Here is a 115343-nt window from a genome sequence, read left to right on the forward strand (position 1 = left end):
CTCCGAGTTGGAGTGGGCCTTAGACAAGCCACATCCCACTCGGAGGTTCTCCCTAGTTCAACCAGGCTCGCCGCTACCAACGTCCTGGCCGGGTACAGCTAGGCGGTGACCTGGCGCTTGGAGGAGATCACTCCGGTATTGAAACCTGCCAGGTTGAGGCCGCCGTGGAAGCGCGCGTGTTCAATCTTGACGCAGCGATCCATCACCACGTTCATGCCGGCAGCTTCGGCGTCGTGCGCCACGTCCTCGTGCCAGGAGCCCAGCTGCAGCCACAGAGTCTCTGCTCCGGCGGCTTTGGCTTCCTCGAGGACCGAGGGGAGATCGTCGTGCTTGCGGAAGACATCGACAATGTCAGGCTGTTCCGGCAGGTCCGCGAGCGACTTGTAGACCGGCTGCCCCAGAATCTCGGTGGCTGTCGGGTTCACGAAGTACAGCCGGTACGGCGCCGAGGATTGCAGGTACGTCGCCACGAAATAGGACGCCCGGGACGGCTTGTCTGAAGCCCCGACAATGGCAATTGACCCGGCGTTACGGAGGATGTTCAGGCGCTCCGGTGCGGATGGACCTTCCCAGGTACGTTGCTGCGTGCTCATGCCTTCACTCCCTCATTCTTGAATCCGAGCGCTTCCTCCAGGTGGGCGGGTGTCCCGGCCACCGCCATGTCCAGAGCCTGGTCGAGATCCCAGAGGATGTCCTCCAGGTCCTCGAGCCCTACCGAGATGCGGATGAGATCCTCTGGGATACCCGCTGCTGCGAGCTGTTCGGCGGAGAGCTGCTGGTGCGTCGTGGACCCCGGGTGGATTACCAGGGTTCTGGCGTCTCCGACGTTGGCGAGATGGGACGCCAGCTGGAGGGCCTCGATGAACCTCTGACCCGCTTCCCGACCGCCCTGGACTCCGAAGCTGAAGACCGAGCCGGGACCCTGCGGCAGGTACTGCTTGGCGCGCTCATGGTGAACGTGTGAGGGCAGGCCCGCGTAGTTCACGTACTCAACGCGGCGGTCCTTCTCAAGCCACTCGGCGACGGCCTGGGCGTTGGCGACGTGTTCATCAACGCGCTGCGCCAGCGTCTCCACTCCCTGCAGGAGCTGGAAGGCCGACGACGGCGACAGCGACGGCCCGATGTCCCGCAGCTGTTCCGTCCGCAGCTTGGTGAGGAACCCGTATTCGCCGAAGTTGGCCCACCACTGGATGTTCCCGTAGGACGGGACAGGCTCGGTCATGGTGGGGAACTTGCCGTTGCCCCAGTTGAAACGTCCGCTCTCAACGACGACGCCACCGAGTGTGGTGCCGTGGCCGCCAATGAACTTGGTGGCCGAGTGGATCACGATGTCCGCACCGTGTTCGATCGGCCGGATCAGGTAAGGCGTGCTCAGGGTGGAATCGATGATGAGGGGGAGGCCGGCGTCGTGCGCCACCTTGGCCAGGCCGGCAATGTCCGAGATCTCACCGCTGGGGTTGGCGATCACCTCGGCATAGACAGCCTTGGTGTTCTCCTGGATCGCCGCGGCGTAGTCGGCCGGATCGGTGCCCGGCACAAAAGTGGTCTCGATCCCGAAGCGGCGCAGTGTCACGTCGAGCTGCGTCACGGTGCCGCCGTACAGCTGGGAGGCCGCGACGATGTGGTCGCCGGCCTGGCACAGGGCTGCGAAGGTGATGAACTCGGCGCTCATGCCCGACGCCGTGGCTACCGCACCGATACCGCCTTCAAGGGAAGCGATGCGCTCCTCGAAAGCCGCGACGGTGGGGTTGCCGATGCGCGAGTAGATGTTGCCGTACTTCTGCAGCGCAAAGAGGTTGGCGGCGTCGTTGGTGTCCTTGAAAACGAAGGACGTGGTCTGATAGATCGGCACTGCCCGGGCGCCATGCGTGGCATCGGGGGTTCCGCCGGCGTGCAGCGCGCGGGTGCGGAAGCCGAAAGTGCGGTCAGCCATTGAACGGCCACCTTTCCTGGAGGGTGTTTCTGACTCTTCTCAAGTATCGCCCTATCGGGCGGCGAGCACTTCAGCGATCCGGGGAACGCAGGCCTCATTCTGAAGGCTCGTGGTGTCACCCAGCGGTGTTCCTTCATACAACTGGGTCAGCAATCGCCGCATGATCTTCCCGGAGCGCGTCTTGGGGACGTCCTCCACGACGACAACGGCGGACGGCTTGGCAATCGGCCCGATTGCCTTCGCCACGTGGTTTTGCAACTCTGTGTGTAGCTCAGTCTGCAGCACTTTGTCGTCTCCGGCACCACCGTGCACGACGACGAACGCAGCGATGGCATGGCCGGTCACCGCATGAGCCACGGGGCAGACTCCGGCCTCGACCACCCGCGGATGCGAGACGAGCGCGGACTCGATCTCGATCGTGGAGAGCCGGTGGCCGGAGATGTTGATGACGTCGTCCACGCGTCCGAGGATCCAGGTGTCGCCGTCTTCGTCGTACCTCGCGCCGTCGCCGGCAAGGAACCAGCCCTTGTCCGCGAACTTCCGCCAGTAGGAATCGAGGTATCGCTGCGGGTTGCCCCACACGGTGCGGGCCATGGCCGGAGCATGACGGTCAACCACAATCACGCCCTGTTCACCGGGCGCAACCGGGGCGCCGTCGTCGTTCACGATGCGGGTGCTCACTCCCGGAAGCGCGCGCGAGGCACAGCCGGGCTTGAAGGAGGCATCCGTGGGGCGTGGGCTGAGGACGGTTGCGCCGGTTTCCGACTGCCACCACGTGTCGACCATGGGTGCGGCGCCGGAGCCGACGTTCTCGCGGAACCAGCGCCATGCCTCCGGGTTGGTCGCTTCACCGACCGTGCCGAGGACCTTGATGGAGGAACGGTCGTAGGAGTCGGGGACGCCGTCGGGGAACCAGCCCATCAGGGAGCGGATGAGCGTGGGCGCGGTGTAGTAGCTGGTGACGCCGTACCGCTCGATGATCTCGAAGTGCCGACCGGGATGCGGGGTGTTCGGCGTGCCCTCGAAGATCACCTGGGTAGCACCGTTGGAAAGCGGGCCGTAGATCTCGTAGGTATGGGCCGTGACCCAGGCGAGGTCGGCGGTGCACCAGTGGACGTCGTCGGCCCGCTTCGCAGGGTCGGGGTCGCTGAAGAGGTACTCGTAACTCCACGACGCCTGCGTCAGGTAGCCGCCGGTTGTGTGCACCAGCCCTTTCGGTTTCCCAGTGGTGCCGGAGGTGTACATGATGAACAGCGGCGTTTCGGCGTCGAAGGCCTGAGCCTCGTGGACGGGGGAGGCGGCAGCGACGGCGTCGTGCCACCACACATCGCGGCCCTCCTGCCAGGCGATGTCGCTGCCGGTCCGCCGGATCACCAGGACGTGTTCAATCGAGTTCTTATGGACGGCATCGACTGCCTCATCAACGGTGTCCTTGACCGGCACCGCAGTGCCGCGCCGGTACTGCCCATCGGTGGTCACCAGGAGCTTGGCGCCGGTGTCCTCAACCCGGAAGCGCAGCGCCTCCGCGGAGAACCCGCCGAAAACGAGCGAGTGCACCGCGCCGATACGCGCACAGGCCAGGGTCACGACGACGGTCTCCACCAGCACGGGGAGATAGATGACCACCCGGTCACCCTTGCCGATGCCCAGGGCGGTCAGGGCATTCGCGGCCCGGCTGACCTCCTCCTGGAGCTGGGCGTAGGTCACCGTGCGGCGGTCTCCCGGCTCGCCCTCGAAGAACAGGGCGGGCTTGTCGCCCAGTCCGGCCTCGACGTGCCGGTCCGCGCAGTTGTAGGCAGCGTTGAGCGTGCCGCCGGAGAACCATTCGATGCGGGGAACCGAGAGCTCGCCGTCCCGGTTCGGGCGTGCCGGCTCGAACGTGTGCGCCGTATGCCAGGGGGAGGACCAGTGCAGCCTGCGCGCCTGTTCCTCCCAGAACGCGATCCGCTCCTCCTCCGTGGTCAGAACCGGATCAACTCTGGCTTCAGAGGCGCTCACGTCCACCGCGCCTATGTCCACCGTCGAACCGCCCACCTTTCGGCGATGCCAAGAAGCGCGTCAGTCGTCTTGCCAATGACCGCGAGCAGGATGATCGCCAGGAAGATCCGGTCGGTGCGGCCGTTGTTGGTCGAATCGGTCAACAGGAACCCGAGTCCCAGCGACGACGCAATGAGCTCCGCAGCCACCAGAAACAGCCAGGCCTGCGCCAGCGCCAACCGCAGCCCAGAGAACACAGCGGGCACGACGGCGGGCAGCTGCACCGTGGTCAACAACCTGATCCCCTTCAACCCGAATGCCCGTGCTGCTTCGACGAGGTTCCGGTCAACGTGGCGCAACGCCAGGAACAGCGTGGTGAAGACCGGGAAGAACGCGCCGATGAGGATCAGCGTCACCTTCGAGTCCTCGCCGATTTTCATCCACAGAATGAGCAGCGGGACCCAGGCGAGCGACGGAACCGCCCGCAGCGCCCCGATGGTCGGTGCGAGCAGCGCATCGGCCAGCCGGGACAACCCGAGCAGGGCGCCCAGCGCCAGGCCGAGCGTGGCACCCAGTGCGAAGCCGATGAGCACACGCTGCGTGGAGATGGCGATGTGGATCCATAGTTCGCCGCGCTCAATGAGTTCGACGGCGGCGGTCAGCACCGCGGAGGGCGGCGGCAGCTGCACGGCGCTGAAGACGCCCACCACCGAGTTCAACTGCCAGGCGACGAGGATGATGGCGGGAACCACCAGTCCCAGCAGGAGACGGACCGGTCGCCGGCTCAGCAGCCCTCCGGAGGTCTCCGCAGGCTCGAGAGGTGAGCCGCCGTCGTCGTCCGCTGTTGTCACGGCGCGGCCGGTGGCCTCCAGGCCTTCCGCGCTGGTGGGGTAGGCGCTGGCCCCGATATTAGCGCCATTCAGGTCACCAATCTGGGTCATCATGAAGCCTTGATGGCGTCCGGATCGGCGTTGGTGACGAAGGAATCGTCGAAGAGGGTGTCGAGGGCTTCGTCGATCTTCTCCTGCGAGGAGACATCGCCGGTTTCCACGAATACCGGGCCGACCGTCTCGAGAACCTTCCGCTGTGCCTCGCCCGGTGCGGGGTCGACGTCCAGGTTGGTGCGCTCGATGATGACGGCGTTGGCGATTTCCACGTCAATGCCGGCAACGTCCGCGAGGATCTGCGCGGTTTCTTCCGGGTTGTCCTTGGCCCACTGGCGGGCCTTCTCGTAGGCGTTCACCACGGTCTGGGCAAGCTCGGGGCTCTCGGTGAGGAATTCCTCGTTGGCGTTGAGGAAGCCGTAGGTGTTGAAGTCGATGTTGCGGAAGAAGAGCTCGGCGCCCTCCTGCTCAGCCGAAGCCATGATGGGGTCCAGACCGGCCCAGGCGTCAACCGAACCGTTGTTCAGTGCTGCCCAGCCGTCGGCGTGCTGCAGGTTCTGCACGGTCACATCGGAGGGGTCGATGCCCGCGGACTCAAGCGACTGGATCAGGAAGAAGTATGGGTCAGTGCCCTTGGTCGCCGCGATCGACTTGCCGCGGAGGTCCTCAAGGGTCTCGATACCGGTGCCCTCAACGGTGACCATTGCCGACCACTCGGGCTGGGAGTAGATGTCGATCGTCTTGATCGGTGATCCATTGGACCGCGCGAGGAGAGCTGCGGACCCGGCGGTGGATCCGACATCGACCGCTCCGGCGCGGAGGGCTTCATTGGCCTTGTTGGAACCGGCGGACTGTACCCAATTGACGGTCACGCCCTCGTCCTCAAGCTCCGCTTCCAGCCAGCCCTGGTCCTTGATGACCAGGCTGAGCGGGTTGTAGGTGGCGAAGTCAATGTTGAGTTCGGTGGCCGTGGAACCCTCTTCGGTGGACGAGGCGTTCTCGCCGGCGAGGCAGCCGGTCAGGGCGAGCGTGCCGGTGGCGGCGAGCGCTACGGACAGGACGGCGCGGCGGGTGAAGGGCGAGCGGGTGCGGTTCATGGTTTCCTTTGCGTGGGGTAGCAGTCGCCGTGCGGACGGGCACGACGACGGAACAAGCTGTGTGTGTCTAGTGGCCTTTGACGCCGAGTGTGGTGAGCAGGGAGCTGCGCATTCGGCCGAGGTCGGCGGCATTGCGGTCCCGCGGGCGGTCGCCCGGGACGGTGAGTACCTCGGTGACGGAGGCGCCGGGGCGTGCCGGGTCGGTGGACTTGCCGAGCACGATGATGCGGTCTGCGAGCTGGAGGGCCTCGTCGACGTCGTGCGTGACCAGCAGCACCGTAGTGGGCTGGGCGGCGTGGATATCCAGGAGAAGGTCCTGCATCTTCAGCCGGGTGAGGGCGTCGAGGGCGCCGAACGGCTCGTCGAGGAGCAGTACGCCCGGGTTCCGGGCGAGCGCCCGGGCCAGGGATGCCCGCTGGGCCATGCCGCCGGACACTTCACGGGGCCGGTGCTCGGCGAAGTCGGCGAGCTCCACGAGGCCCAGCAGTTCGGTGACCTTCGCCTTGCCGGTGGCTGAGCTGGTCCCCCTGGGCAGGCCAATCGCGACGTTGGCCCGCAGCGACAACCAGGGGAGGAGACGCGGTTCCTGGAAGGCGACGGCGCAGCGGTCATCGATGCCGTTGACCGCGGTTCCGTCGATGAGGACGGCGCCGGACGTCGGTGCGTCGAGGCCCGCTGCCGCGCGCAGGAGGGTGGACTTCCCGCAGCCGCTGGCGCCCACAATGGCAAGCACTTCACCGGCCCGGACATCGAGGTTGATGTCGCGGAGGACCACATGCTCGCTGGTTCCGCCGCCGAAGGACCGCGTGAGGGAGGAGAAGGTCAGGGGAAGGGCCAGCTTGTTTGAGGCGTTGTTGGCGGCCTTAGTCTGTGCCTGCTGCTGCGCGCTGAGAACGGTGCTCATGTATAACTCCATCGCTCCTGGCAGTAGCACCCGTTCTCCTGCATGCAGGTAAGGGTTGCTGCGGCGTCAACGATCCAGGTCTCTCGGCCGCTCGGGATGGTGGACTTCCACTAAACGCTTTTATGACGGCCCGATGCAATATGTGTCGTAACAAAGCAGGTCCAGGCTGCGGTCACTCGAGCAGCCAGTCCACCGCTCGCTCCAGCAACTCGCGGTGTTCCGGTGACGCGTACGACGCCGCGTCGTGGCCGAGAGCGTCGTAGAAGCTCCGCGCTGTAGCGGTTCCCGCACCCCGTTCCGCCGTCCGCTCCAGCGGTCGCTCCAGCGGTCGCTCCAGCGACCAAATCAATGGATGCAAATGACCCTCATGTTCGTGGCGGGCATGGACGACGACGTCCGGTGACGTGCGCAGCCAGCTGTAGCGTTCGTCGTCGACCGTGAAGTCAGGGACGCCCACCGGGAAGGAGCCCTCAAGCGCAATGTGCGCCGGGCCGTACTCCGGGTGCATGGAAACGCCCCGCACCCAGCGGCCCCCGAGTGCCTTTTCCCAGGACTCCGAATCCAGAAAACTGGTGGAGCTGGAGTGCAGGGCCAGCAGCGGTCGTCCGCCTGCCACCCACGCGTCCAGCCCCGCGGAGGCGGCATCCGTTCCGGGGGAGGTGCCGTCGTCGCGCGGGAGGCCGACGTTCACCACCAGCAGGTCCGGCCAGGCGGCGGAGTCCTGCAGAGTCCCGAGGGCGTCGTCGACGTCGTCGGCGGTTTCCACGGTGAGGCCGTGACCCTCGAGCAGGGCGGCAACGGCAGCGGATGTCTCGGCGAAGGGGTGCCAGGGGTCCGAGTACCGGCCGGTGCCGCTCAGGAGCAGTGCCGTTGTCATGGGGAGCTCATTTCCGTAGGTGACGGGTGAGGGGTTCCGAGCGAGGAGTCCCTCACGATCAGGTCCGGGTTCAGCTCCAGCCGGTGGACGGGCCGCCGCCGGCCCTCGGCGATCCGGGCGGCGAGCATCTGCACCGCCACCCTGCCGACGTAGTGCTTCGGCGGCCGCACCGCGGAGATGGCAGGCTCGGCAAGGTAGGCGACCTCGTCGTCGTACGCCACAACGGCCAGATCACCGGGTACCGCGACGCCCCTGTCTCTGCAGTGCTGCACGAGGGCTACCGCCTGAATGTCCGAGTGCACGAGCAGCGCGGTTGTGCCCGTATCCCGGCATCTGGCAAGGATCTCGTCGAACTGATCGGTCTGGTGGCCGCTTTGGGCGTGCTCGGCGCAGTCAGCGTAGGTGGCGTTCTCAGAAATGCCGAGCGCAGTCAGAGCTTGCCGCCAGCCGCGGACTACATGACGGCTTGTGGGACTCCCCGAATCTGTGAAGCATCCGACCTTCCGGTGTCCTTCCTGCCAGAGGTGCCGGACCGCCATCCCGGCCCCGAACGCGTGATCGGTGGCAACCCATTCCAGCCGGTGCGCCGGGATGGCGGTGGGGGAGCGGCGCTCAGCAAGGACAACGGGCACCGGTAAGGAATTTAGCCAGCGCAGGAGATCGTGTCCCGCTTCTTCCGACGTATTCGGCGCAACAATAATGCCGCCGATCCCGTCCATCGCAAGGAGCGCCTGGACCTGACGGCGGTTGTCCTCCGCGTCGTAGGAGGACCCGCGCACCACCAGTCGTACCTTCTGCGCTTCGGCTTCCGAGCGCGCACCGCTGATCACCTGCGGCCAGTAGTAGTCCAGCGACGGGACCACCATGCCAAAGGTATGCCGGTTGCCGGTGAGCTGCTCCGAGGCATCGCGTTCCAGCGGGCTGGGCAGCACCGCCCCGCCGTGTACCCGGGAGACCAGCCCCTGTTCCGCTAGCGCGTTTACGTCCCGCCGGATCGTCAGTTCACTCACGCCCAACTCTGCCGCGAGCACCCGGACCGTGATGGCGCCGTGCGCCCGCAACTCGTCCATCAGCCGTTCCCTCCGCTGGAGGGAAAACATCGACCGGCCTGCCTGCCGGGCTTCGTCGTTACTCATCATGCACCTTCACTTCCAGGGTAAAACTGCCGTTCCTGCGGTGTTCTGCACTCATGCGGAAGGTCAGCCGGATCAACCGTTCGCCCCACACCGCCGCAAGGAGCGGGTCATCCAGCTCCCAGTGCTCGGTTCCGACGTCGGCAATGCCGGCATCCCAGCCGAGCTGTGCCTTCCGTCCACCTATGACGCCGGGAATCCCCTCGGGCGATATCGTCGCTACTCCCTCACCCACCTGTGAGAGGATCCCGGCGACCAGATAAGAGATGTCGACGCGGTCATCCGCGTTCTCCGGCGGCTCCGGCAGCGCCCATTCGTCGCTGACGAGTGCCCTCCCGCCTCCGCCGCGCCGCAACGACGCAGTCCGTCGCCAACGGGAGCCTGCGGGCAACCCGTACGCCTCTTCGAGCTGCATCACCATCGCGGGGTTGTCGGCAGACGGTTCCTGCACGACGACGGCTGCGAACTCCCCGCCCACGCCCTGACTCAGCCCCCACGGGGCGGGGACAGAATGCCACCCGCTTTGCATCGCGCGGATCGAGTAACGGTCCGGGCTGAAGGTCTGAGCTGTGTAGGTTGGCTGGCCGGCATCGACCAGCAGCGGGACACCGTCCACAGCCACGACCACAGAACCCACATCAAGGTGGTTGTGGTGCTCGCCGTTGTGCCCGCCCTTTGCGGTCAGCGTCACACCGTTGCCTGTACCGGGGTGCTCCCGCGCGACCATGATCTGAACGGAGGCAAGATACGTGAAGGGAATCAGCGACGGCTCGCCGGTGCCGTTGCGCTCGGACGTTACAGCGTGCATGGCCCGGAGGAGTCCACCGTCCGTCACCGGCTGTTCGGCAACCATTGCCCGCGCGTGGCGACCGGCGTCGTCGTCGTTCAGGCGATTAGCCCACCGGCGGAGCAACTCCCAGGGGAGGGCGTCTGATGCCCGCCCGGGGCCGTCGGCGACATTCAGGAAGAAGCGTCCGCCCAGGTGCATGCGGTGGGGGAAGGCGATCAGTTCCCTGGTGATCGGGAGGTCACCGCTGAGTTCGCCGTCGGTTGCGGCTTCGAGAAGTTCGAGGGCCTCGAGTGCCCGCCCGGCGCCGTTCCACCAGTAGGCGAAACCCTCATCGATCGCACCGTCGGAGGGGAGTGAGGCCAGGAAGCGGTCCAGGCCCTCGATGACCCGCGCGGTCAGCCGCGCTCGCCGGTGTGGATTGTCTTCGAGCAGCAGCGCCGCGGTGAGCACGTTGAAGTGGATCCATGGATTCCAGTTGTGGACGTCGCCATGCAACCCGAGCCAATGCCAGTCGAGCCGCTCGAGGAACGGAAGGAACACCCGCGTGGTGGCTTCCGATCGAATCCGCCGGCGCAAACCCGGGGTTCGCCCGTCCAACCGGTCCCCCAACAGCAAATCAATCCAGGCGAGCTGCGCCACCACCTCGCCGGCTCCTAGATCCAAGTACGGCTCATCCCGGTCAGGCAGAACGTGACGCTTGCGGCTGAAGGCGTCGTCGTGCGCGGCCCAGCTCCAGGAACTCTGCTCACACAGGAGGTAGGCGCCGTCGACCACTTCGTCGAGCCAGTCGAGTCGGTCGGCGTGCTGCCATGCCATAAGGACCGCACGGGTGAGCCGGTGCTGGCGCGCACCGACGAGACCCTCGTATTCCGTCCGGTTACCGTCCCGAAAAAACCGGGCGTAGTGCGATACCAGCGGTTGGGGCCAAGCCGTTCCGTGTTCAGCGTCCGCGCGATCCTGCAGCTCGCGCGGGAGAAGCACGTGCTTGCCTGACCACTGCTTTTTCACCCGTTGCCGAGCGTCAGCGAGAGTCACCCGTAGGCAGGGTTCGGCGGCTGCATTCCCCCAGGCAGCGCTCAGTGGGTGCTCTTGAGTCAGCTTGGATTGATCGTTCATGTTCGATTCAGATCGGTAATGAGAAACGTGATTGCTTCACGTCGACTCTGAGTATGTACTGGTTCCAGAAGTGATGCAAGGCACACCGCTCGGGCATCAGACACACGAAAGGACCGCTCCATGGTGAACAAACCGGAGGCACTGGTGGTGATGGATCGTAAAACCTTCGCCGACCAGTTCGACGCCTCGCGGCTGGAGCGGTTGGGGGAAATGGTGGCACTGGGTGAGCCGGTCTGGACCGACTCGCTCGATTCCATCCACGTGAAGGAGCGGCTGGCAGACGTCGAAATACTCGTCACCAGCTGGGGCGTTCCCCATCTCGATGCGAACCGCCTCGCAACGATGCCGAACCTGAGGGCCATCTTCCACTGTGCCGGGACCATCCGCGACTTTGTGAGCGATGAACTGTGGGCCCGGAACATCCTGATCACCAACTGTGCCGACGTGAATGCGGTGCCGGTTGCGGAGTTCACCTTCGCGACCATCCTGCTCGCGGGTAAAAAAGCACAGTTCCTCGCCAATGACGCCCGGTCATTCCGGGAGGACTGGTCCTACGTTCTAAACCACGGCGACCTGGGCAACATCGGCCGGACGATCGGTGTCATCGGTTTCTCCCGCGTCGGCCGGCGTGTGGTCAAACTGATGATGCAGCTGCAGGACGCGGTGTGCCTGGTGGTTGACCCGTACGCCGACCCACAGGAAGTAGCCAAAGCGGGCGGACGGCTGGTGACCCTCGAGGAAATGCTCCCGGTTGCCGACGTCGTCACCATCCACGCGCCGGAGCTGCCGCAGACCCGCCACATGATCGGTGCGGATCAGCTCGCCGCCATGAAGGACCACGCCACCCTCATCAACACGGCCCGTGGTTCGCTGGTCGACACCAAGGCACTTGAAGAAGCCTGCCGTTACGGACGCATCCAGGCGGTGCTCGACGTGACGGAGCCGGAACCGCTCCCGGCGGACTCCGTGCTCTATGAACTGCCCAACGTTGTGATCACGCCGCACATCGCCGGATCCCTCGGGACAGAAACCCGGCGCATGTCCGACGCTGCGCTGGATGAGTTGGAGCGCTACCTTTCCGGCGAGGATCTGTTAGCCCGCGTCCTGCTCGAAGACCTGGGGCTGAGCGCATGAACAAGCTGACACTTCCGGCCCTGGACCGGGAACTCTCGCCCTATACGGGCTGGACCCGCGAGCACCACGCGGCACAGGCCGATTCGATGCTGCTCGGCGTTCGCAAGTGGGCCAGTCCCAGCCACGCCCGCATCACACCGCCCGGACGCGAAGGCGGCTACGGCCGTGCCATCGACGGACTCGAAGGCTTCGCGCGCACGTTCCTCACCGCCGGCTTCCGCCTCACAGGCGAGCGCGGCGACGATCCGCTCGGCCTCGCCGAGTGGTATGCGGAAGGCCTGCGTCACGGCTCCGATCCCACCTCGGCCGAGCGCTGGGTACGCCCCGACGAGCACGGCCAGGCAAAGGTCGAGGCTGCGGCCCTGGCCCTCGTGCTCGACATGACGCGCCCCTGGCTGTGGGACCGTCTGGACGGCACCGTCCAGGAACAGCTCGTCGACTGGTTCTCCCTGACCACCGACGCCGAGTACCCGCGCATTAACTGGGTTTGGTTTCGCATCGTCGTCCAGCAGTTCCTGAAGTCCGTCGGTGCGGACTACAGCCAGGACAACATTGACGAGGACCTCGCGCTCCACGACACCTTCGTGCGCGACGCCGGCTGGTACAGCGACGGCAGCCAGCGCGCCTATGACCACTACGCCGGTTGGGCGCTCCATCTGTACCCGGCGCTGTGGCACCGGATGGCCGGCCACGACGACGGCGGCCCGGGTGCCGCCCGCCGCGACCGCGACACCGCGCACCTCGACCGCTTCCTGCTCGACGCCGTCCGCCTGGTCGGTGCAGACGGCTCCCCGCTCATCCAGGGCAGGAGCCTGATCTACCGTTTCGCTGCGGCAGGGCCGTTCTGGGGCGGCGCGCTCGCCGGCTGCACCTCCGTCGAACCTGGTCTCCTGCGCCGGGCTGCAAGCGGCATTCTGCGGCACTTCGCAGACCACGGCGCCCCCGACAGTGACGGACTGCTCTCACTCGGCTGGCACCACGAGTGGCGGAAGATGGCCCAGTCCTATTCCGGGCCGGGGTCACCGTACTGGGCATCGAAGGGCCTGCTGGGGCTCGCGCTTCCGGCGGACCACGAGGTCTGGACGGCCGTCGAAAAGCCGCTGCCCGTTGAGGAAGGCGACTTCGCCTTCACCGCTGCGGCACCCGGCTGGGCTGTCAGCGGCACCAGGGCGGACGGCGTCGTGCGCGTGATCAATCACGGCACCGACCATGCCACGGAGGGAGCGGACGTTACCGATTCTCCGCTGTACGCGCGGCTTGGCTACTCGACCGCTACCGCCCCGATCATGGACGACGACGGCGAGACCCACCCTCTCGACATGTCCGTCACCCTCGCGGACGAGAACGGCCGGCCGAGTCACCGCACCGGCTTCACCACGCTGGAGATCCAGGCAACCGATGACGACGCCGGGGCCCTCATCGGGGCCTCCCGCGCGGCCACGCACTGGGTGGACCCGGAACCCACGGATGCGCGCCACGGATACGGGCAGGCCGGGATAGTGCGCCATGGAGCGCCCGTCACCACGGTCTCCCTGGTACACGGGCCGTGGGAGGTGCGGCTGGTTCAGGTGGACCGGGAACCGACTTCAAACGAGGCACCCCTCGGCGCGCTCACCGTGGGCGGGTGGGCGCTGCCCGCAACCTCGGAGCTTGACTCCGTCATTGTTCCTCTTCGGGGCTTTGGCAGTTCCAGTGGCTCCGGCGAAGCGCAGAGCCGTTCATATCTCGACGCCACCCCGCTAGCCGAGCGCACCACTGTGCCGTATGTGACGGCGTCGAAACCGGTTCCCGGGAACTGGCAGGCCGTGGCTGTCGGCCTTGGCACGCCCGGTTCCCTCGATCAGCAACCGCGCCTTGAACTCGGGTCGGACAGCGCAACAGTGCACTGGCCCGGCCGGAGCGCCACGACGCTCATCCTGCCCGAACCATCCAAATAATCCCCACTCACACTCACCCACTCCCTCCGCACCGCGGCTGGAGAACATCCATTAAGGAGAACCGCAATGAAGCGAAACATACTCGCAGCCGCGGCCGCGGCAGCAACCGCCGTTCTGGCCCTGTCCGGATGCGGCGGCGCCGCCGGACCGGCCGAAGAAGGAGCAGCGGAAGGCAAGACACCGCTTACCGTCTCTGTCTGGAACTACGAGGGAACCCCCGAATTCAAGGCGCTCTTCGACGCCTATGAAGAGGAGAACCCCGACATCGACATCCAGCACGTCGACATTCTTGCCGACGACTACTCCGAGAAAGTCACCACGATGCTCGCCGGCGGTGACACCACCGACGTGTTGACCATGAAGAACGTCACGGAATACTCCCGGTACGCCAACCGGGGTCAGCTGCTGGAGATCAATGACGTCGTCGAGTAGCTCGACACCGAGAACACCGCGAGCCTCGACGCGTTCAACATTGATGGCAGCTACTTCGCCGCACCGTACCGCCAGGACTTCTGGCTTCTGTACTACAACAAGGACCTGTTCGACGCCGCCGGGGTGGAGCACCCGGAGTCACTGACCTGGGACGAATATGCCGAGACGGCGAAGAAACTCTCCAGTGGTGAGGGTGCAGAGAAGGTGTATGGCACGTACCACCATTACTGGCGCTCTGTAATTCAGGCCGTCTCGGCAGCCCAGACAGAAGGCGACCTGATCGGCGGCGAGTACGGCTTCTTCAAGGACCAGTACGAAACCGCGCTGGATCTCCAGGAAGCCGGAGCGACGCTCGATTGGGCAACCGCATCGAGCCAGCAAACGGGCTACCAATCAATGTTCGAGACGGGCCAGACCGCAATGCTACCTATGGGCTCGTGGTACATCGCCGCGCTCGTTGCAGCCCAGCAGGCGGGCGAAGCGGACTTCAACTGGGGTCTCGCCCCCATGCCGCAGGTATCCGAGGGTGAGGATGTCACCACCTTCGGCTCGCCCACTGCGTTCGCGGTGAACAAGAACGCCGAGCACAGCCAGGAAGCCAAGGACTTCATCGCGTGGGCAGCCGGCGAGGGAGGGGCGGCCGCAATCGCCGAAATCGGCGTCGTACCGGCGCTCCAGACCGAAACTGTCACCGAGTCCTACTTCCAGCTGGAGGGCCTGCCGGCCGACGATGTCTCCAAGGAAGCCTTTACACCGGAGAAAACCGCTCTGGAAATGCCCGTCAGCGAATTCGCCTCTGACGTTGACCTCATCCTCACCGAGGAACACCAACTCATCATGGTCGGAGAGAAGTCAATCGAGCAGGGCATCGCGGACATGAGCAGTCGCGTCCAAAGCGAAGTATTGAACTAATGCGGTCGGGGCGTCGCCGTTCGCGGCGGCGCCCCTGTGGAGAAGGTACACACCATGACAACTCAGACAATCGACCGTCAGGACGCCCGCCTACGGGGCAACCGCAAGCAGGCGCGGCGCACTACCCTCGTCGGGTGGAGCTTCATCCTGCCCAACTTCCTCGGATTCCTCGCCTTTACACTGATCCCGGTCTTTGCCGCGTTCGCTTTGGCCTTCATGGATTGGAACGCCTTCTCCGCACCGGAATGGGCAGGTCTAAGCAATTTTCAGAAGATGTTCGGCAGCGAAACCTTCTGGATTGCACTGACCAACACCATTGGTTACACCCTCGGGCACGTGCCGCTGACCCTGGCGCTCGCCCTGATGCTCGCAATGCTGCTGAACCGCAAGCTGAAGGGGATCGGCTTCTTCCGGGTTGCCATCTTCTTCCCGTACATCACCTCACTGGTGGCCGTCGCCGTCGTCTGGAACATGCTGTTCAACCCAACGACCGGCCCGATCAACCAGCTTCTCGAGGCTGTTGGGATCGCCAATCCTCCGGGGTGGACCTCCAGCTCGAACTGGGCGATGCCCGCCGTGATCATCACGAGCGTATGGCGGGACATGGGGTACTACATGATTCTGTACCTGGCCGGCTTGCAGGCCATCCCGACGGAACTGTACGAAGCCGCCGAGGTCGACGGGGCCAGCGCCTGGCAGCGCTTCTGGAACGTCACCGTTCCCGGATTGCGCCCCACGACCTTCTTTGTGCTGGTCATGCTGACGGTATCCAGCTTCAAGGTCTTCGACTTAATCGTCGTAATGACGGGCGGTGGCCCCGGGCGATCAACCACGGTGCTTTCGCAGCTTATCTATCAGGAAGGCATCAGCCAGGGTAACTTCGGTTACTCCTCGGCCATCTCACTGGTTCTCTTCCTCATTGTGCTGACGGTGACGGTCACGCAATTCAAACTGCAGCAGCGGAAGGAACGCTGATGACCAATCTGACAGAAGACCTGAAGACCGAGGCGTCGCTGGCACCTGCCCTGGCCATGGACCAGCGGTCACAAACCCGTCGACGTTCGCTGAAGGAGCGCAAGTCCCGCCGGGTGAACCTCATCTGCTACGCGATTTTGATTCTCCTCGTGGCGGCGCTGATGATCCCGTTCGCGTGGATGCTTTCCTCCTCACTGAAGCTGAACAACCAGGTGTTCACCGTACCGATCCAGTGGATCCCAACAGATTTCGTCTGGCGCAACTACGTGGACATCTGGGACCGCATCCCCATGTTGGGCTACATCCAGAACACGCTGTACCTGGCCGTCTTCATCACGTTTCTACAGGTACTCACCGGGTCCCTTGCGGCCTACGGGTTCTCGAAGGTCCGGTTTCCCGGCCGCGACGCGCTGTTCCTCGGTTACATCGCCACCATCGCTGTTCCTTGGCAGGCCTACATGGTGCCGCAGTACATCATGATGCAGAACCTCGGCCTGACGAACACGTTCTGGTCCCTGATTCTGCTGCAGGCTTTCGGCGCCTTCGGTGTGTTCCTGATGCGCCAGTACTACATGACCATCCCGGACGAGTTGTGCGAGGCAGCCCGCATCGATGGTCTCAGCGAGTATGGGATCTGGGCGAGGGTTATCCTGCCGCTGTCCAAGCCGGCACTGGCATCGCTCGCGCTGTTGACTTTTGTCAACACGTGGAACGACTACATGGGTCCGTTTATCTACCTGACCAGCAACCGGCTCTGGACAGTGCAGTTGGGCCTGCGGTCCTTCGTGGGCCAGTTCGACGCCGAGTTCGCCATGATCATGACCGGCTCGGTCATCTCGGTCATACCGATACTGATCGTCTTTCTGCTCGGACAGCGGTACTTCATCCAGGGCATTGCAACGAGCGGAATGAAGGGGTGACAGCCCTGGCAGAACCGGCACGAGAGCGACGCACGGGCCTTGGCTTCGAGACTTTCGGCAGCATCTCCGCCTTTGTCTACACGTTCCTGGCCGTCAACGTCCTGTTGGCAGTCACGAACGCACCTCTCGTGTTCTTCCTCTACGCGGTCGTTGATCCGGTGGCGTCCTGGCCGTTCTTCCTGGCGCTGTCATTGACGGTGCTTCCCTCCCTGGGCGGAGCGTTTGCGGCGTTCGATGCGCTGAGGAGTGAGGAGGCTGTCAGCCGGCCGTTCAGGATGTTCTTTACGGGCTACCGGGCCGTGTTTCGGCGGGCTGCGCTCGCAGGGGGTGGCGCCGTCGTCGTACTGCTTGTTCTCGGTCTGGACCTGATGCTGGTGGCGGCGTTGCCAGCAGGTGCTCTGCTGGTTCCCCTGCTAACGCTTGGAATTGCTGCGGTGGTGATTATGGCGGTACAGGTGACTGCAGGTGCTGTGCTCCTGCCCGCCGCGCGCCTGCGCGCGCTCATGAAGGCCGCCCTCTATATCTCGGTGCGGCGCTGGTATCTGAGTCTGGCTGCGCTCGCCCTGCTCGGAATTGTCGCCGGCGCCGCGCTGGTGCAACCGGTCCTGGGCATCGCGCTGGTTCCGGCGCCGCTGCTGTTCGTCGTGTGGAGCAACGCGTCCTACGCGTATGCTGCCGAGCTCGGGAAGGCCTGAAGCCCTCGTCTAAATCCCCGTGTCAGGATGGCACCGTGATGCTTGCCGAACTCGTCGACCGAATAGAGCGCATCTCGGCGCAGGAGTCCGCCGTCGTCATCGGGATTGTCGGCGCGCCGGGAGCGGGGAAGACCACGCTGGCTGAGCAGCTGATGGCCCTGCTGAACCGCGATGAACCTAATCCGGAACGGCAGCGGTACGCACACGTGCCCATGGACGGCTTCCACCTGTCGGACCGGGAACTGTTGCGGCTGGGTCTACTGAAGCGGAAAGGTGCGCCCGAGACTTTTGATGCCTACGGGTATGCCGCCCTTCTACAGCGGCTTCGCGGGGTGCGTGACTCGGTGGTTTACGCGCCCGGTTTCGAGCGGACCATTGAGCAGCCGATTGCCGGCGTCGTCCCCGTGCATCCGTCAGTGCGGACCATCCTGACGGAGGGGAACTACCTCCTGCTCGATCAGCCGGGCTGGCGGGAGGTGCGCAGCCAGTGCACCGAGGTCTGGTACTGCGAGCAGGACGACCGCCGGCGCATTGAGCGACTCGTTCAGCGTCACGCCACCTTCGGGAAGAGCGATGCTGCCGCGCAGGAGTGGGTTGAGCGCGTCGACGAGCCGAACGCGCGGCTGATCGAGGCCACAAGAGAGCGGGCGGATTTGATTCTTCGCCTGGGGTAGGGCGGTGGGGGCCGACCCCTCGAGCTCTCAAAGCGCGGAGCCGACCGAGTGTGATCGATCTGGTTCGGGAGTGATCAAGCGCGTTGATGGTGTGCCATCGGTCACATACGTTTGCCGGGACCATTCATCACCAACAATGAGGTTGCCCATGACGCACCGAACGCGCGGCCGCAAGGGAACAACGGTTCTCACCGCCGCGGCCATCGCCACCGCAGGGCTTGTAGCCCTTCCCTTACCGCTGCAACCAGCGGCACACGCCGAGACCACAGCTGTAACCATTACACCGAACCCCGCCAGCCGGACCGATGCGTTCCAGGGATGGGGCACCAGCCTGATCTGGTTCGCCAACGCGACCGCCGGGTACCCCGAGGACTTGCGGGAAGACCTGTACGAGAAGGTATTCAGCGAGGAAGGGCTCAACCTGAACCTGGCCCGCTATAACGTGGGCGGCGGCCACGCTTCGGACGTCACCGACTACCTGCACGACGGGAGTGCCGTCGAAGGCTGGTGGAACCCGGTTACCGAGGCCACGGAGGAAACGCCGGTACTCTCCAAACTGTACAACCCGGACGGGTCGGTGGACCCCACCCAGGCGAACAAGCTCGCCTTCCTTGAGCAGTGGGACCCGTACAACGACGCCTCCTACAACCTCGATGCAGACCGGAATCAGCGCTGGTGGGTCGAGCGCCTGGCGGCGGAGGATCAGATCACCCACTGGGAAGCTTTCAGTAACTCCCCGCCGTGGTTCATGACCCGCAGCGGCTACGTATCGGGACAGGACAATCGCAGGAAGGGCGAGAACCTGCTGCCGGAGGCGGAAGAGAAGTTCGCCGCGTACATGGCGCGCTCCGTTGAGCTGCTCGAAATGGGTAGCGGGATCAAGGTTGACACAATCGATCCCTTCAACGAACCGAATTCCGGTTACTGGGGCACTGCGATCGATCCGGCAACAGGCAAGCCGCCGATGTCGTACACCCAGAAGCAGGAGGGCGCGCTGATCTATCCGGCCGCACAGGACCGGGTCATCAAGCACCTCGACGCCGCGCTGCAGCGGGACACGAGCACTACCGACGCAGTTATCTCCGCGATGGACGAGACCGACCCAACCAGGTTCATGAACAACTGGAACGGCTACAGTGCCGAGGCTAAGGCTGCCGTCGAGCAACTGAACGTTCATACGTACGGCACCAATGACCGCCGCCGCGTAAGGGACCTCGCCAAGGCTGAGCAGTTGCCCCTCTGGATGAGTGAGGTTGGCGGCTTCTGGACCGGCAACACTGCACTGGGGGATTCGACCAGCGGCTGGGACCGGTCCAACATCACGAACGGACTCGGCATCGCCTCCCGCATGGTGAATGATCTGCGCGAGCTGGAGCCTGACGCCTGGGTGTTCTGGCAGCCGGTTGAAGACACCTATAAGCAGGAGAAAGCCGACAAGGGCTGGGGTTCCATCTACATCGACTTCGACTGCAACTACGAGGGCCGCGAGGGGCTCTCCAACCGGAGGCTGAACGACGGCGAGAGCGCCGAAGAGGCGAAGTGCGAGGTACTTACCAACCAGAAGTACAACACCACACGCAACTTCACCCACTACATCCGCCCGGGTGACTTCCTGATCCAGAACAACGATCCGAAGACTGCCAGCGCCCTACGCGCTGACGGATCGGGAGCGACGCTGGTTCACTTCAACGACACAGCGGCGGCTGAAACTGTGACGATCGACCTGAGCCTGTTCGAGTCGATCGAAGACGGCGCCACGGTGACTCCCGTTGTGACCACCAAGTCACCGCTCGAGGACATCGAGCGCAACGCACTCGTCGAAGGGGAGCCGGTCATCGTCGACCGCGAGGCAAAGACCGCAACGCTGCAGATTCCGGCGGCGTCAGTTGTCACGCTTCTGATTGATGGCGTCAGTGGTGTTGCTGACGGCGCAGCAGCTGTCGAGGACGGCCACACCTACCACCTGCCGGGCGAGGCGAGCGGGCAGTACCTTGCCGGCCGCGACGGCGCAGTAGTCGCAGAACCCAAAGCAACGACGTCGGACGCTGTTCCGGCGCAGCAGTGGACCTTCCACGCTGTGGATCCTGAGGACCGGTTCTCCCATGACCAGCGCTGGGTCATCTCAAACGGAGCCGGCGGGGTGCTTGCAGGTGCAGGCGGAGTCCTGACGGGTAGCTCCACAGGAACTGCCTCCGTTCTGGAAGCAAGCGTCGAAGATGCCAGGGGCAACCCGGCCGCACAGTGGATTGTCAGTACCGAAAACGGGAATCAGTGGACTTTGGTCAATGCCGCGGCGGCCAGCACCCTCCAGGTTTCGGCCAACGCAGTGACGCTGGCAGCACCCGGCGGCACAACCACAACCGCTCGGAGCAACCCGAATCAGGCTTGGGCGTTCGAGGACGTCGCCGATCTGGTGCTTACCGGAACCGAACAGGCGTACGTGAGCACGGAGGTCGGGGTCGCACCCGAGCTGCCGGAGACCGTGACCCCGCTGTACGCGGCAGGGTCCGGACAGCCTGTTGCAGTCGAATGGGAAGCTGTCGACGCCGACACCTGGGTGACTGCCGGCGATGTGGTCCTGCGGGGATCGGGAGTCGACATTTACGGACAGCGGTTCGATGATGCATCCGTCGTGGTGACAGTGGGCGAATTTGTCGCGACCGATCCGGTGTCGGTCACCGTCGAAGTCGGAACCACCCGTGCGGAACTGGAAGAACTGGTTCCTTCGGTTGTTCCCGGACAGATAGGCACCGGTCCGGCACGCAACCCGCTTCCCGTCACCTGGGATTTCAGCTCAGTCGATGACGCCGCCCTCCAAGCCACCGGAACGGTCACCGTGTCGGGAACCGCGACGTTCTCCGGCGGAACCCTGCCGGCGACCTTGACGGTGCTTGTGGTGGACCAGGTCCGGTACGAAAACATCTGCCGCGAGGATCCGGTAACGGCGGTGATTGCGTCCTACACCGAGGGCAACTACCGTCCGGAGAACACGTGTGACGGCAACACCGCAACCCGCTGGTCGAACTGGGTCAGCGGCGGGCGGAATGGCGACTCCCTCTCTTACACCTTCTCCTCCGACTACACAGTGGACGGGCTGACGATCTGGCCTTCAGAGAGGGCTCCCCAGAGTCTTACCGTGCAGTACCTCGACCGCGAGGGCGTCTGGCAGGAAAGCTCAGCGGGCACAGTGACGGGTCTAAGCACAGTCGCGCCGACCACAGTGTCGCTGGATCCGGTGACCACCCGAGGCATTCGGGTGTCGCTGGTGACAACGGGTTCCTATACCAAGGTGTCGGAAGTTGCCATCGCCGGATCGCGTCTCGCTGAAGCTGGTGTTGCTGATCTCGGCAGGTTACTCGTAGATCAGGTGCCGGTGGAAGGCTTTGAGCCCGCTGTGACTGACTATGCCGCGACCGTCGCACCGGACGTTCAGCCGATAGTTGTGGGCGTCCCGCTGGACTCGGCGGCGGCGGTAACGGTAACTCAGGCGACGACGGAGAACCCGGTCGCCGTCGTTACCGTCACTGCGCCGGACGGTACGGAGAAGGTCTATCGCGTGACCTTCACCGTCGATGGGAATGCAGGCGAAACGGTCCTGCAGAACAAGGAACAGTGCAAGCAGGGCGGCTGGGAGACCAGCACCAAGCCGGTCTTCGAGAACCAGGGAGACTGCGTGAGTCACTTCGCGTCGCGTCGCTGATCGCTGACGTCAGGAAAATGCAGGTGCAGGACCGTGAGGGCTTCCTCGCGGTCCTGCACCTTTCCGCGACTGCGCAGCCAGCCCCGGGCATTGACCGACCTATCGTTTTTCGATATTTTTCACCTGTAAAACAATCGAAGGGAACCCCGATGGGAAAATTTACCATCCTCGCGTTGCAGTTCGTCATCGCGATGGTTATTGCGGGCTCGCTGTTCGTTCAGCTCTGGATGGTGCCGCTTATATCGACGGATCTGAAAGAAGCGGGTGTGCCCACCGGGTTGCGCATCACTTTCAACGCCATCGTGGTGTTCGGCATCCTGACCGTGCAGGTGAGCGCCGTCTGTGTCTGGAAGTTGCTCACCATGGTCCGCAGCGGCACCGTGTTCTCCCACGGCGCATTCCGCTACGTCGACATCATTTTTGGAGCAGTTGCGGCCGCTTCCGTACTGGTGTTCGCCCTTGCGGTTCTACTTGCGCCGGGTGAAATTGCTCCGGGGATCATCCTGCTGATCTGCGGCGCATCGCTCCTCCTCGGCGGTGTAGCGCTGATCGTGCTGGTCCTGAGGATGCTGCTGGCGCAGGCAGTTGCCCGCGATGCCGAAGCCAAGCACCTGCGCGACGAGCTCGACGAGGTGATCTGATGCCCATCATTGTCGACATCGACGTCATGCTGGCCCGGCGCAAGATGCCGGTCGGGGTTCTGGCTGACCGTATCGGGATCACACCGGCCAATCTGGCGGTCCTGAAGAACGGTCGCGCCAAGGCCGTCCGGTTCACCACTCTCGAAGCGATCTGCGAGGTGTTGGACTGCCAGCCGGGTGATGTGTTGCGTTGGGAACCTGACGGAGCTGCGCAATCATCCGGGGGAGGACACGAGTCCGAATCACGATAAAATCTTCGGGTGAGTGGGTTCAGGCCAGGTGCCGCGACAACCAGGATCCTTACGGGAGATGAAGCATTCAGGGCTGACCGGGTGGCGACGGTATTGATGGACCGCAATTGCGTCATTCGAGCGGTCAATCCATCGTTCAGCAAGACAATCGGCCGTCCGGCAGACGCGCTCTTGTCCATGAATGCATTCGAAGCTTTCCCGGATAATCCGGACGATCCGGAGGCGGATGGCGTAGCGCGAATGGGCGCGTCCCTTGAACAGGTCTTCAGTTCGGGGATTGCCGACAACATGGTCATCCAGAGGTACGACATCGCTGATCCGCGGTCGGGGAAGTACCTTCAAAAGCATTGGGTTCCGGTCAACACGCCTGTTTTCCATGAGGGACGCGTCATAGGCATACGCCAACAGGTCAAAGACGTGTCGGTGCTGAGGGTCGATGCTCTTCAGGTGATGGAGCACTACCGGGACATCATGAACAGCCGCAAAGTGACTTCCCAGGAAGTCGAGAATCACCAGAACATGGTCAATGCCTTCACTGAAGGCATTACCTACTCCAAGGACCTGGCAGCGGAAGTGGCGCAGTTGCGGGAGGCGCTCACCACACGCGCCACGATCGAGCAGGCAAAAGGCATGCTCATGCTCAGCCGGCGATGCTCCGCAGAGGAAGCATTCGACATCCTTCGGGGGCTGTCCCAGAACACAAACGTCCGTCTTGCTGACGTCGCCGCGGCGCTTCTCTACCAGCTGCAGACGGAGAACTGACGCGCCCTGGTGCCTCCGCCACGCTGGGCCCATTCACTGCGGCACTGTGTGAGAAACTCGCGTAAGCCTTGGACGGACAAAGAGTAGGGATAACACGGTGGCCATCGTTGACAACGGCGTGTACGTGAATGGTCACCGGAGCGCCGACCCGGTGAATCTGGATGAAACGTTCGAGTTGAAACGTGATCGCGGAGGAATGGCCTGGATCGGGCTCTACCGCCCTGACGACGCAGAGATCCACAGAGTGGCCGAGGAGTTCTCGCTCCACGAACTCGCCGTCGAGGATGCTCTCCACGGTCACCAGCGGTCCAAGCTTGATCGCTACGGTGAGACGCTTTTTGCCGTACTCCGTCCTGCCCGTTATATCGACGCCGAGGAAATGGTCGAGTTCGGGGAGCTCCATGTATTCCTTGGTCCCGATTTCATCGTTACCATCCGTCAGGCCGAGTCACCCGACCTTGGGAAAGTACGACGACGGCTCGAGGCTGATCCTGAATTCCTTGCTTTGGGACCCCAGGCAGTGCTTTACGCCATCCTGGACGAAGTGGTGGACCAGTACGCACCAGTCGTGGCCGGACTTGAGAACGATATAGACGAGATCGAGGACGAACTCTTTAACTCCGCTCCTGACGTTGCACGACGCATCTATGAACTTTCACGCGAGGTCATCGGCTTTCAAAGGGCCACGCATCCGTTACGGCCCATGCTCGAAGCCCTGCTGCGCGGTGCCGAAAAGTATGACCTCGACGTCGAGCTGCAACGCAGGCTGCGCGACGTATTGGATCATGTATTCCGGGTGGTTGAACGCGTCGATTCCTTCCGCATCCTGCTGGAGAACGCGCTGTCGGTTCACACAACCCTTGTCGCCCAGCGTCAGAACGAGGAGATGCGCCACATCTCCGAAGCCAGTCTCGCGCAAAGCGAAGAAGTCAAGAAAATCTCTGGCTGGGCTGCAATCATCTTCGCTCCAACCCTTGTGGGCACGGTCTATGGCATGAACTTCGAACACATGCCGGAACTCGAGTGGACGCTGGGCTACCCCTTCTCGCTCGCTCTGATGCTGCTGATGGGTGTTGGCCTCTACCTGACGTTCAAGTACAAGAAGTGGCTCTAGCTCCTGCCACGTCCGTGACTCGCTCAGTAGAACTCCGCTCAGTAGAACTCCACAGTGTCGACGATGTTGAGCAGCGGTTCGCCGTCCAGTAGACGGCGGGCGTTCTCTGCGAACAGCTCGGCGATCTTCCGCTCCTCCTCCTCGTAGGTTCCGGCGTTGTGAGGGCTTACGACGACGTTCGGCAGCTCCCAGAGCAGGCTGTTGTCCGGAAGCGGCTCCTGCTCGAATACGTCGAGCGCAGCGAACCCCACACGCCCGTCGCTCAGCGCCTCGATCAGTGCTTCCTCATCGATGGTGGTGCCGCGCCCCACGTTGACGACTGTGATGCCCTTCTTCACCCGCTTGAGCAATTCGCGGCTGAGCATGTGCCGGGTGTGTTCCGTGGCGGGGAGGCACAACACCACGGCGTCCACCTCCGGGAGAAGATCGCCAAGGCGCCCAGGAGGGAGGATGCCGGACACTCCCTCTGCCTCAATGTCGCGCCGGTGCACACCGACGACGTCGGTCCCTAACGCGCTCAGCTTGCGCGCAACGGCACGTCCGATCCCGCCCAGACCGACGACGGCGACACGCTGGTTCGCTACCTGCGGCACCGGGCGGCGTGCTCCCCAGAGGTGTGCTCGTTGGTCCTCCAGCAGTTGCGGCAGGCCCTGTGCGCCGGCGAGTACGCCGAACACGGCGAACTCGGCGAGTGGTTCGGCATGAACGCCGCCCGAGGTGGTGAAGGTGATGCGGTCCAGTTCATCGGCAGTCAGCTGTGCCGCCTTGACCTGACTGCCGCCGCCTGCCGGAGTGGTGTGGACCCAGCGAAGGTTCGCGTTGGAACGGACAGCCCGGCGCAGTTCCGTTCCTGACTGGCCCGGCACACCGTATAAAGCATCAGCACTGTCGATGAGGCGCTCATATTCAACCTGTTGAGGTGGCGTGCGACGGAAATCCCCATCCCCCTGGTGATCACCCGCGTAAAGCTGTGGCGGCAACAGGGATTGATCCCTTATCAGTTCGATCCGCGGCTCCAGTTGCTCAATGAGCTCGCACAGGGGCTCGGGTAGGGGCGTGGGTACAAAAACGCGAAGTTCCGCCATGGTTCTCCAGTCGGGTAGGTGTTCTCACCGAAGCATATGGGACGCCACTGACAGACATCTCTCCTGAATGTTTCGACGTTGGGATGGGCTCTCGCAGAATTGTCAGAGGTGGTTGTTTGACTGTTTTCATGACGTTGGAAGCGGTGTTCACGGATTCATCGGCGCAGCCTGATGACTATGCCTGGCATGACCTCCTCACCGAACTCGACTTCCGGCCTGAGGACTTGTGGGAGTTTGACTGTGAAGCGCTGTCCGAGGGAAAAGCCGGTCCCTCCGATGCCCTCTCAGGCTCATCCCATAATTCACCGCACTCGGAGGCGCCGTCGGCGGCCGGCGGAGGTAAGGACGGGTCGGGGCCTTCTCAGCTGGTATGGGAGCTGATCGCTCGAGAACCTGACCCTCAATGACAGCACTGTGGCCTTGAAGGGCTTGGCCGGACTGCGATCGTGGGTCGATGCGATGGAAATGCGTATCGTCTCCAGACTTGCGGATCTCAATCAGGACGATGTCTCGTCGCATTCCCCGGGTGGTAGTCGTGGGGAGGAAATGGCGCGGTCGGTTGCGGCGTCGGAAATTGCCCTCACCTTGAACATCCCGGAACGCACTGCAAGCCGGCTGGTTGATGAGTCCACGCACCTGACAGTGAAGCATCGCGTCACCCTGGAGGCGCTGGAATCTGGGTCGATTTCGCGTCGCCATGCGGTTCTTATTGCGCACGAGTCGCTCGGAATGCCGCCTGAAGCTGTGGCAGGGTTCGAGCGCGCCCTGCTGGATGGGGCAACCGGACACCTGACGAACCCCGTAGCCTCCACCAACTTCGAGCAGACGTATTCGCAGACCTGCTCACACACCGTTGCACTCCGGGTAAGCCGCAGATACTCCCAGACGGCGGCTTCGCTGGCAGCGCCAACGCGGACGAAGCACCTGAGGCATCGGGGTCGCGCGAGGAACCGGCCTGGCAAGGGGTAACCGCACATGTGAACGTAACGGTGCCGGTCCTTGCGCTGCTGGATGTCCTCGATTCAACCGGCGACAGCTATGTGGATAACGCCTCCGGAACCAGCGGCGCAGCCACAAGCGGCAATGACAACGGCCCAGGGGTCGTTCCCCATACGGTTGAATCCGATGCTCGCGGGCACAACCAGTTCGCAGAACTCGAAGGATATGGCCCAATCGACGCAGACACCGCGGCCAGCCTCGCAGCACACGCACCGTCGTTCACGCGAATTCTTACTCATCCGGTTACCGGATCGGTGTTGGATGTCGGGCGAGAAACGTACCGTCCTCCCAAACACCTGCAGGATTGGGTGCGAGCCCGTGATCGAACCTGCAGACATCCCGGCTGCAACCGATCCGCGATTGGTTGCGAGATCGACCATACGGTCCCATGGGCGAGCATCAGCATCCCCGAGCACCGAAGGCGGACGCAGGGTAAGTTCCTAATCAGAGCCCGATGCCAACACGCGACCCGTGAACCCCAACCACTGAACCCCGACCCGTGAACCCCAACCACTGAACCCGGCCCGTGAAACGGAGACGACCATGCCAGACCAGCCAGCTCGCCCCATCCACCCACGGCCCCTGGGTGCTTCCGGAGTGCTTGCAAGCCCGATTACGCTCGGCACCTCATCGCTCGGGGCAGGAACACGCCAGGGCGACCCTGAGGAGGCGGCCGCCGTCGAACTCGCGCAGGCGATGCTTCACGGTCCGTACGCACTGGTCGATACCTCCAACAACTACGCGAAAGGCAGAAGCGAGGCTGTTCTCGGTCTCGCCCTCGCATCCGGTGGTACAGCGGAGGGCCGGTCAATCGTCACCAAAGCCGATCAGGATCCCGAAACCGGCGTGTTCGATCGGGACCGCGTCCGGCGGTCCTTCGAGGAAAGCTGCCAGCGCCTGGGAGTCGACCGGCTTGAACTGCTTCACCTACATGACCCGTACTCCGTCACCTTCGAAGAAGCAGCAGCACCCGGCGGTGCGATCTCCGGAATGCTTGAGCTCAAAGAAGAGGGCCTGGTGGACGCCGTTGGCATCGCCGCAGGAACCGTCAGTCTGATGCGGCAGTACGTCGCGACAGGAGCCTTCGATGTCCTCCTCACCCACAATCGATTCACACTCGTGGACCGGAGCGCACTCCCGCTGATCGAAGATGCAGTGGGCCAGGGCATGGGTGTATTCAATGCAGCGCCCTTTGGTGGTGGGCTGCTCGCCCGCGGCTCCGCCAGCGGTGCAACCTACGCCTACACCGACTCCCCACCGGAACTGCTTGAGTGGGTCGCGCAGGTCGAGAAACTTTGCGCCGACCACGGAATCGACCTCCCGACGGCTGCGCTCCACTTCTCACTACGTTCGTCTCTGGTCGATTCCACTATCGTCGGCATCTCCTCGGTCAAACGCATCGAACAACTCGAGCGCATGCGCCAGACCGACGTGCCGTCGTCGTTCTGGCAGGATCTTGAAGCCCTGGGGACGCCACCGTCGAACATCACCGACTGACTGGGCTCACCTAAGTGCACTTCGCCGTAGCTGCGGACGGAACACACCTGGCCTGGCGATCGGACGGGACCGGTAGCCCCATGTTGCTGATCGCCGGTCAGGCTACCGGGCTGACCGGGTGGGGGCCCGTCGTCCCTGAACTGGCCAAAACCTTCCGGGTTATCCGTTTCGACCATCGGGGAATCGACAACAGTGATGACGGGCCAGCCGAACACCTCAGCACCAGGGAATTCGCGGCTGATGCCATAGCCGTGCTCGACGCCGCCGGTGTACAGCAGGCACACATCTACGGCCACTCAATGGGAGGACGTGTGGCCCAGTGGCTCGCCATCGACTACCCGGACCGGGTGGGCGCACTCATCCTCGCCGGCACCTCCGCAGGCGGTTTCCTCGGCAAGGACAGAGACCCAGACGTCACTCGCGCGCTCACCAGCGGCGACCCCGCCCGGCTCCAGCCGCTGTTCTTCGACGCAGACTGGGCGGCCGCGCACAGCTCGGCTGTCCGGACCTTCTTCACCTCCCATGCGTCCCGCCAAGCCAAACTCCGGCACTTCCGGGCAAGCAAAGAGCATGACACACGGGACTACCTCGGCTCGATTCGCGCGCCGACACTTATTCTTCAGGGCACCGCTGACCCGCTGACGCCGCTCGAAAACGCGCTTGTGCTGCGCGAACTGATTCCGCGTTCGATGCTGGTGAAAGTCGCGGACGCGCGGCACGGCTTTCATCTTGACCATCCGGAAACACTCGACTGGATCCGACGGTTCATCGCACGAAGGGCACCACAGATTTAGCGTGGCTGGATCTTAACTATCAGCGCTGAACCTGCCACACTGGGTGCATGCTCAGACAAGTCGCCGTCGTGGCCCTGCCGGGCGTAACGCCCTTCGAGTTTGGTGTTGCGTGCGAGGTGTTCGGTGTCGACCGCTCCACCCGGGGCGTCGGCATCCCTGCCTTTGACTTCTCCATCTGTACCACCTCGCCGGGCCTTATACTCACCAATCTGGGGTTCTCGATCGCCGTGGAGGAGGACCTGTCCGCCACGGAAACGGCGGACTTGATCATCATGCCGCCGTTCGGAATGGACGCTCCAGGACAACCCGAAGTACACCGGGCGCTGCAAGCCGCCCATCAGCGGGGTGCGTGGGTGCTGTCAGTCTGCAGCGGAGCCTTCGCACTGGCCGAGGCCGGCCTCCTCAACGGACGGCGCGCAACAACGCACTGGCTCCACGCCCATCGGCTTGCCGAGCAGTACCCCGAAGTCCACGTGGACGAAAACGTGCTCTACGTTCAGGACGGCCACATCATCACCAGCGCCGGAACTGCAGCGGGAATCGACGCCTGCCTTCACCTGGTGCGCACCGAACTGGGTGCCGCTGCGGCCACGAGCATCGCCCGATCCATGGTTGTTCCGCCACACCGCGCCGGCGGCCAGGCGCAGTACATCGACCGGCCCATCTCCGTCGCGCAGTGCGACACCCTCGAGGACATCCTTGTCTGGATGGATGAACACCTCGACGAAGAGCACTCCGTCAGCGCCCTCGCGGCTCGCGCACACATGTCAGAACGGACCTTCGCCAGACGCTTCAAGGCGGAGACGGGCACGACGCCGGCCGCCTGGCTCACAGCCCAACGCATCATCCGCGCACAGACCCTGCTGGAGGAGTCCGACCTCAGCGTCGAAACGATTGCCCGCGAGACGGGATTCGGGCAGGCCGTGCTCCTGCGCCATCACTTCCAACGCGCGCTGGGCACGTCCCCGGCCGCCTATCGGAGAACCTTCCGGGGACACCCCGCCCTGGCGAAGAACGGTGATTCACAGCACGCGCACCGCCCCAACCTGCAGCCCGCCTGAACAGGAGCGATCCATGCCCCACCACAACGATCCGGTCACCATCAAAAGGCTCCTGACCACCCCGGCGCGTTGGGCCGTCGTCGGACTCTCAAACAATCCGCGGCGTGCAGCAATGGGAGTATCGCGATTCCTCATCGATCAGCTTGGAATGGACGTAATTCCCGTCAGCCTGAAGGGCGACGACGTCTATGGACGTAAGGGCTACAAACGGCTCGCCGACGTGCCGGGGGAGATCGACGTCGTCGACTGCTTCGTGAACAGCCGGAAGGTCGGAGCAGTAGTGGACGACGCGATAGCCGTAGGTGCCAAGGCAGTCTGGCTGCAGCTCGGCGTGATTGACGAGGCGGCCGCTCAGCGGGCTTCCGATGCCGGGCTCGAGGTAGTGATGAACACCTGCCCCGCGATTGAGGCCCCGCGGCTGGGACTCTAGCCGGCGGGAAGCAGCTTTCACATGCGCTGGTACCGGGACCGCGCAATCATGAAGACGCCGTACGCAATCAACCCGAGGGCCACCGCGCCGAGAATCCACACTCCGAACGGCTGCTCCTGAAGTGACTTCAGTGCACCGTCAAGCCCTGTCGATTCCTCTGGGTTGTTCCGAACGGTAGCGACGGCAACCAGGAGGCCAAGAACACCGAGCGCAACGCCCTTGGCGACGTAGCCGACGGAACCGAGCACGGTGAATGCCTCGCCGGCAGAACCCGAGGGCGAGCCCCTCAGATTTTCCTCGAACTTTTTGGTGATCCCGCTGTAGATGAAGTAGCCGCCCACCGCGATGATGCCCGCCCCGACGGCCAGCAACAGTGCGGCTCCGGCAGGGTTGGCCATCAGCGCGGCACTGGTGGACTGCGTGGAAGAGCTGCTGTCACTCGATCCGCCCATCGCATACTGGACGAAGGCGACGCCGATACCTGCGTAAATCACGGCCTTCCCACCGTTCTTCAAACGGAATTTCAGCTTCTCCTTACCGCTGATGCGTCTCGGAGTGAAGAGGACCTCACTGAGCAGGAAGAGGGCCAGCGCCGCACAGCCCACAAAACACGCCCACAGCAATATCCCGCCTCCCGGAGTGCTCGCGAGGGATGCCATGGCACCACTCTGGTCCGCACTGCCGGATCCTCCTGAAGCTACCCGGAAAGCAATGACGCCGATCAGGATGTGCAGGATCCCGGCTGCCACATACCCTGCCCGCGCAGCGATCAGGAATGGCTTGGAATCAGTGGCTTCTTCTGCCCCGTCGGCAACCTTGCGTGCCTGTCGGCCGAGGTCTCCCATATCTGCGCTCCTTGATCGTGAGTCCTTATAGTGTGTCACCGCTTGGCTGTACGCTCACTATGTGGATGCGGCCCAGCTTCGAGAGACCTGTCTCTCCTTTCCAGGCACGTTCGAGGACTTCCCTTTCGGCCCGGAAGCGTCGGTCTTCAAGGTGCGCGCGCCGGGCGGAACGGCGAAGATGTTCGCGCTCTCGGACCTCGGTTCCCCGTCCCTGTCGATCAGCCTCAAATGCGATCCCGATCTCGCCAGGCAGCTGCGCACCGCACACCCCGAAATCACAGGGGCCTGGCACATGAACAAGACCCACTGGAACGGTGTGGACTGCACGGGTGCGTTGCCGGACGACATGCTCCGCGACATGATTGAGGACTCCTATGACCTTGTGGTGGCAGCACTTCCGAAAAAGGATCGTGAGTCGCTCGGGTGGTCCCGGCTCTCCCAGGGCAGCGATGCCTGACATCACGCACACCGCAATCGGCTGGACCCAATCCGGCGCCTGGCCGATGGGGTTCCGTCCCCTACATCGCCGCATCCGCGTCGGTGCCGGCGAGGAGGACTTCCGGCGTCTCGCCGAGGGAATCCTCACCTTCCAACTCCATCGCCACGCCAGGCTGCGCGTCCAGGCGGCACCGCGAGCCGTTGTCGGAGGCACCGTGGAGGTGGGGTTCGGGATAGGGGACTTGAGGTTGAACATCCCGTGCGAAGTGGTGTGGGTTGAAGAGCTGAAAGACAACAACAAAAACGACCACGACGACGGTGCCCGCCGCGCCGGTTTCGGCTACGCCACCCTGCAGGGACACCCGGAATGCGGCGAGGAGAGTTTCGCTGCAGTACGTAAGGCTGACGGTTCGGTGTTCTTTGAACTTCACGCCTACAGCCGTCATGCGAACTGGTTCTACCGCGCAGGAGCCCCAGTGGCACGGTTCTGTCAGGAACTGGTTACGCGCCGCTACCTCAAGGCAGCCCGTCAGTTGGCGGCAGGAACGGGAGCGGCAGCAGCCGTAGAGACAGCAACCGGCTAGGGAGAAACCAGGACACCCGGATTCCCTTGCCGCGCAACATGCCAGACGAAAAGCGGGGTTTCAGCCGGATCGGCCAATGCGTTCACCAGACCGTAGCCCGCTTTCCTCAGCACCGCGGCCGATGCATCGGACTGCGCATAGGCCTCAATGAGGTCCACCTCCGGTCGGGCGCTGGCATACCCGGTCAGGCAATGCAGCGCTTCCAACGCCATGCCGTATCCCCGTCGTGACGGCACAATGCCGTAGTAGATCTGGAGTATCCCGCCCTGGGGCAGACCGTCGAAGCCGATCGTTCCGATCACCGACCCCGTTGTCCGTTCAACGATCAGCCACACGCCGAAGCGGTCGCCGTCGTCGGCATAGAGCAAGCCGGATTCGAAGAGGTGGCGCGCGGCGTCCATATCGGTTGGCTGCGGGTAATCGAGCGCCCAACCCGGCTCCCGCTCCCACCGCGCGAGCAGATCGACATGCGTAGCCCCCATCGGCACGAGCTCCAACCGATCGGCGCTGAGCGACCTTTCACCCGTCATTCAGGCACGCCCGTCAATCGTGCACACCGTCATAGTGGGCGCACCATAGAAGACTCGAACCAATCAGGCCTGCATCATCGGTACGGTGATCAGCGCAAGAAACGGGGGGACCCCCTGCGCCAGGGCGGGCACCCAGAGCGACCTGTTGGTCACGACCAGAACGACGGCGGCAAGCACCATGATCGCCAGCGCGAGTACGATCATGCCGTAACCGACCAGCGTGCCTGACAGCGCCAGTCCAACGATCACTCCGGCGGCAAGGAAGAGGTTGTAGAAGCCCTGATTGAACGCCATCGGGCGGATGATGTTGGCGTGTTCCTGACAGGTAATACCGAACTTCCGCCACGCGGACGGGTGACGCCACCGGACGCTCTCAAGAACGAAGATGTACACATGCAACAAACCCGCAATCATGGCGAAAAGCGCGCTCAATAGCGGAAATGTCATGAATTAACCCTATCTGTTGGGTCGCTTTACCCATGGGTCGGGAACGTAACGATATGGCAGAGCACCGGCGTGACGACACACCGGTGCTCTGTCTGATCGACGCTTACGCGAAGTGCTTCGGAAGCGTGGCTTCGTGCGCTTCCTTCAGTTCCGACAGCGGAAGGGTGAAGTGGCCCTGGACGTCGAGGGCCTGGTTCTCCACGTCGACCACACCGATTCGGGTGCGCGGGAAGTTGCGCGCGGTGCACATGTCGTTGAACCGCACCTCCTCTGAACGCGGTACGGAGACGACGGCGCGGGCCTGCGACTCGGAGAACAGCGCCGTGAACGGGTCGATACCGTCACGCTCGCAGAGCTCGTCGATGGCGATGCGCGCACCTATGCCAAAGCGCAGCGCAGCTTCCGCGAGGGCCGCGGCAAGGCCGCCCTCGGAGAGATCGTGCGCGGCGTCGATCATTCCGTCACGTGAGGAGTTGACGAGGATAGCCGCAAGCGTCTTCTCCGCCTGCAGGTCCAGCGCCGGGGGCTGCCCGCCGAGGTGACCGCGCAGGTTGGCCCACTCGGATCCGTCGAGCTCATTCCGGGTGGTGCCGAGCAGGTAAATAGCCTGTCCGTCCTCGCGCCAGCCCGACGGCGTGCGGCGTGCGACGTCGTCGAACACTCCCAGCACACCCACAACCGGCGTCGGGTGGATGGCCACTCCGCCGGTCTGGTTGTACAGGGATACGTTGCCGCCCGTGACCGGAACGCCGAGCTCCTGGCAGGCATCGGCAAGGCCACGCACGGACTCGGCGAACTGCCACATGACCTCGGGGTCCTCGGGGGAACCGAAGTTGAGGCAATCGGTAACGGCCATCGGCTGCGCACCCGAGGTAGCGACGTTACGGTACGCCTCGGCCAGAGCCAGGCGGGCGCCGTCGTACGGGTTGAGGTAGGAGTAGCGTCCGTTGGCATCCGTCGAGAGCGCGATCCCAAGACCCGTTTCCTCGTCAACGCGCACCACGCCGGCATCATCGGGCATGGCCAGGGCGGTGTTTCCCTGGACGAAGCGGTCGTACTGGTTGGTGATCCAGTCCTTCGAGCACATGTTCGGTGAAGCCATGAGCTCCAGGACCGCGGACTTAAGCTGCTCACCGTCCGCAGGGCGGTCCCCTGCAAAGGAGTCGGCCTGAACGCGGTCCAGCCACTCGGGGCGGGAGTACGGGCGCTCGTAGACCGGACCGTCATGGGCCACCGTGCGGGGGTCGACGTCAACGATCTTCTCCCCGTCCCACTCGATGATCAGGCGGCCCGTGTCCGTGACCTCGCCCAGCCAGGAGTACTCGACGTTCCACTTGTCCATGATGGCTTCGAACGCGGCGACGTTCTCCGGCGTCACCACGGCCATCATGCGTTCCTGCGATTCCGACATCAGGATCTCGCCCGGGGTCAGCGACGGATCGCGCAGGAGGACGTTGGTGAGCTCGACGTGCATGCCGCCGTCGCCGTTCGAGGCAAGTTCGGAGGTCGCGCAGGAGATGCCGGCCGCGCCGAGGTCCTGGATGCCTTCCACAACTGACGCTTTGAACAGTTCCAGGCAGCACTCGATGAGGACCTTCTCGGCGAAGGGGTCGCCGACCTGGACGGCGGGCCGCTTAGCCGGCTTGCCGGAAGTCCCAGCGTCGTCGAAGGATTCCGACGCGAGCACTGACGCGCCGCCGATGCCGTCGCCGCCGGTCCGCGCACCGAAGAGCACGACCCTGTTGCCGACGCCGGACGCGTTGGCCAAACGGATGTCTTCGTGGCGCAGGACGCCAACAGCCAGCGCATTGACCAGGGGGTTGCCCTGGTAGACGGAGTCGAACACCACTTCACCGCCGATGTTCGGCAGCCCGAGAGAGTTGCCGTACCCGCCGATGCCGGACACGATGCCGTGGACCAACCGCGGGGTGTCAGGGTGATCAATCGCACCGAAGCGCAGCGGGTCCATGACGGCCACCGGACGGGCACCCATTGAAATGATGTCGCGCACAATACCGCCGACGCCGGTCGCGGCGCCCTGGTACGGCTCCACGAAAGAAGGGTGGTTATGGGACTCGACCTTGAAGGTCACCGCCCAGCCGTCACCGATGTCCACGACGCCGGCGTTCTCGCCGATTCCCACGAGGAGGTGTTCCTTCATGGCGTCGGTGACCTTGTCACCGAACTGGCGCAGATGCACCTTGGAGGACTTGTAGGAGCAGTGCTCGCTCCACATGACCGAGTACATTGCGAGTTCGGCAGCGGTGGGCCGGCGTCCGAGGATTTCGACGACGCGCTCGTACTCGTTTTCCTTCAGGCCCAGTTCCGCCCAGGGGAGTGGCTGCTCAGGTGTCTGCTCGGCGTGCGCGACCGTATCGATATTGAACTTCTTGGAGGTTGTCTCTGTAGTCACTTATTAACCAGTTTCTGCAGTACCGAGGTGAAAATGCCGAGTCCGTCCACGCCGCCGCGGACCTCAACCTCGCCGAATGCTGAGGAGTCAGGGCCAAAGCCTGCCTCGACGGCGTGCTCCGGGTGGGGCATGAGGCCTACGACATTGCCGTGCTCATTGGTGATGCCTGCGATGTCCCGGCGGGATCCGTTCGGGTTGCCGCCCACGTAGCGGAAGACCACCCGGCCCTCGCCCTCAAGCTCGTCGAGGGTGCGCTCGTCGGCAACAAACTGGCCGTCCTGGTTCTTCAACGGCACCACAATTTCGCTGCCCTGTTCATATACGGAGGTCCAGAAAGTCGAAGTGTTCTCGACCTTCAGGCGCTGGTCCTTGCACAGGAAGTGGAGGTGGTTGTTCTTCACCATGGAGCCCGGAAGCAGGTGCGCTTCGGTGAGGACCTGGAAACCGTTGCAAATGCCGAGCACGGGCAGCGAGCCGCCGGAAGCGGCTGCCGTGATCTGCTCCATCAGCGGTGCGAAGCGGGAGATGGCGCCCGCACGCAGGTAGTCACCGTAGGAGAAGCCGCCCGGGATGATGATGGCGTCGACGTCCTTCAGATCGTGGTCACCGTGCCAGAGCTGGACGCCGGTTCCGCCTGCGAGGCGAACCGCGCGCAGGGCATCGCGGTCATCGAGCGAACCGGGGAAGGTGACGACGCCGACACGGACATCGGACAGGCTTGGATCCACGGTCTCGGCCGCGGAGTGGCCGATCAGGGGAGCTTCGACAGTCACTGTGCGTCCTCGATGACCTCGACCCGGGTCACGTCCTCGATCACGGGATTGGAGAGCAACGTGGCGGCTGCACTGCGGGCGTGGTCGAGAACTTCCTCGGTTACATCGCCCTCAACGGTCAACTCGAACCGCTTGCCTTGGCGTACCTCGGCGAATCCGGTGAACCCGAGACGGGGGAGGGCGCCGGCGATAGCCTTGCCCTGCGGATCGAGGATTTCGGGTTTGGGCATGACGTCAACAACGATCCGGGGCATCCGGCAACTCCTGTGAAGTATAAACACGGCGAAAATGCGGTTAAATGCGGTTGCCCGACGGGTGCCGTCTCACGCTCGGATGTTGTGTGTGTTCAAGGATGATCCTGAAGCGAGATCCAGCGCTCCGCGAGCTTGCTGTTCCATTCTACCGGCCGAATACAGCGTCCCGTGACCCGGACGGGAGAGGAGCGCTTCAGCTCGCGCCGGCCGGGCCCAGAATGGATTCCAGAGCGTTCCACCGCGCAATCTCGCAGCCGTCGGTGGCCGAGAAGGACGCGTAAACGCGGTGTCCGTCGACGGTGCCCTTGACTGTGGCGGTTTGGGGCCCCCCGTACTGCTGGGTGCACATCCGGTCCGCGTCCGGCTGGGCATTGAAGAAGGCGGCGCCAAGACGCGTGACGGCCTCGCACGCTGCCTCAGGGTGAGGCACAGTCGTATTTTCACCGATGCCGTCCGGAGTGCATTCAAGGAAGTACTCGGTTGGTTCCGATTCGGGACTCAGTTTGATGCTGATGGTCAGCATCGCGGTCCCGGTTGCGGCTGGGTCGGACGGGAGGCTGGGCGTTGGCTTCGGCGATTCCGGGGACATGCTGCTCTCCGAGGCGGTTGGCGATGGGGACGGTTCAGGTGTATCGGTGATGGGCGAACTGGAAGGGGCAGCTATCAGTTCGGTGCCGGGATCACCCGTTGCGCCGCATCCGGCCAGTGACACCGCAAGGATGATGCCGGTAAGGATGCTGGCGCTCCTGACTGCAGCACCATGTGCGAATCCCACGGGGAACCTCCTTGTCGCCCTCGAATGTTCTGTCTGCACGGTCCCGGCCGAATCAGCGCCCGGCGCCCGGTTGCAGTTGATTGATGTACTGATGCAACTGTGCACGCTTTAGCTGGGATTCAGCCGAGAACGCCCGCTGAGCTCGCACATAGTCTGCCCTGCCGGCCGGCGTCTCTATGGCGATCGGCGGGTAGCCCCACTCGGCGAGGTCATACGGGGAAGCCTGCATGTCCATGATGCGGATCCGCCAGGCAAGCTCAAAGCAATCCATTACGAGCTCGCTGGGAAGAGCGGGCGTCAGCTTGTACGCCCACTTATAGAGGTCCATGTTCGCGTGCAGGCACCCCGGCTGCTCAAGGTCCCGTTGCGCCGTACGGGTGGGTTGAAGCTCATTCAGCGGAGCCGCCTGCGGGGCGTAGAAGCGGAAAGCGTCAAAGTGGGTGCATCGGATGCGGTTCGCTTCCACCACCTCGTCGGTCCCGCCGGCACCCAGCCGGAGGCCCAGGTGCTCGTGTCGGATGGAGTTCTCCTCCGACTTGTACGCCATCGCCCACTCATGCAGGCCAAAGCAACCGAGCTGCGCCGGACGGGCGGCCGTGCCGGAAAGGATGATTCCGGCGAAGTCCACCGCCTCGCGCCGCGCGCTCAGGAAAGCGGCGAGATCGAGGGTGACGGCGTCGTCGTCGTCGTTCAGTCCCAGCGACTGCCGCTCTTCGGCGGTCAGTGAGCGGTAGAACTTCCAGTCAACGCGTTCCACTGCGCCCGGACCGGTCAGTACCGTATGCGCACCAGGGTGCCACTTCAGCAGCTGTGCGGGTTTCTGGGTGTAGTAGGTGAACAGGAAGTCCTCGACCGGATGCTTGCGCTGTTCCGCCCGGCGACGGAGATAGGGCTCGGTATAGGCGCGCACCCGTTCGGCATGGGCGAGGGCTCGCGGCTCCCACACTTCCGGAGCAAGGACTGTTACAGGCACCATCCCATTATCCCCTGATGGCCTTAGGCAACGGCCTTCTGCCATTTCGAGCGCTCGATTCGAATGAACGAGCGTCCTGAAAACCATACTTTCCTCAAAAGCTCTGTTTACCGACAGGTTCTCCTCAGGACCACCCAAGGACCACCCGAGGTCACCCTACTCAGGGGTAACCTGTGGAAAGTTCGGTCGTGATTCAGGGCACAGACCCCACGCCAGCTGCTTTCACTCCGGCTGAGGCCGGCCGCTTTTTCGATGAAAGGTAACCTCGCGTGAAAGACCCCCACAACAGGAATTCGCGGGCAGGTGGGCTGCGCAGAGCTACAGCTCTCATGCTTGGCCTCCCGCTGATCCTCGGTTCAATGACAGCGGTACCTGCCGCTGCCGCACCTGCTGGTCCTACTGCTACCCAGCAGATCCAGCCCGTTGAGAAAGTGGACCCCCAGGACTACCCGGACGGCCGTTACATCGTAGTGCTCAATGAAGAGCCTGCGGCGACGTACGACGGCGGCGTGCCCGGGATCGCGGCCACCAAGCCGGAGAAGGGCGAAAAGCTCACCGACAAGAAGGACTTCCAGAAGTATAAGAGTCATCTGGAGCGGAAGCAGCAGGCTGTAGCGGCCGAGGAGGGTGTGGAAATCAACCGCACCTACACCGCTGCGCTCAACGGCTTCAGCGCAAGGCTGACCTCGGACCAGGCGGTTGAACTCGCCAAGGATCCGAACGTCCGCCTGGTTGCTCCCGACGTCGAAAACGCACCGGACGACTACTCCAGCCTCGACATCCTCAACCTCAGGGGAGAGGGCGGAGCGTGGAATACGCAGTTCGGCGGTGAAAAGAACGCCGGAGCCGGAACCGTCGTCGGCGTCATCGACACCGGTTACACACCCAGCAGCCCCTTCTTCCAGGGTGACAAGGTCGTCAAGCTGAAGAAGGGCCAGGAGCCGAAGGTCGGCCAGCCGTACCGGGCCAAGGACGGCATCGCGATGCTGAAGTCCGATGGCACGACGTTCGTCGGTAAGTGCCAGGTCGGCGTGCGCTTCTCGGGCACCGAGTGCAATTCGAAGGTGCTGGCTGCCCAGTACTTCTCGGAGGACTTCGAAGAGTTCGTGCCCAAGGCGGACCGCGCGCCTGAAGAGGTTCTTTCGCCCATCGATGTCGATAGCCATGGAACCCACACCGCGAGCACCGCTGCGGGCAACAGCAACGTCACCCAGACGGTTGACGGGCGTGACTTCGGCAAGTCTTCCGGTGTCGCCCCGGCCGCCAAGCTGTCGATCTACAAGGTCTGCTGGGCCGACACCAACCCCAACACCGGCGGTTGCTACTCCTCCGCCTCGATCGCCGCCATCAACCAGGCGGTTCTCGACGGCGTGGACGTGCTGAACTATTCGATCTCCGGCAGCGCAACCACCACCACAGACCCCGTCTCGCTGGCCTTCCTTGGTGCGGCATCCGCGGGTGTCTTCGTGGCAGCTTCGGCCGGCAACTCCGGTCCGACCGCCAGCACCGTCAACCACGGTGCTCCCTGGGTGACCACCGTTGCCGCGAGCACCTTCAGCCACGCACTTCAGGGCACCGCTGAATTTTCGGACGGAACGAAATTCCGCGGAGCGAGCATCATGAATGCCGGTGTCCCCTCAAGTCCCGTGGTTCTGAGCGGCAACGCCGCCGCGGCAGGAGCAACCGAACCTGCCCTGTGCGCACCGAACTCTCTGGACCCCGCGGTGGTGACGGGAAAGATCGTTGTCTGTGACCGCGGCGTGTATGACCGTGTCGCGAAGTCCGCTGAAGTTGCCCGCGCCGGCGGCGTGGGCATGATCCTGGTCAACCTCGTTGATTCGTCAATGGACACGGACAAGCACTCGGTCCCGACCGTGCACGTCAACGCCCCCCAGAGCATTGCGCTCAAGGAGAAGGTTGCAGCCAACCCCGACATCAAGGTTGCACTGGTGCCCGAAGACACCACCGGTGAGGCACTGCCTCCCGTTCCGCAGATTGCGGGCTTCTCCTCGCGCGGTCCACTGCTTGCCACCGGCTCGGATCTGCTGAAGCCGGACATCGCAGCACCCGGTGTTGCTGTCCTGGCAGGTGTGTCTCCGATCGGCACCGGCGGCGATGAATACGGATTCCTCTCCGGGACTTCGATGGCTTCCCCGCACGTCGCAGGCGTCGGCGCACTCATTCTCGCGAAGAACCCCAAGTGGTCACCCGCTGCGGTCAAGTCAGCCATGATGACCACCGCCGATCCGGTGAAGAACGCAGACGGCGGCGTGGACGGCGACGTCTTCGCAACCGGTGCGGGCCAGGTCGATCCCACAAGCGTGCTGAGCCCGGGACTGGTCTACGACGCTGGACGCTACGAGTACCTGCAGTTTATAGAGGGAACCGGCTACGCGGACGTCAACGGTCTTGAGGGCATCGACGCCAAAGACATGAATGTGCCGTCCTTCGCGGTAGGCAACCTGACCGGCAAGGTAACCGTCACCCGTACGGTCACCGCGCTGACCCCCGGGATCTACACCGCAACTGCGAACGTGCCCGGTGTGAATGTCACGGTCACTCCCTCGGTGTTGAACTTCACCTCCGCAGGTGAGACCCGAACCTTCGAAGTGACCTTCGAGAACGCTGAGGCGCCCCTGGCCAACTTCGCCAAGGGATCCCTCGTCTGGGAAGGCCAGAACAAGGTGGTCGCTTCGCCGATTGCGGTGCGTCCGCAGTCCGTGGTCGCTCCGTCAGAAGTGTCCTTCACCTCTGAAGGGCCGGACGGCAGCGCGACGATCCCCGTGACATCCGGTACGGACTCTCCGGTCAACGTGACGCTTCAGGGCCTCTCCAAGGCCAGCAGCTCGCCGCTGTCCCTCACGCCGGGGCCGGTAGCTGTCGAGAATAACGCGTCCAACTACATGACCGAAGTGACCGTCCCAGAGGGGACTCCGTTCGCGAGCATGTCGGTGTTCTCCTCGGATCCCGGCGCTGACTTCGACCTCTTCGTGTTCGACCCGCGTGGCCGCCTCTACCAGGTGGCGACCGCGTCGTCGAGTGAGACGCTGAATCTGCAGAACCCGGTCCCGGGTACCTACACAGCGATCGTCAACCTCTACGCGAGCCCCAACGGTCAGGCGACTGCTGCGACCTTCGACGCCGCGATCCTCGGCGCAGACGAAGGCAACGCCTCGATTGCGCCGAATCCGCTGGAGTTGGCGAACGGTGAGTCGGGAAAAGTCACGCTGAATTGGACTGGCCTGGAGCCGGGCTCCTATGTGGGTCGGGTGACCTACGAGGGATCCACTTCGGTGACGTTCATTTCGGTTGTGGTGAACGGTTCGGGCGAAGCCTCAGCGGCAGTGGTCCCGGAGACCGGTGGCGCTGACAAGTTGCCCACTGCTTCGCGTGAGGGCACCCCTCCGACGAACGGCAAGTAACAGACGCCCATAAAGACGCAGAGATCCCCTGCATCGTAACGGTGCGGGGGATTTTTGCGTGCTGCCGGATCTTTTTCACCTACGCAGACTTAAGATGTGGATACTCGAACAGCCGCAGAAAGAAGGCGATACCCATGGCTGAGAGACCCCGGCGCCGCTGGATCAAAAACCCCGCCACCATTTTCCTGGGACCGGCCGAACGGGACGCCCTGGATGAGCCGGTAGTACACCGGCATGATGAGTTCGAAAGCGCCTCAGAGGCTGAACTCGCTGAACTCAACATTGAGGTGGATTCCGACGGACACCACTATGCCGTTCGGAGGCATCCGGACCATGAAACAGTCCGCCGCACGGAGCCCGTCCAGAAGTACAAGGACTACTTCACGAAACCGGTGCTTCACACGGAGGAATAGTGTGTTGATTTAGCAGGACACACCCCGTTCAGCACGCTATTCGGGGCGTGTCCCGTCAATTCAACGCGATGGAAAGTGCGGAGCCTAGCGGCCGGTTCCCGCGTACACGGTCGCCACGGCATCGCCGTCGAGATCGAACGCCGCGTGCACAGCGCGCACCGCGGTGTCGAGCAGGTCTGCGCTGGTGACCACCGAAATACGGATTTCCGAGGTGGAGATCATGTCGATGTTCACCCCGGCGTCGGACAGCGCCCGGAAGAACTTGTAGGACACACCGGGGTTCGAGCGCATCCCGGCCCCGATCAGCGACAGTTTTCCGATCTGCTCGTCATACTCGATGCTCTCGTAACCCACGGTCTGCTGCGCGGCCTTGAGAGCGGCGAGCGCCTCCGCACCTTCGACGATGGGCAGGGTGAAGGAGATATCCGTGTGTTCGGAGCCGTGCGTGGAAACGTTCTGCACGATCATGTCGATGTTCGAGTGCGCGCCCGCGACAATGCCGAAAATCTCAGCGGCCTTGCCTGGGATGTCGGGTACGCCGACGACGGTGACCTTCGCTTCTGAACGGTCGTGTGCAACACCGGAGATGATGGGCTGTTCCAAGGGTTCTCCCTCTTGAATCTTGATGGTGTCCTCGGGGTCGGGCAGCACCCAGGTCCCCTCGAGCTGGCTGAAGGATGAGCGGACGTGCAGCGGAACGCCGAAGCGCCGTGCGTACTCCACGCAGCGAAGGTGCAGGATCTTGGCACCTGAGGCGGCCATTTCAAGCATCTCCTCGCTGGAGATGGCCGAGATTTTCTTCGCGGATGGAACAACCCGCGGATCAGCGGTGTACACGCCGTCGACGTCGGTGTAAATCTCGCAGACGTCAGCTTTAAGGGCTGCGGCGAGGGCCACGGCGGTTGTGTCGGACCCGCCCCTGCCCAGGGTGGTGATGTCATTGCTGTCCTGGCTCATGCCCTGGAAGCCGGCAACGATCGCGATGTCGCCCTTATCAATGGAAGCTTTGATGCGGTAGGGCGATACTGCGATGATCCTGGCCTTGCCATGGATGGCGTCCGTGATCATGCCGGCCTGGCTGCCGGTGAAGGACTGCGCGTTGGAGCCCGCCTCGTGGATAGCCATCGCGAGCAGCGCCATGGAAATGCGTTCCCCGGCACTGAGGAGCATGTCCATCTCGCGCGGATTTGAGGCGGTGCTGACCTGCCCGGCAAGATCAAGCAGTTCATCGGTGCTGTCTCCCATAGCGGAAACAACGACGACGACCTGGTTGCCCGCAAGCTGCGTCTCCACGACACGCTTGGCGACGCGCTTGATGCCTTCCGCGTCGGCCACGGACGAGCCACCGAACTTCTGAACAATTAAAGCCATGCGCACGCTCGCTGAAATTTGGGAGATGATCTGTGGCGGCGTCGTCGGCGCCCGGAACAAGGTCGGTTATTGGGACACTGGAAACGGACGATCAACGGCCGATAACCGCACACCATGTTAACCGCTGGATTTCGGCTCACCCAATCGTGAGTCGAATTATGCCGGGAATCCGGCCTCCTTGCTACTGTCACCTCATGACCAATGGGTATGGGGGAATCATTGCCAGGGGTATCAAACGAAGTTTCGGGTCTGTTGATGCTGTCCGCAACATCGACTTCGAGGCGCCGCCGGAGGAAGTGACAGCGCTGATCGGGCCCAATGGGTCCGGCAAAACCACGCTGCTGCTGATCCTCGCTTCCCTCCTCGCACCGGATTCAGGGACCCTTTCGGTTGGCGGCGCGGACCCAGCGGTTGATGCCGCCGCGGTCCGCCGCAAGGTCGGATGGATGCCGGACACACTTGGCGTCTGGGAATCCCTCAAGACCCGTGAAATCCTCACCACCGTCGGTGCACTGTACGGACTGACGACGACGGCGGCCGCTCACCGAGCCGCTGAACTGCTCGCCGAGGTCCGGCTGAGCGATTACGCCGACGCGCCGGCAGGAATTCTCTCCAGGGGCCAGCAGCAGCGGCTCAGCCTGGCCAGAGCACTGATCCATAATCCGGAGGTACTCCTGCTGGATGAGCCGGCATCCGGACTGGATCCCGGCTCCCGGGTTGAACTGCGCGTCATGCTCCGGCGGCTCGCAGCGGAGGGTAAAACCATTGTGGTCTCCAGTCACGTTCTGTCGGAACTGGACGAGATCGCCGACCGCGCCGTATTCGTCAACAGGGGTGAATCGGTCAAAAGCCAGACCCTGGACGAAGCTGGAACGCAACTGCGCAGGTACTGCATCCAGGCCGCTCCGATGGGTCCGCTCGCCGCCGCGCTGGCTAGCCACGGCGTCGCTTTCGAGGAACGCGGTGACTCCCGCCGGACTGAGTACCAGGTGCTGCTCAGCAGCACCGAGCAGGCAGCGTGGCTTCTGCGCACGCTCATTTTCGCCGACGTCGTCGTCACTGCTTTTGCGCCTGCAGGCGGCGCCCTTGAAGAGACCTATATGAGCCTTGATACGGAGCGGCAATGAGCACGCAAATAGTGGACGAGGGCCGTACACGCGACCTCGGTTATGCATCAGGCGTGCGCACCATCTTCGGCCTGGAGATGAAGCAGCGGCTGCGGGGCCGCGCCTGGTACATCATGATGGCCGTCTGGTTCCTCGTCATCGGCCTGGTTTTCCTGCTGGCGGCGCTCACGACGGCGGCTACCGACGGCGCCGGTCCGTTCCTGTTTGACCTTGTGGTGGGTTTCGTCCTGTTCTTTGGCCTGCTGGTTGCACCGGGCCTGTCCGCGAACGCGATAAACGGCGACCGGGCCGGTGGCACGCTGGCCATCCTTCAGGTCACTCTGCTGACACCAGGGCAGATTCTGTGGGGCAAATGGCTGGCGTCCTGGGTAGCGTCGCTGGCATTCCTCGCGCTGAGTTCGCCGTTCATTCTCTGGGCATTGGCACTGGGAGGAGTCAATCCGCTCGAGGCTGTCGTCTCGCTGGTGTTGCTGGCGCTTGAACTAGGTTTGGTGTGTGCCCTAGGGGTCGGCATTTCCGCCCTGGCGGGCAGGCCACTGTTCTCGATTGTCACCACCTATATGGTGGTCGCGCTGCTGGGCCTCGGAACGCTGATCGCATTCGGGCTCAGCATGAGCCTGGTCATGGAGGAAGACGTGCGCGTCGCCCAGTCCTTCTATGACTACCCTCCCGGATCGTTTGAGGATGGGCGGATACCCACCGAGGACGAGCTTGAGTGCGTGACCAATGAGGTGCTCATGACGGTCTGGCACACCGAGCGCACGGCCTGGCTGCTTGCCGCCAACCCGTTTGTGATCGTTGCGGACGCGGTTCCCTATGACCGGGATGCTGATGACCTTTCCACGGGCCAGCCCGGCGAAACCTACCGCGCCCCCGGAGTGATGGAAAGTATCAGCCAACAGGTCCGCCTTGCACAGGCCGGCCCGGACTACGAGGTCACCTGTGAAGAGGCGCAGATGTTCGGACCGGGCTCCCGCGACTTTGACTCCGAGCCTCTGCCGATCTGGCCGCTCGGCCTTGCGCTGCAAGGCCTTTTGGCGGGGGTGGTGCTGTGGGCCGGTAGACGGAAGCTCGTGACCCCGGTTCGCCGTCTGGCGAGGGGCACCCGTATCGCCTGAGCGCTCCATCCGGAGACCTTCTTCGCCTCAGTAGGGCCTGCGCGAGACGTGAGGTGTCCGGTGTGACTCTTGACACGGTCGCCTCGATTACCTAAGGTCAACTTTTATTGCATCGGTGACACCTCCGCTGCTTCCGACCTTTCATAAAGGGAAACCATGGACAGCTTCGAGCTCCGCCAACCCTCCGAGCGCGAAGTCCTGGAAGCGGCAGAGCGCATCGTGGACGCATTTGCGGCGACGGATACGGAACGATATTTCGCTGCGTTCGCGCCGGAATCGAGCTTCATCTTTTACACGGAGCAGCATCAGCTTGACAGCCGGGCGGCATACGAGGAGTTGTGGTCGGGCTGGGTCTCGAGCGGGTGGTCCGTCGTTTCCTGTGCTTCAAGCAATCGACAAGTCACCGTTTTCCACGGAGGAGCAGTTTTCAGCCACGAAGTGGCCACCACCGCGCGGACCCGCGATGGTGACGAGTCATATCGAGAGCGGGAAACCATCGTCTTCCGCTGGGATGACAACGACAGGCTCATCGCAATTCACGAACATCTCTCGCCGTCTCCCGCTTCTGCGGAGTAGTTCCCGGCCCCCACTTCCAGGAGCGTCATGAATCTCTACAAGCGTCTCGATACGCGTCTGCAGGAAAACGCGGATGGTTTCGGTCCACTCCGGGGCACGCTGCCCCTTGGCCGGATTGGAATGATCTGGCTGGCGGCCAATTTTGTTGTCACTACGCTGCTGACCGGAACCTTGTTCGTGCCGGCGGTCAGCTTCACCGACGCCCTTCTCATGATCGTCGTCGGTACAGTCGGCGGCGCCGTCGTGCTTACCCTGGTCGGCAATATTGGAACGCGCACGGGATTGCCGACCATGGCGATCACCCGCGGAGCGTTCGGTACGCGAGGCACGCTTCTGCCGGTAGCAGCGAATGTCATCATCCTCATGGGCTGGAGCTGGGTGCAGGCGATGCTGGCCGGTGTGACGGTCAACTATCTGGTCGAGTCTGCGACCGGCTTCTCCAACCCGATCCTCTTCGCCGTTCTTGCGCAAACCCTGGTGGTCGCATTGGCCATCCTCGGACATGAGGGCATCGCCAAGGTTGAGCCGTGGCTCGCCGTCATCATCCTGGCAATCATGGGTTATGTCTTCGTCACTGCATTCACCGCTTTCAACCCGGCAGAATTCGCCGCCATCCAAGTGGACGAGTCCCTTGGCTTTACCAATTTTGTGGTGCTGGACATTGTGATTGCCACAGCCATTTCCTGGACGGTGCTCTCTGCCGACTTCAACCGGTTGGCAAGGTCGAGCCGCGCAGGCATTCTTGGCTCCGGTATCGGTTACGTCGTCTCCACTGTGCTCGCCATGACGCTTGGTGCCACCGCCATCGGCTATGTCATCCTGTCCGGAGGTCCCGCTGCGCCCTTCGACCCGACTGTCATCGTCGCCGCTTTCGGCACCCCGCTGGCCATCGTCATCTTCATGTCGGTCATGGCCACCAACACCATGGTGGTGTACGGAATGGTGACGTCGATCGTCAACGCCCAGGCGCACTGGAATTTCCGCTTCCTGCCCACCGCGCTCGTGGTGGGAGTAATCTCGATCATCGGTTCCACCTGGCTCGCTCTTCTGAACCAGTTCACGGACTTCCTCGTCATGATCGGCGCGTTCTTCATTCCGGTGTTCGCGATCATGATCGTTGATTACTACATCATCAAGCGCGGCAGCTATACGCTCGACATCCTACGTGAGGGTCCAGGGCGCTACTGGTACACGGCAGGAGTGAACCGGGCGGCAATCGCCGTATGGGTAGTCGGTGCGGCGGTCTCCTACATACTCACCTATCTTTGGCCGAGCCCCATTGGTGCAACCATCCCGGCCTTTGTTCTCAGTTTTGTCCTGTACCTCGCGTTCTCTTTCAGGAACCGACACGTCGAGGGGGAACCCGCCGGTCACTTGGCGGAGGAGGCCCGGCTTGGCGAGGTACGTTGACCTTAGCCACCCGATCACCTCAGGAATGCAGGTCTTTCCCGGTGATCCACAGGTCGCGCTCACTCCTTCGTTGACCGTCAGTGAAAATGGCGTGTCTGTCATGGCCGTTCACCTCGGGTCCCACTCCGGAACACATATCGACGCGCCGTCCCACAGTATTGAGGGTGGTCGGACGATCAGCGATGTCGGTTTGGACGAGTTGTCGGGAGCGGCTGCCATCATTGGGATCCGCGGACTTGCGGCGGGAGAGGAGATCGAATTCTCCCGTTTCAGGAGTGAGATTGCTGATGCCGTCCCGCCGATAGTTATTCTGGCAACTGGTTGGGACCGGATGTACGGAACAGAGGCCTATCTCAACCACCCATACCTTGCCCCCGGCGCGGCCGCGGAACTCTCGACCCGCGGCATGCGCGTCCTGGGGATTGACACTTTGAACCCGGACCGCACATTGCAGGAGGAAGACTCTTTCCAGCTACCGGTTCATGACCTGATTCTGGGGCGCGACGGTTTGATCGTTGAGAATTTGCGCGGTGTTACCGAGCTCCCAGCCCGCTGCTGGGTGGGTCTTTTCCCGTTGCCGCTGCGGGGCGCGGACGGTGCTCCTGTCCGCGCCGTGGCCCGCAGCGAAGCGTGACGACAGGAAAAGACTGGCCTCCGGCCGATCAGGAAACGGTGCGGCGGCCCTCGAAGGCGCGGCCCAGGGTGATCTCGTCGGCGTACTCGAGGTCTCCACCCACGGGAAGGCCGGAAGCCAGGCGGGTGACCTTGACGCCGATGGTCTTCAGCATGCGCACCAGGTAGGTGGCTGTTGCTTCGCCCTCGAGGTTGGGGTCGGTGGCGATGATGATTTCCTGAACCTGGTCGTCGGAGAGGCGGTTCAGCAACTCACGGATGCGCAACTGCTCGGGGCCGATTCCGGCAATCGGATTGATGGAGCCTCCGAGCACGTGGTACTTCCCGCGGAAGGAACGCGTGCGTTCGACGGCGATAACGTCCTTGGACTCTTCGACCACGCAGATCGCGGAGGGATCACGCCGGGGGTCACGGCAGATGCCGCAGGTCTCCTGCTCTGCGACGTTGCCGCAGATTGTGCAGAACTTGACCTTCTCCTTGACGGTGACGATCGCGTTGACGAGGCGCTTCATGTCATCTCCGTCCGCTTCAAGGATGTGGAACGCGATGCGTTGTGCTGACTTGGGGCCCACGCCGGGCAAGCGTCCCAGCTCGTCGATGAGCTCCTGAACTGCGCCTTCGTACACGGGGTTGCCTTAGCTGTAGGTGGTGCTGAGTTGGCCGGGCTGGACTGACCGGCCCGTCACTGGTCGAGGCTGCGTTCCTCGATCAGCCGACCGTTGAGGATTCGTTCGATGGCCTGACGTCCAACCAGCCCCGACTGTTCGATGGTTTCGTCGTCTGCACTGGGAATGTCCTCGACGTATTTCAAGTCTACGGCTCCGGTCTGACGTCCCTGCGGCTGCGGCCGGGCTGCTTCGGCCCGCGCGGCTTCATCGAGCAGCTGCTGGTAGCGGCTTGGACGCACCGACGGCTCCTCCTCGAAGGCGGGTTCCTCGGGGCCCGGGTCCTCAGGGTCCTGTGGAGGTTCGACCCTGAGCCAGTCGTCGGTTGCTGCTGGTGCACTGACCTGTGCGTGGTTCTGCTGGGCAGGCACCGCTTGTACGGGTGTCCTCTGCGCATGAGGCTGTTGACTGTAGCCCTGCTGGGGTTCCGGCTGCGGCGTGGTGGGTTGGACGGGGGGCTGCTGTGCTTGAGGCTGCTGCACGCGCTCGCTACGCGGGGAGTCCTGGACAGGAGCCTGTCGCCCGGGAACCTGCTGGGTCTGGGCTTGCTGAGGTGCTTGCTGTGCTGGTTCTTGCTGGGAATCGGGCTGTTGCGTGGCCTGCCGCGCGGTAGGGCGCTGCGCGTGGTTCTGCTGCGCGGGGTTTTGCTGCGCGGGCACGCCCTGTGCCGGGTCGGAATGGCTGGGCAGTCCCCAGGCAGCATCCGCTGCCGTCGCGGATGCTTCACCGTTCGAGGAGGGCGAAGGGGAACTGTTGGCGTCAAGGTGTTCCTGCGCCTTGGCCGGCTCGTTCCGGCTAGTAGGTACTTTTGGGTCGGGTTCACCCGCTGCCGCGGCGCCGTCATGGATAGCTTCGATCGAGCAGGTCAGGCCAAGCACCTTGTTGATCGCCTGCTTGAGGTTGTCCATGTGCTGGCCACGCTGGAAGCCGAGCGCGTTACCTTGCGACGCGAACGCCAGTGTGAGCTGGTTGTCGCTGAAGGAACGCGGCTTCGCGTCTGCGTTGACGTTCAACCACGTGCTGCGCTTGATGCGGGCGAGCTCATCCATGATCTCGGGCCAGGCTCTGCGGATCATTTCGATCTGACCGGATCCCCGTGCTGCCGGCGCTCCACCCGCAGGCTGCGGTGCCTGCGGAGACGCGGGCGGGGGAGCAGACGGCTGCGGTTGTGACCCGTGCGGACCTTGCGGCTCATTGCGCGAGGTGGCAGGCCCGGAGGCTGCCGGTTGCTGCTGCGTTGCGGAGGGTTCCGACGGCTGCGGCGTGCGCGCGTCTGCTGAACTGCGTTCCTCGGATGTGGGCGGTTCGGGCGGCATGCCCCATCCGCCGCCCCAATCCGCAGCGGCAGGTTCCTGCGCCGAGGGGGTTGCCCGCTCAAGCTTCTCCGCCGGGGCCGGGACTTCCTGCTGGACGGTAGAAGGCTGGGAGGGTGCGGGCTGCGGTGCAGCGGGCTGGGATCCGGGCCCGGCTTCCCAGGACTGCGACCCGGCCGCCTCGGAGGCGTCCCGCTCGGTGCGGGAGAACTGCGCAGCGGCATCCTGAACGGCTGGAGCTTGGACGGCTGGAGCTTGAACGACTGGAGCTTGAACAACTGAAGCTTGAGCGGCAGGAGGCTGTGAGGCAGGCACCTGCGACGCAGCCCGCGGCGCGGCAGGCTGCTGTGCGGCTGGTTGCGGGGAGGGAGCCGGCTGGGAAGCAGACGACGCAGGCACAGCCGCGGCGGTACTCGCGTCCGGGAGGCCGCTGGCGTAACTGAGCCGGCGTTCGATGCGGTCCACCCGGGCGAGGGTGCCCTGTTCCGACTGGTCGGCAGCGGGCAGCAGGACCCGGGCGCACAGCAGCTCGAGATGAAGGCGTGGAGAAGTGGCACCGGTCATCTCGGTCAGCGCCGTGTTGGTGATGTCTGCGGCGCGGGAAAGCTCAGCCCGTCCAAGCTGCTGTGCCTGGGTCCGCATGCGATTCAGCTGATCGTCGGGGATGCCGCGCAGGATGGACGCTGCCGCATCCGGTACGGCGTTCACGATGATCAGATCGCGGAACCGTTCGAGAAGGTCCTCCACGAAGCGCCGCGGATCATGGCCGGTTTGGATGACACGGTCCACAGCGCCGAAGACGGTCGCGGAATCATCTGCCGCAATGGCATCGACCACATCGTCGAGCAGGGATGCGTGGGTGTAGCCGAGTAGCGACACGGCCAGCTCATAATCCAGCCCGGACGCTCCCGCGCCGGCCATTAGCTGATCCAGCACTGACAGTGAGTCCCGCACGGACCCGCCGCCCGCGCGAACCACGAGGGAGAGCACACCGGGTGCCACCGGAATGTTCTCCTGGTTGCACAGCAGCTCCAGGTACGCCATGAGCGGTTCCGGCGGCACCAGTCGGAACGGATAGTGATGCGTACGGGAACGGATAGTCCCGATCACCTTGTCCGGCTCGGTGGTGGCGAAGATGAACTTGATGTGTTCCGGGGGCTCTTCGACGATCTTCAGCAGGGCGTTGAAGCCCGCACTGGTGACCATGTGGGCCTCATCGATGATGAAGATCTTGAAGCGGTCACGGACAGGTGCGAAGGTGGCGCGCTCGCGGAGGTCACGGGCGTCGTCGACACCGCCGTGTGACGCAGCGTCGATCTCAATGACGTCCAGGCTGCCCGAGCCGTTGCGGGCCAGCTCCACACAGCTGTCACACGTGCCGCAAGGGACGGGCGTGGGGCCCTGTGCGCAGTTGAGGCAGCGCGCCAGAATGCGGGCGGAGGTGGTCTTGCCGCAGCCGCGCGGGCCGGAGAAGAGATAGGCGTGATTGACCCTGTTTTTGGAGATCGCCGTCATCAGTGGCTCGGTGACGTGCTCCTGACCAATCACGTCGGAGAAGGTCTCCGGACGGTACCGGCGGTAAAGGGCTGTACTCACAGAAGAACTCTATCGGTTGGGTGGGGCAGCGGCGGCATCGGTGGAGGACAGGTGGGAGGGGTTCACGATCCATGGTTCACGGGGCAGCTCGTGCGGATCAAATGCCCCCAGCGCAGCCTCCAGTGAGCAGTCCGGCAAACCGAGCGATCGCAGGATCAGTGCCCGGATTTCGGCGACTTCCCAGCCCTCCGCGGTGAGTGCTTCGAGAGTGACGGCACCGTCCCGCTTGGCCAGCCGGCGTCGTTCCGGGTTGAGCGCCAGCGGGACGTGTGCGTACTCAACAGGAGGCAGGCCGAGCAGTAACCCGAGATAGGCCTGGCGCGGTGCTGAACTCAGCAGGTCGTCGCCGCGGACCACCTGGTCGATGCCTTGCTCGGCATCGTCAACCACGACGGCAAGGTTGTATGCGGGAACCCCATCATTGCGAACCACCACAAAGTCATCCACGGCACCGGTGTACAACCCGTGGAGGACGTCGCGGATCTCATAATGTTCGACGTCGGTGCGCAACCTCAACGCAGCCGGCCTCACCCGACGGGCCGCTGCCCGCTCTGATTCCGAGAGGTCCCGGCAGGTGCCGGGGTAGTGGCCGGGAGGAACATGCGGGGCGGACGCAGCCTCGGCAATGTCGCGGCGGGTGCAGAAGCACTCGAAAAGGCGCCCGTCGTGCTGGAGGCGGCTGACGGCGTCGTCGTAATGGTGCTGCCGCTCGCTCTGGCGGACAACCCCACCGTCCCAGGAAAGCCCGACAGCGGTGAGCTCAGCAAGCTGCTCCTCCTCCGCTCCGGCGCGGACGCGGTCAAGGTCCTCGACGCGCAACAGGAACCGGCGGCCGGTGGAGCGGGCGAAGAGCCAGGCGAGGATCGCAGTCCGAAGGTTCCCCACGTGAAGTTCACCCGTAGGGCTTGGCGCGAAGCGGCCGGCGGTCACTGGATCCTCCAGACACGGCAATCAGGGAACGTAAAGACCCCCCATGCACCTGCCAGAGCCCGCCTACCCTTGCTACCTTCCGGTCCTGGGGGAGTTCAACAGGATGACACCACATGAGGGGCCGCGTAATAGTCTACACAAACCGCCGGGAGGGTTGCCTGCCCGGGCAGTTACCGCCCGATTCGGCACTTCTGGCATGTACGGGTATTCTGGAACCTGCTCCAAATGAGGAGGATTCGCCTAGCGGCCTATGGCGCACGCCTGGAACGCGTGTTGGGTTAACGCCCTCGGGGGTTCAAATCCCCCATCCTCCGCAGTAAACAAGCACCCCGGTCCACACGACCGGGGTGCTTTGTTTTTTGTGCGCGGGTCAAGCTAGCCCACTACCGCCAGCGCCCGGGGTATGCTCCTGATCTTCACCGACGTGTGGGCCGGGGCAGACCGGACTTCGCCGTCGATCTGGTAGGGGATCGGCTTCAGCGTCGTGAACTCGTAATATCCCATGCTGGGCTGATCACCGAGTCCCTTGGTTGTTGCCCGTAGCGCCCGCAGCAGGATTCGCCACTTTGCCTGGTGGGCGAAAGTGATGACCTCAAATTTGCCGTCGGAGGCGTCGTCGTCAGCTTCGCTGAGCGTTGCGTACTTCGCCATCTGTGAGATGTTGGCGAAGACCAGGCTGTCGAAGCGGCGGCGCTTGCCGTCCTTCTGGCGGATCTCGAACGGGCGAAACTTCGCGAAGGTACGGACCACAGTAAACATCTCCTTGAAGGCACCCTTGCTGCCTTTTTCAAGATCGATGGCAACGATGGGGGTCAGGCCGAACCCGATATAGGAGTGGGCATAGACCGAGTGGGCATCAGGACCCGCCTCAACGCTGATCTCCAACAGGTCGATCCTACGGACGGAACCTTCCAGGATGGCGTCAGCCAGTGGCTGCCGGCTGATGGTGCGGTGGTGGTCGTTGGCGTTTCCAGCAGCTAGGACGGCGGTTGCGGCGTGCGCGTTGGAGCTTGCCATCACCCCGTTCACCACCTCGTTGTAGCCGCCGTCGCCACTCACCGACACAACGAGCACTTTGCCCCCGCTGTCGGCAGCACTACGTGCGAGTTCGACGGCGTGACCGGCGTGATCGGTTGGATGGAGTTCCACTCTGGCCGGGTAAGGCAGGGAATCCTTGATTTTCTGTTGCAGCTCCGCTGCCAGCTTCGGAGCGTCTCCGGTGCTGTTGGGGTTGAAGATGATTGAGATGGTGTCGAATGACTGCGATGCGTTCATGGTAGGGCGCCTCCGGGCGTATTCTTAGAGGCCGCCTCCGGGACGGGCTCTGAAGTAATCGTAAGCCTGCTGAGTAAAGTATTCTTGAGTGAACCGTCCCAACGGTGGAGTATGGAGTTCACATGACACGGCATCGGCCGTGATCTGATAGCTTTCGGCCATGTGCCGATCCTGTGAGGAGTTGCGATTGGACCTGCAGGAATGATGATCCGGCGACCGAAGCTGAAACATGCTGTTTCCGCGCTGACCACGCCGTTGGCGCCGGAGGATTTCATGGCGCTGTTCAACCCGGTATTTTCCGCGCGCCAGTTGCGCGGCGTTGTCACCAAAGTAGTGCCGGAGACGGATGACTCAGTGACCATTTACTTTCACCCCGGCCGTGGGTGGAAAGCCCATCGCGCAGGGCAGTGGGCACGTATCGGAGTCGAACTGGACGGCGTCCGCCATTGGCGCTCCTATTCGCTGAGTGCCGCAGCCGGGCAGGACCCAGCGATCACGGTGACGGATATGGGTGCCGTGTCCGGGGTGCTGGTACGCGAAACCAAGCCGGGAGACGTTCTGTTCCTGGCGCCGCCGCAGGGCAGCTTTGTGCTGCCCGACAGGCCACGCCCGCTTCTGATGCTGACCGCCGGCAGCGGCATCACACCGGTGATGTCCATGATCCGTACCCTGGTTCCGCGCCGTCCCGACGCGGACGTTGTTCTGATCCATTCGGCGAGAACCCCCATGAAGACTCTCTTCGTCGAGGAGCTTCGCGAGCTTGCGGACCAGTTCCGCCAGTTCCGGGTGAAGCTGTGGTTCACCTCCGAGCATGGCCGTATCGACTTCACTTCCCCGGACACTCTGGACGAGCTCTGTGAGGACTGGCGGGAGAGGGCAGCCTACGCCTGCGGACCGGAGGAGTTCCTTCAAAGTGCCGAGTCGCTGTGGGAAGGCCAGGCAAGACTGGCGGGAGGAAGCCTGACCATTGAACGGTTCACCACTACGCTCGCGGGCGGGAGTGGGAACGACGGCGGTCTGGTCACCTTTGAGGCCTCCGACCGGGAAGTGGAAGCTGACGGTGACACGCCGCTCCTGGAGGTGGGAGAGGACGCGGGGCTGCTCATGCCGAGCGGCTGCCGGATGGGCATTTGCCACAGCTGTCTGCTTCCGCTCCGCGCGGGACAAGTCCGGGACCTTCGCACCAACGAAATACATGGGGACCCGGGGCAATTAATTCAAACGTGCGTTTCGGCGGCAGCCGGACCGGTGAACCTCGATATCTAAGGAGTGAGGGTATGACAAACCTCGTAGAACAAGTGTCAGAGGACACAGCAGTAGAGAAGTCCGCACCGCGCCGACGGCCCGGAGCGCTCGCCGAAACCGGGCACCCGCTCGTTCGGCCGCCCGCAGCTGCTCATCTCTCGGATGAACAGGTGGCGGAAATGGCCCGTGAACTGGACGCCATCCGGGATGAAGTGCTCGGGCGCCGCGGGCAATACGACGCAGACTATATCCGCCGGGTCATCAAGGCCCAGCGGGCCCTTGAGTTCGGCGGACGCGCAGCGCTGCTCTTCGGACGGAACAAGGTGGCCTGGGTGGCCGGCACCACGATGCTGAGCTTCGCCAAGATCCTGGAGAACATGGAGCTCGGCCACAACATCCTGCACGGCCAGTGGGACTGGATGCGGGACCCGGACATCCACTCGACCACCTGGGACTGGGATTTCGTTACCCCGACACGGTCCTGGCAGCACACCCACAATGACCTGCACCACCGCTGGACCAACGTTGTGGGCAAGGACCGCGACGTCGGATACAACCTCCTGCGCATGGATGATGACCAGCCCTGGAAGCCCTTCAACCTCGGCAACCCCGTATACAACGCCGTTCTTGCGCCGCTCTTCGAGTGGGGAATTGCCCTCTACGACCTGGAGATACCGGAGTACAAGGAGGGCCTCAAGTCCAAAGAGGCTATGAGGAGAGACCTTCAGGCTCTCGGACGCAAGGCTGCCAAGCAGTTCGGCAAGGACTACCTTGCGACTCCTGCGGTGGCCATGCTCACCGGGTCGGGCCGGCGCGCGCTGTTCGGAACGCTCACCGCTAATGCCGTGCGCAACGTCTGGGCCCATGCAGTGATTTTCTGCGGACACTTCCCCGCCGGCACGGACACCTTCACGGAAGAGATGGTCGACGGCGAGACCCGCGGCGACTGGTATGTCCGGCAGATGATCGGGTCGGCGAACATCTCCGGCTCGAAGTTCATGCACCTGATGACGGGCAACCTGTCGCACCAGATCGAGCATCACCTGTTCCCCGACCTGCCGTCGAACCGCTATCACGAGATTGCCCCGAAGGTCCGGGACATCTGCAAGCGCTACGGACTGCCGTACACCACGGGGCCGCTGCTCAAGCAGGTCGGCTCCGCTTGGGCGAAGGTCTTCCGGCTCGCGGTTCCTGACCGCAAGCCTGCGGCCACCTAGGAAGCAGGCGCGGAGCTCAGCTGCCCGTAGGCGGGTGCTGGGACCGTACCCGCCGGATCCGGCGAAGCGCAGCCGCTTCGCTGGGTCCTTGGCGGCCCAGCCCGAGCTTGAGCACCCCGAGCACCAGCAGGACCGCCGGCTTCACGGGCAGTGGCACGGGCCCGATATGCGGGAGCGAGAGCCCGAGCAACTCTCGTTGCCGCGGAGTGAGCGTCGCCACCGCACCGGTAAAGAGCACCCGATAGCCCAGCCGCTGTGACCGCGGAAGAGGCGGGCGCCTGATGTAGCCCAGCGCGTCCTGCACCTGGTGGCTGGAGGTGAGTTCGTCGTCGTACGCGGCAAGCTGCGCGCGCAGCTCGGCGACGTTGCGCGGCGGATCGGTCACGCCCATCAGTTCACCGGCTACTGCCCACTGCCCGACGTACTCGTCCGGGCCGCCCGGAAAGCTGAGCCCGTACTTCTGGTGCGTGCTGAGGAAAGAGTCGGTGAAAGCCAGATGGACCCAGCGCAGCAGGTGCGGATCGTTGGCGCTGTAGGAATGCTCGACGCCGTTCGCGTCCTCGTATGTACCGACCACCTTCTCATGCAGGCGGCGCACCCATCCGGAAGCGTTGCGCGCGGCTTCGGTGGACCCGTAAGTGACGGTGAAAATCCAGCGGATCGTGTTGGCGAGCCGGCCAAGCGGGTCTTCCCGGAAATTCGAGTGAGCGTACACGCCGGCCATCGCGCCGGGGTGCAGCGCCTGCAGCAGAAGCGCACGAATGCCGCCCACGGTAGGGGTCATGGAACTGTGGACCGACCAGACGGCGGACCCGGGAGCGAAGTAGCCGACGTCGTCGCCCTCAGCCAATTCTTCGGTCCAGGCCGGCGGCGCGGCGCCCGTGCCGGTGAACGTGTTCTTTAGCTCGATGCGAAGACGGGTGAATGGTGACGCCATTGCACCAGTATGCGCGGTGAACCCGGTGGCCACATCCGGGCAGGCATCGCTGACGAACCCCAATCAGCTACTGACCACAATCGGGAAGCCCACCAATAACCAAGGAGTATCAGTGTCCCCGCAAAACCTGCACGACATCCCGCTGACCATGATTGACGGCACCGAACGCAGCTTCGGTGACTTCAGGGGCAAGACCGTTCTGGTGGTGAACGTTGCCTCGCAGTGTGGCTTCACGCCGCAGTACACGGCGCTGGAGGCGCTTTACCGGAAGTACGCGGACCGGGGCCTGGTGGTGCTGGGGGTACCGAGTAACCAGTTCATGGGACAGGAACCCGGCACCGAAGAGGACATCCAGGCCTTCTGCTCCAGTACCTTCGACGTCACCTTTCCGCTGACCAGGAAGACCGACGTCCGGGGCCGCGACCAGCATCCCCTGTACGCCGAACTCACGAAGTTCAAGACCGGGCCGCTGCCGGGACTGGTGAAGTGGAACTTTGAGAAGTTCCTGGTGAACGACGCCGGCACTGTGGTTGCGCGATTCGCCCCCACAGTGGAGCCCGACTCCGAGGAGGTCGTCGCGGCGATCGAAAAGGCACTGCAGTCCTGACTGAACTGCAGTCCTAGACGGAGGAGACCGCGATGTCGGCGCAGCGCAGGAGGAAGGCGGCGCCGGCGTCGTCGTTGGTCAGTTCGCCCTCGGTGAGGACGGGGTAGGGCTTCTCCGGAACTCCATCGGCGGGCCGGACGTCGACGTGGGCGACGCTGTAGCCGTGTTCGTGGAGGTAGTCGGCCATGGCGTAGTCGGTGCGTGAATCGCCGACGGTCCGCCAGGTGTGCGGGATGTTCCCGTCGAGCAGGCGCAGCGCACGCTCGGCGCCAAGGTCCTTGCCCACGCGCACGGATTCGATGTCGGTGGAGATGATGGTCGGGTCCACCCGGTAGTCGACGCTGTCGTCGCTGTCCGGAAGGTGGTGCGACAGGCGGCAGACGCCCATGTCGAGGCGCTGCATGATCTCCAGGACCGCCGCGTCGAACGGGCCTTGCCGGTCCAGGTAATCCACATTCTCGACATCGAGGCGCTGCTCGATCGAGACCATGGCGCGCTTGGTTTCGTCGAAGAACATATGGTCGGCAAAGTCGTCCTCGACGAGGCGCCGCACCTCGCTCCCGAACTCCTGTGACAAGGCCAGGGTCTCGTCGACCTGCACGTCGGTTGCCCCGTTGATACCGAAACTGAACCAGGTGGCGCCCTTCTCGCAGATGGCGTGAAACGTGATGCCCTCCGGAATGCCGGCGGCAACCATCGGCTTCATGACCTCCTCGCGGATGAACTCATCCGATCGGCCGGTGTTGAAGATGACGGGCCAACCAGCTCCAGCCAGACTGATGAGCGCGTCAATGATTTCGGGCCGTACAGTCCGCGTGACGGGGCTGGCAACCGGCCCGTCGACGTCGAGAAGGAGGCCGATGGGGGCAGGTCCGGTCAGCGAGGAAGTCACCGCCCCAGTATCGGCGTAACCGGTCACCGCGGGGAAATCGATGACAGCCCAGCACCAAGGGTTTCTCCAAGGTCTGGAGATAAAACTGAGGATCCGCAGCATCCACGCATGACATAAGGGCAAGCAATGGCGATCGAAAGAATCGCGCTGGCCGGGCAGGATGCGGCTGACCTGATGCCTGGGGAGGCAGCCGATCGTCCCGACGGTATCACGCGAAGAGTATTTGGCATTCTGATAGGCACCGGTGCACTGGGCACCGCAGCAGGCTGGGGCATCGTCTCCGCCGCCGGGGGCACCGAGGAGGTTCCGACGTCGTTCGGGTCCGTCCGGATTGCCGCGGCTGAACGGCAGGCCCGGTTGATTGGCGCAGCCGGTGCACAGGCACCCGGCGCACATTCAACGCACGGGACCGCTTCATCGGGAGGGGCTGCCCAGCCCTTCAATCACACCTGGGGTGAACACCTGGCAGTGAAGCTCAATGTGCGCAACACCTCCGAGCGCAATGTGTTGTTCGCGCCGGGTCAGCTGCGCCTTATCGTCACAAAATCTACGACGGTGACCAACCGTGCAGCCGACGTGTCGAAGATTCTGCTGACCGCGGGCTCACAACGCAGCCTGTGGATCAGCTTCCTTGTCCCCACCGGCGCAGCAAGCCTCGCGGCCCAGTTCACGGACCCCTGGGGCGGCCCGGCTCCGCTGGTGCTTGCGCTTCCTCGAATCTCCGTCCGACCCGGCTCCCTGGAGGACAATCATGGCTGAGCAGCTGCCTCCTGAGATACTAGCCCGCGGAGACCTTTTGAAACTGGGTGCGGCTGCCGGGTTGGGGTTTGCGGCCCTGCCGCTGATGCGGCCCCACACCCCGCCGTCGCGGGCGGCCCGCACGCCCATCCCACTTGCGTTGGCGCCGCTGCCGGGAGTGCTGGACCTCTACATCAACGAGGGTTACCTCAAGATGGTCGATGACACGCTCGTCTATCATCGCGGGTTCGGCAGCAGGCCCACCGATATCAACGACGCCAGTCCGAGCCTTGGGATGGACCCGACGGTCATCACCGTGGCCGGTGAAGTGATACCGAGCCGCAGCTATCCGTTGGGGGCACCCTTGCCTCCGCGGGGCACACCCACGCCAGTCGGCCCCGATCCTGCCAATCCCGGCCAGTACTTCATCCGCCGCAACTACTGGGCGAGCTATTTCCCGCAGCGGACGATCATCGCCGAGTTGGGGAGCGTTGTCCGGCTGCGCGTGCAGAATCGGCTGAACAAGCCCCACACCCTTACGGTGCATGGCGCAGGACCCGACGGCGATGACCTCACCACCGGCCCCATTGCGCCCGACTCGGTGGGCATCCTGGAGTTCGATTGCCCCAAGCCGGGGACCTACATCTTCGCCGATCCGATGAACGCTCCGGTGGAACGGGTTCTGGGCCTCTTCGGGGTGCTCGTGGTCATGGACCCGGAGCACCAGTGGGACATCGCAGCGGACGGCGCTACCTTCGAGCGCCAGTGGCTCTGGATCTCCCACGCGGTGGAACCCCGATGGGCGTCCATGGAGGCCTTAGGTCAGACCGTGAATCCCGCGCAGACGAGGGCAGTGCCGCGCTACTTCACGCTCAACGGCCGCAGCGGCTTCGAATCCCTCGGCATCACGTTCAATGACGCCGTCAACCTTGCCACGGAGGAGGAAACCCTCATTTCGGGGTACCCACGGCAGCTCGATGTACGTCAGTTCGGCGAGGGCACCGAACTGGGAACCCTGCGCGGTGGACAACTGGTGCGGTTGGTCAACCCCGGAATCGTTTTTCACCAGATGCACTTTCACGGGAACCACATCTGGACCGTTAGGCGGAACAACACGGACTGGCCCCGGCATGAGGGATTCGTCGACAGCGACGGCCACGTGGTCCTGCAGCAGTGGGAGGACGTCGTTGAACTGGAGCCGATGGACCGCAAGGACTGCATCATCCCGATCAAGCGACCGCCGGACGCCATCGATCCCGTCTGGTTCGCCCGCACCGGCGACTGGGTTTACCCCATGCACTGCCATGCGGAACCGTCACAGACCGCCGCCGGCGGCCTGTATCCCGGCGGCCTTGTTGCCCACTGGACCCTTAAGGGCCCCAATCCAGGAGCCACGCAGTGAGTATTTTCAACCGGAAGCGTTCTGACCGTCGCTCGGCACGGAAAACAACCAAACCGACCCGCAAACCCACACCTTCCCCGTCACCGATTGCGACGACCAGTCCGAGCGCGACAGCCAGCCCTTCTCCCAGCCCAAGCACCGCCTCTCCGTCCGCTTCCGCATCAGCCAGCGCGACGGCGACCGCGTCACCTACCCCAACGCCCACAACCGCACCGGGACCGGAACCGGAACCGACGCAGCATCACCTGTTCGAGAGCCAGGTGGACTTCAGTTCCGCGCAATTGGAGGTGTTGAACCCGGTCACCGAGTTCCCTCAGACCCCGGCCGTCGCCGTCGACTTCGCGTTCCATAGCCGTGACCTTCGCATGGACGACCGCGCGGTGTTCGAGATGTGGAGCTTCGAGGATGACCGGTTCAGGCGTGGGTTCCCCGGGCCAACCCTCCGGGTTCAGGAGGGCAAGGTATTCCACGCCACGGTGCATCCCAGCAAGGGGCCGCACACCATCCACTGGCACGGCATGGAGCCGGATCCCCGGAACGACGGCGTCGGGCACACATCCTTTGAGGTGGATGGACGGTACACCTACCAGATGCAACCGGAAACCGGCCGTCCCGCTGACCCCAACTACGGAGCAGCCGGAACCTACTTCTACCACTGCCACGTCAATACTCCGCTGCATGTACAGATGGGGATGTTCGGTCCACTCGTGATCGACCCCGTAGTGCACCCCGACTATCCGGTGACTCCCGGAGCCCGCCGTGCCTTCGTGGACGGGCCGGAGTACGACATCGACACCGAGGCGCTCTTCGCTCCCTATTGCCTGGATCCGCGCTGGCACCAGATGAACCATGCGGATGGACTGTCCGGGGAAGACGCCGGCCTCAACCGGTTCGAACCCCGGCATTTTTACCTCCTGGGCGGCGAACTGGCGCGGCGCCCTGCGGGGGATGAGCGGGTGTGGAGCCTGTCCAAACTGCGCGCCAACGTGAAGGGCGGCCCGAAGAAGCCGACCCTGCTGCGGACGGTGAATGCCAACTATCTGCCCAATCTGGTGACCTTCACCGACGCAGCAGGAGTGGAAGTCCCCATCGCCGAGTTGATTTCCCATGACGGGCGCCCGTTCCGGGATACCTCCGTGCCGGGCGCACCCGCGCTGAGCTGCAGGGACTCCGGCTACCCGTTGATGACCAGCAGGCTCGCCTATGGCGCCGCTGAGCGCTTCGACATGCTGCTTCACCCGCCGGCGCCCGGCAGGTATTACCTTCACATCGAGTGGGAGGACTGGATCACCGGGGCTGTCGTTGGAAAGCGGTCCGTTCCGATAGACGCGACCTGACCTGTCCGGAAATACCGGTAACCATTCGGCGGCGACGGGCGCGCCTCCAGAGCGTCACATTCCCTTGGGGCGATATCTTGCCTAGGCTGTATTGGTGATCTTCAAAGCAGTGAGTGATGGACGCCCATATCCCGACCACGGACACGTGACGCCCAAGGACTGGGCCGGCGTAGCCCCACGTCAGGTGCGCCTGGACGAACTTGTCACCACCAAAACCACCCTCGACCTTGAGGCGCTGCTGGCAGAAGACTCCACATTCTTCGGCGATCTGTTCCCGCACGTGGTGCAGTGGAACGACACGCTGTATCTCGAGGACGGACTGCACCGAGCCGTGCGTACGGCCCTGCATCAGCGCACCATCCTCCACGCACGCGTCCTGGTCATCGATGAATAGGCCTCCAAGACGAAAGCCCATCCGGTCCAAGAAGAACCCGATTGAGTGGCACGGTCACCGCATCGTTACCGAGAACGATCTCGAAACGGTCTTCGCTGACGACGGCAATGTCGAGCGTCCGCACGTCTACATGCGCAGGCTGCGGCATGGCGTGGTTCTGGTCCTGCTCGTCGCGCTGTTGGCAGCGGCTGTGTACTTTGCGCTCGCACTGGCAAGGGGGGACGTCAAGCTCCCTATAAGCGAGCCGACGCCAAGCCCGGTGAGCGCGTGCCCTGAAGGACCATTCGAGCTCGTTGATCCAGCCACTGTCACCGTGAATATCCTCAACAGCACCAGCATTGCCGGTCTCGCCGGCAATGCGGCAACCGCTCTCGAGGAACGCGGGTTCGTGCTGGGGGCCATTGGGAACCGCTCGGTCGGCCAGACCAACATGACCGCAATCATCGTTTCCGGGCCGACCGGGCACGCGCAGGCATTCACGTTGCAGCGGATCATCCCCGGAACAACCTATGTCGAGGACGAACGGCCGGACGACACCGTGGACGTGGTCCTCGGCTCCGAGTTCGAGGCTCTGGTACCCGCGGAAGAAGTCAACACCGAACCGGGTGCGCTCACCTGTGAGCTGCCGTCCACGGCGAGCGCCACACCGTCGCCGTAGCCGTCGGCTCCCTGACCAGCGCCTGAGGCGAGCCGGGCCGCACGAACGACGACGGTCGCGGCCGGTTCGCTAGCAGCCGTCCGGTCCGCAGGCCTCCCCGTCGGGCGTGGCAGAGACGGGGATCAGAGGGTGGGCTTCCTGCCACGCCCGGTCCAGCGCCTGCCGGAACAGCTCGACCGGCTGCGCGCCGGAGATGCCGTATTTCCGGTCGATGACGAAGAACGGCACGCCGCTGACGCCCAGGGTCTGCGCTTCGCTGATGTCGTGCCGTACGTCGTCGGCGAAGCGGTCGCCGGCGATGGTCTCGCGGACCGACTGATCGTCGATGCCAAGGTCCTGGCCCAGCTTCACGAGGACGTCGATATCGGATGTGTCCAGTCCCTGTTCAAAGTGGGCCGAGAGGATTGCTTCCTTCGCCTCGTTGCCCAGACCCTGCGACTTGGCCAGATGCAGGAAACGGTGGGCGGTGAAGCTGTTACCGACAACAACGGAGTCGAAGTCGAAGTTCACCCCGACATCGCTGGCTGACGAGGTGAGCTGGTTCCACATCTGGCGGACCTGCTCCGGAGCGATGCCCTTGCGTTCGGAAAGATATTGCTGTTCCGTGCCCTCGTAGTGCTCGGGGAGGTTGGGGTCGAGCTGGAAGCTCTTCCACGTGACCTCCACCTTGTCACGGTGCGGGAACTCGGCGAGGGCCTTCTCGAAGCGGCGCTTGCCGACGAAGCACCACGGGCATTTAACGTCTGACCAGATTTCGATGTGCATACCTGTCGCAACGGAAGGGCGGCGGCGCGCTATTCCCGCGCGCCGCCGTCGTCGTGCCGCTGCAAGCTGCATTGAGCTGGCAGGACACACCCCTAATAAGCACCCATAAGGGGTGCGTCCTGCCAACTCGAGGGGAGGCGCTACCGCTGGAGCGCCGGCGAAGGACGCCGTCCTGCGCAGAGGTGCCGGCTGTAGGCCGGAAGCGTGAGGAACTCAGGGAAGTCCTCGCCGAGGGCCACTTCTTCGAACAGTTGGCGGGCGTCGTCGAACCGGTCATCGTCGAAGCGGGGGAGCCGCTCGAATTCCTCCTCCAGCAGTTCCGAGACCCACTCGCGGGTGATGATTTCGCCCGTGTCGGTGACCGCATGGACGTGGATCCACTGCCAGATCTGCGAGCGGGAGATCTCCGCGGTGGCGGCGTCCTCCATCAGGTTCTTCAGTGTCACCGCGCCGTTGCCGCGCAGCCAGGCCTCGAGATAGCGGACTCCCACCTCAAGGTTGGTACGGATTCCCGCCTCGGTGATGAGGCCCCGCGTGCCGGTGAGGTCGATGAGCGCGCGGTCATCGGGCACGACGTCGGTGCGCTGCCTGTCCAGCTGGTTGGGCTGCTCGCCGAGCACGACGTCGAACACCGCCCGCGCAACCGGAACGAGGTCCGGATGGGCCACCCAGGAGCCGTCGAAGCCGTCACCGGCTTCACGCATCTTGTCCGTGTGCACCTTTTCCAGTGCGACGGCGTTGACCGCCTCATCGCGGCGGCTCGGAATGAATGCGGACATGCCTCCGATGGCGTGTGCGCCGCGGCGGTGGCATGCGCGCACCAACTGCTCGGTGTAGGCGCGCATGAACGGTGCGGTCATGGTGACCATGGTGCGGTCAGGTAGGACGAACCGGGGGCCGCGCAACCGGAAGTTCTTGATCATCGAGAAGATGTAGTCCCACCGGCCTGCGTTCAGGCCGGAGGAGTGTTCGCGAAGTTCGTAGAGGATCTCCTCCATTTCGAAGGCCGCGGTGATGGTCTCGATCAGCACAGTTGCGCGGATGGTCCCGCGCGGAATGCCGAGGAGTTCCTGGGCACGGCTGAACACGTCGTTCCACAGCCGGGCCTCGAGGTAGTTCTCGAGCTTGGGCAGGTAGAAGTAGGGTCCGCGTCCCTGCGTGATGAGCATGTGGGCGTTATGGAAGAGGTACAGGCCGAAGTCCGCGATGCCGCCCGAGATGGGTTCGCCGTCGATCAGGATGTGCTGTTCGGGCAGGTGCCACCCGCGGGGACGTACGACGACGGTGGGCAGCTCCTCCCCGAGGCGGTACTCCTTGCCCTCCTCGGTGGTGAAGTCGATCCGGCGGTTGAGCGCATCCTGCAGGTTCAGCTGCCCGTTGATGACGTTGGACCAGGTGGGGGTCAGCGAATCCTCGAGGTCTGCCAGCCACACGTTTGCGCCGGAGTTCAGGGCGTTGATCGTCATCTTACGCTCCACCGGTCCGGTGATTTCCACGCGGCGGTCTTCCAAACCGGGAGCCGGCGGCGCGACACGCCAGCCGTCGTCGTTCCTTATGTGCGCGGTGGAGGCAAGGAAGCGCGGGTCCTCGCCGCGGGCGATGCGGTTGCGGGCCTCCCGCCGGCGCTGAAGCAGCTCCTGGCGGCGCGGCTCGGTGACGGCGTGGAGTTCGCGGAGGAAGTCCAGCGCTTCGGGGGTGAGGATTTCGTTCTGCCGGGGGATCGGCAGGGCGGTGAGAGTGATGCCGTTCATGTCCATGGAAAGACTCCTTCAAAAGCTGCGTTGGGTTGGCAGGACACACCGTGAATGGGTGTCCATAAGGGGTGTGTCCTGCCAACTCACGGGGGAGAGCGAGGGTTAGTGGAACTGCTGGGTCTCGGTGGAGCCAGCGAGGGCGAGGGTGCTGCCGGTCGGGTTGAGGGCACCGGCTACCTGGTCGAAGTAGCCCGTGCCGACCTCGCGCTGGTGCCGGGTGGCGGTGTAACCGCGGGATTCGGAGGCGAACTCTTTTTCCTGGAGCTCGACGTAGGCGCTCATGCCTTCGCGGGCGTAGCCGTGGGCGAGGTCGAACATCGAGTAGTTCAGGGCGTGGAAACCGGCCAGGGTGATGAACTGGAAGGTGAAGCCCATGGCGCCGAGCTCGCGCTGGAACTTCGCGATGGCCGCGTCGTCGAGGTGCTTGCGCCAGTTGAATGACGGGGAGCAGTTGTACGCGAGCATCTGGTCGGGGAACTCGGCCTTGACTGCTTCGGCGAAGCGCCGGGCCAGGTCAAGGTCCGGGGTGCCGGTCTCCATCCAGATCAGGTCCGCGTAGGGTGCGTAGGCGTGGGCGCGGGCGATGCACGGCTCAATCCCGTTGCGTACCTCGTAGAACCCCTCGGGCGTGCGACCGCCGGTCAGGAAAGGCCGGTCCCGCTCGTCGACGTCGGATGTTATAAGCGTGGCTGCTTCCGCATCCGTCCGGGCAACGATCACCGATGGGACGCCGGCGACGTCGGCCGCCAGCCTCGCCGCGTTCAGTGTCCTCACGTGCTGCTGGGTGGGGATGAGGACCTTGCCGCCGAGGTGCCCGCACTTCTTTTCGGACGCGAGCTGGTCCTCCCAGTGAACTCCCGAGGCGCCGGCTGCGATCATCGACTTCATCAGTTCGAAGGCGTTCAGCGGCCCGCCGAAACCGGCTTCCGCGTCGGCGACGATGGGCACCAGCCAGTCTTCAACGGACCGAACTCCCTCTGCCCATTCAATCTGGTCCGCACGCTGCAACGCGTTGTTGATCCGCCGCACAACCTGCGGAACCGAGTTCGCCGGGTACAGCGACTGGTCGGGATAGGTCTGACCGGACAGGTTGGCATCCGCGGCGACCTGCCAGCCGGACAGGTAGATGGCCTTCAGCCCGGCTTTCACCTGCTGCACAGCCTGATTTCCGGTCAGGGCACCGAGGGCATGCGTGTATTCGCCTGATGGTGCCTGGGTGGTGAGCTGCTGCCACAATTTTTCTGCTCCGCGACGGGCGAGCGTGTGCTCCTCCTGTACGCGGCCCCGGAGGCGTACGACGTCGGCGGCCGAGTAATCACGCTGGATCCCTTCCCAGCGCGGATCGGCTGCCCACTCGAGCTCGAGTTCACGAACGGATTCAGCGCGTGCATCATTTTCGATCGGGTTGGCGGCGTCCTGCGTCATTGCTTTTCTCCTTCCGTGAGGCGACTGTGCCTCTGCGGTAACTGCTGATGGAATCAACAATTCGCCATCCTGCGTGCCCGAACTAGAGTTATCCTCTGGAAAGAAGTGTGCTTCTTCGCGTATCGTCAAAAAATGACGACTTCGAGCTGGACTCGCACCCGGCCCCCCGAAGGGGAGCAGACCCCCGAGGGTGAGGACGCCATCAGCCTGGGGCGCCGCTTGCGGCACCTGCGCAAGAGCCGGCGCATGACGCTGGAGGAGCTGGGCGCCGTCGTTGGGACCGCGCCGTCCCAGCTCTCGCTCATGGAGAACGGGAAACGGGAGCCGCGGCTGGGGATGCTGCAATCGCTCGCGAAGGCGCTCGAGGTGAGCGTTGACCAGCTGTTGGGTGCAGAGCCGCCGAGCCGGCGCGCCGCGCTGGAAATCGCGCTGGAGCGGGCCCAACGCGGGCCGCTGTATGAATCGCTGGGATTGCCGAAGGTGCGCACATCGGCGCGGCTGCCGATGGAGGCGCTCGAGGCGCTCGTCGGGTTGCAGGCGGAACTCGAGCGTCGGATGAATGAGCAGGTGGCCACGCCGGAGGAGGCCCGTCGCGCCAACGCAGAGCTGCGAGGCATCATGCGCCGGCAGAATAACTATTTCCCCGATATCGAGGCCGAGGCCCAGAAGGTTCTGGAATCGGTCGGCCACACCAGTGGGCCGCTCTCGCAGCATCTCATCGCCGACATCGCAGCCCATCTCGGATTCACGCTGCACCATGTGAGCGACCTGCCGCACTCCACCCGCTCAGTGACTGACCTGAAGAACCGGCGCATCTACCTGACGCAGTCCCAGCGCACCGACCATGACCCGCGGTCCGTGCTCCTCCAGGCGCTTGGCCACTATGTTCTGAAGCATGAGACCCCGGAGAGCTACCGGGAATTCCTGCGGCAACGGGTGGCCACGAACTACTTCGCGGCGGCGCTGCTGCTGCCCGAGAAGGCCACCGTCAAGTTCCTTCAGACCGCGAAGGCAGGCAAGGAGATCGCGGTCGAGGATATCCGGGATGCCTTCGCCGTCTCGTACGAGACCGCAGCCCACCGCTTCACCAACCTCGCAACCGAGCACCTCGGCATCCCAACCCACTTCCAGAAGACCCATCAGAGCGGGATCATCTACAAGGCGTACGAGAACGACGGCGTGACGTTCCCGCAGGACCACACCGGCGCGATCGAGGGCCAGCCCTCGTGCCGGAAGTGGACCTCTCGGGTGGTGTTCGACGTACCCGACAGGTTCTCGGCCTACAGCCAGTACACCGATACACCGAGCGGCACGTACTGGTGCACTGCCCGGACCGAGCGGGCCGCGGCCGGTGAGTTCTCCCTCAGCGTCGGGGTGCCCTATGCGCACGTGAAGTGGTTCAGAGGACGGGAGACCACCATCCGCGGTGAGTCCCGCTGTCCGGAGGAATCGTGTTGCAAGCTGCCGCCGTCGTCGTTGGCGCAGGAGTGGTCCGGCTTCGCGTGGCCGAGCGCACGGGCGCATTCGCACCTGCTGGCGGCCATGCCCCCGGGTGCCTTCCCCGGCGTGGACGAGACCGAGGTCTATTCCTTCCTCCAGACCCACTCGGGCTAGCGCATGTACAGTGGAGCCACTCGAACAGGAGCCACATGCTTTTTGCCAATGACACCGAAGAGGGGCTGCGGAGTGCCGCCGCGCTCGTGAACACCGAGGACGGCGAGCAGCTTTCCGACGTCGAAACCCTTGTCCGCTTCGCACGCGACTGGAACTGGACCGGCAACCTCGCGCTTGATGAGGCCGAGCTCGACGCCGTCCGCCGCCTTCGCCCCCGTCTCCGGAAGCTGTGGAGCGGGGATGAGGACTTTGTGGTGGAGTCGGTCAACGCGCTGCTGCGAGAGTTCAATGCCCTGCCCCAACTGGTCCGCCACGACTCCTGGGACTACCACATTCACGCGACCCCACGGGAGGCACCGCTGTCTGCCCGCATGGCGGTCGAGGCGGCAATGGCCTTCGTCGACCTGGTGCGCAGCAAGGAGCTGGGGAGGCTCCGGACCTGCGCATCGCCGGATTGTGGAAACGTGCTCGTGGATCTGTCGAAGAACCGGTCCCGGCGGTTCTGCGAATCAGGCTGCGGGAACCGGGCGGCCGTCGCGGCGTACCGCGCACGGCTGGCTGAGCGCGCGGAGTCGGCCTAGAGTCATCCGCGGATCCGAACGCGAAGAAGCCCCCGGTGTTTTCTACACCGAGGGCTTCCGTCGTAGTTACTTCACGCGGGTGTTACGGAACCATCCAGGTGAATCCGCCCCAACCTTTGCCGATCTGGGCCTTGCCGGCGAAACCGCCGGTGCCGTTCCCGGAGTAGAGGAAGAGACGTCCCGCCGAGTCGCGGGCCACCAGGTCGGCGTTGCCGTCACCGCTGAAGTCGCCGGGGCCGACGAGAGTGAAGCCGTTCCAGCCGGTTCCGGCCTGGGTGCGAGTGCCGAAGCCACCCGTTCCGTTGCCGGGGTAGAGGAAGAGCTTCCCGGTGGAATCGCGTGCCAGCAGATCAGTGTTACCGTCACCGCTGAAGTCGCCGGGGCCAACGATGGTGAAACCGTTCCAGCCGGATCCGATCTGCGACCGCGTCATGAATCCACCGGAGCCGTTGCCCGGGTAGAGGTGCAGCGTTCCGTTACTGGCTCGGGCAATCAGGTCCACATTGCCGTCACCGTCGAAATCACCGGGTGTGACGATTCCGAGACTGCTCCATCCGCTACCGATCTGGGTGCCGCGCTTGATGGAACCGTTCCCGGTTCCCGTGTACAGCCAGAGCCGCCCCGCGCTGTCCCGAGCGACGACATCGGAGATGCCGTCGCCGTTGAAATCGCCGGGGATCAGGATCGCGTTCATGCTGTTCCAGCCCGTACCGATCACACGGCTGGCAAGGAAGCCGCCGGAACCGTTGCCCGGGTAGAGCAGCAGCTGTCCCGCGGAGTTGCGGACCACGACGTCAGGATTGCCGTCACCGTCCATATCCTTGTTGACAGCGGGCGCACCGACGACGGAGATCGGAACAATCTCATCCTTCTTGTCCGTCGCGTTGTGGTGGTGGATGAAGAGTGCCTTCGCGTCGGTGACGTTCTCCTGGCGGTTGACGTTGAGCGTTACCCCGTCGGCCGAAACGAAGGACGCCGATGCCGGCGCCCCTCCCTCGAACCACAGGGCCGGTTCCGTGACGTTGAAGTTGATCCAGTCGGTGGTGTCCACCGGCCCGCCCGAAACGCCGTTCTCATCGACATTGAACGCACTCGAGGTCGACACGCGGTACTTGATCGGCGCGGAGGCGCCCAGCGCTGCAGCGTCCATGCCGAGCTCCGTAACAGGAACCGGCAGGGTGATGACGTTCGTGTCGAACGTGTTCGTGTCCACACTGCCGTCCACCCCGTTGGCGAAGTAGAGGTCGGTGTCGAAGACGGGGTTACCCGCGTCGTCGATGGTCACCACTTCGAACAGGATCAGGTCCAGCGTGGGGGCCGCAGGCCCAAGGTCCCCAGCCCGCAGGGTCTGAACTATGTAATCCACGGTGTCGTCGCCGTCGGTGTCGATATCAATCGATACACCGTTGTTGCCCCCGAACTGAGCCCAGTTCTGCCAGGTACTGATACCGAAGTTCAGTACCCCGGCGGTCGGATCCCCTGCTGCATCGACCAGTGCCGGAACCGTTGAGGCGGCACCGACTGTGCGCAGGTCGAACGAGTACAGGGACTCGAGCGGACGCTCCGCTGCCTTCGGGCTTTCAGCACCGAGAACGAGCGGGGAGATGATCGACTGGTAGGCAGAATCGCCTGGAACCCCCTGGTCAAGTCCTCGGCCGGAGAGCGCGATGGTGCTCACAAGATCCGAAGGATCGTCGAAGACAATCTCCGGACCGGCCGAGATATTGGAGGTGGGCTTCGGAGCCGAGTAGACGGGAACACGGAGTTCCTGTCCGTCGGCGCCAACCAGCTGCACCCGGCCGGATGCGTCCGCGAGGTACTGGCGCGGGATTCCGGCCTGGGTCCGTTCCGCAGCGGGATCGATTGTCTTGGCGAGGGCCGCCGGGTCCTGGATTGTCAGGGTGACGTCCAGCGTGGCCGGGTTGTTGGCTGGAACGGTGATCACCGCCGGTGACACCGAGATGGCAACGCCGGGCATGGTCGATGCTTCGACGTAGCTGGCGTCATAGGTGATGGGAGCGTTCGACCTGTTCTGAACCGTGACCTGCTTGGTCACCGTCAGGGCTTCGGTCCCGAGCTCCAGCACACCAAAGTTCACCGACGTGAGCGCCGGCTGGTCCGTCGCGTACGCCAGAACAGAGGTATCCAGAGCCTGGATGGCGTCCACCCGGCCCGCACCAACACGGTTCGGGGCGTAGGCAACCCCGCCGTCGGTCAGGAGATCGTGTGTCGCGGTATTCATGATGACGCTCTTGGCCTGGTACGGGTTGTACTCATTCCCGGAAAGGACCAGTGCAGCGATGCCGGCAACGTGCGGCGCGGCCATGGAGGTGCCGCTCTTCACGGAGGCGCCGTCGCCGGTTCCCACCTGGACTGAACCGATGGAGACTCCGGGAGCAGTGACGTCGGGCTTGACCACACCGTTGGAGCCGTGGACACCGCGCGAGGAGAACGCGGCGAGCGTGTCCTGTGCGTTCGACGGGCCCGTGGCGGTTGCCTGGTAGGAGGCATCGAGGCGGATCTGGAGAGTGCCCTCTTCGGCAGCACCTTCAAGTGCCTCCGAGGAGGCGCGGTTCAGCTGCACGCCCGGAATGGTGTCGTTTCCGGCGATGCCGGACTCGAAGACGTCGCGCGGTGAACTCAGGACCACGCCTGCTCCACCTGCGGCCTCGACATTGTTGAACCTCGCAGCGGAACCGCAGGGAAAGGGGGTGCCGAGGTCTTCCCAATCCAGCCACACCCATTCGCCGTCAAAGGTGCCTGCCGGGAATGCCTCACAGCCGAAGCGGTCCAGATTGGCCGGCGGCTTCACAACGGTCCCGGTCAGCTGGGCCTCTGTCGCCTCGACGTAGTTGAAGTTCGCGCTGTACTGGCCGGTGGCGGTTCCCTCTTCGGGCGCCAGCACATCGACGCGGTCCAGAGTGACCTGCGAACCCACGCTGGCCGCAACGGTGAGTGCGGATTCGGCGCTGCCGGGGGAGCCGCCGATGTCGTAGACATCGCCGTCGTTACCGGACGATACGACCGAGAGGACGCCCTGCGCGGTCAGGGAATTGACGATGTCGTTTTCCGGGTCGTCGTACGCGGGGAAGGAGGATCCCAGCGACATGTTGACGATCTGCGCGCGATCGTCGAAGTTGCCGTCGCGGTTGGGGTCGAGAACGTAGTCCAGGGCCTGCCCCACAACGAGGCTTGAACCTTCACAACCGAAAACGCGGAGGGCAACGATGCCGGCCTCGGGGGCAGAGCCCGGGCCGATGCGCATTCCGTTGACATCATCCGCGCTCAGCGTGCTGTAGTCACCTTCGAACGTGGTGCCGTCGGCGTTGACGCCGTAACCGGCTGCCGTGCCTGCAACGTGTGAGCCGTGGCTCTCGCAGTCGAGGGGGTTCAGATCCGGCTGAGGTGTTGAGCGCACCGGGTCGTCGGCGTTGTAGGCGTCTCCCACCAGGTCATACCCGCCGCGGAACTTGGCCGGATCGTAGAGCGCAGGATCAGGTTCGGCATCTGCCTTGGCCTGCTCATACGCCTCGACGGTGCCCGGGCCACCGAACCCCGCATGGGTGTAGTCGAGCCCGGTGTCCAGCACGGCGATGGTGATTCCCTCGCCCGTGTTGTCCCGGGCGGTCCACGCCTCCAGCGCGCGGGTGTCGATGTCCGCGCCCTTGTTGCCGATGGTTTTCGGTACGATTGCGGTGATCTTGACGACGTCCGGCCGGGTAGCGAGCGCCTTGATTGCCTCAGCATCGCCCTGAATTGCAACGCCGGGGAGAGCGTTCGTGGTGGTGTACAGCTGAGAAGCCCCAGCTTGTGCCGCGACTTCAGACGCCTTCGCCTGGATACCGGCACGGATCTCCAGAACCCGGGCGGTCCTTTGAACCGGCGTGGTGAACCCATTTCTGCGGACCGCGGCGGGCTGCGTCTGTTCGAAGGCTCCCTTGCCTGCGAACTGGACGTAGGCCGCCGTCGGGCCGGTCTTCTCGGCGAGTTCCCGACTGACCTTGGCATCGAATGCCGGTTGAAGTGCAATGCCGTCGGCGGCGGGGCTTCCGGAATCCGGCGCCTCCACTGCTGACGCCGGTGCCCACATGCTGGAGGCAAGGACGAGGCCGGTCAGCGAGGCCAACACAGCCCTTCCTGATCTCCGGCGGTATGACTTGCTCATGCTGCTCCTTAAGAAGGAAGAGTCAAGGCCATACCGCTTGAGTCCATCGCTAGCCCCCCGCAGTACTGCTGGCTCGGCCTAAGACCGGTGTGAGTGAGATTTCCTGTATAGCGATGGGTGCCAGCAGCAACGTGAAGCTCGCGCGAGCTTCACGGTTACAGCTTTATGCGTTCTATGTCACAAGTCAACGAATCCGGAGTACATGATGCGGGCAAACGACGGAATCGGTGGCAGCCGGGTAGCTCAGGACTTTAAACTCCCGCTGCGCCACCCTGCCAGACGGCGTCGAAGGGTGCGTTCGAGGAGACCCTGTTCCTGATCCCTTCGGTGACAAAAGCCTTCGCGGTACGGGCCGCTTCGAGGGGTGTCGCACCCTTGGCCAGCTCCGCCGCCACCGCCGCTGCCAGCGTGCAGCCGGCGCCGCTGACCGCGACATCGCCCACCTTGGGGGCGCTGAGTACTTCCAGCGTCTCGCCGTCGTAATAGACGTCGACGGCGTCCCTGCCTTGCAGCCTCACACCACCCTTTGCGAGCACGACGGCGCCACTTGCCTCATGGATGCGCCGGGCGGCGTCCTTGAGATCCTCCACCGAACGGATCTCGATCCCGGCTAGGGACTCCGCCTCAAAATGGTTCGGCGTCACGAACGTGGCCAGCGGGAGGATGTTGGCCTTGAGCGCCTTGTCGGTGTCGAGCGCGGAGCCGGGCTCCTGCCCTTTGCAGATCAGGACCGGATCCAACACCACGTTCTGCCACTCCTGGGATCCAAGCGCACCGGCTACCGTGTCGATGGTCTGGGGTGTGCCGAGCATGCCGATCTTGACGGTGCCGATCGAGTAACAGGACTGAATGGCCTCGAGCTGGTCCGCGATGACATTCGCGTCCACGGGAACGAACCGGTGGTTCCAGCTGTCCTTCGGATTGAACGAGACGATGCAGGTGAGCGCCGCGATGCCGTACGTACCCAGTTCCTGGAACGTCTTCAGATCCACCTGGGCGCCCGCGCCGCCCGTGGCCTCGGATCCGGCGATGGTCAGGGTAATTGCTGGTGCTTCAGTAGCCATTGCACCAGTGTGCCCGACGCCTCGCGACATACGCCAACGGCTACCGTGCCTACGCAAGCCGCGCCGTCGTCGTGCTGGAAACTGACTATTGCTTGGCGTTCTTGATCAGCTGGACCACGTCGTCGACGATTTTCCGCACGACCGGCAGACGAGACAGGATGACGAGTTTGGCGACGAGCGGGGCAGCATTGTCGATGAGGCGTCGGGTTCGCTGTTGCCCGGGGGAGCGGTCATAGATCCAGAAGAGCGTGACGCCCATATAGACGAGCCAGAGCAGTTCGGGTAGATCCGCGCGGATCGCCAGCGGCGGTTGCGGCTTCGCCGTGGTGACGGCCTGATTGAAGAGGGCAATGGACTTTGCGCGGGCCACGGAGGAATCGCTGCGGAACGTGCTGAGGTTGGAAGACGGTTGAATCGCAACGCTCATGAAGCTGGAACCGAAGTCGTGGTACGGGCCCATGACGTCAATGGCGGTCTGCAGAATGGCGCGGAGGTGTTCGCCGAGGTTCTGGCCATCACGCAGGAGCGGCAGGGACCTTGATCGGTGTTCGTCCTGGAGGGAGTGGTAGAGCTCTTGAACGAGGTCGTCCTTGGACTCGAAGTAGTAGTAGGCGTTGCCTGTCGAGACGCCTGCCTCTGCGGCAATAGCCCGCATGGTGGTTCGGTAATAACCCTCCTCGCGGAAGAGCCGGAGTGCAGTGGTGACGAGCCGTTCGCGGGTTGCTTTGCTCTTCTTCTGCTGCATGGACGGCTCCTTTTTGAACGTGTTCAATATTTTACTCGTTCTGAAGCTTTCTCTCTGACGCCGAAGAAGGTGCGGGAGGCCCGATGCGCCGGCGGCCGAGCGTGGGACAATTGATGGCCCGGGACAGCCGGGCAACAGTGCTAATACAGCGGGCCCTCCGGGCCACGCGAACCACTTCTATGAATGAGAACCATGACTCAACTGCAGGACCACGCCCGCGCCCGATACGCAACGCTGGGCAGCCCCATCTTTTCGATCATGCTGGCGGTACTCGCCGTCGTCGTCATCCTTTCCAACATCGGTGCCTCGAAGGGTGTAGTCCTCGGGCCGATCGTTGGTGATTTCAGTATCATCACCGACGGCGGATTCTTCCTCTTCCCACTGGCGTACATCCTAGGCGACGTAATCAGCGAGGTGTACGGGTTCAAGGCTGCGCGGCTCGGGATCATCGTGACGTTTGTGCTCTCCGCCTTTGCGTCGCTGGCCTACGCCATCATCATCGCGCTGCCAGGGTTTGACGACGATTTCGGTCTCGCCAAGCAGGAGGCCCTGGAGCTTGCGCTCGGTCCGGTTCCGCTGATTGTGTTCGCGTCGCTGCTCGGGTTCCTGGTGGGCCAGCTGCTCAACTCCCTGGTTCTGGTTCGAATGAAGGCCCGGTTCGGGGAGCGGAGCATGGTGGCGCGTCTCGTCGCATCGACCGGAGTGGGCCAGTTCGCTGACACGCTCATCTTCTGCGCCATCGCCGCGTCCGTCATCGGAATCACGGACTTCCCGACGTTCCTGAACTACCTCCTCTTCGGCTTCTTTTATAAGACGTTGGTGGAGGTGCTCTTCCTGCCGATTACGACGGCGGCCATCCGCTGGGTGAAGCGCCGGGAACCGAGCTACGCCGCGGCCTAGGGTCAAACCTGCCGCATTGCGGCAGGATCGTGGAACTTTGCCCACGATCGTGCCACTATGCGCGGAGCAGGCTACCGGGACGCGGCGTAGTAGCGGCCCAGCACCTCGGCCTTGAGATCGAAGTACGTCCCGTCCTCGATGGCGGCGCGGGCGTCGTCGACCATCCGGATCACAAAGCGTTCATTGTGGATGGAGATGAGCGTCGCCGAAATCATTTCCTTCGCCTTGAAGAGGTGGTGGATGTACGCCCGGGTGTAGTGGGTGCAGGTGTAGCAGTCGCAGCCCTCCATGAGCGGGGTGAAGTCACGCTTGAATCGGGCGTTGGAGAGGTTCCACCGACCGTCCGGCGTATAGAACGCGGAGTTCCGGGCAACGCGGGTGGGGGAGACGCAGTCGAAGGTGTCGGCCCCGTTCTCGATACCCGTGAACAGGTCGTCCGGCTCCGAGATACCGAGAAGATGGCGCGGCTTGTCCTCGGGCAGCTCATCCGCGCACCAACCGAGGATGGTTCCGAGGTTCTCCTTCTCCAGTGCACCTCCCACGCCGAACCCGTCAAAGTTCATCGCCCCGAGGTCACGCGAGGCTTTCCGTCGGAGGTCCTCGTACTGTGCGCCCTGGATTACGCCGAACAGCGCCTGGTACGGCTTGTCAGCGCGGGAAAGATTCAGCCGCTCGTGCTCGGTGATGCAGCGCTCAGCCCACAACCGGGTCCGCTCCAGTGACTCCTCCTGGTATCCGCGCGAGTTCATCAGGGTGGTCAGCTCGTCGAACGCGAACATGATGTCGGCCCCGAGCTGGTGCTGGACCTGCATCGAGATTTCCGGAGTGAACCGGTGTCGGTCGCCGTTGAGGTGGGAGACAAACCACACGCCGTCGTCGTCGATGTGGGCCAGGCGCTCCTTGCCCACCGCAACACGGTCGTCATCACCGGGGTGCTCGGACGCGGCAGCGGAGTCCATGGTGATGACCTTCTTGAATCCGGACCCCAGGCTCATCACCTGGAAGCCGCCGGAGTCAGTGAACGTGGGCCCGTGCCAGTTCATGAACTTTCCCAGGCCGCCGGCCTCGTCGAGGATGTCAGCCCCCGGTTGCAGGTAGAGGTGGTAGGCGTTCGCCAGGAGCGCCTGCGCGCCGGCATCGTCCATGGACTCCGGGAGGACCGCCTTCACCGTGGCCTTGGTTCCGACGGCGATGAACGCCGGAGTCTGGATCTCGCCGTGGGGAGTGGTGATAGTCCCGGTCCGGCCGTGCAGGCCCTCGCCTGCGGTGGTTGTCTCGCTGAGGCGTTTACCAATGGAGAACGAGAAGTCTGATTGTGGCACCAACCCATCTTCTCAGGAATCGGCCACTGCCCCCGCCTGATACTCGCGAACGCCGAGCAGAGGCGCGCGGAGCAGGACCGAACCTAGCCTTCGAGACTCGACGTCTCCAACGGGTCCGAGGACGGGAAATGCTGCCGGCGGAAGGTGTCCCAGCTGTCCCAGGCTGAGCGTAACGCGTTCGCTCCCAGCTCGTAGGTGGAGATGATGGCGCGGCTGGACCGGTTCTGGAGCGACGGTTCATCCGCGACGATCACCAGTCCCTCACCGTGCTCTGCGTACTTGGACACTGTCAGGCCGAGCTGGTTTTCGGTGCGGAACCAGACAGTGCCGGTCAGTTCATGCCCGCCCGGGAGGCTGAGTGAGTAGGAGTCGCCGGGCTGCTGCAGCTGTTCGGCGTTCAGTTTCTCGATTATGGACTCGCCGTCGTCGGATTCACCCGAGAAGAACGCCGTGCGCCGGATACCGGAGGGGTGGCGTTCAAGGGCGAACCGGAGCTGCTGGAGGAAGGTAATCCAGCCTTCGGTAATTTCGTCGGATTCGGCCTCCACCCGCTCCAGCGTGACGACGCAGCCGTCGCTGACCGGTTCGATCTGGAAGGTGTCACCGCCCTCGACAGTCAGGGAGGTGTGATCCGGCCCCTCAACCACCGACGGAGCGAAGTAGATGGAGCGGATTTCCTCGTCCAGGGTTTCGGCATCCCACCCGTGCCACTGCCGGATCAGCCGGGGTTCACGAAGCATGAGCCACACCTGACGTGCGTCAGCGTTGATGTGGACGCGCAGCGGGTTTGGGTCTGCGACCGGCACGTTGCGAGCGGGGTGCTTTTCGGTGCTGGACTGTGTGAAGGGACCTGTCGAGTCACTCATGCGCGCCACTCTACTCCCGCGGCTGCGAGCTAACTAGGGGTGACTGTTCTCCCGTTGAGTGCCCGGATGGCGAGCAGTTCGTGGCCGATGCGCCGGTCAAGCGCTTCAGCGCTCAGGGTCTCCGAACCGCCGTGTGCCCGTAGGTACAGCAGTGCCGCCAGACGCAATCCCCGCCAGTCCTTCTCAGCGGCCGGGTTGTTGGCCGCTCGCGCAATTTCCCGGTCATACAGGTTCGGCTCGTTGAGCTGGCGCTGGCGCACCGTTGCTGCCACCTTCGCCTTCAGCGGGTCCGTTTCGGCCTCTTCGGCCGTTCGCAGAGCAGCGGAGTAGCCGGCGGCACGGGAGCCGTCGCCGTCGTTCTGGGTCAGGTGGACGGCCAACGCCAGGCAGCCCTCGATGAGATTCCAGCGGCCGAAGTTTCCGTCAAACGGTTGGTCTGTGAGCAGATCGCAGACCTTGAGCGCGCTTCCTGCGTCGGAGAGATCGACATAGAGCGTCAACGCCAGGTCGCGGATGTCCTGCAGGCTGCTGCCGGACTTGAAGTTGACGCCGCGGATGAGCCGCTCGGCAAGCTCCTGCACGCGCGAGCTTCCAGCGTGGATAGCCGCGACGTGGGCGATCAGCGCTTCCGGTGAGCCCTCGTCGGCAGCGATCTTGGCGAGTTCCTCGGGAGCCTCCGCCTGGACCGTCGATCCTGTTGCAATGCGCACCGTCTCCCCGGATTCCAGAGTGGCCACGACAATGGCCGGAACACCGAAATCATCGTGCTCGACGACGGTGTCCACCACTTCGCTGGTGCGCTTGCTTCCCGGAAGGAGAAGCCTGCGGCCCGCGCTCACTGCCTCCGCGGCAAGCGGTTGTACCCGCGCGTCCACATCGCTGTCGATCATTGGAACGTCCTACCTCACTGCGCTGTTGCCCCGGGTCTGTAAAGAAACCGGTCTATAAGAACGGTAACGCCTCAGCGGCCCCAACCGGCGTAGGCGAGCGCCTGACGCAGCAGACTGTCGCGGCCGCCGGAGAACTCGGAGCTGACTGCAGGGCTCAAAGCCTCTTCCGGCGTGAGCCAGGTCAGCTCCAGCGCGTCCTGCCGCGGGTTGCATTCACCGGTCACAGGAATGAGGTAGGCCAGTGCGACGGCGTGCTGCCGGTCGTCGGTCAGCCCGGTCTCCGAGGGAGAGGGGAAATACTCGGCGACAGTGAACGGCACGGGGCAGGGCGGCAGCTGGGGGAGTGCGAAGGGCCCAAGGTCCTTCTCAAGATGCCGCAGCAGAGCCGCTCGGATGGTTTCGCGGTACATCACGCGTCCGGAGACGAAGGTGCGCACCATCTCGCCCTGGTCGCTGGCCTGCAACAGGAGCCCTACTTCGGTGACGTATCCAAGCGAATCGCACCGGACAGGAATGGCCTCCACATAGACCATGGGCAATCGTCGGCGTGCCTCGTAGAGATCATCCTCGTTGAGCCAGCCGGGGTTAGGGTCTGGGGTGCGCAGGTTCATACCCTCTGTTTTATAGCAGACTCAGGCCCGAGCGACTCTGACTCGCTGTACTTCGGCCATCGGCTGAATCCAACGGCTGGCAGCAGTACCCTGAACGCATGGCCGTCGACCTGCCCGAACTGCTGCTGCCCGATGCGCGCCTATGGCGCCTGTGGCTGGAGGAAAACCACGCGTCGTCCCCCGGAGTGTGGCTGGTCCTCCACAAGAAGGGCGGCACGGTGACCGCCCTGACCTACGCTACTGCCCTGGACGAGGCGCTGTGCTTCGGCTGGATAGACGGACAGGCCAAAAGGCGCGACGGCGAGAGCAGCTTCCAGCGCTTCACGCCTCGCGGCCCGCGCAGCATCTGGTCCCTCCGTAACGTCGGGCACGTTGAGCGGCTGGAAGCGGAAGGCAGAATGCACGACGCCGGTCGCGCCGCCGTCGAGCAGGCCAAGGCGGACGGGCGGTGGGAACGGGCCTACGCGGGGTCGGCGACCGCCGTCGTTCCTGAGGATCTTGCGGCTGCGATCGCAGCAAACCCGGACGCGCAGGCAATGTTCGACGTGCTCACCGCACAGAACCGGTATGCGCTCATCTTCCGCCTCAGCCAGTTGAAGACTGCGGCGGGACGGGAAAGGAGGATTACCTCCTTCGTGGACATGCTTGCCCGTCATGAGGCGCCATACCCGCAGAAGCGGAAGCCTTAACGGAAACGGGAGGTTCCGGGCGCATGGCCCGGGACCTCCCGTTTGCGTTGGGCGGTGCTTCAGCCGCGTCCGGTGTATTGGCCCTCCGCCTGATTCGCGGGTACGTAACCGAGGGAGACGTATCGGCCGCGGATAGCTCCGGCAGGCGCAGTTCCGTTGACCCCGGCGGTGACGTAGCTGCCAACAGTTGTCGGGCGTGAATTCGTTGTCACATACGTGCCGCCCTGGGGTGCCAGGTATGCAGCGGGTCGGCCTGCGGTTGTTTGGATGGGTCGGTCCGTGAAAATTGTCATGTGGTCTCCTTGTCGATATGGGTAGGTCTGTCTGGGCGCGTTGTCCCAGGAAGCTATAAAGGCCGGTGGCTGAATCCGGCAAGGAAGTCGTCGCGGTGGCAAAGGCTTACTCAGGCCAGAAAAGGCGGTGCCCGGTGTGGCGGCGCCGCCTGCTGATGGAGTGGGACGCTGCGGTCCTTGGTGACCGGGCGCCGTCGCGGCTATGCGTCTCACGGCGGCGAAGAATCTGCTCGGATACTTCCTTGCGCGCTTTGAATGCTAACAGGTATTTCTGAGTAATTCATAATAAGAACGCGGTATCGTGGCGGGACTAACACAAGAGGCCGTGGGGTCACCCTCGCAAGGGCGCACGAAATCGGCGTACAGGGCCTGCGCGAGGGACTGGTGCTTACGGCTTGGCACACGCTGGACGGTCCGGGGACATTGCCGGATGTGATCGCCGCCGGAGCCTGATCGCGAGTGTGGCGATGACGATGATGGCGGCCGTGAGGCCGGCGGTGACCGCCGTCGTCGTGGATTCCGGGGCACCTGTGACGCGTCCTACCGTGATCCAGACAAGACCCCAACCAATGGCGGCGGCAATCGCAAGGCGGCCGTTGCCATATAGCGCGAGGAGTACGCCGATAGCTGCGACGGCTACCAGGACGGTTCCCGCCCAAAAGTCCGGGGCCAATCCGAACCCGCCGAAGCCGCCGGCGACCAGCGCTGCGGTGATGTTTGCGCAGACGGCCACACACACCCAGCCCAGGTAGAGGCCGAGTGTGCCGTCTGTGACTATTCCGTCGACTGCGGAGGTCGGCTTCTCGGACGTGAAAATCGTAAAGCTGACGGCCAGCACTATGAGCAGGGCGCAAATGACCACCACACTGCCGGCGAGTAAACCCGCCTGAACGGATAGGATCCAGGCCGCGTTCAAAAGCATGGAGGCGGCAACCCACCAGCCTAGGAGGCGCTGGCGGCGTAAGGACCGCTGCGACGGAAACCACTGGTGCACCGTGTAGGCGCCGAGGCCAGCGTAGATGACACTCCAGATGCTGAACGCTGCGCCGGCCGGGGCCAGAAGTGTGGCGTTCGCGCTGAGAGCGCCTCCGGCGGCCTCATCGATCGGAGTGCCGCCGAATGCCCCTGAGCCGATAGCAGTGCCGATGATGCACAGGGCGAAAGCAACCGTCACGCCGATCTGCCGAATCCGGTTTGCTTCCATATCCTCGTGCCTTCCGCCCATTTATCTTTACGATAGATACGTACGGAAGACTAGTGAAGCAGCTAAGTCGAACTCGACGACGCGCGGTTCACCGATCAGATGGCGCTCACCAGGGTAAGGCGCGAGCCGGACATCAGGCGAGACGGTTCGTTGTTCTCACGCCGATCCAATTCCTCGGTGAGTTCTTCCCTACGGAATTCGGTCTCCGGTTCCGGGGCTCCACACAGGTACTCAGCGTCCAGCTCACGATGTACTTTGCTGTTGAGCACGTGCAGGGCGGAGTCATCCAGGTCGCGAAGATTGTCGGGGAATGAGTCATTGGGGTGGATTCTGCTGTTGTACTTCACGATTGCATTCCTTGTCTGTTGGGCCTTGCGCCCTGGGTCTTTCGAGGCTGAGCATCGAGAGAATTCTTCAGGGTCGCGAGAGTGCGCCGGGCGATGCCCGGATGGTGTCCAAGAAGCCAGGCTGCCGTACGGCTAGCGAAGCGGATCAGGTTGGGTGGGCAGCCACAGTTCGGATGTGGTGCGCATGGCAACGGATCCTGCTTGCTGAAGATTCGTTGAGTACATGGTCTGGACATGACGGGAGGCCTTTGCGGTAGCTCGCCGTGCGGTCAGACGGGTTGTGAAGCGTTGTTGCAAGAGGGGCAACTCGACTCCCCTCCTTCCACACGGTACAGCAAGAAGGTGTGCGCGGGTTCTGAGGGGCTCTACCCGTGAAAAAATGGCCGGTATGGGAAGCGTATTGCTTCTCATACCGGCCGACAGTTAGCTACCCAGTGCGTTACGAACGGGCTTGATCACGGTGAGCGTCTGGTGGTGTGCTCGGTGGTGCTGGCAGCGTTGTTGGACGTACTCGTAGACAAGGGTGTCTCCTGTGAGTGGATTGGCTGAATGCCGATGCCGGGCGCTAGAGATGCGCTCCGGCGGAGAGGTTCAGATTCGCCGCGTTTTGCTACACGGGTAACCTCTGCGATTCAGACACTATGGGTAGACGAACACATAAGCAAAGCAAGCTTACTAGATTGGGGCTCACGCCTTTTCAGGGGTGGAACCGGCCTGAGGGAATTCCCCGGTAGTAGCAATGTGTTCGGAAACTTTGCTCAGCTTGAGATTCGTGGTGGAGCTGACTTTCGTCAGCACGATGAACGCCTGATGAGCGGTGATCTTGTAGCGTTCCATGAGAATTCCCTTGGCCTGCCCGATCAGGTCCCGTGAGAGCAGGGCATCATGAATCTGTCCGAGTTTTTGCGTGTCGGAGAACGCCATGGCGGCGTGCGCTGCGACAAGAAGCCCAATGTGTTCCGATTCTTCGTCGAATGCATGGGGTTTGCGACTGAGTAAATTCAAGGCTCCCAGGTTGTCACCTGCCACGTACAGCTGGAATGACAGCATGCTCGCTGCTCCAAGGGCGACTGCGCCCTTGCTGAACTCGGGCCAGCGTTCCTCCTCGCGGAGGTTCGGCACCGACACGGTCGTGTGGTCAAAGGCGGAGTCTATGCACGGTCCCTGTCGCATTTTTTCCTGGAGAGCATCGATCTCGCGGGGCAAATCACTCGAAGGGGCATGGGATTCAACCTTGGATCGGCGGGTCACAACACTGATCGATGCTTCCTCGGCCCCCGGAATCATGTCGACCGCAGCGCGGACCATGTGAGCGAGCACGGCTTCCTGCCCATCCTCAGCGTGGAGGGAGCGCGCGAGGTCACGCATAGGTCCAGCCAAGTCATCGCCGACAGAACCGGGTAAATTCTCAGACTTGGGGTTCTGGCTCTCCAGTCGGTTAGTCATCACTCCATTATTGACCTAGGTGCATCAACACTTCACTGGAAAATTGCCACACTTTCTTCCATGGGTATGGCACAGTCGCAGGACAGCGCCGGGAGCACGCACAGCTCGTTGCCCGACGGGTCGGTGTAGATGCGCCACGGCAGCTCACCCCAGTCCGGCCGCAGCTCCCGGCCACCTCGCTCGGCGATCCCTGCCGCGACTTCACCGGGATCGTCTCCCTCAAGCCGGATGTCGAGGTGCAGCCGGTTCTTCACCGTGCCCTTTGGAGCCGGCTCGGGGCATAGTTCAAGAAGGGGCCCCCGCAACGATGGATCGCGGAGAGTTGGGATCGCCCCTGCCACCTGCGTCCAGCCCGTCAACCATGACCAGAACTTTGCGTCGTGCTCGGGGTCGGCAGAGTCGAGTGGCAGCGCTGCGATCGGGCCGGTGTCAACGTAAGTGGCCCGCTCCTCCATCACGCAGCACGGATTGCCCTCCGGGTCAGCGAGCACTACCCAGGGTGTCTTGCCCTGACCGATGTCGAGGTGACGTGCGCCCAGGCCGAGCAGCCGGTCGACCTCCTCGGTCTGGTGGGCCCCGCCTCGAAGATCGAGGTGGAGCCGGGGCGCCGAGGATGGCGGCTCGGGGACACGCTGGAAGCATAGATCGAGCACCGGTCCGCCCTCGATGGTGAGCCGGGTTTCGAAGGCATCAACCTCGTCTGTGAGCCGCTCACCTCCGACCACGGCCTCCCAGAATCGGCCCAGCCGTTGGGGCTCGGCTGAGTCAATGACGAGATTCTCCAGGTACATGGACCACACCGTAGGCCAATAGGCGTGGTGCCTCAAGCCCTGACGGCACCTACCTGCAGCGACGTCACGACATCATGTGCCGGCGGGACCCGAGCAAGGGGCAGCACCTCAGGCGGGGGGATGGGGACGGTGCTGCCTTCTGGGTTGGAAGCGCCGGGTCAGGGAGAATGGGGGCTGTGATCAATTCACGGTCGTAGGTGACGAGGGCATTGTTCGAATCTGGCGGTTGAAGTCCGGGAACAGGTCGACTTCGCCGTGATGGTGATGCTCTACTATCGTCAGTTCGCTGTGCAGGACCATCCAGTGCAGCAGGTTGGTGAACTGGCACAGGCCTCCGGCGATGCCTGATCACGAGGCCCTCGCGGTAACCCTTGGCCTCGGTGCACCTGCCACGAGGTTCCAGAATGAGAAGGTTTCCCCTGGGCGGATGATGAGGCCGGAAACGACCAGTGGCCGCCGTCACAGACATTGTTTCAAGCGTTTCGGAAGAAACGAAAATTCTCCTACCGCGAAAGCCGGCTCCGGAACAGCAGATACACAAAGTACGGCGCACCGAGCAGCGCGGTCAGCAGGCCTGCCGGCAGCTGCGCCGGCGCGATCATTGTCCGGCCAATCATGTCGCCGACACAGACCAGCAACGCACCGAGCAACATGGCCGTGGGGATCGCAAGCTTGTGCCGTGCGCCGACCAGGGCTCGGGCCGCATGCGGTGCAACAAGCCCCACGAACCCGATGACACCGATCCCGGCCACCGAAGAGCCCGTCAGCACCACCGCACAGACCAGCAGGATCAGTCGCGTTCGCGGCACCGCAATGCCGAGCAGCTTCGGAGTGTCCTCATCAAGCGCCAGCAGGTCCTGGGTGCGGTGCAGCGAGCCGATAATCGGCACCGTCAGCAACAGTGCAACGGTCATCGGAATCAGGTGATCCATGGATCGCCCGTAGGTGGATCCCGACAGCCAGGTCAGGGCCTTGGCTTCATTCCACGGGTCCGTCAACACGATGAGCAGAGTGATTGCAGCCATCGCCGCCGCCGAGACACCAATTCCTACGAGCACAAAACGGTCGGTCTGCAACCCGCCGCGGAACGCCAGACCGAAGACGACCGCGGCAGCCACCGCCGCGCCGATGCCCGCCGCTCCGGCGATAACCCAGAACCCGGCCAGCGGCACAAAGGTGATGACAGCGATCGCACCGATTCCCGCACCGCCGGACACACCAATAATTGAAGGTTCAGCCAGCGGGTTGCGGCTCACCGCCTGGATTGCCGTTCCTGCCAGCGCGAGGGAGGCACCGGCAAGCAACGCCGTGCCAACACGCGGGAAGCGTGCGTCCATCACACTGGACACCACCGGCCCGGCCTGACCCGCTATCCAGTTCGCCACGTCACCAAGCAGCAGCTTCGCGTCGCCGAGAAGTAGTCCGGAAACCATCGCGGCGAACAGCAGCACCGCGAGAACTGCAACGACGACGGCCCCGGCTCCGGGGCGGGTCCCCCGCAGGGACACTGAACGCGCCTCCCGGGTGGGACCTGAGGTCCGCATCCGGTGCGCGAGGGCCACCAGGAAGACCGCGCCGAACATGGTGGTCACCACCCCGGTCGGAACCTCTACCGCGCTTTGTGCCCCGACCAGGGCGCGCAGCAGGACGTCCGCACCCAGTACCAGGAAGATGCCAATCAGTGCAGATGCCAGGATGAGTGCAATGTGCCGGTGCAGTCCGGGAATCCTGGCTGCGGCCAACCGGACGACGGCGGGAGCGGCGAGACCAACGAAACCGATCGGTCCGGAGATGGTCACCGCCGCGGCTGAAAGCAGGACGGCAAGCACAATGGCCAGCACCTGCGTGCCGCGGACGTTGATGCCCAGCACGCGGGCCTGATCGTCGCCGAGGGTGAGCATGTCCAGCGCGCGGGACTTCATCAGCAGGACGATCAGCACAACCCCGATCAACGGAGCAAGCACCATGAACTTGTCCATCCCGCTCTGCCCCAGGGAACCGGCGCCCCAGGCGAACAGCCCACGGGTTTCCTGCGCAAACAGAATGAGGAGGGTCTGGGTCAGGGCTGCGAAGGCCAGCGCGATGGCTGATCCCGCAAGAACCAGCCGAACGCTCCCGGACTGGCCGGTGCCCGCGAGCGCGAGCACCAGTGCCGCAGCCGCGATCCCGCCCAGGAATGACACCCCGACGGCGCCAAGCAACGGAACCTGCAGGCCGACCGCCGCGACGGCCACGATTGCAAGATGCGCACCGGCGTTGACGGCCAGGGTGTCGGGGGAGGCCAGTGCATTGCGCGAAACGGACTGCATGACCGCCCCCGCAACGCCGAGCGCCACGCCCACCAGTACCCCGGCTACCAGCCGCGGCACCCGGCTGGCCCCAACAATGGCGGCCGTACCGGCGTCGTCGTTGCCCAACATCAGACCGAGAATGTCGGCGGCATTGACCGCAGAGGTGCCCTGGGTGATGTGCACGAGGGCGAGCAGAGCGGTGGCGGTGCCGAGGAGAAGGCCGAACACCGCGAGCCGGAATCCTGGCCTCGCATCAGCTCCCTGTGCAGAGGCGGGGGCGGCGCGGGTCAGGGTTTCCGGCGTCATGGTGCGTTCTACTTCTCAGTATCGGAAGCAACAGCCGAGACTGCGCTGTCTATGATCTGCTCCATCGAGGTGGGGCCGCCGAACATCCAGATGGAGTCCGGGAAACGCTGGACGTTGCCGGCCTCGACGAACGGCAGGGACTTCCAGATGGCGTTGTCTGCGAGTTCGTCCTGGTAGGGATCGCCGAAGGTGTCGTTGGCGATGTACCAGAAGCGGGTTTCCTCGGGGAGCGCGGTGAGGCCTTCGACGTCGGTCTGCGCGAGACCGTACACGGGATCACCTTCCATCTCCCAGGCGTTCTCGAAGCCAAGTTCCGTGAGCACATCGGACACCAGCGACCCGGTAGCGAAGGGACGGATGGAGACGCTGCCGGCGTCGACGTAGGCGTCGGAGAAGGCAACCGGCGCTCCGGCGGCTCCCGCGTCCTCGATAGCCGCGCGTCCCTCATCGACCTTGTCCTCGAAGCTGGTCTTCAGCTCAGCTGCCTTGTCCTCGGTTCCGGTGGCCTTGGCGATCAGGTCCAGGTTCTCGAACATCTGGCCGATGCTGTCGGAGGAATCACCGCCCGGAACCACGATCACCGGCACGGTCTTCTCGATCTGCTCGATGGCGCCCTCAACCAGCTGGTCGGTGACAAGGACAAGATCCGGTTCGAGGGAGACAAGGGTGTCGATGCTCGGTTCGCCGCGTACACCGATATCGGTCACGGTGTCATCGAGCGGTGCTGAGCTCACCCAGGTGTTGTAGCCCTCAACGTCCGCAAGGCCGACCGGCATGATGCCCAGGGAAACAATGTTTTCGACGACGTTCCACTCGGTGCCGGCGATCCGCTCGGCAGGTCCGTCGAGCACAACTTCCTTGCCTCGAGCGTCCGTGATGGTGATGGACTCGCCGGCTGCGCCGCCCGTCACTTCCACGTTGCTTGCCGCTTGCTCGGTGGTGCCGCAGGCCGACAGCGTGAGCAGGGCTGCCGCCGCGAGGGCAGCAAAAATCTTCGGTTGTTTCATTGGGGTCATTTCTATGAGGGCGCGGACGCGCAACTGGAGGTGGAAAGGATGAGATCAGGAAGCTTGAAGAACCGTTTCGGAGGAGTTTCCGACGGCGTTGTGCCGCCCAACGGCACGGGTATGGACGGTGCCGCCGGAGACCGTGACGTCAACGCGCACTCCGTACGCGGCCGAAAGGTGGTCGGTGGTCAGCACCTCCACTGGGGAACCATGCGCGCGGATAGAGCCACCTTCGAGCAGCACCACGTGGTCGGCGATGGCCGCTGCCTGGTCCAGATCATGCAGGACGACCCCGACAGTCACCCCGTGATGGGTCGCCAGGTCGCGTACGACGTCGAGAATCTCCACCTGATACCGGAGGTCCAGATAGGTGGTGGGCTCGTCGAGCAGGAGAATGCCCGTGTCCTGCGCCAGGCAGCTCGCGAGCCAGACTCGCTGCAGTTGTCCACCGGACAGGGCGGCCACCGGATGGTCCGAAAGCTCAGCCGTACGGGTCAACTCCATCGCGTGCGCAACGACGGCGGCCCCCTGCGCATCGCTGCCGGTCCAGCGGCTGCGGTGCGGATGGCGGCCGAAGTCGACGACCTCACGCACAGTTATCCCCGCGGGCACCGGGCGGCTTTGGGCGAGAAGGGTGACCTTGCGGGCGAATTCCTTAGGGGAGAGCGCGAAGACGTCGGCGCCGTCGGAGGTGGTGACGCGTCCGGCGTCGGCCGTGTGGAGCCGGGCAATTGTCCTGAGCAGTGTCGACTTTCCGCTGCCGTTCGGCCCGATCAGTGCAGTGACCGTCCCGGGTTCGAGCGAGAAGGACACATCCCGAACCGCGGTCTGGCGCCCGTAGGAGATGCTGACATCGGCAATGTGGAGACCGACAGGTGAGGTGCAGGGCGCTGGGCGGAGCACGGGTTCGGTGAGAGTCACTCGACTAAGGTAAGGCGATCCTTAGTGTCTTGTAAAACATTACGCAAGAGAAGCGTGATGTATTCCGAAAATGACGGAGTCAGCGGATTGCCGCGTACCAGATCAGCAGCATCGTCACGAAGAATCCAGTCAGGTAGTTCAACCACAGGAACCGGCCCCAACCGCGGTGGGCGAGTTCGGCGTCGTCGTCCTCCAGGGATGCGAACGGAACGATGTTGATGACGTACGGCAGAACCAGGAAGGACGCCAGCGGGCCCGGCCACGGGGTCAGCAGCATGAGCGCGCCACTGACAAGGTAGGCGGCGATAGCGAACCGCACGGTCGCACGACCGCCGGTGACCGTGGCGATGGAGGCGATGCCGCCGGCCCGGTCCGCCGCGACGTCCTGCACCGCACCGAACGCCTGGCTCGCCACGCCCCAGAGGAAGAACGATCCAAGCAGCGCCCAGAGCGCCGGCGTGAACTCGGCCTTCGCCAGCACCAGCCCGTAGACCGCTGGACTCACGAAGTGTGTGCTTGAGGTAACGGAGTCCAGGAACGGTCGTTCCTTGAACCGGAGCTTCGGGGCGCTGTAGGCGATCACCGCGAAGACGCTGACGGCCAGTACCAGCCAGGACAACGGCCCGCCAAGCAGAACCAGCACCGCGAGGAACGGCACGTTGGTGGCGATCGCCGCACGGAGGGTGGCTGCGTGCATGGTCCGGTCGAGCACTGCACCTTCAACGCCGCCCTTACGGGGATTGCGGAGGTCGGACTCGTAGTCGAACACGTCGTTGATCCCGTACATGGCCAGGTTGTAGGGGATCAGGAAGTACACGGTGCCGATCACCCAGGCGTGGTCGACCTGCCCGGCGGTCAGCAGATAGGCGGCCGCAAAGGGGAATGCAGTGTTCACCCAGGACAGGGGGCGGGAGGACACCAGCAGGGTACGTAGGGTTTTCATGGCTGCCGCTTCCGTCGACGTTCGCCAAGGAGGATCCAGAGGCCCGGCAGCAGGAGAACAGCAGCTACTGGATAGGCGAAATCCTCAAGCGGGGCCAGCCCCACCGTGACGCCGGAGATGAGGCCGGGTGCGTAGCTGAAGAGACCGGCAGCGATCATGATGTTGTCGAACACAGCAGTCAAAACCAGCACGACGACGGCGGCACCCCCCGCTGCTGCCAGCGCAACCTTGCGTCGGCGGCCCTTCAGCATGAGCACGGCGGCCATTCCCACCGCGAGGGCCGGGACGAGGAATCCCACGTTGAGCGTCCAGTACGTCACGAGGGTCCTCCCGCATCGCCCGTGCGCTCGCGGAGGAGGTCCCGGCCCCGCGTCTCGAAGGCGCGCCTGAACATCAGGAACAGGTTCATGACGAGGTAGCTGAGGAAGGTCAGGAAGACCACCTCCTCGAGCGGGAGTTCAGGAGCCAGCGTGATTCCGAGCATGATCTCGGTCTGCCCCCGGTAGAAGATGCCCAGCCCGATTCCGGCAAGGTCCCAGGCAAGAAAGAACAGCACGCCGGTAACGAGGACGGCAGCGGCACGGCCGGCGTCGTGCCAGAAAAACAGGCGCAGCCGCTGGTCGAGGAGCACCATGCAGCCCAGTGACGCCAGCAGGAAAAGCAAATAGGCAACGCCCATCACACGACCGTGTTTTCCCGGACATTGTCCGGGCGCAACGGTACCGGCAATGGTCCGGTGCTCACATCCCGGCGCAGCCGTTTGATGACGAGTTCGGCGCTGATGAGGCACATCGGGATGCCGATGCCCGGGATGGTGGAGCCGCCTGCGTAGTACAGGCCCTGGACTTTCCGGCTGACGTTTCCTGCGCGGAAGAACGCGCTCTGCTGGAGGGTATGCGCCGGGCCCAGTGAGGTGCCTTTCCAAGAGTGGTAGTCGCGTTCGAAGTCCGCGGGGCCGTAGCTGCGCCGCAGCACGATGCGGTCCGCGAGGTCCGGTATCCCGGCCCACTCGCTGAGCTGTTCGATGACGGCGTCCGCCACGCGCTCGATGCGCTCGCCGCCGCTGCCGCCAAGGCTTGGATCCGCGGGGATGGGAACCAGGACGAAGACGTTCTCGTGGCCCTCGGGCGCCACGGTGGGGTCGGTGGCGCTGGGCTTGCACACGTACATCGATGCGGGTGTGGGTATGAACGGAGTCCGGCCGAAGATCGCCCGGAAGTTCTCTTCCCAGTCCCCGGTGAACAGCAGGGTGTGGTGCCGCAGTTGGGGCAGTTCACCCCGGACGCCCAGGTACAGCAGCAGGGCGCTCGGCCCGGCGGTGCTGCGGGACCAGTACCGTTCGGGGTAGGTCTGCAGGTGGGCGGGGAGCAGCGTGGTCTCGGTGTGGTGGAGGTCGGCAGCGGACACGACGACGTCGGCGGCCAAGCTGTGCTCGGTTCCGTCACCGGAGCGGTAGCGGACTCCCCGCACCGCGGCGGGACGCCTCCGGGAGGCTGTGGAGGTGGTGTCGATTCCCAGGACCTCGGCGCCTGTGGAGATAGTGACGCCTGCGTTTTTCGCAAGCCGCTCCAGAGATTCCACCAGCCGGGTGAAGCCGCCCATGGGGTAGAGCACGCCGTCGTCGAGGTCCAGGTGGCTCATCAGGTGGTACATGCTCGGCGCGGTGAACGGTGAGGTTCCCAGGAAGACGGCCGGATACTCGAGGATCTGCTGCAGCCTCGGGTCGGAAACGTAGCGCCGTGCGTAGCTGTGCAGCGGTTCCAGCAGCAGGCGGCCAAGGCGCGGCAGGCGTGACAGGATGTCCGGCGTCAGCAGTGAGGCGAAAGACTCGAACGTGGAGTAGAGGAATCGGCGGGTGGCCATGGTGTAGGTCTCGGCCGCGGAATCGAGGTATGCCTCCAGTTGTGCGCCCGCGCCGGGTTCCAGCCGCTCGAAAAGTTCCACCACCCGGTGTCGTTCCGCGGGAACGTCCACCGGCTCGCTGAAGCCCTCGGACAGCAAGCGGTAGCCCGGGTCGAGTTTCTCCAGGTCCAGTTGTTCGTCGGCGGAGGTTCCAAGCAGGCGGAAGTAGTGGTCGATCACCTCCGGCATCAGGTACCACGAGGGACCGGCGTCGAACGTGAAGCCGTCTTCGCTCCACGAGTGGGCGCGGCCACCCACGGCGTCCTGCTTCTCAAGCACGGTCACGTGGTGGCCCTCCGTGGCCAGCAACGCCGCCGTCGCCAGGCCGCTGATACCGCCTCCGATGACGACGACGGTGCGTCCGGACGGAATGCGTGCCTTCACTGTGCCTCCACATGGGACGGATTGGGACCGGAGGGGACAAGTCCCCGCCTGCCGGTGAGGACGGCGGCCGCGATCCGCATCTTCACGGTGTTCGGAACGCTTATGCGGGTCCGGATCAGCTCTGATGCCGGGGTCGCGCGGATCCTCGCGGCAAGTTCAGCGAACAGTTCCTGCGCGAGGGCGACGGCCCTGCGGCTGGACGGCGGCAGGCCCCGGAGCACGGCGCGGGATTCGCGCAGGTCATTGTCGATGTCCTCGAGCAGCAGCCGCTTGTGCGTCTCGTCGAAGTTGGCGGGGGAGACATCCGGGAAGTAGCTGCGGCCCAGCGAGGTGAAGTCTTCGGCGAGGTCCCGCAGAAAGTTGACCTTCTGGAAGGCGGCGCCGAGGTGCCGCGCCCCGCGTTCGAGCCGCGCCGTTTCCTCCGCACTGACTGCGTGCCCAAACAGGAAGCACTTCAGGCACATCAGGCCCACTACCTCCGCGGAGCCGTAGACGTACTGCGCGAAGGATTCGGGCGTGTGTTCCACCTGGCCGAGGTCGGCACGCATCGAGGCGAAGAACGGTCTGGTCAGATCAGTGTTGATACCGGTGCGGCGGGCGGTGTCGGCGAAGGCATGAACCACCAGATTGGCGCTGTACCCGAGGGCCATGGCGCGCTCCGTCTCGCGCTCGAACTCGTCGAGCTGCCGCCGGGTTTCCTCGGGTGACAGCCCCGCGGCAGAGGTGACGCCGTCGACGATCTCATCGGCAACGCGTACCAGCGCGTAGACGGACTCGACCTGCCGCCGCACGCCGCCCTCGAAAAGACGCGACGCCAACCCAAACGAGGTGGAGTAGGCGTGCAGCACCACGGCGGAGGACTTCAGGGCGGCATTCGTATAATCGGCGAGTGCGTCGCGGTCCCGGCTCACGTGCGGACCCGCTCAGTCACCACATCGGAGAGGGGCGCCAGGCTGTCGCGGAGGACCTGCGGCACAGAGGGATCGAGCAGGGACTGCAGGGATCGGTCAATAAGGTCGGCGACGAGCTGCATGGACCGGTCCCGGGCACCGGATTCGATCAGCAGTTCCCGTACCTCCGCTGCACCTGAAGCGGTCAGTTCCGGCCCCGCCATGAGCTCGGCGATCCGCGGCCACTGCGGCTGTTCAGATGCGTGGGAGATGAGTGTGGTTCGTTTGCCCTCACGGAGGTCGCCCCAGCCGACTTTGCCGGTCCGGCTTTCATCGCCGAAGACACCTATCAGGTCATCGGCCACCTGATAGGCGGTGCCGAGGCAGCGGCCGAACTCTCCGAGCGCGTTCACCAGCCGCTCCTCCGCACCCGCCAGAACAGCTCCGGCCTGCAGCGGCGCTTCGAAGGAGTACACGGCCGTCTTCAGGCGTGCCATGTCGAGAACTTCGTCGACGGGTTGGGGAGTGGGGTCGAGGGGAGCAAGCACATCAAGTAGTTCGCCGGCCGCGGACGCAAAGATGGCTTCGTCGAGAAGATCGCTCAATCGCTGCCGGGTCGCGAGGTCAGCATCGACCTCGCCGAGGAGACGGTGTGCGTTCGACAGCGCGAGATCACCGGCAATCACTCCGACCGACAGGCCGGCGTGTTCGGCGCGCTCCGGGCTGTTTCCCCTCGCAGCAGCGCGGTTGCGGTAGGTGCCGGAAACGTTCGGCACGCCGCGGCGGGCGAAATCGCGGTCCACGACGTCGTCGTGCACAATCAGCGCGGTGTGGAGGAGTTCGAAGGACGCCGCGACGGTCGCCGCCGTCATACGGTCGGTGCCGCCGAGCAGCCCGTAGACCGTCATGACGAGGCGGGGCCGGAAACGCTTCCCTCCCGCTGTTGAGGCTTCCAGGTGCTCCCACATGGTGCGGTAATCGGGGTGCAGCGCTTCCGCGCGGTTCTTGGACCGGGCAAAGAAGGACGTGAGGACATCGTTCACCAGCTGGTTGTCGATGGAACCAGCCAATGTGGTGTCCTTGTCCATAGGTAAAGTAAACACGCGCAACTCATTGGAGGGAAATGAACCCGATGGCAGAGCTGGTTGTCCTGGCGGCCGACGACGGAACGCCGCTCGGCACCGAGGACAAAGCGACGGTTCATTCCACCTCGACACCTCTTCACCTGGCCTTTTCGGCGCATGTCTATGACGACCGCGGCCGCATCCTCATCACGCGCCGTGCCCTGTCCAAGCGCACGTGGCCCGGGGTCTGGACCAACTCTTTCTGCGGGCATCCAGGCCCGGGCGAGGCTACGGAGGATGCCGTGGTGCGCCGGGCGGAGCACGAGCTCGGGCTTCGGCTGGAGCTGGTGGAACTGCGGCTGCCGGACTTCCGTTACCGGGCCGTGGACGCTTCCGGTGTGGTGGAGAACGAGATCTGCCCCGTCTACACCGCGAGGGCGGCCTCCCCGGTAGCTCCGCGTGAGGACGAGGTGATGGAATGGCAGTGGGCGGACCCGCTGCAGATCACCACAGCGGTCGCGGCCGCGCCGTGGGCCTTCAGCCCGTGGTTGACCCTGCAGCTGCCCCTGCTCTATCCGGAGCGTTTCCCCTCACCCGCGTAACGGGAGATCAGTACGGCAACGCACGACGACGGCGCTCCCGGCGTGCGCTGATTGCTCGCTTCCAGCGCTTCCACGGCGGCACCTGACGCCAGTGCAGTGCGAGTGTGTGGAACGCCCGTTGAACACGCAGGCGCCCGGCCGCACCCCCGGCCAGGGCGCGGGCCGAGATGCCGACCCGCAGCGAGAGGTCGTAAGCGGTGCGCTGGGTCGGATCGAGCACGAAGCCCAGGTCGACGTCGTCGTGCACGTTCAGGTCGTAGCGGTGGATGCGCTCGCGGACGGTCTGCCAGGCGGAGCGCTGGAAGGCGCAGTTGGAACCGAACGGCGGCCAGTGTGCCATCGCCAGATACATGGAGACGAAGTACGCCTGCATGTAAGCAAGTGCGGCGATCCGGGCACGGATGGGACCGGCATCATAGAAGTCACCGGGCCCGGTCAGGAAGGCGAGATCAGGTTCGCTGGTGAAGCGGTCGCCGATACGCTGGAGCCAGTCGGAGGGCGGGATGGTGTCCGCGTCGCACCGGACGATGATGTCGCCGCGGGCGGCGTCATAGCCCGTCGAAGCGGCAGCGGAAATACCGGGGGCCGTTTCCGTGAGTACCCTTGCTCCCCACCTCGCCGCGACCTCCGAGCTGTTGTCGGTGGAGTTGTTGTCGACCACAATGACCTCCAGCGGAGCCGCGGTCTGCCCGGAGAGGGCTTCGAGGCAGCGTGCCAGGGGGCCGGCATCGTCCTTGCAGGGAATCACCACGGACAGGGACGGCATGCCCCCGATCGTAGCCGGATTCGGCCAGTAGGCTTGGATTCCATGATCGCCGACCTCATCCGCAGGCCCACTACGCCTGCCGAGGTCGCCGCGGACGGTGTACGGGGTATCGCCGTACTCAGCACAATTGCCATGGTGATCTGGTGGGGTCCGGTCGACGTGGCGGTGTTCTTCCTGGCTCTCGGCGGACTCACCCTGTCTCGCTACGCGCGTCCCCACCCCGTATTCGACACCGTGTACGGATGCGCGCTGCTTTTCGCGTGCTGGAGCAGCGTCCTGAACCTGTACGAGGTTGTTCCCTGGTGGGACCTGCTGGTGCACTGCCTCTGCACAGGGCCGGTAGCCGGAATGACATACGTCCTGGCTGCGCATGTGCGCCTGCTGCCGGTAGCAGGGCACACACGACGGGACCGGGTGGGCGTGGTGCTTCAGGTGGTGCTCCTGGGCATGGCGCTCAGCGTCCTCTGGGAGTTCGCCGAGTGGGCCGGTAACGCGTGGGTGGATGATGACATCTACGTCACTTACCCGGACACTCTGGGCGACCTCGCGGTCGCCACCCTGGGCTCACTGGCCGCGGGCATTCTCCTCGCACGGCTCACGCGGCCCCGTGAGCGGTAGCGGTCCTGACCTCACCGCTTACCCGGGATGCAGCCTCAAGGATCATCCATGCCTGGAGCTGGGTGGACAGATCCACCGGTCCCTCGCCGGCCGATTCCCCGGGCGCAGCTGGAAAGACCAGGACAGGACGACGGCGCTCCCCGACCTCACGCTCACTGCGCCCCTCCCACAGGGCGCGCGCCGTCGTCGTAATCAGCGCGCGCGCAGTGGTGCGGGTCGACTCCGGGAGCGCGGGTGTTGCGGCAGCAAGGGCGAGGTAGCGGGCGAGGATCCCGGTGAAGAGTCCGCCGTCGCCGCCGCCGTGCGTGCGCAGCGCACCGGTCGGGTGCACAAGGTGGGTCGCCACGGCGGTGACGAGGTCTTCAGCCCGCGAAAGGCTTTGCGGGTCACCGAGGGTGAGGAGCGCCCCGAGGACCGGGCCCTGGTTGTAGGTGTAGATGTCGGAAACCACGCGCGCGCCGGGTATACGGATGCCGTCGAGCAGGAGGCCGGTGTCCGGGTCCTGCAGGCGGGCGAAAAGCCAGCCGACCAGGCCGGCCGCGTCGTCACGTCGCCCGATGCGGGCGAAGTACAGGGCCGCGGGCCCAGTGGCCGCCGTGTTCTTGAAGCTTCGGGATGTGTTCCAGAACATGCCTCCGCCAAGGTCCGGGGTCTGCCCCGACGCCAGGACCGGCGTCAGCGTGAAGAGTGGCCGGGTCCCCGCGATATCGGCTGAGCGCAGGGCCGCGAGGGCAAGCCAGGCCATGTCGTCGTAGTAGGAGTTGGTCCAGCGGCCACCGTTGCGGAGGCGGATCGTGCGCAGGAGCCGGCGAGCGCGCATCCGGTGCGCCGCGCCTTCGTCGTTGGCGCCTTCCCGCTCCGCGGCGTCGAGCAGACAATCGACGTAGTGCGCCTGCCACCAGTAGTGCCAGGGCCCTCCGGTCCGGCTCGGGAGAGTGACCCGCGCAAGATGAGTTCCGGGAAGACCGAGCAGTCGGTGGCCGAACGCCGTGGGTATAGAAGCGGAAGCGGCGGCGGCAGCGGTACGTGCGTCGGCTGGTTCTCTGGCAGGCTCAGTGGTGGGCATAGAGCCACCCTAAACCGCGGCGCCATCGTCTTGTTTGAGCAATGTGCACAGCGCTGCAAGCAATGGATGCTGCAGTGCGCTGCATCACAGTAGGCTCGCAGGAGAGCGTGTTCGTCGCATTACTTCTCGATCCAACCCTCGACGCAAAGGAGATGTCATGGACTGTGCAGGAACGGTGGCACTGGTGACAGGTGGGGCATCCGGACTCGGCCAGGCAACGGCGCAGCGACTGCACGTGGACGGTGCGGCGGTGGTAATCCTCGACCTGCCGCAGTCGGAAGGGGCCGGCTTCGCGGACTCCCTGGGAGAGAGGGCGCGCTTCGTGCCGGCTGACGTGACCAGCGATGAGCAGGTCCAGGCAGTGGTGGATGCAGCGTCCGAACTTGGTCCGCTGCGGATCGTCGTGAACTGCGCAGGGGTGGCGACGCCCGGCAAGGTGCTGGGCCGCGACGGCGTACTGCCGCTGGAGCAATTCAGCAAGGTCATCAACATCAACCTGATCGGCACGTTCAATGTGCTGCGACTTTCCGCTGCGGCAATGGCGGCCACGGACCCGGTTCAGACCGAGACCGGGACGCCGGAGCGCGGCGTCATCATCAACACGGCATCGGTTGCCGCATTCGACGGGCAGATCGGGCAGCCCGCCTACTCCGCCTCGAAGGGCGCCGTCGCAGCGATGACCCTGCCGATTGCGCGCGAGCTTGCGCGCTCGTTTATCCGGGTCATGACGATCGCCCCCGGAATCTTCGAGACACCCATGATGGCCGGTTTGCCCCAGGAGGCACAGGACTCGCTTGGCAAGCAGGTGCCGCACCCGTCCCGGCTCGGCAAGGCCTCCGAATACGCGTCCCTCGTTGCACACATCGTCGAGAACCAGATGCTCAACGGCGAAACGATCCGCCTCGACGGCGCCATTCGCATGGCTCCCAAATAGATCGTTTTGACTACGGATACCCCCCGAAAGGACAGCTCAATGGAGAGCAGCCTCCCCTCCGCGGACTTCTACGGATTCGAGTCCCTGCTCAGCGACGCCGAACGGGCGAAGCTTCAGGACGTTCGCGACTTCCTCGCCAAGGAGGTGGCTCCGTACGCGACCGACTGGTGGAACCGGGCTGAATTCCCGCTTGAGGTGCTGCCGAAACTCGCCGCCCTCAACCTCAGCACCCCGGTCCAGCAGGGGTACAGTCACCTGTTCAGCGGCATGGTGATCGCTGAGCTCACCCGTGCCGACACGTCGCTGGCGACCTTCTTCATGGTGCACCACGACCTCTTCGTTGAGGCCCTGCACGAGTTCGGAACCGAGGAGCAGAAGGCGCGGCTGCTTCACGACGCCATGGATCTCACAACCACCGGCGCTTTCGCCCTCACCGAGCCCGAGCATGGGTCCGATGTCGCCGGAGGCATGACCACCACGGCAACCCGCGACGGCGACACCTGGCTCCTCAACGGCGCAAAACGCTGGATCGGAAACGGAACGTTCTGTGACTACATGCTGCTGTGGGCGCGTGACACAGCGGATGGCTCGGTGCGCGGCTTCATCCTGGACGCCACGCTTCCCGGTGTGACCCGGACGGCAATCGAGAACAAGATCGCGCTGCGGACCGTGCAGAACGCGGACATCCTGCTGGACAACGTCCGGGTGGCCGAAGCAGACCGATTCGCCGGAATCAACAGTTTCAATGACACCAAGCGCCTCTTGCGGGGCTCCCGCATCCTGGTGGGCTGGCAGGCGGTGGGACAGCAGCTCGCCGCGTTCGATGCCGCGCGGGCGTACGCGGTGGAACGCCACCAGTTCGGCCGCCCGCTCGCGAGTTTCCAACTCATCCAGGAACAGCTGGTCCGCATGCTCGGCAACACCACTGCCAGCCTCGGCATGATGACGCGTGTGGCCCAACTGCAGCAGGACGAAGACCGCGGACTGCACAGCGTGCAGAACGACCTCGAGCACAGCGGAGCCGACATGGCCCAGGCAGCACTCGCCAAGTCCTATACGTCGGCCCGGATGCGGGAAACTGTGGCACTGGGCAGATCGATCTTCGGTGGCAACGGCATCGTGACTGACTACCGGATGGCGAAGATCTTCGCGGATGCCGAGGCCATCTACACCTACGAGGGTTCCTTCGAGATCAACACGCTCATCGTCGGCCGGGCCGTTACGGGAGTGTCAGCGATCCTCTGACGCGCCCGTTGCTGCCTGACGCCCCTTGTGTAATCCGATCTCGTAGGAAGTAAACGCGATCAGGGTTACTGCGATCAGCGGCAGGACGAACCACGCCATGACAGCGGTGAATCCTTCGAGCGCGTCGTGGGCGGTAGCAGCCAGAAGGACATAGCCGGTGTACGCCAGATATAGGGCCACGAACAAGCCGCCCTCCCAACGGGCGACTGCGAACCCGGTGAATGCGATGGGCAGCAGGGCCAGGGCGGCGGCCAGCATCACTGGGATGTCAAACGCCACCGCAGCGTCTGAGACCGGGATGCCGCCGGACGCGATCAGCGCGGGCAGACCGAGCACCACTCCAATGTTGAAGATGTTGCTGCCGACCACGTTGCCCACGGCCAGATCCCGCTCGCCTCGACGCACCGCGATGATCGAGGTCGCCAGTTCGGGCAGCGAGGTCCCAACAGCCACCACAGTCAAACCCACGACGAGGCTGCTCACCCCCAGGGTTGTGGCGATGTTCACCGCACCTTCGACGAGCAACGTGGCTCCGGCAACCAGCAAGGCCACCCCGAGCACCACCAGCAGAACGGATCTTCCGACAGAAGCCGGAGGCGGCTCCTCATCTGTACCGGCGGTCTCAGCGCCGGGCGAGCCCCCGGTCATTCCCGCCGCATGAACAGTCTCCCCGGCGACGCGGCGGCTGATGACCACGGTCAGCACCGTATGTGCCACCACCGCGCAGAACAGAATCAGCCCATCGACTGAACTGATCCGCCCATCAAGGCACACAAGCAGTAGCCCGACCGACAGAATCACCATCAGGGGCAGATCGAAGCGCACCAGTCGCTGGTTGACCGCCAAGGGGATGACAAGGGCGGAGAGCCCGAGTATGAGGAGGATGTTGACAATATTGCTGCCGACTACGTTGCCCACGGCCAATCCGGGCTCCTCGCGCAGAACAGCGCCGATGGTGACCGCGAGTTCCGGGGCCGAGGTGGCGGCCGAAACAACCGTAAGTCCGACCACCAAAGAGGAAATGCCCACTCGTCGGGCCAGGGCTGACGCCCCTCGGACCAGAAATTCCCCGCCCAGTACCAGCAGCACCAGCCCGGCGACGATCCGTCCCGCGTCCAACAGGTCCATGAACACGAGTGTACGGATAACGCTTGAAGGGCCCGTTCGTTCACGAACGGCCACTGTGACCCGTCACACGGCTGCGTGCGGAATGTTGCGGCGGGGTCCTGAGGTTCCACCGAGAGAACCCATAGTGCCGATGAGAGGAAACAGCAGTGAAAGCAGCGTTCTATTCAACGTACGGTGACCCGGGAGTCCTCGAGTATGGCGATCAGCCGGAACCCAAGGTCGGTCCGGACACGGTCCTCATCGAGGTGAAGGCAGCATCGGTCAATCCCGTGGACTGGAAGGTCATGGCGGGATACCTTGACGGCGCGATCACCGCGCACTTCCCGGTCATTCCGGGCTGGGATGTTGCCGGCGTCGTGATCCAGCCGGGGCCCGCGGTGCCCGAATTCTCTGCCGGTGACGAGGTGATGGGGTACGTGCGGATGGACACCGTAGGCCAGGGCACCTTCGCGGAGCGGGTCTCCGCACCGGTGCGTACGCTCTCGCGCAAGCCCTCGAACCTTTCCTGGGCGGAGGCGGCCACGGTCCCGTTGACCGGCCTTACCGCGCTTCAAACCCTGGACGCGCTGGACGTGACCGACGACGACACCGTGCTGATCCACAACGGCGCCGGTGGCGTCGGAACCTTCGGCATCCAGATTGCACGTGCCCGTGGGGCCCGCGTGATCGCTACCGCTTCCGAGGGTAACCATGACTTCCTCCGGGAACTCGGCGCCGAACCCGTCACGTACGGTGACGGCGTCGTCGACCGTGTCCGTGAGATCGCTCCCGACGGTGTCAGCGCCGTCGTCGACTTCGTGGGCGGCGAGGACTGGCAGGCGTCCCTCAAGGTGCTGACGCGGGAGGGGCGCGTGGCCTCGATCGCCGATGCAGCGGTGAAGGAGCACGGCGGGCAGTACATCTTTGTGCGGCCGGTCGCTGAGGATCTCTCCACCCTGGCTGACCTTATCGAAGCAGGCAGGGTGAAGCCCGTGCTCGCCGAAACCTATCCGCTGGAGAAGGCCGCCGACGCGTTCTCAGCGAACATGGACGGCCACACGCGCGGGAAGATCGCGATTACGGTCGGTTCCGACTAACCGTTCGACCCAACCCCATTGACATCGAGCCAGGTCGAGTCAGCAGGGATGGCTGCACGCTCGAAGAGAGCTAGTCGTTCCTGCTGACTCGAGGCTCGGTACCAGGGTCCTCGGGCAGTTCGTCCTCGTCCTCGTAGTATTCGTCGTCGTCCTCATCTGCCAGGTTGATCGGAGGCAGGTTGGCAGTCTGGCGCCGGCGCAAAGCCCGGCGGTACGAGTGATCGACGCGGTGGCGGCGTGAACCGGCAGTAATGAGAACAATGAATACCGCCAGCGCCGTCGCCGCGGCGGTCGGCATCGATGCCGGCTGCCCGAACACCCGCTCGACCATGACCCAGCCCATACCCCACACCAGCGCCAGCGCCACGGCGATGCGCCCGCGGTCCGTCGAGCAGACAACGCTCCCGACAATCACGACGATGCCGAGTCCAACGAGCGCCCAGACGAACGCGTCCTCCGTGAGCCAGGAAAAACCGCTGAGCGAAAGCGCCGCTGCGGTGTGGCTCAACGCCGTGAAGCCGGTCCAGCCAAGGAACAGTCCGAGAGGCACATCGACGAGCGCTCCCTCCAGCCGCGTGGCCGCAGACCACCGGTTCAGCCAGCGCAGGGACACCATAAGCAGGACCAGCAGGACACCGTGCAGCACCACACTGGCCGCGTAAAGGTCCGCCTGAATCACCCAGGCCAGCGTGAGGTTCAACAGCAGCGAGGCCATCACCACCCAACCGAGGCGGCGATGCCTGGGGCTGTGCGCCTGGCTCGGCAGCCACTGATGGACCACGTACCCCACCATGCCGAGTCCGATCAGGACCCAGATGTACAGCGAATAGAGATTGGGAGAGACCAGTGTGAGGTCCGGCGCAAGCAGGTCCGCGGTCCAGATCCCGGGCCCTTCGCCGAGGAGTCCGGCCGCGTAGGCTGTCGCAGCGAGTGCGCCGATGACAGTGAGGGTGACCAGGATCTGCCGAATCAGTTCGGCCTTCCAGGAGCGGACGTTTCTGGCAGCGCCTCGGGATGCGGTCGCTGTCCAGGCGGCCGTTCGTTTTCCTGAATTTATGGCCCAGGTGGAGGCGGCGGCGGACGCTGCCCTCAGCTTTTCCGCACGCGCTGCCCTGAGCCTCTCGACGTGGGCTTTCTCCTCCGCTTTAGCTGAGGCCGACTGAGGATCTCCCTCGGGGCCTGACCCGGAATCTGCAGGTGCGGGAGACGATTGGCCGGGCGCCTCGGTCGGTGCCGACTGGGCCTCGGTCGGTGCGGACTGGGCGGCCGCCGTCGTCCTTCCGGTATCTTCATCGCCGGAAGAAGCTGCCGCCTTGGGCCTCGCGGCCCTCAGCCGTTCAAGGACGCTGCTCGTTTCCGTCGGTAGATTCGGAGGAGGTGCTTCGGTGGTCTTCCGGGGTGGCTCGTGCGGGGGTTGGGGCAGCCGGTGGTTGGACGGAGTCGGCATGCTCATGTGTCTTTCGGACCTCCCGGCGCTGTTTCAGCGCAAAGAACGCTGCAATGATCAGTCCCACCAGAGTACCCACCCCCATTCCCAGGAGTGCACTGGCCCACATGGGGAACCCCGTTGTGACGTCCGAGACGTAGCCGAGGCCCACCAGCCAGCATGCCCACAACACCCCACCCAGTGCCGCAAATGCGAGGAACGGGCGGAGGGGCAGCTCGGCTATTCCGGCGGCGGCGATCCCGGCGGTCCGCCCGCCCGGAAGGAAACGCAGTGCAACCAGACCCGCGTAAGTGGGGGATTTTCCCGCTTTCTCGACGGCATTCCGGATTCCACGGTGGACTTTGCGTCCCCAGCGGAAGCGGTCCAGCCAGTGGGTAAGTTTCTTACGGAAGAGCAGGTACAGCGCGATGTCTCCCAACAGACTGCCGGTTGCGGCGACCAGGAGGGATACGGGAAGCAGCACGGAACCTTCGGACGCCAGCGAGCCGGAGGCGATGACCAGGAACTCGGACGGCATGATGGGCGCGAAAACGTCAGCCACCACAACCAGCAGCGTGAGTGGGTGGATCATCAGGGACCACTCTGAGAGCGTTGACAGGTCCACCTGCACCAATTTACAGCGCAATACCCTTCATGACCTGTCCCGCCTGAGGCATCAGGCGAGCGTGGAGAGTTCCAGGCCGCTTGTGAACGACACCGGCCGGGACGACAGTGGATCCACGAATTCAATGTGCCGGGCAAGGAGCTGCAGGGGCTTTGAGTAGTCGTCCTCTCGCTGGGGCTGCAGGACGGGGTAAAACGGATCGTTCAGGATGCCGAGACCAAGGCCCGCCATGTGCAGCCGCAACTGGTGCGTCTTGCCGGTGTGCGGCTGGAGCCGGTAGCGGCCCACACCGTTCCGTTCTTCGAGAAGCTGCACGCGTGTTTCAGCGTTGTGCTCACCGGGTACCTCCTGCGCCAGAAGATAGTCCCGGGACTTCACGATGCGGCTGTGGACCGTGCGCGGATGCGAGTCGAGCTCCAGCGTCGGATCGATGCGGGCAGCGGCCTCGTACTCCTTGCGGATGCGGCGGTTCTCGAAAAGCAGCTGGTAGGCGCCGCGCGTGGCGGGGTTGGTCGAGAACATCAGGATGCCCGCCGTCATCCGGTCGAGGCGGTGCATGGGAATTAGGTCCGGCAGGTCGAGCTGCACCCGCAGCCGCACGAGCGCCGACTCCGCTACATACATCCCGCCCGGCGTGGTGGGCAGGAAGTGGGGCTTGTCCACCACTAGGAGGTTCTCGTCCTGGTGCAGGATGCTCAGCTCGACGGGAAGACGTTTCTCCACCGGCAGTTCACGGTAGTACCAGATGAAGGTGTGTGCGCTCAGCGGAGTCTGGCGGGTCAGCCGTTCGCCACCGAGGGCAACAACCTCACCGCGGTCGAAGCGCTCGGCGATTCCGTTCGGGTCTACATGGTTCCACCGGTCGAGGATGTACTCCAACGCAGTGCCCCAGGGGCCCTCCGAGGGGAGCCGAAGCCGCGTGGCATTGACGCCGTTGCGGACCGGGAGCGGGGATTGCATCACCTCTCAAGGGTAGCGAACGGACTGCGGCCTGCATTCACAGCCCTCGCTCACACTCAGCACCCGGAGACCCGGTAGAGCGCGGCCGTCCCCTCGCTGTCCACGCGTTCGAACCCGTTCTCCCGGGTCAGGTCCTGCAACCCCGGCGCCACTTCCGTTTCTCCCCGGTGCACCGAGCTGGTCCCGAAGTCAAGCACGTAGCGCACCCCCGTTTCCTCGACGGCAGGGCAGACCTCGGGGTTGGTGGTCAGCTCGTCCAGGGATTCGTAGATGATCTTGCCGGAAGGCAACGCAGGGAGGGTTCCATAAGGCAGCAGCGTAGGAATTCCCGTGTAGGAGTACGAAAGCGATGCGCCGGTCAGCGGTACCCCCACAATGGCTGAACCCTCCTCCACAGTCTCCGGAAGCCGCTCGATCAGTGCGAGTTCATCGGCGGTCAGCAGGTCCGAGTTGTCGGTGAACCGGTATTTCCAGGCAGCTTCTGCCACTCCGCGCTGCACCGCACCCAGCGGCGCCAACGCCACACCCAGAAGAACCAGCACGACGGTGGCCGCCGTCACGTGCCTGCCGCTCCTGTTACGGCCGAAGGAACGCACTTTCGGGTGCCGGGTTATGGCGTCGATGAGTGCCACCGCTCCGATCGACGCGATAATGATCCCGCCCACCGGCAGCATGGCGCTGATTCGGAAGTAGTCGTTGTACCAAACGCCGGCCACGATCCACCGCAGGTCCGGCGCCTCTTTCCAGTTCCCGGTCACAAAGAGCATCGCGGCCAGCGCGTACAGGGCCAGTGTCCAGCGGTGCCGCTTCCGTCGGAGGACGACGACAGCACCGACCAACATCAGGACGGCTGCGAGAAAGGCAGGGGGGCGGTAGAGCGGAGACTGGAGCACTACCTCCAACAGGGCATAGCCCGCGTTGCCGAGCTCATCCCAGTTATCGGAGCTGCTGCGGGCGGGCCGAAGCAGCATCCACGCGGACGCGAGGACCAGCAGGTAAACGCCCATGGGAACAAGCGTGCGCCACGCTGATCCGCCGCCCCTGCGCAGGTTGCCGTACGCGGCTGCCAGAACGATCGGCAGGCTGAGACCTATTGCGCCGACCAGCGATGACGGGTGCGCCAGCGCCAACCCGGGGAGCACGCCGAGCAGCAGCAGGAGGTTCGCGGCCGCCGTCGTACGCAGGGGTGCACCGACGCGCATCAGTTGCACCACCAGCCCGAGCACCGCGGGGAGCATGGCGATGGAGAGCATGAACGGGTACACCACTCCGAACTCGTACAGGAGGTACGGGAAGCTGCTGTAGGCGCCGGACAGCACGGCGGCGCTGAACAGGGCCCTGCGGCGCTCGCCGGTCACCCGGGTGACGAGGAAGAGGCAGCCGACGCACCAGATCGCCAGCACGATGGCGAGGTTCACCACGTTGATGGCCGCCGGTATGGACAACCCGGAGGACATCATGACTACGGTAACGAGCGCATGCCAGCCAGCCGGGTAGAAGACAGGGGTGCGCGTTCCCAGGTACCCAAGGTCCGGGGAGGACGCGTTGCCGGTCTCGGCGATGTAGCGGATGGCGTTGAGGTGGAAGATGTTGTCGTGTGACTGCGCGATGTTCTCCGGGTCGCCGAAGATCCACAGCGTGATCAGGCCGATGGGGACCGCGGCAACGGCCCAGGCGATCAGGACCGGCCGCAACGGCCCGCCGGGATCGGTGGCTATGGCGTCACCCAGCCGTCGACGGATCAGCCAGAGCACGATTCCCACGGCGGCGGTGGCCCCGGTCAGTGGAACAAGCGACCAGCGGACTCCCGCCAACGCTGCCGCTTCGGATGCAACGACGACGGCGGTGACGCTCAGCGGACCAGCCAGGGCCAGCAGGGTGAGGCGCCGCAGCCCGAAAAGCGCACCCCAGAGCAGGCCGGGGCCGACCAGCACCAACAGCGCGATGAGAAAGCCCGGGAGCGTGCTGAGCCAGCTCATGGTCTCCCTCGGTCGGTAATTCGGATGGTCGGGGCGGTACGGACGGTTGGCCGGGTGCGGGCGCGCCTCGGGGTCACCCGCGAACCCGCGCCGGCTGGCAGTGCGGGCAGTGGTAAAGCACCCGCTGCTCAAGTTCGTTGTCGCCGAGCTCGCTGCGGACCACCCGCGTTCCACACCGAAGACAACCCCGGTCGGTTCTTCCGTACACCCATAGCGGGTCACGCAGCATCGAGCCGGTAGTGACCCGGTTGGACCGCTCCTTGTTCACGTCAAGCAGCCGGTGTGCGAGTTCCACCATGCGGGGGAGGTTCTTCACCTCGCCCACCGGGGTGAGCGGGTGCTCACCGGCCAGGAAACACAGTTCGCACCGGTAAACATTACCAATGCCCGCGAGGTTCCGCTGATCAAGCAGTGCCAGGCCGATCGGACGGTCCGGGTCAGCGCGCAATCGACGCAGCGCTTCTTCCGCATCCCAGTCCGGTCCGAGCAGATCGGGGCCCAGGTACCCGACGGCGTCGTCCTCCTGGTCCTGGGGGATCACACGGAGGAAACCGAGCTCAAAACCCACAACCGTGGACGTTGCGGTTTCCAGGATGCAGCGGGCCTTGAAGGCCGGGCGCCGCCACTTTCCACCCTTCGGGTAGACGTGCCAGAGGCCCTCCATTTTCAGGTGCGAGTGGATGCTCCACTCTTCCTCCACATGGATGAGGAGGTGCTTTCCGCGCGCAATAACGCCGCGCACCGTACGCCCGGTGAAGTCCACGGTGGCAAAGCGCGGTACCCGGATGTCGCAGCGGGTGAGCTCCCTGCCGTGCAGTGCCCGGTCCAGATCCCGCGCGGCCCGCCAGACGGTATCTCCCTCAGGCACGGATTCTCAATCCACGCGGTGTGCTGTAGAAACCGGCGTCGGCGAGTGCCCGGCCGGCTGCGGAATCGAGCGCCGATTCACCGTTGATCTTCTCGACGGCCATCTTGTCCGCTGCCCCCTGGCGGATCACGGCCACCAGCGCTGCTGCCGCAGCCGTCAGCGAGTCGGAGTCCTCGGTGTAGGTCAGCATCGTTTTTCCGCCGCGTTCAACGTACAGCGCGAGCTGCCCGTCGACGAGCACCACCAGGGCGCCTGCTTTTCGCCCGGGCCGGTGCCCGCCGTTGTGCTGGGGCCAGCCCAGCGCCGCGCCGAATGGATTCGCCGGGTCCGTGGCGGCGAGCGCGACGGCGGTGGGCTTCCTGACGACGGCGGCGTCCGGACGCGCGTCGGCGCTGAACGAGCGGAGACGGTCAACGGTGGCCGGCACCGCGAACTGCGCGGCGCCGAGGTGCTCGATGAAGTACCCGCGGCGGCAGCGCCCCATTTCCTCCAGCCGGGACAGCATCTTGTACATGAGCCCGAACCCGCCGGGGATGCCCTCGCTGGCAACGGAGCCGCGGGTGAGGACGCCGTAACGGTCCATGAGCAGCTCCGCGGTGGCATGGGCCTGGATGGTGGTGTCAGTCTCGACGGCGGGCAGCAGTGACCACCGGCCGGCCACTTGGGGCGGCGTGCTGCGCTGGTAGCCGGGGCCGCCGTCGTTCCCGGCCGACATTCCGGACGCACGCAGGCTGCTGCCGGTTAGTGCAGGCGCCCTGCCAAGCCTTCCCATCCGCGCCGTCCGCGCCCGCGGTGTGGGGGTGCGCTGCTTGTGGGCCGTTTTTCCTCCGGCGAGCAGGGACCGCACGGGGGTGAACGTATCGTTGCCGATACGGCCGGCCCAGACCAGATCCCACAGTGCCGCAGTCACGGCTGAGTCGCCGGGTTGATCGCCGTTGGCAAGGCCCTGAACGAGCTGGCGGAAGAAGTACGCGCCGCCGCCGGCGAGCAATTCCAAAAGTTCCTGCTGCAGGGCTGTGGGCTCGAATTCGGGATCTGGCCGCAGGGTCAGTGGTGCGTTCTCGGCGAGGTGGAGCGAGATCCAGCCGTCGTTGCCCGGCAGCGATCCCGCGCCGGACCACACAACTTCGCCGGTCGCGGCAAGCTCATCGAGCATCGCGGGACTGTAGTTTGAGACCCGCGAACGCAGGATCAGCGGTTCCCAGGCCGACGCCGGAATAGGCAGCCCGGACAGCTGGTCGATGACCGTGGCCACGCCGTCGAGCCCGCGAAGCCCGGAGCCGACGTGCTGCCATGCGGGCAGGAACCGCCCGTACGCTGCCGGGTCCACCGGCTCCACCTCGTGCCGCAGCGCAGCGAGTGAACGACGCCGGAGCCGCCGGAGAACCTCGGAGTCGCACCATTCGCTGGACGCCGCCTCATGCCCGGGAGAGGCCGCGGTGGGCCGGAACTCGCCTTCCACCACGCGCCCGTCCGCTGACAACCGCTGCAGGGCGGTAACGACGACGGCGACGCCCAGTCCCAGCCGGGCGGCGGCTTCGGCTGCGGTGAAGGGGCCATGGGTGCGGGCGTAGCGGCCGACGAGATCACCTAGCGGGTCCGGGACCGGCTCGATGAAGGCCAGGGGAACGCCCATGGGCAGCGGCACTCCGAGTGCATCGCGCAACCGGGCGGCATCTTCCACCGCGGCGATGCGTTCGGCACCGGCGACGTTGACCCGCAGCGCGCGGTTGGCTTTGACGAGCGCGTCAATGTGGGTGGCGGCTTCTTCGGGCTCTTCGGATCGGTCGGCGATTTCCGCGGGCGTGAGCGGTCCGAGGAGACGCAGCAGATCGGCTACGCCTTCGAGCCCCCGCGCCTTCCTGTCGGGAGCGAGGCGCTGCAGTTCCTGCTCGGTGTCGGTGATGACGCCGGCGTCGAGCAGTTCACGCAGTTCCGCGCGCCCGAGCAGCTCGTTCAGGAGCGTGGGATCGAGGGAGAGCGCGGCGGCACGGCGCTCCGCCAGCGGGGAATCCCCTTCGTAGAGGAACGACGCGACGTAGCCGAACAGCATGGTGCGGGCGAATGGCGATGGTTGCGAGGTGGTGGTTTCGACGATCCGCAGTTCGCGGCGGTCGATCTGCCCCGCAATGTCCTTCAGCGCAGGAAGATCGTAAACGTCCTGCAGGCACTCACGGACCGTCTCAAGGATGATCGGGAAGGTCGGGAACTTGCGCGCCACATCCAACAGCTGGGCGGAGCGTTGCCGCTGCTGCCAGAGCGGGCTGCGCCTGGACGGATTCTGCCGCGGCAGCAGCAGCGCGCGTGCCGCGCACTCGCGGAAGCGGGAGGCGAAGAGCGCGGAGCCGCCCACCTGTGCGGTGACGATGCCGTCCAGCTCGTCCGCATCGAAGAGGAAGAGGTCCGCTCCGGGCGGTTCGTCTTCCATGAGGGGCACCCGCAGCACGATGCCGTCGTCGGAGGCCATGGCGGAGCCGTCCATGCCGTACCGCTGCTCGAGCCGGGCGCCGACCGCGAGCGCCCACGGTGCGTGCACCGGCATGCCGAACGGGCTGTGGAGGACAACCCGCCAGTCGCCGAGCTCGTCGTGGAAGCGTTCGACCACCAGCGTGCGGTCACTCGGCACCACTTCCGTGGACTGCTGTTGCTCGCGGAGGTAGGCCAGGAGGTTGCCGGCCGCCCATTCGTCCAGGCCGCTCGCGCGGCACCGGGAAACGGCGTCGTCATCCGACGCGCTGGAAAGCTCCCGGACGAACTTTCCCAGTGCCCGACCGAGATCCACCGGTCGCCCAAGCGAATCGCCTTTCCAGAACGGAAGCTTGCCGGGCTGCCCGAATGCGGGGGAGACGAGCACGCGGTCGTGGGTGATGTCCTCGATACGCCAGCTGGTAGCCCCTAGGGCAAAGACATCACCCACCCGGGACTCGTAGACCATTTCCTCGTCGAGCTCACCGACCCGCCGGCCGCCGCGGTTCGAACCGGCATCTTCCGACCCGACGAGGTAGACACCGAACAATCCGCGGTCGGGGATGGTGCCGCCGGACGTGACAGCCAGTCGTTGAGCGCCCGGCCGTCCCGTGATGGTCCCTTCGACGCGGTCCCAGATGATGCGGGGCCTCAGTTCCGCGAACTCGTCCGATGGGTACCGACCGGCGAGGAGGTCAAGGGTGGCTTCGAAAGCGGACCGGGGGAGGGTCGCGAAGGGAGCTGACTTGCGGACGATGTCGAACCATTCCTCGACGTCGATAGTGCCCAGGGCAGCGGCTGCAACGGTCTGCTGGGCCAGGATGTCCAGCGGGTTGGTGGGAATGTAAAGGGGCTCGATCCGCCCCGCCAGCATCCGCTCGACGGTGACCGCGGTGTTCACGAGGTCTCCGCGGTGCTTCGGGAAGAGAACACCCTCGGAAATCTCACCCACCTGGTGCCCCGCACGGCCCACTCGCTGAAGCCCGCTGGCCACCGAGTGCGGTGACTCGACCTGGATCACGAGGTCCACGGCGCCCATGTCGATGCCCAGTTCCAACGACGACGTCGCCACCACGCAGCGAAGACGGCCTGACTTCAGGTCATCTTCAATGAGGGCCCGCTGGTCCTTTGACACGGAGCCGTGGTGGGCCCTTGCAAGCAGCGGCTCAGCTCCCTCGGTTTGTCCGGCCTGGGCCATCAGTTCGGCCGGGGTTCGCTTCGGTTCCGCCTGCTCGGCCGGAGCCGCCTCACCCGGTGAATCCCAGAACGCTGCCGCTTCGAGGCGCTCGGCGTGGATCTCATTCAGGCGGGCGGTCAGACGTTCAGCCAGCCGTCGGGAGTTGGCGAAGACGATCGTGGACCGCTTGGTTTCGATCAGGTCGACGATCTTTTCCTCCACATGAGGCCAGATACTCGGCGAGGGAGTGGGGCCGCCGTCGTTGTCATTGCTGGGGGCGCCGCCAAGCTCCGTCATGTCCTCCACAGGGACGGTGACCGTAAGGTCCCACGACTTCTTCGAGGGCGGGGACACGATTTCCACGGGTGCATCGCCGGCAAGGAAACGGGCGACCGTCTCCTTCGGTTCAACCGTCGCCGACAGGCCGATGCGCTGCACTGGCCTGTCCAGCATTGCATCGAGCCGTGCGAGGGAAACGGCGAGGTGAGCGCCGCGCTTTGTGCCGGCGACGGCGTGGACCTCATCGACGATGACCGTGTCCAGGTCCATCAGGGTTTCCCTCGCGCGGGACGTGAGCATGAGGAAGAGCGATTCCGGTGTGGTGATCAGGATGTCCGGCGGACGCGTCAGCAGAGCGCGCCGCTCGGCCTGCGCGGTGTCCCCGGAGCGCACGCCCACCGTGACGGACGGAGCCGGCAGTTCGAGCCTCTTCGCGGTCTGCGTGATGCCGATGAGGGGAGCGCGCAGGTTCCGCTCCACATCGACGCCGAGCGCCTTCAGCGGCGAGATGTATAGGACACGGGTTGACCGTTTGCCCTCGACCGGCCGTGCAATGAAGCTGTCCAGCGCCCACAGGAACGCGGCAAGGGTTTTGCCTGAGCCCGTTGGTGCGACGACGAGAGCATGGGAGCCGGCGGACACGGCGTTCCATGCACCCTCCTGGGCGGGGGTGGGTGCGGAGAAAGCGCCCTCGAACCACTGGCGCGTGGCGGGCGTGAATTTCTCAAGCACCGATGTCATCGATTCATCATCTCCTACCCCTCCGACATTTTGTCAGGTGGGGGAGGAGCGCGGCGGTGCGCTGCGCCGCTAGGGTGCCAGCGGCTTGGTGGGGGCCACCGTCATCAGCACGATGTCCTCGGACGCGCACGCGGTGCCTACCTGGTCGACGATCAGCGCAGCGGTTTCGTTCGGCGGGTACACGAGCAGCCCCACGGTCTCCGTCAGCCGGCACTCCGCTCCGTAATTCTCGGCGTTGGTCTGCTTCACGGGTGCTATAGCGGACTCGCCCGGAGCCAGAATCACCTCGGCGGACTCACCCGGATCCCGGTCTGCAGGAGCGCCCACCTGGTTGCCTGCCGCATCGACGTAGGAAACCCCGGGGTAACCGGTGATCTCGCACTCCTCCTCAGCCAGATTGGTGAAGATGATCTGCCGGTAGACACTTCCCGCTGCTCCGCCGCCCATTTCCGTTTCGAGGACAGCGCTCAGCATGTCGGCGGTACACACGCCCTCCGCGGGCGTCGCCGTCGGGCTGGCTGTCGTGCCGGCCGTCACTGACGCGGTCGGCTCACTGCTTTCGGTGGGCTCCGCCGATGCTGATTCCGATCCAGTGGGTTCAGTCGTCGGATCGGCTTCCGCGGTCGTCGGCTCGACACTGGCCGACGATGTCGCCGGCGTCCCTTTCCCGGCCGGATCGCTGGGCGCACACCCGGTGAGGGTGAGCGTTCCAAGGGCGACCGAGGCAGCTAGCAGGCGGGCAGCGTATGCGCGGGGAGTCATAGGACCACCTTCATGGGGAAGGTTCCCTGCGTCAAACAGCCTCGACGGTGCGTGGCTGATTGACGCAGGGATCGTTATTTCCCTATGCCCTGGCCTTGCGTGTGCGCAGGAGGGCCGCGACGCCGGCGATCAGGCCAAGAAGCCCCGCCCCCAGTCCAACGTAGCCCGCGGTCGCTGCGCCCGATGTGTCATTGCTGGCGGACGCACTCTCCAGACCGGTGGGTTCAGCGGCGGTTTCGGGTTCGGCTGCCGCTTCCTCTGCTTGACCGTGCTCCTCAGCGCCCGTCAGCGTGATGGTCGGTGCCGGAGCATCGAGGGTGTGCGGGTCCTCACCCTCGGCGGGGATCTGCGCCCAATCGGTTTCACCCTTCTCACAGGTCTGCAGGACAGGGAACGCGATCGTTTCACCCTCGCTGGCCGGGAGCTGAACGGAGATGTCGAACTGCTGCAGGTAGCCGTCCTCCACAGGAGTCTCAGCCGTGTATATGATCTGTCCGATGCGTTCGGTGACGCTGCTCCCGTTGTCCAGGGTCAGCGGCTCATCGAGCGTTTCGGTGACCTTTTCCACCGTCCAGCCGGGCACGATCTCCGGCTTTGCGTCCACCAGCGGTTCCGGCAGTGAAATGGTGAGCTTGTTGGTCGACGAGCCGTCGCAGCCGTGGGAGAACCCAACGGTCAGCAGGGCGTATGCCCCGGCCGCCGTTGTGTCGGGAGTGATCGTGACGTGCGCAGCGGCGCCCGCGAGGCCAAGGCTCACCATGCCGGTCGTTGCGGCAGCGGCGGTCAGGGTACGGCGAACTGAAGTCTTCATGGTGTTACCTCTCAACGGTGCTGCCCCAGGGACAGCTGAAGTGGAAATCGACGCAACTGGAAGCAGCAGCGCCTATGTGATTAGTGAGAGGTAGGCAGGGGTGGGCCGCGCAGCGGCCTGATGTTCAGCAGCGGATCGAGGTAGTTGCGGACCGGACTCTCGGGAAGAAGCGGCAGGTCTGCCAACGGCGGGTGGATGACAGGCTGCGGCAGCGCGACGAGAGGCCGCAGCCACTGCGCAGCCAGTTCCAGCGCCGCTTCCCCGTGATACAGCATCAGTGCGGTGACGACGACGGCGGCAGCATGGGTACCGAGCATCAGCGGACTATCAAACATCGAAAAGGCGTGCGCGTGCTCAAGTCTGCCCGTCGGCGCGCAGTGCACCTGCTGCGGACCGAAGTGGCCGCGCGGGGCAGGGACGCATGCCGCCGTCATCGTAAGCGTCATGAATGCTTCATGCAGGAGCACCTGACCGGCGCACAGGATGCCGAGGACGGAGGGGAGCGGGAGTTTTCTCCGCGACAGGAGGGTGACACCAAGCAGCGTGGTGACGGCCAACGTGCCGAGGATCAGGGGGTTGGGAAGCGACGCTCCACCGGCGAG

The 115343-nt window shown here is 64.4% G+C and carries 107 protein-coding genes, 1 tRNA gene, 1 other RNA gene, 1 pseudogene and 1 riboswitch (1 of these 111 running past the window's edge); of the genes and pseudogenes, 46 read left to right on the plus strand and 64 right to left on the minus strand.

From position 1 onward, the window contains the following. Positions 1-98 precede the first annotated feature (98 nt). From AC5RTB_RS13430 to AC5RTB_RS13470, 9 genes are all read right to left on the minus strand, one after another. Entirely contained in the window at positions 99-593 is a 495-nt protein-coding gene (locus AC5RTB_RS13430) for a CoA-binding protein (protein WP_494061569.1), read from the minus strand. Continuing rightward, positions 590-1933, minus strand: coding sequence for an O-acetylhomoserine aminocarboxypropyltransferase/cysteine synthase family protein (locus tag AC5RTB_RS13435; RefSeq protein ID WP_494061570.1), 1344 nt, complete (start codon positions 1931-1933; stop codon positions 590-592). The genes AC5RTB_RS13430 and AC5RTB_RS13435 overlap by 4 nt, the downstream gene beginning before the upstream one ends. Positions 1934-1984: 51 nt before the next feature. Further along, on the minus strand, positions 1985-3931 hold the full coding sequence (gene acs, locus AC5RTB_RS13440) for an acetate--CoA ligase (protein WP_494061571.1): 1947 nt from the start codon (positions 3929-3931) through the stop codon (positions 1985-1987). Positions 3932-3942: 11 nt separating this feature from the next. Beyond that, positions 3943-4851, minus strand: a complete 909-nt coding sequence (locus AC5RTB_RS13445; RefSeq protein ID WP_494061712.1) for an ABC transporter permease — start codon at positions 4849-4851, stop codon at positions 3943-3945. Next, the gene (locus tag AC5RTB_RS13450) at positions 4851-5891 is read right to left on the minus strand and encodes an aliphatic sulfonate ABC transporter substrate-binding protein (protein WP_494061572.1); all 1041 of its coding nucleotides are present in this window, start codon (positions 5889-5891) and stop codon (positions 4851-4853) included. The genes AC5RTB_RS13445 and AC5RTB_RS13450 overlap by 1 nt, the downstream gene beginning before the upstream one ends. Positions 5892-5958: 67 nt before the next feature. Next, a complete protein-coding gene (locus tag AC5RTB_RS13455; protein ID WP_494061573.1) occupies positions 5959-6795 on the minus strand; it encodes an ABC transporter ATP-binding protein in 837 nt (278 codons plus the stop codon). Positions 6796-6800: 5 nt separating this feature from the next. Next, positions 6801-6898, minus strand: a riboswitch (SAM riboswitch). Between the two features lie 69 nt (positions 6899-6967). Further along, positions 6968-7672: a ThuA domain-containing protein gene (locus AC5RTB_RS13460; protein ID WP_494061574.1), complete on the minus strand. Its 705-nt coding sequence runs from the start codon at positions 7670-7672 to the stop codon at positions 6968-6970. Then, positions 7669-8808, minus strand: coding sequence for a LacI family DNA-binding transcriptional regulator (locus tag AC5RTB_RS13465; protein WP_494061575.1), 1140 nt, complete (start codon positions 8806-8808; stop codon positions 7669-7671). Before AC5RTB_RS13465 ends, AC5RTB_RS13460 begins: the two co-directional genes overlap by 4 nt. Continuing rightward, the gene (locus AC5RTB_RS13470) at positions 8801-10711 is read right to left on the minus strand and encodes a heparinase (RefSeq protein ID WP_494061576.1); all 1911 of its coding nucleotides are present in this window, start codon (positions 10709-10711) and stop codon (positions 8801-8803) included. Before AC5RTB_RS13470 ends, AC5RTB_RS13465 begins: the two co-directional genes overlap by 8 nt. A gap of 120 nt (positions 10712-10831) precedes the next feature. On the opposite strand from AC5RTB_RS13470, the gene AC5RTB_RS13475 reads away from it, so the two are divergent. The 12 genes and pseudogenes from AC5RTB_RS13475 to AC5RTB_RS13530 all read left to right on the plus strand — a co-directional run bounded on the left by AC5RTB_RS13475 (position 10832) and on the right by AC5RTB_RS13530 (position 24858). After that, positions 10832-11845 carry a hydroxyacid dehydrogenase gene (locus tag AC5RTB_RS13475; protein ID WP_494061577.1) on the plus strand — a complete coding sequence of 338 codons (1014 nt, stop codon included), beginning with the start codon at positions 10832-10834 and terminating at the stop codon, positions 11843-11845. Continuing rightward, the gene (locus AC5RTB_RS13480; RefSeq protein WP_494061578.1) at positions 11842-13782 is read left to right on the plus strand and encodes a DUF2264 domain-containing protein; all 1941 of its coding nucleotides are present in this window, start codon (positions 11842-11844) and stop codon (positions 13780-13782) included. The genes AC5RTB_RS13475 and AC5RTB_RS13480 overlap by 4 nt, the downstream gene beginning before the upstream one ends. Positions 13783-13848: 66 nt before the next feature. Then, positions 13849-15126, plus strand: a pseudogene (locus tag AC5RTB_RS13485) (ABC transporter substrate-binding protein). A 54-nt stretch (positions 15127-15180) separates the two neighbouring features. Then, a complete protein-coding gene (locus tag AC5RTB_RS13490) occupies positions 15181-16101 on the plus strand; it encodes a carbohydrate ABC transporter permease (protein WP_494061579.1) in 921 nt (306 codons plus the stop codon). Next, positions 16101-17021, plus strand: a complete 921-nt coding sequence (locus tag AC5RTB_RS13495) for a carbohydrate ABC transporter permease (protein ID WP_494061580.1) — start codon at positions 16101-16103, stop codon at positions 17019-17021. Before AC5RTB_RS13490 ends, AC5RTB_RS13495 begins: the two co-directional genes overlap by 1 nt. Beyond that, positions 17018-17716, plus strand: coding sequence for a hypothetical protein (locus tag AC5RTB_RS13500; RefSeq protein ID WP_494061581.1), 699 nt, complete (start codon positions 17018-17020; stop codon positions 17714-17716). Before AC5RTB_RS13495 ends, AC5RTB_RS13500 begins: the two co-directional genes overlap by 4 nt. 38 nt (positions 17717-17754) lie before the next feature. Continuing rightward, positions 17755-18390 carry a nucleoside/nucleotide kinase family protein gene (locus AC5RTB_RS13505; protein ID WP_494061713.1) on the plus strand — a complete coding sequence of 212 codons (636 nt, stop codon included), beginning with the start codon at positions 17755-17757 and terminating at the stop codon, positions 18388-18390. Positions 18391-18538: 148 nt separating this feature from the next. Continuing rightward, complete coding sequence (locus AC5RTB_RS13510) at positions 18539-22090, plus strand: discoidin domain-containing protein (RefSeq protein WP_494061582.1); 3552 nt, start codon at positions 18539-18541, stop codon at positions 22088-22090. A 149-nt stretch (positions 22091-22239) separates the two neighbouring features. Continuing rightward, on the plus strand, positions 22240-22731 hold the full coding sequence (locus AC5RTB_RS13515) for a DUF2975 domain-containing protein (protein WP_494061583.1): 492 nt from the start codon (positions 22240-22242) through the stop codon (positions 22729-22731). Then, the gene (locus AC5RTB_RS13520; RefSeq protein WP_494061584.1) at positions 22731-22982 is read left to right on the plus strand and encodes a helix-turn-helix domain-containing protein; all 252 of its coding nucleotides are present in this window, start codon (positions 22731-22733) and stop codon (positions 22980-22982) included. Before AC5RTB_RS13515 ends, AC5RTB_RS13520 begins: the two co-directional genes overlap by 1 nt. 9 nt (positions 22983-22991) lie before the next feature. Beyond that, the gene (locus AC5RTB_RS13525; RefSeq protein WP_494061585.1) at positions 22992-23744 is read left to right on the plus strand and encodes an ANTAR domain-containing protein; all 753 of its coding nucleotides are present in this window, start codon (positions 22992-22994) and stop codon (positions 23742-23744) included. Between the two features lie 97 nt (positions 23745-23841). Further along, the gene (locus AC5RTB_RS13530; RefSeq protein ID WP_494061586.1) at positions 23842-24858 is read left to right on the plus strand and encodes a magnesium and cobalt transport protein CorA; all 1017 of its coding nucleotides are present in this window, start codon (positions 23842-23844) and stop codon (positions 24856-24858) included. Between the two features lie 38 nt (positions 24859-24896). Here the strand turns inward: AC5RTB_RS13530 and AC5RTB_RS13535 are convergent, their stop codons facing one another. Then, entirely contained in the window at positions 24897-25943 is a 1047-nt protein-coding gene (locus AC5RTB_RS13535) for a D-2-hydroxyacid dehydrogenase (protein ID WP_494061587.1), read from the minus strand. 128 nt (positions 25944-26071) lie between these two features. On the opposite strand from AC5RTB_RS13535, the gene AC5RTB_RS13540 reads away from it, so the two are divergent. The 7 genes from AC5RTB_RS13540 (at position 26072) to AC5RTB_RS13570 (ending at position 30724) form a co-directional block, all read left to right on the plus strand. Next, entirely contained in the window at positions 26072-26350 is a 279-nt protein-coding gene (locus tag AC5RTB_RS13540; RefSeq protein ID WP_494061588.1) for a hypothetical protein, read from the plus strand. A 139-nt stretch (positions 26351-26489) separates the two neighbouring features. Continuing rightward, positions 26490-26912, plus strand: coding sequence for a hypothetical protein (locus AC5RTB_RS13545; protein ID WP_494061589.1), 423 nt, complete (start codon positions 26490-26492; stop codon positions 26910-26912). Positions 26913-26983: 71 nt separating this feature from the next. After that, entirely contained in the window at positions 26984-27445 is a 462-nt protein-coding gene (locus AC5RTB_RS13550; RefSeq protein WP_494061714.1) for an HNH endonuclease signature motif containing protein, read from the plus strand. Between the two features lie 40 nt (positions 27446-27485). Then, entirely contained in the window at positions 27486-28439 is a 954-nt protein-coding gene (locus AC5RTB_RS13555; protein ID WP_494061590.1) for an aldo/keto reductase, read from the plus strand. A 14-nt stretch (positions 28440-28453) separates the two neighbouring features. Next, positions 28454-29233, plus strand: a complete 780-nt coding sequence (locus AC5RTB_RS13560; RefSeq protein WP_494061591.1) for an alpha/beta fold hydrolase — start codon at positions 28454-28456, stop codon at positions 29231-29233. Between the two features lie 47 nt (positions 29234-29280). Next, positions 29281-30294, plus strand: coding sequence for a GlxA family transcriptional regulator (locus AC5RTB_RS13565; RefSeq protein WP_494061592.1), 1014 nt, complete (start codon positions 29281-29283; stop codon positions 30292-30294). Between the two features lie 13 nt (positions 30295-30307). Further along, positions 30308-30724: a CoA-binding protein gene (locus AC5RTB_RS13570; protein WP_494061593.1), complete on the plus strand. Its 417-nt coding sequence runs from the start codon at positions 30308-30310 to the stop codon at positions 30722-30724. Between the two features lie 17 nt (positions 30725-30741). Here AC5RTB_RS13570 and AC5RTB_RS13575 read toward each other — a convergent pair whose 3' ends face one another. Continuing rightward, positions 30742-31569: a DUF1206 domain-containing protein gene (locus tag AC5RTB_RS13575; RefSeq protein WP_494061594.1), complete on the minus strand. Its 828-nt coding sequence runs from the start codon at positions 31567-31569 to the stop codon at positions 30742-30744. A gap of 61 nt (positions 31570-31630) precedes the next feature. Here AC5RTB_RS13575 and AC5RTB_RS13580 point away from each other — a divergent pair, with 61 nt between their 5' ends. Both AC5RTB_RS13580 and AC5RTB_RS13585 read left to right on the plus strand, forming a co-directional pair. Continuing rightward, positions 31631-32026 carry an MmcQ/YjbR family DNA-binding protein gene (locus AC5RTB_RS13580; protein WP_494061595.1) on the plus strand — a complete coding sequence of 132 codons (396 nt, stop codon included), beginning with the start codon at positions 31631-31633 and terminating at the stop codon, positions 32024-32026. After that, positions 32019-32591, plus strand: a complete 573-nt coding sequence (locus AC5RTB_RS13585; protein ID WP_494061596.1) for a DUF1990 domain-containing protein — start codon at positions 32019-32021, stop codon at positions 32589-32591. Before AC5RTB_RS13580 ends, AC5RTB_RS13585 begins: the two co-directional genes overlap by 8 nt. Here the strand turns inward: AC5RTB_RS13585 and AC5RTB_RS13590 are convergent. The 7 genes from AC5RTB_RS13590 to AC5RTB_RS13620 form a co-directional block, all read right to left on the minus strand. Continuing rightward, positions 32588-33121, minus strand: coding sequence for a GNAT family N-acetyltransferase (locus tag AC5RTB_RS13590; RefSeq protein WP_494061597.1), 534 nt, complete (start codon positions 33119-33121; stop codon positions 32588-32590). The two genes, AC5RTB_RS13585 and AC5RTB_RS13590, sit on opposite strands and share 4 nt — an antisense overlap. A 63-nt stretch (positions 33122-33184) precedes the next feature. Further along, a complete protein-coding gene (locus tag AC5RTB_RS13595; protein WP_494061598.1) occupies positions 33185-33568 on the minus strand; it encodes a DUF1304 domain-containing protein in 384 nt (127 codons plus the stop codon). Positions 33569-33671: 103 nt separating this feature from the next. Further along, on the minus strand, positions 33672-35981 hold the full coding sequence (gene purL / locus AC5RTB_RS13600) for a phosphoribosylformylglycinamidine synthase subunit PurL (protein ID WP_494061599.1): 2310 nt from the start codon (positions 35979-35981) through the stop codon (positions 33672-33674). Next, positions 35978-36754: a phosphoribosylformylglycinamidine synthase subunit PurQ gene (purQ, locus tag AC5RTB_RS13605; protein WP_494061600.1), complete on the minus strand. Its 777-nt coding sequence runs from the start codon at positions 36752-36754 to the stop codon at positions 35978-35980. The genes purL and purQ overlap by 4 nt, the downstream gene beginning before the upstream one ends. Beyond that, a complete protein-coding gene (purS, locus tag AC5RTB_RS13610) occupies positions 36751-37008 on the minus strand; it encodes a phosphoribosylformylglycinamidine synthase subunit PurS (protein ID WP_490892510.1) in 258 nt (85 codons plus the stop codon). Before purS ends, purQ begins: the two co-directional genes overlap by 4 nt. 193 nt (positions 37009-37201) lie before the next feature. After that, a complete protein-coding gene (locus tag AC5RTB_RS13615) occupies positions 37202-37783 on the minus strand; it encodes an SSI family serine proteinase inhibitor (RefSeq protein WP_494061601.1) in 582 nt (193 codons plus the stop codon). Positions 37784-37835: 52 nt separating this feature from the next. Then, positions 37836-38759, minus strand: coding sequence for a 3-methyladenine DNA glycosylase (locus tag AC5RTB_RS13620; RefSeq protein WP_494061602.1), 924 nt, complete (start codon positions 38757-38759; stop codon positions 37836-37838). Between the two features lie 326 nt (positions 38760-39085). On the opposite strand from AC5RTB_RS13620, the gene AC5RTB_RS13625 reads away from it, so the two are divergent. Both AC5RTB_RS13625 and AC5RTB_RS13630 read left to right on the plus strand, forming a co-directional pair. Then, on the plus strand, positions 39086-42178 hold the full coding sequence (locus AC5RTB_RS13625) for a S8 family peptidase (protein WP_494061715.1): 3093 nt from the start codon (positions 39086-39088) through the stop codon (positions 42176-42178). Positions 42179-42312: 134 nt separating this feature from the next. Further along, complete coding sequence (locus tag AC5RTB_RS13630; RefSeq protein WP_494061603.1) at positions 42313-42591, plus strand: hypothetical protein; 279 nt, start codon at positions 42313-42315, stop codon at positions 42589-42591. 84 nt (positions 42592-42675) lie between these two features. Here AC5RTB_RS13630 and AC5RTB_RS13635 read toward each other — a convergent pair whose 3' ends face one another. After that, positions 42676-43962, minus strand: coding sequence for an aspartate kinase (locus AC5RTB_RS13635; protein ID WP_494061604.1), 1287 nt, complete (start codon positions 43960-43962; stop codon positions 42676-42678). Positions 43963-44156: 194 nt separating this feature from the next. Between AC5RTB_RS13635 and AC5RTB_RS13640 the strand changes: the two genes are divergently transcribed. The 5 genes from AC5RTB_RS13640 (at position 44157) to AC5RTB_RS13660 (ending at position 48827) form a co-directional block, all read left to right on the plus strand. Continuing rightward, positions 44157-45089, plus strand: a complete 933-nt coding sequence (locus tag AC5RTB_RS13640; RefSeq protein WP_494061605.1) for an ABC transporter ATP-binding protein — start codon at positions 44157-44159, stop codon at positions 45087-45089. Continuing rightward, a complete protein-coding gene (locus tag AC5RTB_RS13645; protein ID WP_494061606.1) occupies positions 45086-46207 on the plus strand; it encodes an ABC transporter permease in 1122 nt (373 codons plus the stop codon). Before AC5RTB_RS13640 ends, AC5RTB_RS13645 begins: the two co-directional genes overlap by 4 nt. Before the next feature lie 156 nt (positions 46208-46363). Next, the gene (locus AC5RTB_RS13650; protein ID WP_494061607.1) at positions 46364-46783 is read left to right on the plus strand and encodes a YybH family protein; all 420 of its coding nucleotides are present in this window, start codon (positions 46364-46366) and stop codon (positions 46781-46783) included. A 27-nt stretch (positions 46784-46810) separates the two neighbouring features. Beyond that, the gene (locus AC5RTB_RS13655; RefSeq protein WP_494061608.1) at positions 46811-48193 is read left to right on the plus strand and encodes a purine-cytosine permease family protein; all 1383 of its coding nucleotides are present in this window, start codon (positions 46811-46813) and stop codon (positions 48191-48193) included. 25 nt (positions 48194-48218) lie between these two features. Beyond that, entirely contained in the window at positions 48219-48827 is a 609-nt protein-coding gene (locus AC5RTB_RS13660) for a cyclase family protein (RefSeq protein ID WP_494061716.1), read from the plus strand. A gap of 28 nt (positions 48828-48855) precedes the next feature. On the opposite strand, the gene recR is transcribed toward AC5RTB_RS13660, so the two are convergent. The 4 genes from recR to ffs all read right to left on the minus strand — a co-directional run bounded on the left by recR (position 48856) and on the right by ffs (position 53456). Beyond that, entirely contained in the window at positions 48856-49452 is a 597-nt protein-coding gene (gene recR / locus AC5RTB_RS13665; RefSeq protein ID WP_494061609.1) for a recombination mediator RecR, read from the minus strand. A 56-nt stretch (positions 49453-49508) separates the two neighbouring features. Beyond that, positions 49509-52400 (minus strand): DNA polymerase III subunit gamma and tau, encoded by a 2892-nt coding sequence (locus AC5RTB_RS13670; RefSeq protein WP_494061610.1) that lies wholly within the window; start codon positions 52398-52400, stop codon positions 49509-49511. A 9-nt stretch (positions 52401-52409) separates the two neighbouring features. Continuing rightward, on the minus strand, positions 52410-53330 hold the full coding sequence (gluQRS, locus tag AC5RTB_RS13675; protein WP_494061611.1) for a tRNA glutamyl-Q(34) synthetase GluQRS: 921 nt from the start codon (positions 53328-53330) through the stop codon (positions 52410-52412). A gap of 29 nt (positions 53331-53359) precedes the next feature. Next, positions 53360-53456, minus strand: an RNA gene (ffs, locus tag AC5RTB_RS13680) — signal recognition particle sRNA small type. A gap of 103 nt (positions 53457-53559) precedes the next feature. On the opposite strand from ffs, the gene AC5RTB_RS13685 reads away from it, so the two are divergent. Then, positions 53560-53644 (plus strand) — tRNA-Ser (locus AC5RTB_RS13685). A gap of 61 nt (positions 53645-53705) precedes the next feature. On the opposite strand, the gene AC5RTB_RS13690 is transcribed toward AC5RTB_RS13685, so the two are convergent. After that, positions 53706-54605, minus strand: a complete 900-nt coding sequence (locus tag AC5RTB_RS13690; protein ID WP_494061612.1) for a diacylglycerol/lipid kinase family protein — start codon at positions 54603-54605, stop codon at positions 53706-53708. A gap of 204 nt (positions 54606-54809) precedes the next feature. Here AC5RTB_RS13690 and AC5RTB_RS13695 point away from each other — a divergent pair, with 204 nt between their 5' ends. Continuing rightward, positions 54810-55871, plus strand: coding sequence for a ferredoxin reductase (locus AC5RTB_RS13695; protein WP_494061717.1), 1062 nt, complete (start codon positions 54810-54812; stop codon positions 55869-55871). Positions 55872-55882: 11 nt separating this feature from the next. Beyond that, entirely contained in the window at positions 55883-57067 is a 1185-nt protein-coding gene (locus AC5RTB_RS13700) for a fatty acid desaturase family protein (protein ID WP_494061613.1), read from the plus strand. Between the two features lie 16 nt (positions 57068-57083). Here AC5RTB_RS13700 and AC5RTB_RS13705 read toward each other — a convergent pair whose 3' ends face one another. Further along, complete coding sequence (locus tag AC5RTB_RS13705) at positions 57084-58004, minus strand: oxygenase MpaB family protein (RefSeq protein WP_494061614.1); 921 nt, start codon at positions 58002-58004, stop codon at positions 57084-57086. A gap of 148 nt (positions 58005-58152) precedes the next feature. On the opposite strand from AC5RTB_RS13705, the gene AC5RTB_RS13710 reads away from it, so the two are divergent. Then, positions 58153-58611 carry a glutathione peroxidase gene (locus AC5RTB_RS13710; protein ID WP_494061718.1) on the plus strand — a complete coding sequence of 153 codons (459 nt, stop codon included), beginning with the start codon at positions 58153-58155 and terminating at the stop codon, positions 58609-58611. A 13-nt stretch (positions 58612-58624) separates the two neighbouring features. On the opposite strand, the gene AC5RTB_RS13715 is transcribed toward AC5RTB_RS13710, so the two are convergent. Beyond that, entirely contained in the window at positions 58625-59503 is an 879-nt protein-coding gene (locus tag AC5RTB_RS13715) for a Cof-type HAD-IIB family hydrolase (protein WP_494061615.1), read from the minus strand. A gap of 126 nt (positions 59504-59629) precedes the next feature. On the opposite strand from AC5RTB_RS13715, the gene AC5RTB_RS13720 reads away from it, so the two are divergent. After that, positions 59630-60262: a DUF4352 domain-containing protein gene (locus tag AC5RTB_RS13720; RefSeq protein WP_494061616.1), complete on the plus strand. Its 633-nt coding sequence runs from the start codon at positions 59630-59632 to the stop codon at positions 60260-60262. Further along, positions 60255-61643 (plus strand): multicopper oxidase domain-containing protein, encoded by a 1389-nt coding sequence (locus tag AC5RTB_RS13725; protein WP_494061617.1) that lies wholly within the window; start codon positions 60255-60257, stop codon positions 61641-61643. Before AC5RTB_RS13720 ends, AC5RTB_RS13725 begins: the two co-directional genes overlap by 8 nt. Here the strand turns inward: AC5RTB_RS13725 and AC5RTB_RS13730 are convergent. Then, positions 61612-61848, minus strand: coding sequence for a hypothetical protein (locus tag AC5RTB_RS13730; protein WP_494061618.1), 237 nt, complete (start codon positions 61846-61848; stop codon positions 61612-61614). The genes AC5RTB_RS13725 and AC5RTB_RS13730 overlap by 32 nt on opposite strands. A 55-nt stretch (positions 61849-61903) precedes the next feature. Between AC5RTB_RS13730 and AC5RTB_RS13735 the strand changes: the two genes are divergently transcribed. From AC5RTB_RS13735 to AC5RTB_RS13745, 3 genes are all read left to right on the plus strand, one after another. Next, entirely contained in the window at positions 61904-62980 is a 1077-nt protein-coding gene (locus AC5RTB_RS13735; RefSeq protein ID WP_494061619.1) for a multicopper oxidase domain-containing protein, read from the plus strand. 94 nt (positions 62981-63074) lie between these two features. Continuing rightward, positions 63075-63374 carry a type II toxin-antitoxin system VapB family antitoxin gene (locus AC5RTB_RS13740; protein WP_490892530.1) on the plus strand — a complete coding sequence of 100 codons (300 nt, stop codon included), beginning with the start codon at positions 63075-63077 and terminating at the stop codon, positions 63372-63374. Continuing rightward, complete coding sequence (locus AC5RTB_RS13745) at positions 63367-64032, plus strand: LytR C-terminal domain-containing protein (RefSeq protein WP_494061620.1); 666 nt, start codon at positions 63367-63369, stop codon at positions 64030-64032. Before AC5RTB_RS13740 ends, AC5RTB_RS13745 begins: the two co-directional genes overlap by 8 nt. A 69-nt stretch (positions 64033-64101) precedes the next feature. Here the strand turns inward: AC5RTB_RS13745 and AC5RTB_RS13750 are convergent, their stop codons facing one another. The 3 genes from AC5RTB_RS13750 to aceA all read right to left on the minus strand — a co-directional run bounded on the left by AC5RTB_RS13750 (position 64102) and on the right by aceA (position 67976). Next, entirely contained in the window at positions 64102-64797 is a 696-nt protein-coding gene (locus tag AC5RTB_RS13750) for a DsbA family oxidoreductase (protein ID WP_494061719.1), read from the minus strand. Positions 64798-64937: 140 nt separating this feature from the next. Then, positions 64938-66554 carry a malate synthase A gene (gene aceB / locus AC5RTB_RS13755; RefSeq protein ID WP_494061621.1) on the minus strand — a complete coding sequence of 539 codons (1617 nt, stop codon included), beginning with the start codon at positions 66552-66554 and terminating at the stop codon, positions 64938-64940. Between the two features lie 99 nt (positions 66555-66653). Then, entirely contained in the window at positions 66654-67976 is a 1323-nt protein-coding gene (gene aceA, locus AC5RTB_RS13760) for an isocitrate lyase (protein WP_494061622.1), read from the minus strand. A 105-nt stretch (positions 67977-68081) separates the two neighbouring features. On the opposite strand from aceA, the gene AC5RTB_RS13765 reads away from it, so the two are divergent. Further along, positions 68082-69590, plus strand: coding sequence for a helix-turn-helix domain-containing protein (locus tag AC5RTB_RS13765; RefSeq protein WP_494061623.1), 1509 nt, complete (start codon positions 68082-68084; stop codon positions 69588-69590). Positions 69591-69625: 35 nt separating this feature from the next. After that, positions 69626-70171, plus strand: a complete 546-nt coding sequence (locus tag AC5RTB_RS13770; RefSeq protein WP_494061624.1) for a CGNR zinc finger domain-containing protein — start codon at positions 69626-69628, stop codon at positions 70169-70171. Between the two features lie 82 nt (positions 70172-70253). Here AC5RTB_RS13770 and AC5RTB_RS13775 read toward each other — a convergent pair whose 3' ends face one another. The 3 genes from AC5RTB_RS13775 to AC5RTB_RS13785 form a co-directional block, all read right to left on the minus strand. After that, a complete protein-coding gene (locus AC5RTB_RS13775) occupies positions 70254-74336 on the minus strand; it encodes a S8 family serine peptidase (protein WP_494061625.1) in 4083 nt (1360 codons plus the stop codon). 251 nt (positions 74337-74587) lie between these two features. Continuing rightward, positions 74588-75400: a bifunctional hydroxymethylpyrimidine kinase/phosphomethylpyrimidine kinase gene (thiD, locus tag AC5RTB_RS13780; protein WP_494061626.1), complete on the minus strand. Its 813-nt coding sequence runs from the start codon at positions 75398-75400 to the stop codon at positions 74588-74590. 85 nt (positions 75401-75485) lie between these two features. Further along, positions 75486-76145 carry a TetR/AcrR family transcriptional regulator gene (locus AC5RTB_RS13785; protein ID WP_494061627.1) on the minus strand — a complete coding sequence of 220 codons (660 nt, stop codon included), beginning with the start codon at positions 76143-76145 and terminating at the stop codon, positions 75486-75488. Positions 76146-76337: 192 nt separating this feature from the next. Between AC5RTB_RS13785 and AC5RTB_RS13790 the strand changes: the two genes are divergently transcribed. Further along, a complete protein-coding gene (locus AC5RTB_RS13790) occupies positions 76338-77045 on the plus strand; it encodes a queuosine precursor transporter (RefSeq protein ID WP_494061628.1) in 708 nt (235 codons plus the stop codon). A 71-nt stretch (positions 77046-77116) separates the two neighbouring features. Here AC5RTB_RS13790 and tgt read toward each other — a convergent pair whose 3' ends face one another. From tgt to AC5RTB_RS13810, 4 genes are all read right to left on the minus strand, one after another. Further along, the gene (tgt, locus tag AC5RTB_RS13795; protein WP_494061629.1) at positions 77117-78370 is read right to left on the minus strand and encodes a tRNA guanosine(34) transglycosylase Tgt; all 1254 of its coding nucleotides are present in this window, start codon (positions 78368-78370) and stop codon (positions 77117-77119) included. Between the two features lie 80 nt (positions 78371-78450). After that, the gene (locus tag AC5RTB_RS13800) at positions 78451-79233 is read right to left on the minus strand and encodes an SRPBCC family protein (protein ID WP_494061630.1); all 783 of its coding nucleotides are present in this window, start codon (positions 79231-79233) and stop codon (positions 78451-78453) included. A gap of 29 nt (positions 79234-79262) precedes the next feature. Further along, positions 79263-80123 (minus strand): DUF6707 family protein, encoded by an 861-nt coding sequence (locus AC5RTB_RS13805; RefSeq protein ID WP_494061631.1) that lies wholly within the window; start codon positions 80121-80123, stop codon positions 79263-79265. Between the two features lie 71 nt (positions 80124-80194). Then, the gene (locus tag AC5RTB_RS13810) at positions 80195-80734 is read right to left on the minus strand and encodes an NUDIX hydrolase family protein (RefSeq protein ID WP_494061632.1); all 540 of its coding nucleotides are present in this window, start codon (positions 80732-80734) and stop codon (positions 80195-80197) included. Between the two features lie 98 nt (positions 80735-80832). Here AC5RTB_RS13810 and AC5RTB_RS13815 point away from each other — a divergent pair, with 98 nt between their 5' ends. Further along, positions 80833-81423, plus strand: a complete 591-nt coding sequence (locus AC5RTB_RS13815) for a YdeI/OmpD-associated family protein (RefSeq protein WP_494061633.1) — start codon at positions 80833-80835, stop codon at positions 81421-81423. A 59-nt stretch (positions 81424-81482) separates the two neighbouring features. On the opposite strand, the gene AC5RTB_RS13820 is transcribed toward AC5RTB_RS13815, so the two are convergent. From AC5RTB_RS13820 to AC5RTB_RS13890, 15 genes are all read right to left on the minus strand, one after another. Next, positions 81483-81716 carry a hypothetical protein gene (locus AC5RTB_RS13820; RefSeq protein ID WP_494061634.1) on the minus strand — a complete coding sequence of 78 codons (234 nt, stop codon included), beginning with the start codon at positions 81714-81716 and terminating at the stop codon, positions 81483-81485. Between the two features lie 388 nt (positions 81717-82104). Further along, positions 82105-82920, minus strand: coding sequence for a TspO-related membrane protein (locus AC5RTB_RS13825; protein ID WP_494061635.1), 816 nt, complete (start codon positions 82918-82920; stop codon positions 82105-82107). Positions 82921-83015: 95 nt separating this feature from the next. Next, complete coding sequence (locus tag AC5RTB_RS13830; protein WP_494061636.1) at positions 83016-83267, minus strand: hypothetical protein; 252 nt, start codon at positions 83265-83267, stop codon at positions 83016-83018. Between the two features lie 687 nt (positions 83268-83954). Continuing rightward, positions 83955-84713 carry a GAF and ANTAR domain-containing protein gene (locus AC5RTB_RS13835; protein WP_494061637.1) on the minus strand — a complete coding sequence of 253 codons (759 nt, stop codon included), beginning with the start codon at positions 84711-84713 and terminating at the stop codon, positions 83955-83957. A gap of 32 nt (positions 84714-84745) precedes the next feature. Next, on the minus strand, positions 84746-85504 hold the full coding sequence (locus AC5RTB_RS13840) for a VOC family protein (protein WP_494061638.1): 759 nt from the start codon (positions 85502-85504) through the stop codon (positions 84746-84748). A 180-nt stretch (positions 85505-85684) separates the two neighbouring features. Beyond that, the gene (locus tag AC5RTB_RS13845; protein ID WP_494061720.1) at positions 85685-85846 is read right to left on the minus strand and encodes a VanW family protein; all 162 of its coding nucleotides are present in this window, start codon (positions 85844-85846) and stop codon (positions 85685-85687) included. 161 nt (positions 85847-86007) lie between these two features. Further along, positions 86008-88101, minus strand: a complete 2094-nt coding sequence (locus AC5RTB_RS13850; protein WP_494061639.1) for an iron ABC transporter permease — start codon at positions 88099-88101, stop codon at positions 86008-86010. Positions 88102-88109: 8 nt separating this feature from the next. Continuing rightward, positions 88110-89108 carry an ABC transporter substrate-binding protein gene (locus AC5RTB_RS13855; protein ID WP_494061640.1) on the minus strand — a complete coding sequence of 333 codons (999 nt, stop codon included), beginning with the start codon at positions 89106-89108 and terminating at the stop codon, positions 88110-88112. 54 nt (positions 89109-89162) lie between these two features. Next, positions 89163-90029, minus strand: coding sequence for an ABC transporter ATP-binding protein (locus tag AC5RTB_RS13860; protein ID WP_494061641.1), 867 nt, complete (start codon positions 90027-90029; stop codon positions 89163-89165). Positions 90030-90108: 79 nt separating this feature from the next. Next, positions 90109-90972 carry a prenyltransferase gene (locus AC5RTB_RS13865; RefSeq protein WP_494061642.1) on the minus strand — a complete coding sequence of 288 codons (864 nt, stop codon included), beginning with the start codon at positions 90970-90972 and terminating at the stop codon, positions 90109-90111. Continuing rightward, positions 90969-91292, minus strand: coding sequence for a lycopene cyclase domain-containing protein (locus AC5RTB_RS13870; RefSeq protein WP_494061643.1), 324 nt, complete (start codon positions 91290-91292; stop codon positions 90969-90971). Before AC5RTB_RS13870 ends, AC5RTB_RS13865 begins: the two co-directional genes overlap by 4 nt. Then, the gene (locus tag AC5RTB_RS13875; protein ID WP_494061644.1) at positions 91289-91651 is read right to left on the minus strand and encodes a lycopene cyclase domain-containing protein; all 363 of its coding nucleotides are present in this window, start codon (positions 91649-91651) and stop codon (positions 91289-91291) included. Before AC5RTB_RS13875 ends, AC5RTB_RS13870 begins: the two co-directional genes overlap by 4 nt. Continuing rightward, positions 91651-93258: a phytoene desaturase family protein gene (gene crtI / locus AC5RTB_RS13880; protein ID WP_494061645.1), complete on the minus strand. Its 1608-nt coding sequence runs from the start codon at positions 93256-93258 to the stop codon at positions 91651-91653. Before crtI ends, AC5RTB_RS13875 begins: the two co-directional genes overlap by 1 nt. Continuing rightward, positions 93255-94169, minus strand: a complete 915-nt coding sequence (locus AC5RTB_RS13885; RefSeq protein WP_494061646.1) for a phytoene/squalene synthase family protein — start codon at positions 94167-94169, stop codon at positions 93255-93257. The genes crtI and AC5RTB_RS13885 overlap by 4 nt, the downstream gene beginning before the upstream one ends. After that, complete coding sequence (locus tag AC5RTB_RS13890) at positions 94166-95251, minus strand: polyprenyl synthetase family protein (protein WP_494061647.1); 1086 nt, start codon at positions 95249-95251, stop codon at positions 94166-94168. Before AC5RTB_RS13890 ends, AC5RTB_RS13885 begins: the two co-directional genes overlap by 4 nt. Before the next feature lie 20 nt (positions 95252-95271). Between AC5RTB_RS13890 and idi the strand changes: the two genes are divergently transcribed. Continuing rightward, positions 95272-95814 (plus strand): isopentenyl-diphosphate Delta-isomerase, encoded by a 543-nt coding sequence (gene idi, locus AC5RTB_RS13895; RefSeq protein ID WP_494061648.1) that lies wholly within the window; start codon positions 95272-95274, stop codon positions 95812-95814. Positions 95815-95821: 7 nt separating this feature from the next. Here the strand turns inward: idi and AC5RTB_RS13900 are convergent, their stop codons facing one another. Then, positions 95822-96580, minus strand: coding sequence for a glycosyltransferase family 2 protein (locus tag AC5RTB_RS13900; protein ID WP_494061649.1), 759 nt, complete (start codon positions 96578-96580; stop codon positions 95822-95824). A 42-nt stretch (positions 96581-96622) separates the two neighbouring features. Between AC5RTB_RS13900 and AC5RTB_RS13905 the strand changes: the two genes are divergently transcribed. Beyond that, the gene (locus AC5RTB_RS13905) at positions 96623-97198 is read left to right on the plus strand and encodes a DUF2238 domain-containing protein (RefSeq protein ID WP_494061650.1); all 576 of its coding nucleotides are present in this window, start codon (positions 96623-96625) and stop codon (positions 97196-97198) included. Here the strand turns inward: AC5RTB_RS13905 and AC5RTB_RS13910 are convergent. Beyond that, positions 97176-98264 (minus strand): glycoside hydrolase family 76 protein, encoded by a 1089-nt coding sequence (locus AC5RTB_RS13910; protein ID WP_494061651.1) that lies wholly within the window; start codon positions 98262-98264, stop codon positions 97176-97178. The genes AC5RTB_RS13905 and AC5RTB_RS13910 overlap by 23 nt on opposite strands. Positions 98265-98421: 157 nt before the next feature. Here AC5RTB_RS13910 and AC5RTB_RS13915 point away from each other — a divergent pair, with 157 nt between their 5' ends. Beyond that, complete coding sequence (locus AC5RTB_RS13915) at positions 98422-99198, plus strand: 3-hydroxyacyl-CoA dehydrogenase (RefSeq protein ID WP_494061652.1); 777 nt, start codon at positions 98422-98424, stop codon at positions 99196-99198. 39 nt (positions 99199-99237) lie between these two features. Continuing rightward, the gene (locus AC5RTB_RS13920; RefSeq protein WP_494061653.1) at positions 99238-100443 is read left to right on the plus strand and encodes an acyl-CoA dehydrogenase family protein; all 1206 of its coding nucleotides are present in this window, start codon (positions 99238-99240) and stop codon (positions 100441-100443) included. Here the strand turns inward: AC5RTB_RS13920 and AC5RTB_RS13925 are convergent. Further along, complete coding sequence (locus AC5RTB_RS13925) at positions 100429-101571, minus strand: calcium/sodium antiporter (protein WP_494061654.1); 1143 nt, start codon at positions 101569-101571, stop codon at positions 100429-100431. The two genes, AC5RTB_RS13920 and AC5RTB_RS13925, sit on opposite strands and share 15 nt — an antisense overlap. 146 nt (positions 101572-101717) lie before the next feature. Between AC5RTB_RS13925 and AC5RTB_RS13930 the strand changes: the two genes are divergently transcribed. Continuing rightward, complete coding sequence (locus AC5RTB_RS13930) at positions 101718-102647, plus strand: NADP-dependent oxidoreductase (RefSeq protein ID WP_494061655.1); 930 nt, start codon at positions 101718-101720, stop codon at positions 102645-102647. A 70-nt stretch (positions 102648-102717) separates the two neighbouring features. Here the strand turns inward: AC5RTB_RS13930 and AC5RTB_RS13935 are convergent, their stop codons facing one another. The 9 genes from AC5RTB_RS13935 to AC5RTB_RS13975 form a co-directional block, all read right to left on the minus strand. Further along, positions 102718-104100: a TspO-related membrane protein gene (locus tag AC5RTB_RS13935; protein WP_494061656.1), complete on the minus strand. Its 1383-nt coding sequence runs from the start codon at positions 104098-104100 to the stop codon at positions 102718-102720. After that, positions 103985-104698, minus strand: a complete 714-nt coding sequence (locus tag AC5RTB_RS13940) for a DedA family protein (RefSeq protein ID WP_494061657.1) — start codon at positions 104696-104698, stop codon at positions 103985-103987. The genes AC5RTB_RS13935 and AC5RTB_RS13940 overlap by 116 nt, the downstream gene beginning before the upstream one ends. Before the next feature lie 51 nt (positions 104699-104749). Further along, complete coding sequence (locus AC5RTB_RS13945; RefSeq protein ID WP_494061721.1) at positions 104750-105658, minus strand: pseudouridine synthase; 909 nt, start codon at positions 105656-105658, stop codon at positions 104750-104752. A gap of 56 nt (positions 105659-105714) precedes the next feature. Next, positions 105715-107637, minus strand: a complete 1923-nt coding sequence (locus tag AC5RTB_RS13950; RefSeq protein ID WP_494061658.1) for a DUF6541 family protein — start codon at positions 107635-107637, stop codon at positions 105715-105717. Between the two features lie 73 nt (positions 107638-107710). Beyond that, positions 107711-108505, minus strand: a complete 795-nt coding sequence (locus AC5RTB_RS13955; RefSeq protein ID WP_494061659.1) for an Fpg/Nei family DNA glycosylase — start codon at positions 108503-108505, stop codon at positions 107711-107713. Further along, on the minus strand, positions 108498-113168 hold the full coding sequence (locus AC5RTB_RS13960; RefSeq protein ID WP_494061660.1) for an ATP-dependent helicase: 4671 nt from the start codon (positions 113166-113168) through the stop codon (positions 108498-108500). The genes AC5RTB_RS13955 and AC5RTB_RS13960 overlap by 8 nt, the downstream gene beginning before the upstream one ends. A 69-nt stretch (positions 113169-113237) precedes the next feature. Beyond that, complete coding sequence (locus AC5RTB_RS13965; RefSeq protein ID WP_494061661.1) at positions 113238-113930, minus strand: DUF4232 domain-containing protein; 693 nt, start codon at positions 113928-113930, stop codon at positions 113238-113240. A gap of 82 nt (positions 113931-114012) precedes the next feature. Then, complete coding sequence (locus tag AC5RTB_RS13970; protein ID WP_494061662.1) at positions 114013-114741, minus strand: YcnI family copper-binding membrane protein; 729 nt, start codon at positions 114739-114741, stop codon at positions 114013-114015. An 80-nt stretch (positions 114742-114821) separates the two neighbouring features. After that, on the minus strand, positions 114822-115343 hold the 3' portion of the coding sequence (locus tag AC5RTB_RS13975; RefSeq protein WP_494061663.1) for a hypothetical protein. Its footprint extends 78 nt past the window's final position; 522 of the gene's 600 nt are visible here — the last part of the coding sequence; its start codon lies off the right edge, out of view — the gene reads right to left on this strand; its stop codon occupies positions 114822-114824.

The organism is Arthrobacter sp. M71 S08 (assembly GCF_059089725.1).

Bases quoted from the DNA above. Each gene is read 5' to 3' on its own strand.
- AC5RTB_RS13745 (WP_494061620.1), top strand. From the start codon at position 63,367: ATGAATAGGCCTCCAAGACGAAAGCCCATCCGGTCCAAGAAGAACCCG.
- AC5RTB_RS13450 (WP_494061572.1), bottom strand. From the start codon at position 5,891: ATGAACCGCACCCGCTCGCCCTTCACCCGCCGCGCCGTCCTGTCCGTA.
- AC5RTB_RS13435 (WP_494061570.1), bottom strand. From the start codon at position 1,933: ATGGCTGACCGCACTTTCGGCTTCCGCACCCGCGCGCTGCACGCCGGC.
- AC5RTB_RS13470 (WP_494061576.1), bottom strand. From the start codon at position 10,711: ATGAACGATCAATCCAAGCTGACTCAAGAGCACCCACTGAGCGCTGCC.
- AC5RTB_RS13475 (WP_494061577.1), top strand. From the start codon at position 10,832: ATGGTGAACAAACCGGAGGCACTGGTGGTGATGGATCGTAAAACCTTC.
- AC5RTB_RS13965 (WP_494061661.1), bottom strand. From the start codon at position 113,930: ATGACTCCCCGCGCATACGCTGCCCGCCTGCTAGCTGCCTCGGTCGCC.
- AC5RTB_RS13695 (WP_494061717.1), top strand. From the start codon at position 54,810: ATGATCCGGCGACCGAAGCTGAAACATGCTGTTTCCGCGCTGACCACG.
- AC5RTB_RS13935 (WP_494061656.1), bottom strand. From the start codon at position 104,100: ATGAGCATGCCGACTCCGTCCAACCACCGGCTGCCCCAACCCCCGCAC.
- AC5RTB_RS13855 (WP_494061640.1), bottom strand. From the start codon at position 89,108: ATGAAACAACCGAAGATTTTTGCTGCCCTCGCGGCGGCAGCCCTGCTC.
- aceB (WP_494061621.1), bottom strand. From the start codon at position 66,554: ATGGACATGAACGGCATCACTCTCACCGCCCTGCCGATCCCCCGGCAG.
- AC5RTB_RS13950 (WP_494061658.1), bottom strand. From the start codon at position 107,637: ATGAGCTGGCTCAGCACGCTCCCGGGCTTTCTCATCGCGCTGTTGGTG.
- AC5RTB_RS13640 (WP_494061605.1), top strand. From the start codon at position 44,157: ATGACCAATGGGTATGGGGGAATCATTGCCAGGGGTATCAAACGAAGT.
- AC5RTB_RS13455 (WP_494061573.1), bottom strand. From the start codon at position 6,795: ATGAGCACCGTTCTCAGCGCGCAGCAGCAGGCACAGACTAAGGCCGCC.
- AC5RTB_RS13960 (WP_494061660.1), bottom strand. From the start codon at position 113,168: ATGACATCGGTGCTTGAGAAATTCACGCCCGCCACGCGCCAGTGGTTC.
- AC5RTB_RS13790 (WP_494061628.1), top strand. From the start codon at position 76,338: ATGACTCAACTGCAGGACCACGCCCGCGCCCGATACGCAACGCTGGGC.
- AC5RTB_RS13805 (WP_494061631.1), bottom strand. From the start codon at position 80,123: ATGATCGACAGCGATGTGGACGCGCGGGTACAACCGCTTGCCGCGGAG.
- AC5RTB_RS13505 (WP_494061713.1), top strand. From the start codon at position 17,755: ATGCTTGCCGAACTCGTCGACCGAATAGAGCGCATCTCGGCGCAGGAG.
- AC5RTB_RS13535 (WP_494061587.1), bottom strand. From the start codon at position 25,943: ATGGCGGAACTTCGCGTTTTTGTACCCACGCCCCTACCCGAGCCCCTG.
- AC5RTB_RS13920 (WP_494061653.1), top strand. From the start codon at position 99,238: ATGGAGAGCAGCCTCCCCTCCGCGGACTTCTACGGATTCGAGTCCCTG.
- AC5RTB_RS13620 (WP_494061602.1), bottom strand. From the start codon at position 38,759: ATGGTGCCTGTAACAGTCCTTGCTCCGGAAGTGTGGGAGCCGCGAGCC.
- AC5RTB_RS13490 (WP_494061579.1), top strand. From the start codon at position 15,181: ATGACAACTCAGACAATCGACCGTCAGGACGCCCGCCTACGGGGCAAC.
- AC5RTB_RS13865 (WP_494061642.1), bottom strand. From the start codon at position 90,972: ATGAAAACCCTACGTACCCTGCTGGTGTCCTCCCGCCCCCTGTCCTGG.
- AC5RTB_RS13835 (WP_494061637.1), bottom strand. From the start codon at position 84,713: ATGACTAACCGACTGGAGAGCCAGAACCCCAAGTCTGAGAATTTACCC.
- AC5RTB_RS13495 (WP_494061580.1), top strand. From the start codon at position 16,101: ATGACCAATCTGACAGAAGACCTGAAGACCGAGGCGTCGCTGGCACCT.
- AC5RTB_RS13570 (WP_494061593.1), top strand. From the start codon at position 30,308: ATGCCCCACCACAACGATCCGGTCACCATCAAAAGGCTCCTGACCACC.
- AC5RTB_RS13520 (WP_494061584.1), top strand. From the start codon at position 22,731: ATGCCCATCATTGTCGACATCGACGTCATGCTGGCCCGGCGCAAGATG.
- AC5RTB_RS13970 (WP_494061662.1), bottom strand. From the start codon at position 114,741: ATGAAGACTTCAGTTCGCCGTACCCTGACCGCCGCTGCCGCAACGACC.
- AC5RTB_RS13465 (WP_494061575.1), bottom strand. From the start codon at position 8,808: ATGAGTAACGACGAAGCCCGGCAGGCAGGCCGGTCGATGTTTTCCCTC.
- AC5RTB_RS13650 (WP_494061607.1), top strand. From the start codon at position 46,364: ATGGACAGCTTCGAGCTCCGCCAACCCTCCGAGCGCGAAGTCCTGGAA.
- AC5RTB_RS13725 (WP_494061617.1), top strand. From the start codon at position 60,255: ATGGCTGAGCAGCTGCCTCCTGAGATACTAGCCCGCGGAGACCTTTTG.
- AC5RTB_RS13625 (WP_494061715.1), top strand. From the start codon at position 39,086: ATGCTTGGCCTCCCGCTGATCCTCGGTTCAATGACAGCGGTACCTGCC.
- AC5RTB_RS13635 (WP_494061604.1), bottom strand. From the start codon at position 43,962: ATGGCTTTAATTGTTCAGAAGTTCGGTGGCTCGTCCGTGGCCGACGCG.
- AC5RTB_RS13540 (WP_494061588.1), top strand. From the start codon at position 26,072: ATGACGTTGGAAGCGGTGTTCACGGATTCATCGGCGCAGCCTGATGAC.
- AC5RTB_RS13720 (WP_494061616.1), top strand. From the start codon at position 59,630: ATGGCGATCGAAAGAATCGCGCTGGCCGGGCAGGATGCGGCTGACCTG.
- AC5RTB_RS13815 (WP_494061633.1), top strand. From the start codon at position 80,833: ATGGCCGTCGACCTGCCCGAACTGCTGCTGCCCGATGCGCGCCTATGG.
- AC5RTB_RS13660 (WP_494061716.1), top strand. From the start codon at position 48,219: ATGCAGGTCTTTCCCGGTGATCCACAGGTCGCGCTCACTCCTTCGTTG.
- AC5RTB_RS13810 (WP_494061632.1), bottom strand. From the start codon at position 80,734: ATGAACCTGCGCACCCCAGACCCTAACCCCGGCTGGCTCAACGAGGAT.
- AC5RTB_RS13840 (WP_494061638.1), bottom strand. From the start codon at position 85,504: ATGTACCTGGAGAATCTCGTCATTGACTCAGCCGAGCCCCAACGGCTG.
- AC5RTB_RS13700 (WP_494061613.1), top strand. From the start codon at position 55,883: ATGACAAACCTCGTAGAACAAGTGTCAGAGGACACAGCAGTAGAGAAG.
- purS (WP_490892510.1), bottom strand. From the start codon at position 37,008: ATGCCCCGGATCGTTGTTGACGTCATGCCCAAACCCGAAATCCTCGAT.
- AC5RTB_RS13900 (WP_494061649.1), bottom strand. From the start codon at position 96,580: ATGCCGTCCCTGTCCGTGGTGATTCCCTGCAAGGACGATGCCGGCCCC.
- AC5RTB_RS13850 (WP_494061639.1), bottom strand. From the start codon at position 88,101: ATGACGCCGGAAACCCTGACCCGCGCCGCCCCCGCCTCTGCACAGGGA.
- AC5RTB_RS13910 (WP_494061651.1), bottom strand. From the start codon at position 98,264: ATGCCCACCACTGAGCCTGCCAGAGAACCAGCCGACGCACGTACCGCT.
- AC5RTB_RS13945 (WP_494061721.1), bottom strand. From the start codon at position 105,658: ATGCAATCCCCGCTCCCGGTCCGCAACGGCGTCAATGCCACGCGGCTT.
- AC5RTB_RS13545 (WP_494061589.1), top strand. From the start codon at position 26,490: ATGGCGCGGTCGGTTGCGGCGTCGGAAATTGCCCTCACCTTGAACATC.
- AC5RTB_RS13770 (WP_494061624.1), top strand. From the start codon at position 69,626: ATGCTTTTTGCCAATGACACCGAAGAGGGGCTGCGGAGTGCCGCCGCG.
- AC5RTB_RS13460 (WP_494061574.1), bottom strand. From the start codon at position 7,672: ATGACAACGGCACTGCTCCTGAGCGGCACCGGCCGGTACTCGGACCCC.
- AC5RTB_RS13630 (WP_494061603.1), top strand. From the start codon at position 42,313: ATGGCTGAGAGACCCCGGCGCCGCTGGATCAAAAACCCCGCCACCATT.
- AC5RTB_RS13510 (WP_494061582.1), top strand. From the start codon at position 18,539: ATGACGCACCGAACGCGCGGCCGCAAGGGAACAACGGTTCTCACCGCC.
- AC5RTB_RS13655 (WP_494061608.1), top strand. From the start codon at position 46,811: ATGAATCTCTACAAGCGTCTCGATACGCGTCTGCAGGAAAACGCGGAT.
- AC5RTB_RS13515 (WP_494061583.1), top strand. From the start codon at position 22,240: ATGGGAAAATTTACCATCCTCGCGTTGCAGTTCGTCATCGCGATGGTT.
- AC5RTB_RS13575 (WP_494061594.1), bottom strand. From the start codon at position 31,569: ATGGGAGACCTCGGCCGACAGGCACGCAAGGTTGCCGACGGGGCAGAA.
- thiD (WP_494061626.1), bottom strand. From the start codon at position 75,400: ATGGCTACTGAAGCACCAGCAATTACCCTGACCATCGCCGGATCCGAG.
- AC5RTB_RS13430 (WP_494061569.1), bottom strand. From the start codon at position 593: ATGAGCACGCAGCAACGTACCTGGGAAGGTCCATCCGCACCGGAGCGC.
- AC5RTB_RS13825 (WP_494061635.1), bottom strand. From the start codon at position 82,920: ATGGAAGCAAACCGGATTCGGCAGATCGGCGTGACGGTTGCTTTCGCC.
- AC5RTB_RS13480 (WP_494061578.1), top strand. From the start codon at position 11,842: ATGAACAAGCTGACACTTCCGGCCCTGGACCGGGAACTCTCGCCCTAT.
- AC5RTB_RS13750 (WP_494061719.1), bottom strand. From the start codon at position 64,797: ATGCACATCGAAATCTGGTCAGACGTTAAATGCCCGTGGTGCTTCGTC.
- AC5RTB_RS13590 (WP_494061597.1), bottom strand. From the start codon at position 33,121: ATGACGGGTGAAAGGTCGCTCAGCGCCGATCGGTTGGAGCTCGTGCCG.
- AC5RTB_RS13785 (WP_494061627.1), bottom strand. From the start codon at position 76,145: ATGCAGCAGAAGAAGAGCAAAGCAACCCGCGAACGGCTCGTCACCACT.
- AC5RTB_RS13705 (WP_494061614.1), bottom strand. From the start codon at position 58,004: ATGGCGTCACCATTCACCCGTCTTCGCATCGAGCTAAAGAACACGTTC.
- AC5RTB_RS13555 (WP_494061590.1), top strand. From the start codon at position 27,486: ATGCCAGACCAGCCAGCTCGCCCCATCCACCCACGGCCCCTGGGTGCT.
- AC5RTB_RS13775 (WP_494061625.1), bottom strand. From the start codon at position 74,336: ATGAGCAAGTCATACCGCCGGAGATCAGGAAGGGCTGTGTTGGCCTCG.
- AC5RTB_RS13800 (WP_494061630.1), bottom strand. From the start codon at position 79,233: ATGAGTGACTCGACAGGTCCCTTCACACAGTCCAGCACCGAAAAGCAC.
- AC5RTB_RS13875 (WP_494061644.1), bottom strand. From the start codon at position 91,651: ATGGGCGTTGCCTATTTGCTTTTCCTGCTGGCGTCACTGGGCTGCATG.
- AC5RTB_RS13595 (WP_494061598.1), bottom strand. From the start codon at position 33,568: ATGACATTTCCGCTATTGAGCGCGCTTTTCGCCATGATTGCGGGTTTG.
- AC5RTB_RS13905 (WP_494061650.1), top strand. From the start codon at position 96,623: ATGATCGCCGACCTCATCCGCAGGCCCACTACGCCTGCCGAGGTCGCC.
- AC5RTB_RS13915 (WP_494061652.1), top strand. From the start codon at position 98,422: ATGGACTGTGCAGGAACGGTGGCACTGGTGACAGGTGGGGCATCCGGA.
- idi (WP_494061648.1), top strand. From the start codon at position 95,272: ATGAACCCGATGGCAGAGCTGGTTGTCCTGGCGGCCGACGACGGAACG.
- AC5RTB_RS13585 (WP_494061596.1), top strand. From the start codon at position 32,019: ATGCCTGACATCACGCACACCGCAATCGGCTGGACCCAATCCGGCGCC.
- AC5RTB_RS13690 (WP_494061612.1), bottom strand. From the start codon at position 54,605: ATGAACGCATCGCAGTCATTCGACACCATCTCAATCATCTTCAACCCC.
- AC5RTB_RS13925 (WP_494061654.1), bottom strand. From the start codon at position 101,571: ATGGACCTGTTGGACGCGGGACGGATCGTCGCCGGGCTGGTGCTGCTG.
- AC5RTB_RS13820 (WP_494061634.1), bottom strand. From the start codon at position 81,716: ATGACAATTTTCACGGACCGACCCATCCAAACAACCGCAGGCCGACCC.
- AC5RTB_RS13645 (WP_494061606.1), top strand. From the start codon at position 45,086: ATGAGCACGCAAATAGTGGACGAGGGCCGTACACGCGACCTCGGTTAT.
- AC5RTB_RS13565 (WP_494061592.1), top strand. From the start codon at position 29,281: ATGCTCAGACAAGTCGCCGTCGTGGCCCTGCCGGGCGTAACGCCCTTC.
- aceA (WP_494061622.1), bottom strand. From the start codon at position 67,976: ATGACGCAGGACGCCGCCAACCCGATCGAAAATGATGCACGCGCTGAA.
- AC5RTB_RS13710 (WP_494061718.1), top strand. From the start codon at position 58,153: ATGATTGACGGCACCGAACGCAGCTTCGGTGACTTCAGGGGCAAGACC.
- AC5RTB_RS13445 (WP_494061712.1), bottom strand. From the start codon at position 4,851: ATGACCCAGATTGGTGACCTGAATGGCGCTAATATCGGGGCCAGCGCC.